Here is a 93793-nt window from a genome sequence, read left to right as displayed (position 1 = left end):
TAATTATTTATAAACAAAAATGTAAGTTGTAAATATTAAAAAAGTAAATTTATTAATATAAAAAGGTAAATATTGAAATTCAATTTAGTAAGATGCTTTTTAAAAGCCTGCGCAAAAATAGAGACACTGCTGCATCAGCTTGGTTCATCTCGGTGCATAAACCTTGTTATAAAAAATAAAGTCATAAAAAAAGGGCACACTGCCCTTTTTTAAATCCCATCACTTGTTATTGATACATGGGTTGATTGTCGTTTAAACGAATAATGCCTTTAATGGCACGATACACAATCCACACCCACGACAACCCAATCACAGACACGCAGAAGGTTGAAGCACCGAGTGCGACACCTGCGAAAGCGGTGGCATTTTCACCCGTAAAGAATAAGAAAATAAATGGCACAAAGGCAATCACGTTCCAAATCAAATACCACCAAAAGGTGCGAATCTGCCAAGTAAAATGGCTCTCAAAAATGGAACCACGCACAGAGCCACGCTTCACATAATTAATCACTAAAGCAATGATCGCTAAAATCCCTGCGGAAAAAATCGCAACGATATACAAAATATAAAGAATAAAAGTCAGACTACGATTCGGATCTTGATCGACTGAATAATTCATATTGTCCCTCATAAAGTGGGCTTGAACTTTAAATAGGCAAACTATTGAAAGGAGAAATAAGCCATAAAATTAAAAGAATATTGAATAGAATTGTACAAAAGTAAATCTTTCTAAACGGTTGTTTTTGTGTTTTATGTCGTAGCTTTTGCTGCGCTAACCATGCTGCAGGCCATCCCCCTAAAAATGAAAGGAGATGTAATGTATTTTCAGGTACACGGCGCTGCCCATTTTGTGCAGCTTCTTTATCTTGCGCATAGAACCAATAACTGGCCGCATTCATCAGACTAATCAACAGCAGCACTAATCCACTCAAACGTCCCATGAATACCAATAGCGCCAAAAACACGATGTATGCCACCGACGCAATTTGCATTGGACTCCAGCGTTGACCCTGTTCGGTCTTTTTCGGTGAGACTTTTGAGGTACGACTCTTTTGGGTTTGTGATGCTTTTAAATAACTGACTTGCTGTGCACGATAACGCCCTTGCGCATCCACAAGCACGTTGTATTCCAACGCACAGCCTAAAATAGGACGAGGACCTTGCCGTGCAAAGTCCTTGATATGTAAAAACACGCGATCTTTGCTGTCATCGTTGGGCTGAATAAAGCCATAGCCTTTTTCATCGAACCATTCAACGAGTCGTCCTTGGTCACGCATTTTTCTTTCCTATTTAAACAGTTACAAACTTTAAGCGGTCAATCACCATATTACGCATTTCGGCAGGATTTTTCTGCAAAATGTCCTCCCCCGTACGGCCTTGTTCAGCATTTTTTTTCGCCACTTGTAAACGCATCATCCAAAAACGCGCAGCAGCCATTGCCAGATACAACTCGAGGCAAGATTTTTCATCAGTCGTTAAAGGACGAATGCTTTCATAGGCGTTTAAGAATGCGATGGCCTTGTCTTCATTTAAGTGCACACTTGGATATTCGGTACAGAAGTCATTCAGGGTAATCGCAATATCAAACAAGAACTCATCTTTATTCAGTTCATAAAAGTCTAAAATGCCTTTGAGCTGATTGCCCTCAAACAAAGTGTTATCACGGAATAAATCCGAGTGGATAAAGCCCTTAGGACGATTCGGATAAACCGCCGATAATGCATCATACAAACCCAACAACTTACTCAGCAGTGCTTGATCCGCCTCACTTAATGTCGGTTTCATCTGTAAGGCTACAGCGAGCCAGTAGTCATGGTCACGGTATTCTGCACGCTCCAGTGGAAAATCTTGCAGTGCGACATGCATTTGCGCTTGTGCAATTGCAATCGCCTCGGCTTGTTCAAGGGTCGCAGGCATGGGATGTTTGCCCATCATCCGTGGAGCAATTTGCGCAGGTTTATCTTTTAAACTATGAATGGCTTTGCCTGAATGACTTAAGGGTACAGGAACTGCTAAACCAGCCTGACCTAAATGCTCAAGTACAGGAACTAACTCGCCTGCACCCTGTTCATCCATTTCTTCAAATACAGTCAATACATACTGCACAGCATTTTCACACACAATAAAATAGTTCGTATTTTGAATACCGCCTTGAATTGGGATCAGATCGATTACCTCAAGTCCATAAGGTGCGGCAAACGCCTGAACTTCCTGTAAAGTCAAAGTGGTATAAACCGACATATAAAACCTGCAAAAAAACTTACATAAGTTTGATAGAATACCCGCTCCGACTATTAAGGTGTAGCATCTAAGTCGCGAAGTTTCATAATCGGCTGTTATTTTTGGAAAAAATTATGCTAGCTAAACGTATTATTCCTTGCCTCGACGTAGACAACGGTCGTGTAGTGAAAGGTGTTCAATTCCTTGATATTCGTGATGCAGGTGACCCAGTAGAAGTAGCACGTCGATATAACGAACAAGGTGCTGATGAAATTACCTTCTTAGACATTACCGCAACTTCGAATGGTCGCGACACGACTTATCGTACTGTTGAACGTATGGCTGAAACGGTTTTTGTTCCCTTAACGGTCGGTGGTGGCGTTCGCAAAGTTGAAGACATTCGTCTCTTACTCAATGCTGGCGCGGACAAAGTTAGCATTAACTCAGCAGCGGTGTTTAACCCAGAATTTGTACAAGAAGCATCGCAACGCTTTGGCGCACAGTGTATTGTGGTTGCCATTGATGCAAAAAAAACGGGCGAGAATAAATGGGAAATTTTTACCCATGGCGGCCGTAAACCAACCGGTATTGATGCGATTGAATGGTCCGTAAAAATGGCCGACTTTGGTGCAGGTGAACTGCTGATTACCTCGATGGATGCCGATGGTACTAAAGCAGGTTATGACCTTGAGCTGATGCGTCAAATCAATGACCGCGTGACAATTCCAACCATTGCTTCGGGCGGTGTCGGAAACTTACAACACTTGGCCGATGGTATTTTAAAAGGTGGTGCAGACGCTGTACTGGCTGCTTCAATTTTCCACTTTGGACAACACACCATTCCTGAAGCGAAGAAATACCTTGCAGAGCAAGGCATTGAAATGCGTCTATAAACAGACCATAACCGTAAAACCTATGAAAAGAGTGCTTTCGAGTACTCTTTTTATCATTTTAAAGATGAGAAAAAATGTATCACTTAGAACTAATCTTATTTATTTGTGGTCTATTGATCTGTTTTGTTTTCATCCTGTTGATGGAGAAATATGCTGACCGCCCTTTCGGTATGCTGGCCGTACTGCTACTCCTTGGTTTATGCCTGTTTAGCTATATCAGCTTCTACAAATATCAGTTTAAACAGTATTATGAAAAAGCGCTGATTGCACCTGATCAAATTCGGGCTTGTGGTATTTTTACACAATGGTCGGAGGTCACCCATTATCGACGGCACAACATCAGTACTGAAAAAGTGTTTTACTTTCAGAGTGATCGACAAGCTTTTTTATTTAGCAATAGTCCACGTGCCAGACAAAGCTTCCCTGATCTCAAAACCTTAAACATCAACGAGCATGTCTGCTTTCAGTTTTCCCCGGACTATACCGATGAAATGGATCGCTATATTTTAACGGGCTTTAAAAAGCAGACGAATTAAATGGCTCAATTACGCTGTACTTCGGCACAGCTGAGCTAATGCTAAGTCGGACAGTACTATCGCTTCTATTACGCAGCAAATGTTAAAGTTTAGAATGCTCGCTGGCTCTCGACCGAACTTATGCTCTCAATTTTTGAGATAAAAAAAAGGGAGTCTTGCGACTCCCTATAAACCTAGAATAACTACAACATTGTCTTGTTAAACTGGAAAATGAAAAATGACGTACTAGTGCTCATGAGATGATTTCATCTCATCAACAGCTTTACTATAGAATGTTCAAATGACGAAATATTGACAATACATACCAATATTATTGACAAATCACGACATAAATACCTATTCAGTTATCCTGCAACCGTTTCCGCCGTCTGCACTGAATTCAATGTAATCGCTTCAGGTGCCTTAACCCATTTTGCAGGGAAGACTTGATTGACCCACTGGGTGAGCTTATCCGACACCACTTGGGGTAAAGCAATACCCAACGGATTTTGCTCTTGCAAATCCAGCGAGGAAATGACCCGCGTTCCCAAAATATAATCAAACCACGGCTTGGTCACACACCAGTTGGCATCCTGATTGGAGTTCATATGATGGTCATAATGCCAAGGAATCTTACGCATTGCCCAGTCTGGCTCTAAGTGCGCACGGCGGTGGATGTAGTAATAATTTCCCGCACTGTACAGCACAGACAAAGTCATGCCTTTGGAGACAGGATAAAATAACGTTCCAAACACACCTGCCACGACAGCGAGTGACACGATTTCATTTTTAGTGCGCCAGTTGCTCCAACCTTCAACATAACCATGATCATGAAACGTGGTTTTACGTACTTCTCGGTGATGCTCCCAATGCGATTTCATGCTGTCAGGCACGGGGCTATAGCGTGGCTTTCCAGCACGGTGTGTTCCATGCAAAATATATTTATGTGCAACCCACTCAAACGCATTGGCAACCACCAGTCCTGCGACAAAACCCTTCCACATGGCAAATTCCTCCTATATTCAGATTGAATATAATGTGGAAACTATGCTAAATATTGACCCTAGCATTCAAATTCATTGACAAATTACGACAAGAACAATAGAGCCAATAAATGCAACATTTCAAAGATTACACAGGTTCTGTCTACGGTGGACTGGGGCATTTACTCTATGCCTATTGCCAAGCCGTGGGCTACCCAATTTCTGAACAGCTTGAAAAAGCACAGAACTTAGAACGTTTTGATTATGCCCTGTGGTTAGAGTTACTGAATGATCTTGACAGCCATCTGCACATCCCTGCGCTCGGACTTGAGATTGCAAAGTATGTACAGCCCAAGCATTTAGGCATTTTGGGCTATATTGCGCTGTCCTGCGAAAATTTAGGCGAGGCGCTCACCCGTTATCATGACTTTCACCGTCTCATTTATGATGGCAGCTCGCTATATGTTGCAGTTGAAGGTGAAAATCTATGCTTTGGTTGGGTGGAGATGCCGATTGAACTGACCACACAACTCAGCAATGAAGTGGCGATGGCGCTGATCATTCAGTTTATGAAGCACTTTGTCGCCCATGACGACATCCAGCTTAGTGAGGTTCATTTTACTCACCCTATACCGAAAAATACGGCACTGTATGAGCAATACTTTAATTGTAAAGTTCGCTTCTCTCAAAGCCGGCCAATGATGATGATTCCCCTCAGTGAATTATCCATGCCCTTTCAGCAAGGTGATCAAACCCTGCAAAAATTGCTCTTACAGCAAGCCGAAGCCTTACTGGAAAAACTTCCTAACTCTACTCACATCGACCAGCGCTTACAGCATGCGATTTTAACTGGGCTACAAAAAAACCAGTATCAAATTGAACATACTGCTCGGCAACTAAATTTTTCAGTCCGACAGCTGCAACGTTACTTACAACAACAAGGCACGACCTACCAACAGCGGATGCAAGAAGTCCGACGCATCTTGGCGGAGCAATACTTAAGAGATCCTCACCTAAGCTTACAGGAAATTGCACTGTTGTTGAGTTACTCTGAACAAAGTGCTTTTCAACGTGCCTTTAAACACTGGACTCAAGTCACACCTCAGCAGTGGCGTATTCAGCATTTTCACTAAAATCTGATCTGTTTGATCCACGTCATCAGGATGTCATGCTTTTTTTGTTAAATTGATTGAAAAACAAGCATTTTCTCGTTAAATATAAAGTTCTACGCGAATAAAACATCAATAACTACAAAAGGCGCATTATGAATAAATATCTTGCTGAATTCATCGGAACGTTTTGGTTGGTCTTCGGAGGCTGTGGCAGTGCCATTTTTGCAGCAGCTTTTCCCGAGTTAGGCATCGGCTTTCTTGGCGTTGCTCTTGCCTTTGGTTTAACCGTTTTAACCGGTGCCTTTGCACTTGGACATATCTCTGGCGGTCACTTTAACCCTGCGGTCAGTGTGGGCTTATGGGTCGGTGGACGCTTTGATACCAAAGATCTGATCCCCTATGTGGTCTCCCAAGTGGTCGGTGCAGTTTTAGCCGCTTGGGTTTTATACCTGATTGTCCAAGGACAAGCTGGTTTTGCTGGTACAGGAGGCTTTGCGACCAATGGTTATGCCGAACTGTCACCAGGAAAATACTCCTTAATCTCCGCTTTAATGATTGAAATTGTACTGACCGCAATGTTCTTGATCGTGATTATGGGCGCCACAGACAAACGTGCGCCTGCTGGTTTCGCGCCAATTGCGATTGGTTTAGCTTTGACCTTGATTCACCTGATCAGTATTCCAGTGACCAACACCTCGGTTAACCCTGCACGAAGTACAGGTGTTGCAATATTTGCTGAAACAGCCGCGTTAAGCCAACTCTGGTTATTCTGGGTTGCTCCGATTGTCGGTGCCATTATCGGCGCTATTATTTATAAAATTTTAGAAAAAGAGGATTAATTTTTTCTCTATCCATTAATAACAAAGCCCACAATCTGTGGGCTTTTCTTATTGTTCCACATGGAACATAGATAGGCTTATGTTATAAAAATGGATTGTCAATTTCACCCGACTGCAGATGTTCAATTTTCTCAGGAAGCTGAGCTTCACTTTCAAGCTGTTGCACAATGGCATTCAGATACGCCAGCAATGCTTTGGCCGCAGCTAAACCAGCTTGGTCTTTGGTGAGTTGTAAATTGCCATAAATACTGACGCAGTCCGTGTCATTTTCAAGGGTCAAATCATGAATGGCATGGGACTCGTTACCTTGTACAAAAGGTTTAAACATTTTATTTTTACTCTTGTTTGTTTTTCAGGCATTGTGCACTGCAGTCGAATGTCTATACATCCAACTGCATAGAACTTTAACGTAACAGCTGCAAAATATATTGCAATAAGGCGTCGACCAATTGTTTCACAATCGCATCTTGATCCGCCGCATCAATACCCGTGCCCTTTGTTACGGTGCTACCACTACTCGACTGAGTAGAGCCCGATTTAAAGTTTTTTTGTAAGGCTTTGAGCTGCTCGGATGAAACCTCTTCTGCACACTGACTTTCCGCATCCCAATGTGAGTATTGAATTGCACTACTAGCTTTTACCGCCGTTGCTGTCAACGGTAGTTTATAGGTATTACGTTTTTGCTCTTCTGTCAGTTGCGGAAATAAATTCACACCCAACTGCTCTTCCAAATAGCAGACGCTGACAATTCTTACCTGCTGTGAATTATCATTCGGTGCGTAATAAGCGCCGATTGCACCCGTTTTTGGCATATAGACCGCTTTGTAAACCGCACTCGGAACAATCACTCCCTGACCAATGGTCTTGAGCTTTTTGCCCTGAAATACTGGCCCAGTCACCACAAAAACATCTAGCTTCTGCTTAGTCACAAGCGCCCGTGTGGCTTCTTCCAATTCACGCCACACTTGCTGATTATTTTTAGGGGCTTGCGGCACCATGTTGGCCAAAGAAAAACTGTCGAATTGTGCGGCTTTGTTGGGCATATCAGCATTCGGTGCCATATGTCCACGGTCATAGCCTGAACCACGGTAGTCCGACAATGTCGCTCGATGTTCGGTTGCAACATTATTTTCTTCGTGAAAACTATCTTCACGTGGAATTTTTTGGCTCAGGCGCTGTAGCGTTAGGGCCTCTGCAACCCAGAGAGGGGTTTTCGAAATGCCCGAATACATCACATTAAAACCGTTAAAGCACAGCGCATAACTGTGTTTACTTAAACTTTCTTTGAGTAAATAAGGCGGAATTTCCCGATAAAATTGTTCTAAACAGGCTGAATTTGAGCTTGGGCTTAAAGACACGTATTGCTGAATTTTTTCTTGACCAAAGGCAATTGCAAAACTTCCCGTTGCCACCAATCCTAAAATCACTTTCAGGCCATTTTGATTAAACATGTTAAAGACTGACTTACCTGAACTACTTTTCTTCTTCGCCATCACAACTACAATAAACATCGGTTTTTCACGAGCTTAACAATCAGCGTATACGAAGTATATCGCTCGAGTTCTATTCGCATAACAATTAAACAAAACACCATATTTAGATGATTTTGCATGTAACAAAATGTCTTTTTTGTAGAGTTTTTCTACGGCAACGTGATGCGATTGCGTATCTTTGATTGCTGTCGCTTCAAAAAATATGCCAAGGTAAAAATGAATCGAACGAAATAATACATGCAATTTACGGAGTTCTTATGCATTCTAAGATTTTAGCTTCTCTTGGTTTAATCGGCACAGTGATAAGTGCTTCAGCCTTCGCCGAGCCACCTATCCAACCGGGTGACACCTTAGAAAGTCTCTCTCAAGCCAAAGTCACTACTACTGTTAATGGTCAACCTGGTTCTATTCAAGAACTCGTAAGCTCAGGGCAAATTAAATTGCTTGATCCAAATGCAGCACCTATCAGTCCAGCGGGCCAAGGTGTACCCAATGACCAAGCAGTGATGCCAACAGCACCACAGAATGAAGCTCCTGTTCAACAGGCCGCACCTGATACCACAGCGCAACAAGACGTCGCTGCGACTCCAACAGAGCAACATCCGCTGGTACCAAATGCAGAACTCTCAGCACAACAAGCTGAAGCGGCGTTAAATGATGCTGTCGCACCCACGGCAAATGCAGACATGAATGCTGCCCCTGCTGCTGCACCTCAATTAGATTCATCAGCAGAAGCACCCGTCAATGCGGTTGAGCCTGATTCACTGCCATCACCTGATGCCCCTGCACAGGCACTTCCTGACGCTTCAGCAGAACAGCCTGTCCAAGCGATGCCTGAAGCACCTGTAAATGATCCAATGAACTAAGACTTCAGCTGATTTATCCTCCAAAAAAAACCAGCATATGCGCTGGTTTTTTTATTGATGTTTTAAATCTCGATCTGACTACCGAGTTCAACCACACGGTTTGGTGGAATCTGATAGAAGTCACTCACAGGACTGGTATTCCTTTGCATTGAGATAAAAAGCTTTTCACGCCACGGCGCCATACCATCGCCCACGGTACTGATAATCCGTTCACGCGATACGAAGAAGCTGATCTGCATTAAGTTATATTCCAAATCAATCGCTTGATACACCGCTTCAAGTGCTTGTGGAATGTTCATTTCATCTTTAAAGCCATAGTACAATTCAAGACGATAGAAATGCTGATTCATGGTTTCGACATGGAAGCGATTGGACTCTTCCACATAAGGAACATCTTGAATTTTAACGGTGAGAATAATGTTCTTTTGATGCAGTACTTTATTGTGCTTCATATTGTGCAACATCGCATGTGGCACAACGGTTGGTGTTCCAGTTAAAAAGACGGCCTCGCCTTCAACCCAATTGGCTTGATCACCAATACTTTGTACAAATAAATCGAGTGGCAGCGTATCTTGCTGAAGCTTGGCAAAAGTTAACTCGCGACCTTGTTTCCATGTCATTAATAACATGAATGCAATACCGCCAATCAGCAATGGAACCCAACCGCCCGATAATACTTTAAGTGAGGTCGCGCTCACCAAGACCAAATCTAAAACAAGGAATGGAATAATCAGCAACACCAGTTTTGGCATACTCCATTTCCATGTATAACGAATAAATACCGCAATCAATAAGGTGTCACACAACATGGTCATGGTGACCGCCAGACCATAGGCATGCGAAAGCTGTGAGCTGGTTTGGAAGATTAAAATTAAGACAATAATCGATGCCAACAATATCCAGTTCAATAAAGGTACATAAATCTGCCCCTGTTCCGAGTCTGAAGTATGTTTCACATTTAAACGTGGTAAATAGCCCAGTTGAATGGCCTGACGCGCTAAAGAGAAGACGCCTGAAATTACGGCCTGTGAAGCAATAACGGCGGCCATAGTGGCCAAGAAGATCATTGGGTACAAGCCCCACTCCGGCACCAACAGGTAAAATGGATTTTCGATCGCAGTCGGATCACGCAAGAGCAATGCACCTTGTCCTGCATAATTAAGCAGTAAACACGGCAAAACCACAATAAACCAAGCCAAACGAATCGGCACAGGACCAAAATGTCCCATATCTGCGTACAGGGCTTCGCCACCTGTGACGGTCAACACTACAGCACCCATAATGAAAAAGGCCATTAAAGGGTTGGTCACGATAAACTGAAATGCCCAATGTGGGCTCAGCATGCCCAAAACCAAAGGCGTTTGAATAATGCTCGAAATTCCAAGAATACCGAGAGAGAAGAACCACAATAAGGTCAGTGGGCCAAAGAACTTACCGACAAAGGCTGTCCCATACTTTTGCATGACAAATACAGCAGTGACGATACTAATTGCAATCGGCACAATATAAGGGTCAAGTGCATCGGTTGCGATGGATAAGCCTTCTACGGCAGATAAGACTGAAATGGCTGGGGTGATGATCCCATCCCCAAAAAATAGTGAAGCCCCAATAAAGCCAATCGAAATTAACAGTAATTTTTTCCGATGGCTAAAATTGGTATTGCGCAAATTGAGTGCAAGCAAAGCCATAATCCCGCCTTCACCATTGTTATCTGCACGCATGACAATTGCAGAATATTTAATGGTAATGACCATGGTCATGGTCCAGAAGATAATGGACAAAATACCCAATACGTTTGCAGGGGTGATGCCCAAGCCATGCGCAGCGTGGAAGGATTCTTTCAATGCATAGAGTGGACTGGTTCCAATATCCCCAAACACGACCCCTAATGCTGCCAAGGTCATCGCAGGCAAGGCGGCTTTTTTTGCAGTACTTTGCATAAGCTTGTCTTCAATTATCGACACTATTTTTGCGAATCATATCATTGAGCTAAAACTTTTGCTCGAATTCAATTGTTTCACCTTGTCGATGGCTATGTTTTTCGATATTATCCTCCGCCATGGTGAAGTGTCCGAGTGGCTGAAGGAGCACGCCTGGAAAGTGTGTAAACGTTTATAGCGTTTCGAGGGTTCGAATCCCTCTTTCACCGCCAAAATTTTAAAGACCTTAATCGGAAGATTAAGGTCTTTTTTTATGCTGAACACTCTTATTTAGACTTGGCACAAAGTCTGCTTCATAAAAACGACTCTTCACAAAACAGGATAATTTGCACCACAAAGTGAAATTTTTATTCAAAAATAAACACTTGAACCTGATTCAAACTTGAGCTAAAACAATTTCTAAGGGAGGTTAAAATAAATCATCAATGATCATCTAGATGCAATGTTTATGAAGCACAATTCATTTGCGGTATATAACTAGCGAAACACTAAATTGACCAATAAAACTGCTATTCGGGAGTCAGAATGAATAACAGCACCAATTATGTCAAACAAATTAAAAACGCTAAACGAGGCGGTTATACCCCAACCCTTGCAAAGGATGTCAACAAACATAAAATTCAAAAAGCAATTCGTCTGATTGAACAATGGAGAACGCTGGCCAATGAACTCAAACCTCAAATGCAACTCGACATGGCTTTTACGTTGGAAGAATGTGCCCAAGACCTCGATCAAATTTTAAGGAGCAAATAAGTTCCATGTTTTCACTTCACCCTATTTAAAAACAGTTTCATCACAGCCCCCGAATTTTATTCTTAGCTTTCACCCACCCTTTGGTGGGTGAAGTTTGCACAAACAATCATGTGCATTTCAATCGCTCACTTTTTAGCTTGCGTTTTCAATAAAATCCGCTATTATTCTCACCACGTTGCCGGCATAGCTCAGTTGGTAGAGCAACTGACTTGTAATCAGTAGGTCCACAGTTCGAATCCGTGTGCCGGCACCATTTTATACTTAGCCTCGCTTTTTAGTGAGGCTTTGTTGTTTCTGGCCCTTTGGTTTTTTATTTCATTTTAAATGTCTTTCATTGCCGTAATTTGAACATAGCGCACGATGCCCTGTTCAAATAATTTTTGGCAGAGCTTAGCCGTCATTTTAATTTTGAAATGATCCAAATTTTGAGCGGCCTGTTGGACTAAATGCACATGATAATAACGAGAAAACCCCGCCAAAACTGCATCTGATAAATCTTCAATAGCAACCTGCTGATAGCCTTGCGCTTCTATCGAATGCTTCAAATTCGTCTCTAACTGAAGATGTTCCAAATGAACATCGGCTGCTTTTAACAGCATTTTCAGTTGAAGCTTCTCAAAACGATTTAAATTCAAAAATGCATCACTCAACATCAGATAGTGAAAACCGATGCGCCCTTTTAAATTTAAAACAGAATGAGTTGATCTTAGAAATGAATTTAAATCACTGTGATAAGCGGCATCGAGGCAAAACACCACATCAAAAGGTGCTGAAAATAGCTTTGAATTTAAATTTAAAAATGACGTTTGAATGATGTGTATCTTTGAATTTAAAGTGTGTTGTATGCGCTGGACACATTCGGCTTGTAACTCAACCGCACAAAGTTGCTGAACATGGTAATGCTGCTGCCACAGCAATAGACTTGCACCCTGTCCACAGCCCAAGTCTAAAACACGGTCATTTGATTTTAGCTGTAATCGATCAGCAAGATGCGTTGCCAGTGTTTGGCAAGCCTCAGGATAGGATGACCTTGCATCATCCCAATAGCCAAGATTGCTCCAAGCCAGTACAGCGTGATCTCCCAATTGTTTTGCATCAATTGCATATTTATGTTTGGGCAGATGTCGCTGTAAGGTTTGAAGCCATTTCATGCTTTAGTAGCCGAGTTGTGGGGCAACCTCAACTTTAGGTTTTAATCCAACAAACGGCAATGGTGCACCGAAAATTTCTGCAATATGCATTGCTGAAGTGACGGCAGACTCTAAAATAGGCAGACCATCGCACGACCATGAACCACAGAAGAAGACTTTTCGGTTAGCACTCTTATGGCGTTGTTGTAACTCTTTATTCAAAGCCACAGTTTGCGAGTCCACCACCGCACGGGTCAAAGTTACAGTTGAAATCACTTTTTTCGGGTCAATCTCGGTCACAGGCTGCCACGTTTGGAACACGGCATTTTTACCGACCAGACTTGGTTCAACTGAATTGAGCCAAACCGTAAACTGTTGACGGGTAAACTTACGGTCCATCATATAGCTCAATACCGACCAGTCTTTACGCTTAGGTGGCATCACGGAAGGATCAGTATGAATCACCAGCTGACCTTGCTCAAAACGGAACTGTTTTAACAGAGCAATATCATCTGCAAACTGAACAGGATCTAAAAACTCTTCAATTTTTGTGGTTGGCGTTGCCACCACTACACGGTCAAACAGTTGCTGTTCGCCCTTATTATTTTCAACCAAAACCTTGTCACCTTGTTCAGTGACTTTACTAATAGCAGATCCGCTTTGGATATTGATGTTTTCAATCAATTTATCGACCAAGGCAGGTGTTCCCCCTTGTATACGCAATAAAGCATCACCATCCGTCAACTGACGTAAAAAGATCAACAGCGGTTTCGCTGGCCATTCGCCGATGGTTTTTGGATTACAGGTACAGATGGTGTAGAGCACAGGCATTACTGCGCCATGCCAAAACACTTCTTCAATGTCATGCTGGTTGATAAATTCAGCCAAGGTAATGTCTTGATCTTTAGATTTGAAGAATTTAGCAATCGCGGTTTTAAGCTGCAACATACCTTTAACCAAGCGCCATCCATACTGCTGCAGGCCTTTGCGGTTATTGATAATCGGGAAATTGCCAATGCGGCTACGCGTAGTGGTTAACCATGTTTCTGTACGGTCTTCAAACAACCAACTACACGCCATATAGGTGCGTACTGGATACGTTTTAATGCCTAAATAAGTCGCAAGACTTAAGGTGTTTTTCCATAAGTGTGGGTTCATGACACGTAACGGAGCATCAATCAGACCACCTTCAAACTCTGTACTGTGACTATCCATTCCTCGCCCAGTCAGTGCTTCGAAAATAGTAATATTATGCCCAGCATCCTTTAGAATTCTTGCGGTAGCAAGACCGGCCATGCCGCTACCAATAACTGCAATATCCAAAATTATGATCCGTCAGTCTGACTTATATTGACTGAAATTATGACCTAATGTCGAAAAAATAGGGCTATTAAAAAATACCAGAATCACATTTTTTCATGTGCCGCAGCAGTAGGACGATATCTGCTTAAATTACATTTCATTACACTAAAAAGCCACTTAAATAAGCACAGGTTTTTTATACATTTTATTTTAAATAAAAATATAAACCTTTTAAAAACAAAGTATATAAATTAACTATTTTTATAACATCTGTTTTACAAACTGGCGAAAAAGCGCTAAGATGCGCCCCGCATAAAAACGATAATTACATCACATAATAATTCATGACCAACTATGCAAAACAAGAAGACTACAGCGCCTAAAAAATCCCTACCCTTGACCGAGTAGGGATTTCTTCTTTTTAGCGACAAGATTTTAGTCCACCACAGCAACAGGGATTTCACCAAACTTGCCACGATTAAAATCGTCAAAGGCTTGCACAATTTCTTGCTTGCTGTTCATCACAAATGGACCATAACCTTGAATTGGCTCATTTAGTGGTTCACCAGTCAACACCAAGAACTTAGTGTCTTGCAGCGCTTGTAGTTGAATTGCAGCTTCGCCATCTTGAGCAAACATCACAATCGAACTATCCACCACTTTTTGCGTGCCATTAATCAACACTTCACCACTGAGCACCACCACAATCGCGTTATGCGTGACAGGCACATGGATAAAAGTTTCATACTCTGCTTTTAATTCACCATCCCAAACATTGACGGGGCTATACGTTTGAGCAGGGCCATGATGACCACCAAACTCACCCGCAATCACGCGGAGATGTCCAGCATTATCATCCATTTCAATACGTGGGATATCCGCCACAGTCAAAGCTTGATAACGTGGTGTAGTCATTTTATCTTTGGCTGGCAAATTCACCCAAAGCTGCACCATTTCAAACAGACCACCATGCTCAGCAAAGGCTGGAGAATGAAACTCTTCATGTACCACACCAGAACCTGCAGTCATCCACTGTACATCGCCAGTATTGATGGTACCGCCGCCGCCGCTAGAGTCTTTGTGCGTCACTTCACCACTATAGGCTATGGTGACTGTTTCAAAGCCACGATGCGGGTGTGAACCCACACCACGTTGCGATGTGGTTGGATCAAATTTGTAAGGTGCAGCATAGTCCAAAAGTAGAAACGGACTAATCGCTTGTCCTAAGCGGTCATATGAGAAGAGGTTTTTGACAGGAAAACCATCACCCACCCAATGCATGTCTTGATTACGATAAACACCGATTACTTTTTTCATCTTGGAACTCCTATATCGATAGGATGAATATGCAATCTATACTACCCCTTTCCTCAGCCGTCTTATAGCACTGCGCTAGTACACACAATCACACGAATAGGACAATCTCGTTAAAATCATCTCACCTGCATAAAAACCAATTTAAAAACAAAGCCATTATTTATTTTTATGGCATATTTTTGCTCAAATTTTCCTATTTTTAAGATTAAGCATCTCGTTTGGCTTATTTTATTGTCTCATTTTCCTACCTATGATGATGTTCAAGCTCAAGGCACTAACCTTCTTACTGATGGCCTTGAGACTCGACTGATAATCACAACGAGGACAGAAAAATGGCGAAACCTTATATTCGTTTAGACAAAGATAATGCAGCGGTTCTTTTGGTTGACCACCAAGCGGGTCTCCTTTCATTGGTCCGTGACATTGACCCAGACAAATTTAAAAACAATGTGCTGGCACTGGCTGCTGCCGCGAAATATTTTAATCTTCCCACCATTCTGACCACTAGTTTTGAAGAGGGTCCAAACGGCCCTTTGGTCCCTGAATTGGTCGAAATGTTCCCCGATGCACCCTATATTGCACGCCCAGGGCAAATCAACGCATGGGACAATGAAGACTTTGTTCAAGCCGTAAAAGCCACAGGTAAAAAACAATTGATTATTGCGGGTGTAGTAACTGAAGTCTGTGTGGCCTTCCCTGCACTGTCGGCACTGGAAGAAGAGTTTGATGTCTTTGTGATTACCGATGCATCGGGAACCTTTAACCCCATCACCCGTGATGCAGCATGGGATCGTATGTCTCAGGCAGGCGCACAGCTGATGTCATGGTTTGGTGCAGCTTGCGAATTACACCGCGACTGGCGTAATGATATTGAAGGCCTCGGTTCACTCTTTGCAGCGCATATTCCAGACTATAAAAACCTGATTCAAAGCTATAGCAAAAATACAGCACAAAAATAATCAGACCTCAGCACAAGCGATCTTCGGATCGCTTTTTTGTCGTGCGCAATCGTTAGCGATGATACAGTATCAGATCATCCACCACAGACTGCCTTCGGTCAAAAATCAATACAGGCTTGAACCCATCATGCATTCATTTGACGACTATTATTATTTTTATCTTGTGGTCAAACACGGCGGTTTCAGTGCTGCAAGCGATGCCTCGAACATCACCAAGTCTAAGCTTAGTCGCCGCATTTTAGACCTTGAAGCCAAGTACAACGTGACCCTGATTCAGCGTTCAACACGACATTTTAAAGTCACCCCTTTGGGACAAGAGCTGTTTGAAGAATGTCGTCAAATCATTCAGCAAGTCGAAAGTGCACACAATGTTTTACTGAAACAGAAAAGTGAACCGCAAGGTTTAATCAAGATCAGCTGCCCTTCTGTGATGATGCGCTATCAAGTGCGAAGTTTACTCAATCATTTTTTAAAACAATATCCCAAAGTCCAAGTGGAAATGGAGCTGACCAGCCGTCGTGTCGATGTCTTGCATGATGACATTGATCTTGCCATTCGGACCAATTTTAGCGCCAATGAAGACTCGAGCATTGTGGTCCGTGATGTGGTCAAAACCACGCATTGTTTGGTGGCCAGTCCTGATCTGTTACAGGGCCGTGAAATTCAATTTGCCACCGAGCTGAATGACTTTCCGACGCTCGTACTGGGGGTACAAAAGTCTGATTATCAATGGTTATTGCATCATACCCAGAGTGATGAACAGATCGTGATTCCTTTAGAACCACGGGTCAAAAGTAATGATGTCGCAGGCGTGTATTACTCGGCTCTGGATGGACTCGGCATTGCCAACCTGCCTTACTTAACGGTAGAGGCAGATATTGCTTCAGGTCGCCTGATTCACATTTTGCCTGACTGGTGTTCCAATATTGGAACCGTACAGTTGGTCTATGCTTCACGTAAAGGACAACGTTTGGTCATGGAAAAACTGATTGAGCATTTGATTCAGGGTTTAAGAGACTTTGCCAGTACCAACAAGGGTTACCATCTCTAGAACCGAAAAGAACCCACATAAAAAAAATCAGCCACTTGGGCTGATTTTGTACAGGCATCATGCTCATGACTCAACACAATGCAACTATCGAGATGGGTTTAGATTTTACCAACCAAGTCTATTGACGGCGCAAGGGTTGCTTCGCCTTCTTTCCATTTTGCAGGACATACTTCGCCTGGGTGCGCATGTACATATTGTGCTGCTTTCACTTTGCGTAATAGTTCAGACGCATCGCGACCAATACCGCCAGCATTAATTTCAATAATTTGAATTTTACCTTCAGGATCAATCACAAAAGTACCACGGTCTGCTAGACCTTCAGTTTCAATCAGCACGTCAAAGTTTTTAGACAAAGTCCAGGTTGGATCGCCAATCAATGGATACTGAATTTTACCAATCACATCTGACGTGTCGTGCCATGCTTTATGAGTAAAGTGGGTATCAGTCGATACACCATAAATTTCCACACCGAGTTTTTGAAATTCAGCATAGTGATCAGCTAAATCGCCCAATTCTGTTGGACACACAAAGGTGAAATCAGCAGGATAGAAAAATACGACAGACCATCGGCCTTTTAAGTTTTGCTCAGACAACTCAATGAACTCACCATTTTGGTAAGCTGTTGCATTAAACGCCTTAACTTCAGTATTGATTAAACTCATGTATTTGTCCTCAAAAGATTTGTGAGAGTGCTTAAGTGATGAAGCGAGAATACGCACAAATTCAAAATTGGTAAAACAGTAAGTTTTTATTATTTCTATCGGATTTTTAGATTTATTATTTCCCGACACTGTTGCCCGATTTTCACCATCTTGTGGTCTAAATGAAAACCTTTCGATTTTTCAAATGGGCTCAATACAGTCAAATCTAGAGTCAAGCCGAGGAAAATCTATGATTTGGGAGGGCATTTCCAAGCGTTGATGTTCAATACAAAGTGAATTTAAGCCGTTTCGGTCTGCCCGACCTGATGATAAGCACGATTAAAATAAACCAAACTTTGCTCATGCTGGCTTTGTTGAATCGCGACAATACGGCACATAAAAACCGTATGTGTTCCCACTTCTTGAATGTCATCAATTTCACAGTCAAAATTGACTAAAGCATCCTTTAAAACAGGCGCGCCCGTTTCTAGCTCTGTCCAAATACCATGTTTAAAACGCTCTTCAGACGTCATTTTAGATGCAAAGACATTCGAAATATGCTGATGTTGTGCGCCCAACACATTCACAGTGAGGATTTTATTATCGACAAAATGTGCATGTGAACGCGATGCTTTATTCATACAGACCAATAATGTCGGTGGTGTATCCGTCACACTGCATACGGCAGATGCTGTGAATCCATGACGATCAGCCATGCCTGCCGTAGTTACGACACTCACTGCACTGGTTAACAAAGACATTGCATCTCTAAAGTCTGTTGCTTCAATCATCATTTTATTCCTCAGTAGAACGGACACATGCTTTGACTCAGATAAAAGCTACCCATTTCTGATCAAATGGATAGCCCTTTCACATCACGCGCTTGCTGCGTATGAAGCCGAAAGTTCTTTACGAATAATTTCTGCACCTGCGCTTAAGGCATTCAGCTTACCACGTGCTACTTCACGTGCTAAAGGAGCCATACCACAGTTGGTAGATGGATAAAGCTTATCTGCATCGACAAACTGGAGTGCTTTACGTAGCGTATTCGCAACTTCTTCAGGCGTTTCAATGGTGTTGGTTGCCACATCAATCGCACCGACCATGACTTTTTTACCGCGAATCAGTTCAATCAGATCCATTGGCACACGTGAGTTTTGACATTCAAGTGAGATGATATCAACTTTAGATTGTTGCAGTTTAGGGAATGCTTCTTCGTATTGACGCCACTCTGAACCCAAGGTCTTTTTCCAATCTGTATTGGCTTTGATACCATAGCCATAACAAATATGAACCGCAGTTTCACATTTCAAACCTTCAAGTGCGCGCTCAAGCGTTGCAACACCCCAATCATTCACTTCATCAAAGAACACATTAAATGCAGGTTCATCGAACTGAATAATATCCACGCCAGCAGCTTCTAACTCACGTGCTTCTTGATTGAGAATTTTGGCAAATTCCCAAGCCAGTTTTTCACGGCTTTTGTAGTGACCATCATACAACGTGTCAATCATGGTCATCGGGCCAGGCAGCGCCCATTTAATCGGTTGCGTGGTTTGGCTGCGTAAAAACTTAGCATCTTCAACAAAAACAGGCTTTTGACGGCTTACTGCACCTACTACTGAGGGTACGCTCGCATCATAACGATTACGGATACGAACCGTTTCGCGTTTCTCAAAATCAACGCCATCCAGATGTTCAATAAAGGTGGTGACAAAATGTTGGCGGGTTTGTTCGCCATCACTGACGATATCAATCCCTGCATGTTGTTGCTCTTGTAATGACAAACGTAAAGCATCTTGTTTTGCTTCAAGTAATGCCTCACCCTCTAATTTCCAAGGTGACCAAAGTTTCTCAGGCTCAGCAAGCCAAGAAGGTTTCGGCAAACTGCCCGCAGTTGATGTTGGTAATAAAATGGCCATTTTAAATCTCTATTTCAATATTCTATTTCAGTTAAATTAAGCAGCGTTGCTTTCTACGGTATAATTCGCAGCCCATTGTTCAAGGATGTCTTGATAAGGCTTAATAAAGTTCTCTTCCGTCCATTTACCTTGCTTAACCGCGAGCTGACCACGTTCAACACGGTCATAGACAATTTGTGTCAAGGAGTAATCTGGATACTCTAGGCTGGCCTGATAGACTTGGGACGCTGATGAATTTGCATTGTAAATTTCAGGGCGATAAATCTTTTGGAAGGTTTCCATGGTGCTAATCGCACTGATCAGTTCAAAATCGGTGTAATCACGCAGTAAATCACCCGCAAAATAGAATGCTAAAGGTGCAGCGCTACCTTTCGGCATAAAGAAGCGAACCTGTAAGCCCATTTTATGGAAATACTCATCGGTACGTGAGTATTCATCTTGTTTATACTCAACACCTAGAACAGGATGCTCATTGGCTGTACGGTGATACTTCTTCGCCGTTGAAACACTCAAACAAATCACAGGCTGTTGATTAAACTCTGCTTTAAACGTCTCTGAGTTCACCAAATATTGATACAGCTTGCCATGTAGATCACCAAAACCTTCAGGTGCATACGACGTCGAATTCTCTTTATTATGTTCTTTCAGCACCACGCTAAAATCGTAGTCACGTACATAAGACGAGAAGCTATTGCCAATCATGCCTTCAATACGCTGATGGGTATGATGATCATTAATCGTGCTTTTCAACATTTCAATAATTGGGAAAGTTTGACCATTCCCCTCAATGTCTAAATTTGCAGAAATAATATCGATTTCAAGCGAATAACGATCACCATTCGGGTTATCTGTTTGTGCTAAGGCATTGAAACGATTATTAATCATACGAAGTGTATTACGTAGATTCTGCTCACGACTTTCACCGCGCGCCAAGTTAGCGAAGTTCGTCGTTAGACGTGTGTTATCTGCTGGTTGATAGTTTTCATCAAAACGAATGCGTTTAATTGAACATGCAAACTCTGTACTCATGGCGATCTGTTACCCTATATTTCTGCGATAAAACTGAATTTCTTTCATGCTCTTTCTAGACTGTCCAATTTTCTTTTTGGATCTTTCTAGCGAATCGTCTTTCCAGCTTTCTCAGCTTTTTTCTGATCGTCAGGCTAAGAAGCAACGATGAATATGATCTATCGTTAAGAGCGTGGTTTAATTTATACCTGAATGATCACATGAATAAAAATGATTTAATCTCACACAAAAGTGAACTAAATTCATGTTTAGAAATTCTGTCGCTTTAACAATGAATTGCGCATAGATAATTTTTTGTGGATGTACGAAAGGAAAGAATGAAAACATCAAGCCCTTGTGCATGAGCTGTGAAAAGTCATGATATTGCTAAATCAACGTCATCAACACGCTACCTCTCTATTTTAATTATCTATTTATATCAGCAACTTAAATTCATGAGCTGATTATTAAAATATTAGATAAAACGGGCAATTCAATGGTTTTGTCCGTGGGAAAATTATGAGCGAAAGCTTGGTTTTGAGTTCGTGCATTCATTAACTTTGACTTCGCTTTCTGACCTTGGCTCTTCCTCACAGAATCAGGAAATTTAATATCTTTCCTATCACCAATCAGAATTAAAAAAACAAACATTCGGTCGTTATATTAAGAACAGCTCACCTATATCAAGTAAAACTAAAGAATCATCTCATGCATTTTTTGCATAACTGAATTAAAAATTGCATTGTCGTTTTTTTTAAAAAAAAGTAACACTTGCCACAGTTAAATCCCCAATCGACGATTTAGCACTCAATATCTAAAGCAATGCCTATATAAATTGATCAACATGGAATGTCATCAATGCCTTGCTATATCAGGCCAAAAGTTGATGAAAAGAAGATTAAAGAAGGAACGATAAGTATGAAGCAGAAGAAATTACTGAAATATATTCTGATTGCCATGATCTCAGGAATACTGATTGGTTGGGCCTTTCATAGCACTTTAACAACTGCACAAACCACAGAACTTGCCGCCTATTTTAAAATTGTGACCGATGTATTCTTAAGATTAATTAAAATGATTATTGCACCCTTAGTGTTTGCAACAATCGTTTCCGGTCTTGTCTCGATGGGAAAATCTTCTTCTTTGGGATCAATTACCTTAAAGGCCATGAGTTGGTTCATTGGTGCATCATTTATTTCACTTTTACTGGGCATGGGCTTAGCCAATTTATTCCAACCTGGCGCTGGGATGAATCTCACCGTCCCTCAAACAGCGGTTGATATCGGTGTCAGTGCGACAAGTCTGAGCTTAGAAAGCTTCATTACGCATATCTTCCCGCGTAGTTTTGCTGAAGCCATGGCCAATAATGAGATATTACAGATTTTGGTTTTTTCAATTTTCTTTGGTTCTGCACTGGCCTATGTTCAACATCAAAGTGAAGTGACCGTCATTGGCAAAATAATTGATGAACTCTGCAAGGTCATGTTCCGAATTACAGATTATGTCATGGCATTTGCCCCTATTGCCGTTTTTGCTGCCATTGCTTCCGCGATTACTATCCAAGGCCCTAAACTGATTATCGATTATAGTATTTTCATTGGACAGTTCTATGTGGGATTACTGGTGCTTTGGACTCTCCTGATTGCATTCGGCTATATCTTCTTGAAAAAAGACATTTTTAGATTGATGCGAATTGTGCGTGAACCCACCATGTTGGCATTTGCCACCGCAAGTAGTGAATCGGCTTATCCAAAAACCATGGAAGCTTTGGATAAATTCGGTGTGCCTAAACGTATTACCAGTTTCGTTCTCCCTTTAGGTTATTCTTTCAACCTCGACGGATCGATGATGTATATGGCATTTGCCGTGTTGTTTATTGCACAAGCCTACAACATTGATTTAAGTTTTTCTCAGCAAGCGCTCATACTCTTTACCCTCATGATTACGAGTAAAGGAATTGCAGGTGTTTCACGGGCATCCATTGTGGTGATTGCCTCAACACTGGCTATGTTCAAGCTTCCTGAAGCCGGTATTCTATTAATTTTAGCGATTGATCAGTTTTTAGATATGGGCCGTACGGCAACCAATGTGATTGGAAATAGTATTGCAACTGCCGTGATTGCACGTACTGAGGGCAATAAAGATGAGCTTACGGAGCAAGAAGGTATCATGGTGAACAACCTTCCTCCCGCAAACCAATTGGCCGATAATAGTTAAAATTATTTATAGAGAAAATAAAAGGTGATTTTTAAATAGTAAGTAAAGTCCTTTATTTACTATTCATAAAATCACCATATTTATTATTAACAATATTTTTCACAATGATTAACTAAAATAATTCATAAAATCCAATTATTTATTTTTCTGAATTAAAATATTCCAAATATAATTAATTCGATTTGAAAATGACATTTCACGCTTAACCAGATAGACATCTTGAAATAAATAATACTGATTACCATCCAGTACTTTTAATTTATTTTCTTGAATTTCTCTTTCAACCAATAATTTGGGCAGCCATGCCACACCCAAACCTTGCAACACCAACTCTTTTAAATCACCAGCATTATCCGTCTCATATAAAGTTCTATAATCCAACTTATTTTCAATCGCTTCATCCACACAGTTTCTTAAATATGCTTGTTTACTATAAGACAACAAAGGAAAAGACTGATCGAGTGAATATTTGGCAGTCCCGTCATGATCTAAGGCCGTCACTGGGAGGATTTCCATTTCAACAATTTTATGAAATTCGAATAAAGAACGATCGAATTGTTCTAATGTCTTTTGATCACAATAACTGATTAAAAAATCACACGAGCCATCTTTTAATAAGCGCATCCCCTGTTTGAAATTTGAGGCAATAATCTCCAATTTTAAGTCCGTCATATCCATCGATAACTCATGAATAAAGCGGGGGAAAAACTGGGTAATGAGCGAGTGTGACACTGCAAACTTGACGGTTAACTCATCATGTTTCACATTCTTTTCTAAATATTTTATTGTTGTAGTGAGTTGATTTTGTATGTTTTTTGCCGAAGCCAGTAAAACTTGGCCTGCTTCTGTGAAATCAATATTTTTACTATATCTTTTCAAAATTTGGAAACCAAGTGAGTTTTCAATATTCTGAATTCTGCGCGTAAAGGCAGACTGCGTGACATGTCGTAGAGCTGCTGCTTGAGATATCGATTTTTCTTGCTCTAACGCAAGTAAATCTTCAATCCATCGAATTTCTAAAGTCATAACTCATTCTTCACTCATCCTTTGATCAATTATAATCTATTATGCAAAAAATGCATGTAGTAATATATTTTTACATTAGAAAAAAAACCGTGTGCACTTTAATATCAGTTTATTCGAGATTAGAGTCTATTTAAATGAACATTAAGATTAACACACGCGTTGAAAAGGATTTATTAGGACAGAAAGAAATTCCTGCTCATTGCTATTATGGCGTACAAACTTTAAGAGCTTTAGAGAACTTTAATTTAAGTCCAAATAAACTAAATCAATTCCCTGTTTTTATTAATGCCCTTGCAATGGTTAAAGCTGCATGCGCAGAAGCCAATTTTAAACTCAATAAACTTGAAGAAAATAAATACAATGCCATTCAGTATGCATGTGAACAAATTATTAATTATAAGTATCATGACCAATTTCCAATTGATATGATTCAAGGTGGTGCGGGAACATCCACCAATATGAATATCAATGAAGTACTGGCTAATATTGGATTAGAACATTTAGATCATTTAAAAGGAGAATATCAATATTTACATCCAAATAATGATATTAATATGTCTCAATCAACCAATGATGTCTATCCAACAGCAATTAAAGTGGGTTTAATTTTTGCAATAGAGCAATTGAATAGCCCGTTTCAAAATTTAATTCAAAGTTTTAAGAATAAATCAGATGAGTTTTCGCATATCTTAAAAATGGGTCGTACCCAATTGCAAGATGCCGTTCCAATGACCTTGGGTCAAGAATTTGGCGCATTTGCAAATACCTTACAAAATGATTTAAACAAGCTCAATGACATCATGCCGTCTGCTTTAAGTGTTGTAAATTTGGGCGGAACGGCAATTGGAACAGGCATCAATACCGAAGTTAAGTATCGTGAATATGCCATCGCAGCATTGTCTGAAATTACGCAAAAGCAGATCAGCAGTTCACCTGATTTAATCGAAGCAACCTCAGATATGGGTGATTTCGTTTTATTATCGAGCTTCTTAAAACGTACCGCGACTAAACTCTCAAAAATTGCCAATGACCTGCGCTTGCTGTCTAGTGGTCCTCGCACAGGTCTGAATGAAATCCATTTAGAACCGCGTCAACCGGGCAGCTCAATTATGCCAGGCAAAGTGAACCCTGTTATTCCAGAAGCAATGAATTTAGTGTGTTTTCAAGTCATTGCAAATGATTTGGCCATTACTTTGGCGGCCGAAGCAGGTCAGTTACAGCTCAATGCGATGGAGCCACTAATTGCTTTTAAATTGTTCGAGTCGATCGATTTGTTGGGTAAAGCTATGCAAATGTTCCAACATAAATGTATTGAAAACATCCGTGCCAATGCTGAACACTGTCAGGCAAATGTAGATAATTCAATCGGCATTATTACTGCACTCAACCCATATTTGGGCTATGAAACAACGACTCGTATTGCAAAACAAGCCAATGAAACTGGTCAAAGTGTATTGGCTTTAATTAAAGCTGAAAACCTATTGTCTGACCAACTTTTGGCTGATGTGCTATCGATCAAAAATATGGTTCATCCTCAGCAATCTTTATCATGATTTATTAGCATTTCGTATTTTTAAAAAGGGATCTCATCAGAGGTCCCTTTTTTATAGAAAGGAAAAGTATGCTATGTCACTCGTATTAGCTGAACATTTTTATTCTATAAAGCTCTTTTTAAAATACAAAATTTGCCTAGTCATAAAAAAGAACTTGATATAAATCAAGTTCTTTTTTACTTCATACAACATTTACTTATTGCACAAGTCAGAACGGAAGATCATCATCCATATCTGCTGGTGCTGCCGCAGGCGCTGACTGAGGTGCCGCCTTTGGTGCAAAACCGCTTGGGTTATTGTTCGCATAACCACTTTGTTGGTTGTTGCTATTACCCGCTGCAGGATTGCCGCCATAACCACCTTGGTTGTTGTTATTGTTATAACCACCACCTTGGTTATTGTTGAAACGTGGTTGTGCATAACCATCATTTCCGCCTTGCATTTGCTCACCTTGCTGACGATTATTGTCGAGCATCTGCATTTGCTCACCACGAATTTCCGTTGTGTAGCGTTCTTGACCATTTTGATCTGTCCACTGACGAGTACGCAGTGAACCCTCAATATAAACTTTCGAACCTTTACGTAAGTATTGTTGCGCAATTTCACCTAGACGGTTGTGTAACACAATACGGTGCCATTCGGTTTGCTCTTTACGCTCACCTGTGCTTTTGTCTGTCCAAGAGTCGCTCGTTGCAATTGAAAACTGTGTCAACGAACCACCGTTTGGAAAAGTTTTCGTCTCTGGATCTCGGCCTAATGTGCCCACTAAAATAACTTTATTTACACCGCGCATCTGATGTTTACTTCCTATCTATTTCTATTATTTACTTTATAAGAGTTATGCTTAAATGGCTACCTCTTTCCCCAACAACTGCGTTAAATCTTGTCGCGTAGCATCATCTATTTGCTGCTTATCGACTTTTACATACGCTACTTGCTGATCAGACATCACCACGACCTCTTCAATACCACGAATCGCTAAAAGCTGTGAAGTCCATTCGTCCGTTTGTTTATGTTCAGGTAAACGCAATACCATCGAAGACAAATAACGTGGTTGTGCCAAGCCAAAACTAATCAATAACCAAACAATCGCCAGTCCAGTCAGGATGCTCCAACCCAAGGCAGTATTGTTTAACAACAACAACTGACCACCTGTGACACCACCAAAGAATGCGCCTAAAAACTGGCTACTAGCATTGACGCCCATCGCAGTCGCTTTGGACTGAATCGGTGCAGCTTTCGATAACCATGACGGCAACAACGCTTCCATGACATTAAAGGCAATAAAGAATAAGCCCAAACCTGTCAGCAAAATATACTTCGACTCAAAGCCAAAAATTAGGATGCCTAAGCCTAAAATAATGCCGCCAATGGCAGTTAAAAAGATGCCTCGCATTTTGCGATATTTTTCAGCCAACACAATACTTGGAAAGGCAAAAAATAGGCTAATCACCAACAACGGTAAATACACCCAGCCATGCGAATTTAGTGGAATTTTTGCAAAATCGATAAGCTGTGATGGGACATAAATAAACATTGCTGTCAGCAATAAATGTAAGCTAAACACCGACACATGCAGACGGTTCAGATCACCCATTTTTAAGACTTGTTTGAGCTGAGCCAAATAACCTTGCTGATAATTACGATGATGGCGGGTGACTTTTGGCACCAAAAACAGCATCGAAATGGCCGCCAAGCCCATGATAGTCGTTACCCAGAATAATCCTGAAATCCCCACTAAACCGGTAAGCCACGGCCCCAAACTAAAAGCGACAGCAAAAGAAACCCCGATACTCATGCCCATGGTTGCCATGGCTTTCATACGGTTTTCTTCACGGGTAACATCCGCCAGTAGTGCCATCACCACTGCAGACACTGCTCCGCCACCTGCAATGGCACGGCCGATAATCACCCCATAAATGGTGTCGGACATCGCGGCAATTGCACCACCTAAAGCAAACAGAAGTAGTCCAAAAACCACCAAAGGCTTACGACTATAACGGTCAGCAATCAAGCTGAAAGGAATCTGTAAAATGGCCTGTGTTAAACCATAAATCCCCACAGCCAAACCGAGCAACGCAGGTGTTGCATATTCATAGGTCTGCCCTGCCACAGAAAATACAGGGATGATCATGAACAAACCCAACATGCGTAAGGCAAAAATACTGCTTAAGGCAAAAGTTGAACGACGTTCTAAAGCATTCATCATAAACGAGGACAGACTGTATTGAATTAATCTTGGATCAAGATTATAGGCTATTCAATCCGACTAGCGGCATGAATTTTATGTTTAATAAAAGCCTTCATGATCTGAAAAACAAAAAGCGCAGCCTGAGCTGCGCTTTTCTTCGGTTTAAAGCAATCTGCTTTAAGCGGCTTGATGTTTTTTGTATTGAATAGATGCAATAACAGCCCAAACAATAAAGGCTACACCAATTAAACCCGTGACAACTTCTGGTACATGTAGACCTGTACCACTTGCCAGCATAATGAATGCTAAAGCACCAATCGCGTAGTGTGCGCCATGCTCAAGGAAGACATAGGCATCCAAGGTGCCTTTTTCGACCAAGTAAATGGTCATCGAACGCACGAAGATCGCACCAATCGCGAGACCCAGCATAATAATTACGACATCTGAAGTAATGGCAAATGCACCAATTACACCGTCAAAACTGAACGATGCATCAAGTACTTCTAGGTATAAGAAACCACCGATACCTGCTTTGACCACGCCTGTAGTTGCGCCATTGGCATCATGCGTAACCGCATTGCCGTCTTCATCAACTTCAGGTTCACCGCCCAACAAATGGCTTAAGACTTGTACACCAATATAAACCACGATGCCCCAAATTCCCGCCATGGTCACCACCAGACGTTTAGCTTCATCGACATTGGCCGCCATCACCAAAAGTGCAATCAGTGCAAGGAAGACCGACATTGCAGGAACATTGGCTAAGTTGGTCAAACGACGTTCTAACCAGCGGAACCAGTGTGTATCTTTCTCTTCATCTAAGAAGAAGTTTAAGAACACGAGTAACAAGAATGCACCACCAAACGCAGCAATTTCAGGGTGATGATCCATCAGACGTTGCGAGTAGGTTTTTGGATCATTCAAAGCCAGTTGTACGACTTCAACAAAGCCCATATCTGCAGTTACAGCCACAATTGCGACAGGGAAGATTAAACGCATACCAAATACAGCGACTAAAATACCCACAGTCAGGAACAAGGTTTTCCAGAAATGATCCCAACCACGTAACACGGATGCATTGACTACGGCATTATCGAAAGATAGTGAGACTTCCATCACCGCTAAAATTGCAGTAATGGTCAAAGCAGTAAACATGGTCTTTAAACCCGCTTCTGGTCCATGGGTAAAACCCCAGTACGCAGACAACGCAAGACACACGATCGTAAAAATGATAGAGAAACCAAAATGTTTCATCATGACAGATCGACCTATAAAAAATTTGGAGATGAACGAAAACTAAAAAACAGGTTGAGTTTTATGGCCGCAATTATGACGCTTTTTGAGTCTGAAACCAAAACATCTTCGTTAATTTTTACTTATCTCACCGATGTACGGAGATGGATTGTTGTTCCGAGCAAACTGTTGTTATAGTCTTGCCCATATTTTGGCTTCCCTCAGGATCTAATCATGGCTTTTTCTCAAGACGTTTGGCAACGTAATGTCGACTTATATCAAAAAACACTGGCCTTGCCTTTTAACCAAGAATTGGCCTCAGGCACACTTAATAAAGAAGCGTTTTGTCATTATGTGATTCAAGATGCACACTACTTGGTGGCTTATGGTCGTGCTTTAGCGGTGTGTGGTGCCAAAGCTTATGAGGCCGATGACATTATTCAGTTTAGCCAAGGGGCTAAAGAAGCGATTGTGGTGGAACGCAGTTTGCATGATGGCTTTATGAAAAATTTTGATATTTCAAAACAACAGTTTGAAGAAACACCTCTGACTTTGGCATGTCACCATTACACTTCATTTCTAACGGCAACAGCATGGTCTGAAAGCTACCCTGTGGTGTTAGCAGCGCTCTTACCTTGTTTTTGGATTTATGCTGAAGTCGGTAAAGACATTGTGGGTAACTCTATCGCCAACAATCCATACCAAGCCTGGATCGATACTTACGCAGGTGAAGAGTTCAACCAAGCGGTGCGTAATGTAATTGCAACCATCGATAAAGTGGCTGCGCGTTGCGATGCAGACACCATTGAGAAAATGCATAAAGCCTACCGTAAAGGGGCTGAACTCGAATGGTTGTTCTGGGACAGCGCTTATAAACAGCAACAATGGCTCGGTTTAGATCACGCTTAAAAGCGTACATGATCCAAAAAGCCCTGAACCCTTCAGGGCTTTTTATTAACCGAATATCGTATTTTTTCAGATGGCGCGATTGCTATTTTAAGCATTTAAAACTAAACTTTAATAATGATAATAATTATCATTTGCATAATTAACTTTCGAGGGCCGTTCTCATGCATCCTGATACTCTAGGTACTGAAGCCATTCGTGCATTTTTTACCGTACAATGCTGCTGGCTAAATAACGAAGAAATATACCTTGAAAAAGGCTGTTTACACTGCGGTTCTGCCGCGACCTACCTCATTTATTATACCAATCCACATATTCAAAAATTGATGTTGGCTTTTATTAAAAAATATCATTGTGTTTTAAGTCGAGAACAAGACTTACTCGACCTGCCAGACTTTGAAGATGACTACAACGCCTTCTTACAAACTCTTGAGCATGAAGTCAATTTCTATGCCCGTCTCCATCATGACATTATCCGTCCCTTTGCTTTTGAGACGCTCGATTCAATCTTTGAACGTCGTTATGCGCTAGCATGCTAAATACTGCAACCATGACAATACTCTATCCCTGAAGGCGTACGGCAAACAAAAAATAGTACAGCCATGATTCAACTTTTGCACTACGCCGAATGGGAGATCCACTCTTTTTTACGCAACTTATAAATACCTTCCAGTTTTCAGCCACAGCCAATGTCGATACGTTGAGACTTGTTTCAACACTGAAATCTAGCTACAGTCTAGCAGCATCACTTTTCTTTTGGCCGACATGATTTGTCGCTATAAAATCATGTTTAACACTTGAATAAAGCATAAGTCGTTATCATATACCTCCTTCATCTGCACAATTTCGAGATAGTTTTATGAGCCAAAGTCATATCCGTATTCGAGGCGCACGTACCCATAACTTAAAAAATGTGAACCTTGATATTCCCCGCGACAAATTCGTGGTGATCACGGGACTTTCTGGTTCAGGTAAGTCATCGCTTGCATTTGATACGCTGTACGCCGAAGGCCAGCGTCGTTATGTCGAATCACTCTCGGCCTATGCGCGCCAGTTCCTATCACAAATGGAAAAACCTGAAGTTGATTCAATTGAAGGCTTAAGCCCAGCGATTGCAATTGAACAGAAATCGACCAGCCATAACCCACGTTCTACGGTGGGAACCATTACCGAAATTTATGACTATTTACGTCTACTCTACGCACGTGTCGGCACGCCATTTTGCCCAGAGCATGATTTGCCGATGGTCGCACAGACCGTATCGGAAATGGTAGATGCAGTAAAAGGATTGGATGAAGGGACAGCACTGATGCTGCTTGCACCAGTGGTACGTGAACGTAAAGGCGAATATTCCAACCTGTTTGAACAATTACAAAGTCAAGGTTTTGTACGGGCGCGCGTCGATGGTGAGATTGTTGATCTAGACCCAATTCCAGAACTCGATAAAAAGAAAAAACACACCATTGAAGTGGTGGTGGATCGTTTTAAAGTCCGTGATGACCTCGGCAATCGTATTGCAGAATCTTTTGAAACTGCTCTACGTTTGGGCGGTGATATTGCCATTCTCTCGTGGATGAACGGTGAACACCCAGATCGGGTTTTTTCGGCTAAACACTCATGTCCTGAATGTGACCGCGCCGTTGCAGAACTTGAGCCACGTTTATTTTCATTTAACAATCCCTTTGGTGCCTGTCCAACCTGTGATGGTTTAGGGACCCGTAGCCATTTTAGTGCTGAAAAACTCATTCCAAGCCCTGAGGTTTCCATTAGCCAAGGTGCAATTCGTGGTTGGGACAGACAACGTCCGTACTACTACAGCATGATTGAGAAAGTAGCAGCGCATTTTGGTTTTTCTTTGGATACCCCGTGGAATGAACTGGATGCCGATACCAAAAAGAAATTTCTCTACGGCACAGGCAAAGAAAAAGTTGATTTAAGTTATATCGATGAACGTGGTCGCAAACATAATCGTGTGCAACCTTTTGAAGGAATTTTGCCGCATTTAGAACGTCGTTACCGCGAAACTGAGAGTAACTATGTTCGTGATGATTTGGCACAGTATTTATCCAATGCGGCATGTGATGCCTGCGGTGGATCACGTCTAAATGAAATTTCACGCCATGTTCGAGTGAAAGACAAAACTATTGCTCAAATTACCAAAATGTCGATTGGTGATGCTGAAAGCTATTATCAAGACTTAAACCTCAGCGGTGCAAAAGGTGAAATTGCCGATAAGATTTTTAAAGAAATCCGTGAGCGCTTACATTTCTTAGTCTCAGTGGGTTTGAATTATTTAAGTCTATCTCGTTCAGCAGAAACCTTGTCTGGTGGTGAAGCGCAACGTATTCGTTTAGCTTCGCAAATCGGTGCAGGTTTGATGGGTGTAATGTATGTCCTCGATGAACCATCCATTGGTCTGCATCAGCGTGATAATGACCGCTTGCTTGAAACTTTAGTCCGCCTAAGGGACTTAGGCAACACAGTATTAGTAGTTGAGCATGATGAAGATGCGATTCGTGCAGCAGATCATATTATCGATATTGGTCCTGGTGCTGGTATTCATGGTGGTCATGTGATTGCTGAAGGAACTTATGATGAAATCCTTGCCAATAATGAATCACTTACAGGTCAGTATTTATCAGGTAAATTGAAAATTGAAGTGCCGAAAAAGCGCACTGAACCGCCAAAGCCTGAAGAACAAATTAAATTGATGGGTGCTGCGGGTCATAACCTACAAAATGTGGATTTAACCATTCCTTTGGGTGTGATGACCTGTGTGACGGGTGTGTCTGGTTCAGGTAAATCTACGCTGATTAACCGTACTTTATTGCCTTTGGCAGCAACACAGCTGAATGGTGCGACCACTTTAACCGCTGAAAAGTTTGATTCAATTGATGGTCTGCAATTCCTTGATAAAGTGGTTGATATTGACCAAAGCCCGATTGGTCGTACACCTCGTTCTAACCCTGCAACCTATACGGGTTTGTTTACCCCGATTCGTGAATTATTTGCACAAACACCTGAAGCCAAAGCACGTGGTTATGCTGCGGGACGTTTCTCTTTTAACGTGAAAGGTGGTCGTTGTGAAGCCTGTGAAGGTGACGGTATGATCAAAGTGGCAATGCACTTTTTACCTGATATGTATGTGCCTTGTGATAATTGTCATGGTGAACGTTATAACCGTGAAACTTTAGAAGTGGGTTATAAAGGTAAGAATATTTCCGATGTTCTCAATATGACTGTTGAAGATGCCATGCATTTCTTTGATGCTATTCCAGTGATTCATCGCCGTTTGGAAACACTGAATCAAGTCGGTTTGGGCTATATTCGTTTAGGTCAGTCAGCAACGACACTGTCAGGTGGTGAAGCGCAGCGTGTGAAATTGGCACGTGAATTGGCAAAACGTGATACAGGTAAAACGCTGTATATTTTGGATGAACCAACTACTGGTCTACATTTCCATGACATTGCTAAACTGTTAGATATCCTTCATGAGCTACGCAATAAGGGCAATACCATTGTGGTGATTGAGCATAATTTGGATGTGATCAAAACTGCTGACTGGGTGATTGATTTGGGCCCTGAAGGTGGTGCAGGTGGCGGGATGATTATTGCAGAAGGTACACCTGAGCATGTAGTGAAATCTAAAGTTTCACATACAGCGAAGTTTTTGAAGCCGTTGTTGAAGTAACCTAGCCATGGGAAACCAACCGTTTAAATTGGTTTCCCATAGGTCCTCGACCTTCAGCCCCCTCAGATTTTATTAAAATTATTGGTGGAGGCTCCAGGAGTTGCCTGAAAAAACTGTAGAGCCAATTTAGCATAAGGAACAAAAAAATGACAACTTTAATTTGTTGGGCAGGTGCAGATTCTCGTAATATTGCTTCTTTATATATTGCCTCTGATAGTCGCATTTCATGGGCTACACCTGAAATTGCATATGACTGTGGGCAAAAACTATTTTTTAGTCAAAAACATCTTCATGCTTTTGGCTTTAGTGGTGATGTTACTTGTGCATCACAACTTTTGCATTCTTTGATCTTACAAATAGATAATGATTACCTTAAAGAAAGTATCTCGAATAAAGACAATGTGGAAAAAATTCAACAACATTTACAAAAATGCTTTCTCGAATATCCTGTTCAATTGAAGAGTAAAATTAAAAAATCTTTGAACATTGTACATATTAGCCGAATAAATAATGGAACACGTGTCACTGATATTGATTTTTATGTAAATATTTTTAAATTTTCTTCTAATGATAGATGTATTGTAGATATTAAAGACTTATCACCAAAATCACAACTTTTGCATGCAAGTGGTACAGGAAGTATTGCCTTCTCTGATTTAGACTATCAATGGAGTAAATTCGATCCAGAAAACTTGAGAACTTCTAGAAGCTTTTTCAGTGCATTTTGTTCATCATTAAATGAAAAAAGAGATCCTTTTTCTGGGGGATCACCTCAATTACTTGGTTTATACCGGCAGGGTCCAGTTCAAAATTTTGGAATAATTTGGAATAATAAAAAATATTTAGGTGGAGTAGAAGTAGAAAGTTTGGATAATTTAGAATGGCGTAATGAAACATTTGAAAGATGTGATCCTAAAACAAAAGCAGTATTAAATAATGCACAAAAACAACCTAACTTATTGGCTATCAAAAAAACTAAATAACAGTATCTAATCTCATTTTTAACATTATGCTCGAAGTAGTTTTTGCAAACGGCTTCTTTTTTCTTGAATATTCATAATTATCTCGTAAAAACTTATACTTACTCTTTAGAAAAACTATTTTCCATAAAAGCCCAAATAGGCAATCCAATAAAAGCTATTCAAAACCCCTAATCCCCTCTGCCAACTTCGCCAACTCTCTATCATCCGCTCGCTGAAAATCATGTGAAGAAATATAACCTTCGTATTGGTCAAAATATTTATCAACATTCGAGTTCACAGCTTGCCAGTTTTCATGCACTTGTTTAGTACCATGCATTGGAAATAACTTAGCGTGAACATGATCCACACCAAAACCTTCAAATACCATTGCGGTACGCCCAACGTCTTCAAAAAAGCCATCTAACTTTTTCGCAACTTGCTTGGTATATAGCATCAATTCAGTTAAAACATCATCATCTAAATCAAATGCATAACTTGAATAATGCTTTTTGGGGATAACCACTGTTGTACCCAAAGTATTGGGAAATATCGTGAGAAATGCCATAAATTCATCATTACTATCAATAATATGGCAAGGTATTTCATTTCGTGTCATCTGACAAAAAATACAGTCTGTTCTCATTTCCCCCTCATTTATTCTTTTGTACTGTTATTTAATTTACTTCTTTATTTTGATCTAATTCTTTCAAATATAATATGACTCATTCACTTCATCGACTGAATAAGCCACAACCTTATTTTTACCCTGCTCTTTGGCTTGAAACAAAGCACGATCGGCTTTTTCTAACAATGCCATCCAACTGGTCGCACTAATTGCCACCCCAATACTAATACTAACTTTCAAATCAGGGCAGCGTACATTATCAACTGACTTCGCTTCATAAATCTCAGAACGAATCTTTTCCGCAATTTTTAAAGCGCGCTCCATTCCAACATTTTCAATCAGCACAATAAATTCGTCACCACCGTAACGTACCAACAAGTCAGAAGTCCGAATATTTTCTTTTAATTTTTCAGCCACAAACTGAATCACCTGATCCCCCATCAGATGTCCATATACATCGTTGACCTGTTTAAAATGATCAATGTCGATCACCATTAAACAAGTCTCCGAAAACTGAGTCGGCTGATTTTCCAAAAGTTTAATGTATTCATTCAACGCATAACGGTTTGCAACCCCGGTTAATGAATCCAAATGCGCAATATTCTTGAGTCGAAACTCCAACGCATCTCGCTGCTGAAGCGTCTGTTTTAACTGCTGAATTGCTGTAAATAAAGAATACATATTGGCGGGTTGATCTTTGGTATCCATCGGGTTGGGGCGAATACTGGAATGGGATAAATCAAACAGAATTTCACGCGCTTGAATGAGTGGACTAAACACTCTCTTACGCGCATAGATCATGGTAAACAGTGCCGCAAAAATTGAAATGAGTGAAATACCCACCGTTGTGAGCAAAATATTTTGTGCTTTATGCTTTTCAATGATGGCTTTTTCAACGCTATATTTGAGTAAATAATTTTGCAATTCCACCACGGTCGAAAATTTATCAACGATTGCTTCAGTTAACTGTGTCCCCGTTAAATAGTACGGTCGATGGTAAATACTTTCATTCATCAAGCGCTCAACAATCAATAGCCCTTTGGCTAAAAACTCGTTATAAACCGCTTGATGCAGCACTTTAAATTCTTCGGTTTTATCACGCTCGGGCTGTAAGGTATCAATGAGTTCCCACAAATACATCACTTGCTTCCGAGTCTGTAAAGAACGCGCTAAATTGGTTTCAGGAATCGGTTGTTTAAAAGCCACATGCGCCATCACATTGGATGCAGCACGACCAGCCTGATCGCGTAAGTCCGCTAATAATAAAATTTGGACATAGAAGTTTGAAACAGCGGTGTCTTTGCCTTCAGATACAGCGATTACGTCTTTTAAAACATCATGACTACGATCCCAAGCATTGAACATTTTTAGGATGGCTTGATCCATGGTCTCGGCATTACGTTGCTCACGTGGTAGAGCTGCATAGGCATCTACCTGTTGTCTGCCTTGCGTTAAAGCTTCATCTAAACGGTCAAATAAACTTAAATCTAAATTTGGGAGGTTCGAATGCTTTAAAACCGCTAAGGTCTTTTGCATCTGCTCATCTACCGTGAGCCGATACAGTTTTAACTCAAGCACATGCTGGGCAAAGTCTTGCTGATTACTCGACATGAGCTTGTTGGCTGGCGCACGCTCTCGTGAAATCTTATTGGCCAAGTCTGCAACAGCTTGTAGGGCTTGTATTTCAGTTAAAGCTTGGTTGGTTTTGATGTAATCGCGATAACTTTTGACCATCAACGGAATGGATAAGCTGCACAATGACAAAATAATAATGCTCATTGCAATATACAGCTTTTGACTCAAATACTCAGAGCGTATTTCTCGCATACTTCAACCACGCCCCCATTCCAAAATAAAAGAAAACCAAATTAACTGTTCATTATACGAACAGTATATCGTGTATTTAAGTGATTAATTCTTTGTTTTGCATCGTTTTAAGATTTCATCAGCCCCAAATGATCACGGCTAAACTTTCACGCACCTATGAAAGCTAAGTAAATCAATCCTTAATAATATTCATGTTTAGTGTGAATTTCATTCAATATTTTCTAATTTTCCCATTTTTTAAAGTGTCTATATTTACACATGCAACATTTAGGTGCATAATGCACAGTATTGGGGCGAATTAGAGTGTATCCTCAGCAGATATTCTAGTTTTCCCACAAGTTTTGGCGGAAAAAACCAACTTCTAAAAGAAGTTGGTTTTTTTTTGCCCGAGTAAAAGTTTTTAATGAAAAATATAGATTGATAATTGCACTATTTTGGTGCGATAAATTCCAATCTATTTTTATTCAGAAAAAAAGAAGATCTCGAAAATTTAAATAAAAAAAAGCCCAACCTTGGGGAAAGTTGGGCAGATAAACAAAAACTGTTTGAGGAGAATTAGCTTCTCAGAAAACAACAATATTGTTAAATGATTCGCTAAAATTATTATGAAATAAATCTGCTCTATTGTAAAGCCAACCAAAGCACTATGGATTAATATAATTGCATAATTATTGTGAGAGTTATCACAAATCCAGAGAAGATATGTACATTATGCAATCAAAAACCGTGTTTTCTGCGCTAATTTTAGGCATTTTTTAGACTTATGACACAAAAACGCCTATGTTTGAGGCACTTCGTTTAACTTTTTTACCGTTTGTTCTTATTATATTAATCTAATTTATCAATCATAAATCAAGTTCAGTACAATTCAATATCACTCATTCTCTGTTTTCTAAATAGATATACCCTATTGTTCTGCTGTAAGTTTTTTTTGGTTGACATGAATATGCTCAATTGAGCACTTTTTAACCTTTAGCATAGTTAGAGTAATTACTCAATAATGTAATACCATTAGAGTTCATTGACTTAATAAATTGTTACAATAGAATAGCCTTAGTTTAATCCAATGTTAACAATCTGGTAAATATCATGAAAAAACTCGGTTTAGCCACTGCTTTATTATTAGCCATGACCGGTGCTCAAGCATACCAATTCGAAGTACAAGGTCAATCTGAATACCTCGATGCGTCTGCTGCAAATGACAAAGATTTTACTGGCGGTTTGCAAGGTACTTTCTACTTTAAAGATGTTGATTCATCTAAAGGTCCTTTAGCTGAAGCTGCTTTCTTAAACCAAGCGTCTAATGTATCTGTAGCGTATAACTATGCTGAACTAGATGCTGACGTAGTTGCTCACAACTATGGCGCTAAAGCTGAAGCTTATGTACCAACTAAATTCGTTCCTGCTTATGCAAGCGCGTCTTACAGCCACACTGTTCTTGATGGTAAAAACGGCGAGTCAAATGACCAAGGCGACCGTTATGCTCTTGAAGTGGGTGCTTTAGCTGCTCCAAACTTCTTGGTTGCTGTAGGTTATACTAGCGTTGCAGACCAATTTGCTCTTGATGCATTCAACGTAATGAGCAATGGCGCGGTTAAAGCTGTTGGTGAAACTGTAACAATCGGTGATGACCAAGACGCGATTACTGCACGTACTAAATACGTAGGTAACATCGACGGTACTAACATGGCGCTTGGCTTAGAAGCTGGCCTTGTTTATGGTGACGACACTGCGTACCAATTAAAAACTGACCTTTACTTAACACCTGCGTTAAGTGTTGGTGCTTCTTATGTTGAATCAAGCTTTGCTGGTACTCCAGATTCAGCTTGGGGTGCGAACGTAAACTACTTCATCACTCCAGCGATTGCTGTAGGTGCTAGCTATGTAAATGCTAATGCTGAAAGTGCAAATCTTGATACACAATCTGTTGGCGTAAACGCTAAATTCCGTTTCTAATTCAATTTAGAAACTGAATAGAAAAAAGGACGCTTTAAGCGTCCTTTTTTTTAGTTTGTGGCTCTGACTAAATTTAAGAAATGTAAATGACGCTCATATTGGTCAATAATATCTTGCAATAGATCATCTAAAGTCCAATCCATCACATCATAATTCTGCCCACCTTCTCTTAAGAAAACTTCAGCTTGATAAAACTGCTGTTCTTCAAGTCGATCTGCCATAAAACTGGGTGGCTGGGTTTCACGGGCAACCACCTGATAGATGAAGTTAATTTCATTATGGTGATCCACGCGTAACTGCAAGCCATGCTCAATCGGTTGAATGGTCACGTCTAGCTGACGGCGCTGAAATTCCTTTTGTACCGCTGAAAATGCATGTTGTACTTGCTGGCCAATGAACTCTTCGACCTCAGACTGGGTATGTGGATAATGCATAATCAGACCTAGACGCTGTTGCCAACTGCGTGGATTTTGAATCGCACGTGGCGTGATTCGCGCATCTTGTAGTGCACGCATTTTGGTGACATCCAAACGCAGTGCTTTCAGTAAGCCCCAACAGACCAACAACATAATCAAAGTAAAGGGTAAGGCACTCATAATGGTGGCCGATTGTAAGGCCGAAAGTCCGCCTGCCATCAGTAAGATAATCGACAGTAACGCAATCAAAATGGTCCAAAACAATCGTTGCCATAAAGGTGAATTTTCTGTTTCTGCGGTTAAGTAATCAATCACCAATGAGCCTGAGTCGGCAGAAGTCACAAAGAATAGCACCACCAGAACGGTCGCAATCAGGCTCGATATTTGAGAGAAAGGTAAATGGGTCAAAAATTCAAACAGTGCGACGGATGAATCTTGTTGTACCGCTGAGATTAAAGAAGTGTGCCCATCTTGAATAATACTGAACAGCGCTGCATTCCCCATGAAGCCCATCCAAATCAGGGTAAAACCTGTAGGAATGAACAACACCCCGACAATGAACTCGCGAATTGTTCGACCTTTAGACACTCGGGCAATAAACATTCCAACAAAAGGCGACCACGAAATCCACCAAGCCCAATACATAATGGTCCAACCGCCAATCCAACCATTGGGTTGATAGGCATAGAGGTTGAAAGTCATCGTGAACAGATTGGATACGTATTGCCCTGCATTTTGAATGCTGGTTTGTAAGATATAAATAGAAGAACTGGCAAAAAACACAAATAGCAGTAAAACCACTGCCAGCACCAAGTTCAATTCAGATAGCCGTTTAATGCCTTTGTCCAAACCAAACCCGACTGAGAGCGAAGCTAAAAAAGTGACAAAAATAATCAGCCCGACCTGAATACCAATACTTTGCTGGATACCAAATAAATAATTCAGTCCCGAATTAATTTGGGTCACCCCAAAACCAAGTGTGGTCGCAACCCCGAAAATGGTGCCTAAGGTTGCAAAGGTATCAACCGCATCTCCCGTTGCACCATAGATTTTTTTGCCCACCAAAGGATATAAAGCGGAGCGAACCTTTAACGGCAAATTATGTCGGAAAGAGAAATAAGCCAGTGACAAGCCCACAAGCGCATAAATGGCCCATGCATGTAATCCCCAGTGGAAAAAGGTGATCCGCATCGCTTGTTGTGCGGCATCTAAGGTTTGCCCTTCCCCTGTTGGCGGGTTGACATAATGCATCACGGGTTCAGCGACACCGAAGAACATCAAACCAATCCCCATCCCTGCGGTAAACAGCATGGCGAACCAAGAACCACTGCTATATTCAGGCAGACTATGATCAGGGCCGAGTTTGATTTTCCCCATATCGGAGAGTGCAATAAAGATCAGTAAGATCAGAAATAACGCGACAGATAAAACGTAAAACCAGCTAAATGAGTCAATAATCCATTGATTTAAATGTTTGGTTAAAGCCTCAAAACCACTTGGGTCAAAAAGAATCAAGGCCAGAAAAAGCACCAGAATCACGACAGTGCTGAGAAATACATTCCGTTTGATGTTTGCAAACAGCGATGGCTTTATGGAAGGCATAATTCCCCCAGAAAATTATTTTTAGTACAAAGATATAACCAAAATGGTTAATTAGACGAGTCTAATAAAGAGTGAAGAATGAATAGCTTAAAATTTAACGATTCTGTTCCATCATAATTTATGTTTAAAAATAAGGCAGTGCGAATCCTGTAACAGTTTAATTTTCTTTATGATCATTGGGTCGATGCTGAATATACTGCAAGGCAATCAAGCGTGAGACGACTAAAGCCAAATACATCACCCCACAAAACATCTGTAACATCGCAATCATACGAGCCAGCGGTGTCAGTGGCATTAGATCGGACAAACCTGTCGCCGACTGCAAACTAAAGCTTAAAAATAATAAATCGAGCCATGACTGTGCGCCCGCCACATTAGGATTTAAAAAGCTATTGGGTTCTAAAATCTGGCAAATGCTATATAAAAAGGCAAAACCCCATGCAATAAGCGTAAACACTGCCCCGGCAGCAAATAGCTCATCTTTGGTCAAATAACGGTCTGCAAACATATAGCGCAGCAAGCCATAGGCCGCAATAAAATAGGCCATCGCCTCAAAGGCATGACTAATCACCAACAGCATTGGATCTCGCGCACCCAGCAAAATCAGTAAGGAAAAGAACAATGCCCCACCAACAAAACTCAAGCCGAGGATGGTAAACACGGGGGTTTGGCGAATGACCTTGGCAATGAGTAACAGGACCAAAACACCTAAGCCCCAAACCAATACACGTAAGGACAGGCTATGGCCGCTCAACAGCGCCAAAATCAGCATAATAAATTGCAACAGCAGTAACCATGCTGAAGGCAGTAGACGGAAGCCTTTCCAAAATTCGACAAATACTTGCATATGCAGCCTGTTATTTTTAAAGCCAAGTTTGATTGGTTCTTATTCTCGCTTTTTTAACTTAGCATGAATAGCCACTGAAACCGATGCTTTTTATTCGTGTCAGTCGATTCATTTTGTCCAACAATTTGAGTACTGCTTGAGTACTGAATATCACAATCTAAGTCTTTCAGCATTCAAAGCCAACACAGTTAAGAGCGTCAACACCATAAAAAAAGCCCCGATAAAGGGGCTTTTTTTAGTTCAGGTTCAGATTAGTGATCTGAAGCACCTGAGATACCAATACCTGTTTGCGAACGTACATACTGCGCATCAAATGCTTTACGTTCTGCTTGTGCACGTGCTGAGTTATCAGTCACAGAGAACAACCAGCAGCAGAAGAACGCCAATGGCATTGCAAAGATTGCTGGACCATTGAATGGGTTCACTGGCGTTTCAGAAATACCCAATGTATCGACCCAAACGGCTTTAGATAAGATAATTAGTGTTACTGCAGTCACTAGACCAATCACACCACCAATCACCGCACCACGTGTGGTTAAACCTTTCCAGAACATTGACAGTACAAGCACTGGGAAGTTGGCACATGCTGCTACAGAGAATGCTAAACCGACCATGAAGGCAACGTTTTGTTTTTCGAACAGAATACCTAAAATCATTGCAAAAATAGCAAGACCTAAAGTCGCGATTTTAGACATACGAAGTTCAGATTCAGGAGTCGTTTGACCTTTCTTGAATACGTTTGCGTACAAGTCATGCGAGATTGCTGAAGCACCTGACAAGGTCAGACCTGCAACAACAGCAAGAATCGTTGCGAACGCCACTGCTGAAATGAAGCCCATGAACAAGTCACCGCCCAATGCATCAGACAAGTGAACCGCTGCCATGTTGTTACCACCAACAAGCTCTAGCTTGCCCGTCACTGCCATTTTCGCGACATCAAGGAACTGTGGATTGTTGGATACATAAAGGATCGCACCAAAACCAATGATGAAGGTTAAAAGGTAGAAGTAACCAATGAAACCTGTTGCTACAACCACTGATTTACGTGCTTCTTTAGCATCTTTAACGGTAAAGAAACGCATTAAGATGTGTGGTAGACCCGCTGTACCGAACATTAAAGCCAAACCTAAAGAAATGGCATCAATTGGGTTCGCTGCAAGTTTACCTGGGCCCATGATATTGCCCGCTTCTGCTAAAGAAATGTCATGTACTTTAGAGAAAACTTGAATTGACTGTGTGAACATTTCAGAGAAGCTGAAGCCCACGCCTTTCATCACCATGAAAGCCATGAATGTCGCGCCAGACAAAAGCATCACAGCTTTAATAATCTGTACCCAAGTTGTTGCCAACATTCCACCGAAGATCACGTAAGCCATCATCAGAAGACCAACAATTACTACAGCAATGTTGTAGTTCAAACCAAATAACAGTTTGATCAGCTGACCTGCACCCACCATCTGAGCGATCAGATAGAATGCAACAACAACCAATGAACTTACTGCTGCAAGCGTACGTACTGGTTTTTCTGCTAAACGGAATGACACTACGTCAGATAAGTTGAACTTACCTAAGTTACGTAGACGTTCAGCCACCAAAAACAATACGATTGGCCAGCCGACCATGAAACCCAATGAATACAGCAAGCCGTCGAAGCCTGAACTGAAAACCATTGCGGAAATACCCAAGAATGACGCTGCGGACATATAGTCACCCGCAATCGCTAAACCATTTTGGAAACCTGAGATCCCGCCACCCGCTGTGTAGAAGTCAGCAGTGTTGGTGGTTTGTTTTGCTGCCCATTTGGTGATGAGCAAAGTAAATCCGACAAAAATACCGAACATGATAATGGCATGCCAGTTTGTCGCTTGCTGTTGAGCCTCACCCAAATCTGGGCCTGCAAGTGCTAGACTCGAAGCCAACAGTGCTGTAGCAGCGACTGCAAGCGCTTTCAATGAATTCCATTTCATTAGTGCTGTCCTTTCTCTTGCGCAATGGCTTCGACTTCACGCATTGCTTCTTCATTTAATGCGTCGAGTTTGTTATTCGAGATATACGAATAAACACCACACAAAACAAAAGACAATACAATAATGCTTAGACCCAATGGCATGCCAATTGTGGTCACCCCACCACTGACTGAAGTCATTAAAAATTCTTTGTTGTAGCCGACCAACAACATGAAACCAACGTATACAACCAACATAATAGTTGTCAGTGTCCAGCTCAGTTTACTTTTACGACTAACCATTTCCTTGAATTTGGGATTTTGTAGAATCTGTTCTACTTGTCTCTCATCCATAACCATACTCCTGTCTGTATCCAACCGTAGATACAATTTTTTAATTCGAATTATTACATTTGCTAAAGTAGCAAGCTTCTGTATTGGTTGTAATTTAGACTTTGGTCTGTAAATTTTAAACAAGCTCAGCAGCCTCTATCCGAGATGCGCTATGATGGCCGAGATGATGGAAAAACTTTAGGTAAAATGAACAGCTGGCTCATTATCGGGGTATTGGCCCTCTATATCGTCTTACTCTTTATCTGCGCCTTTTTTGGTGAGAAACACGCCAGCCGCCTGAGCACGCGTGGGCGCATGCTATTGTTTAGTTTAACTTTAGGGGTCTACTGTTCATCTTGGACCTTTTATGGCGCAACAGGTGCAGCAGTTCGTGAAGGCATTATCTTTCTGCCGATCTACCTTGGCCCACTACTTTTCGTCGCACTGGGCTATGACATTTGGCGTCGTTTAGGCCGCGTCCGTCAGCACCATGCTATTTCATCGATTGCCGATTTTGTCGCTGCACGCTATGGTAAAAGTGGGCCTTTGGCCTCAATGGTGACTATCCTCGCCGTCATTGCGATTATTCCTTACTTAGCCCTGCAGTTACGCGCTATTGCACTCAGTGCCGCAGTGATTTTAGAACCCACCGCAGGCAGCATCGCCTCAACCACCAATGGTGTACTGTTCCTCACTGGTATCTTGGCTATTTTAGCCATGATTTTCGGGACCAGACAGATTGCCAATACAGAACAGCATGGCGGTCTGATGTTGGCGGTTGCCTTCGAGTCTTTTGTCAAACTGTTTGCTTTGCTGTGTGTCGCGCTCTTTTTCGTGTTTGCTGCGCCTGAAAACATTCATCAAATCTCTAAGGATGTTGCAGAGACTTTCCATCAAGTACAACTCATTGGTGTACCCGATACGTTTTGGATTCAAACCTTGTTGGCTGGACTTGCGATCATTTGCTTACCGCGTCAGTTCCACGTCGCCGTGGTCGAATTGCGTGATGAAAAGCATATTCGCGGGGCACGTCGCTGGTTCGCAGTCTATTTAGTTTTGACCATCATTGCCATTATCCCCATTGCCAGTTGGGCACTGCATGCAACGCCAGGTTACTTAGCGATCCCCGATGTAGCGGTTTTGTCTTTACCTTTAAGCTATGGCCAAGACTGGTTAACCTTATTGGCCTTTTTAGGTGGCTTCTCTGCCTCTACGGGTATGCTGTTGGTGTCTTCAGTGGCACTATCGATCATGCTCAGTAATGACTTGATCATGCCTGCCTTATGGCGTACCAATTTACTGTCCCGCCACGATAAACGCTTACCTTTGGTGCTTAAATTTACCCGTCGGGTCTGTATTTTAGCCGTCATGCTACTGGGCTTTTTGTTCTTCCATTTTTTCAATGATATTGACCAACTTTCAGTCTTTGGCTTGTTGGCCTTTAGTGCGGTGGCTCAGTTCTCACCTGCCCTCATAGGTGGTCTGTACTGGCGTGGCGGCAGTAAACAAGGTGTCTATGCAGGTTTATTGGCCGGTTTTGGTATGTGGGCCTACACCCTGCTGTTACCCACTGTACTGCGCAGTTTGCCTGCTGAATATTCACACTTTACCGAAAGCTTTCTCAATTTCGGGCCAATGGGCATTAACTGGTTACGCCCTGAAGCCCTGCTCGGTTTTGAATCCTTTGCCGCACTTACTCATGGGGTGGTGTGGGCACTGGGTCTGAATATTATTTTATACATTTGGATTTCCCGAATTTTCCGCCCCAGCGTGGCCGAACAAATTCAAGCAGAAAGCTTTTTCTATTATGAAACCAAGCCACTGCCAACACAGAGCACGTCTACAGACATCAACTACATTCATCACGATGTTGCACGTTTAAAAGTAGGTGATTTAATCACCTTAGCCAAACGGATTACGGGGGATGGCGCAACCATGCGCGCTTTCCAACAGTTCTGTGCACAGAATAATGTGGTGCTGAATGAAAACAGCAATGCCAACGGCATGTGGTGGCGTTTTACTGAACAATATTTGGCAGGCACTATTGGCGCTGCCTCGGCACGTACCCTGCTCACCACCGCAATGGTCAACAATGGCCTCGCTTTGGGGCAAGTGGCAAACATTCTAGACCAAGCCTCACAGTGGCAACGTTTTAATCAAAACCTGATCATGACCATGATTGACCACATGACCCAAGGGGTGAGTGTGGTCGATGAAAATATGTGTTTGGTGGCATGGAATAACCAATATTTAAAACTGTTTGATTATCCGAAAGACATTGTCTATGTCGGCTGTCCAATTTCTGATTTGATTCGATATAACGCAGAACGCGGCGAGTGTGGCCCGGGTTCGGTTGAAGAACATGTACGGAAACGGATGCACTGGATGCAAGTCGGTAGTGCGCACGAGTTTGAACGAATTCGTAAGGATGGTCGTGTCATTCAGATGCGCGGCAATCCAATTGAAGGCGGTGGCTTCGTCACCACCTTCGCCGACATTACCGCCTTCCGTGAAAACGAAGCCATGCTTGAGGCGCGGGTCCAAGACCGAACTCAACAGCTGGCAGATGCATTGTCTGAACAACAACTGGCGCGTGAACAAGCCGACAAAGCCAATATGTCGAAAAGTCGCTTTATTGCCGCGGCCAGTCATGACTTACTGCAACCGATGCATGCTGCACGTCTGTTCAGTACTGCTTTAGAACAAAGCGTACAAAGTGAAGAAGACCGTAAAACCCTACAACAGCTTGATCGTGCCTTACACGGTGCAGAAAGTATGTTGTCTGCATTATTAGATATTGCCCGTCTGGAAGGTGGCACCATTCAACCCAACCGTCAGGCTTATCCGCTGCATGATTTACTCAGCGACCTCGAATTGCAGTTTAAATCCATTGCCGCACAGCGCGGTATTCGTTTTAGCGTACATGATGCTCAGTTCTGGATTGATACTGACCCTCAGTGGATTCGTCGTATTATTCAAAACTTTGTCAGTAATGCCCTACGCTACACTGCCAAAGGCAAAGTGGTGGTGGGGGTACTCCGCTCCACAGACAAGCCACACCATATTCGGATTGGGGTGTGGGATACAGGACCTGGGATTGCAGAAGAACAACGGATTAAACTATTCCAAGAGTTTGAGCGCTGTGGCCATACCTCACCGTGGGGTGAGCAAGGGCTTGGCTTGGGTTTGGCCATCGTACAACGGATGACCAGCCTGCTCGACTACCCAGTGCATGTCTATTCAGAGTATGGCAAAGGGTCATGCTTTATGATTGAAGTACCCATCATTGACCCACCAAAAGTCGTAGCAGCGCCTGTACAAGCGGTACCACTCAAAACCAAAGCTTATAAGATTTTGTGCTTGGACAATGATGAAACCATTTTAGAAGGGATGTCGACTTTACTCACCAAATGGGGCTACCAAGTGTTTAAGGCAACCGAGCCTGAGCAAGCTTTTGAGATGATTCAGCAAGAAAACATTCAGGTCTGGTTGGTCGATCAGCACTTAAATCATGACAAAATTGGTTTGGACTTTATTTTGGCCAATCGCCAAGAAAATGTACCTGTTGCTTTGATTACCGCAGACTCAGATCCTGAACTACCACAACGGGTCAAAGATATGAATATAGTACTGTTGAAAAAACCGTTAAAACCAGCCTCTTTAAGGGCATGGTTATCGGGTTTAAAAATTTCAAATCCTGAATAAATTCCCTACATTTGCTCACAAAACCCAAATCAGATGGCTTGGGTTTTGTCCTTTTTAGGCCCTGTATATACAGCAAACTGACTAAAGTTTTAAGGATTTCGACCAAAGTGCTCATTTTCAGCACGTTGAAGCTCCACAATATTGGCTAAAAATTACACATCCACTTTTACTATGGCAAAATACACCAGTTACATTAGTGAACACTTGTATACTTAGTTACAATTTCTCAAATGTTTGTTTTATTTAGACTAAATATACATAAAAACACAAACTACGACTTTAGTCGTATTCATCTCCACATGGGATTGGCAGATAACTAGGACTAAGAAAAGATCAGTTTTTCTACCTATATACCCCTTCCTTCGCTGAAGAAACTGATCATCCTTCTCTTGGAGTTTTATGATGAACATTTCTAAAGCAATGCCACATGGCTCAGATCAGTCACAACAATTTTTGCGCCAGTATAGTGCCAATGCCTTTTTACCCAGTATTGACTGGGTCGAACTCTTTAAACAAAGTAGACTCAACGAGACTCATGTTCAGGCCTTAGATACGCTGTATCACACCGCTATTCCCCTCGCATTACAAGTGTTTGAACAACTCGACTTTGATGTGTTTCGCCCCGCGGCTTACCAACCGCAAGGTTTAGGTCTATTTGAAAAACTTCAGCAACAAGAAGACCCGTTCTTGCTGGCATTGGAAGCCGAATCCAGCGGACTCAGTGAAGATGTGCGCCATCAAATTTGGAGCATGCTCCTTCGCGGCGGTGCAGTTTTGGTGTTTAAAGCATGGCTCGGTAAAGTCAAAACCGATCAGGATCAACTCGACACCACCCAGTTTGACCAATTGTCGGATCTGCTCTTTATTAAAACACCACCGCAAGTCTTGGCGGATCGCTTAAGTATTGATGCGCAAGGAACACAAGACCATATTTTCCTCATGTATGACAACGAAATCTACTTAGACCGTTTCAATAGCTTGGAAACAGCGGCTTTATTTGTCGATCTTGGCGTGTATGATGCGGCCTTTTTAAGTCTGCGCGATGACCGCGTTGCGGCTTATTTGAAACAACAGGGCTATGTCTCTGAAGAGCAAATTGATGATCTGCAATGTGCTTTAAATCCTTTATTTTGTACCGATGTCACCAGCAAACAAAACTGCTTGGCTTAAACTCAAAACCGAAAAAAAGCGCTGATGATTCAGCGCTTTTTTTAATTCAATAGACTACGTTACATGCGTTTTTCTTCAATATTTAAAGCATTGATCGCGAGGACCGCTTGAGTTCGGTTTTGTACCCCGAGCTTACGGAAAATCGCAGTCACGTGCGCTTTAATCGTCGCTTCTGAAACATCGAGTTCATAGGCAATCTGCTTATTCAGCAAACCTTCTGCCACCATCATCAAAACACGGAACTGCTGCGGTGTTAAGGATTGAATTCGCTCAGCCAGTGCAGTTTCATCGGCAGCACGTGGGTCAAAGTTCATGTTAGCGGGTAAATTTGGCGGCAACCAAATTTCGCCATCTAAGACTTCGCGAATTGCTTCGCCAATATGACTTGGATGTGCCGACTTTGGAATATACCCCATCGCACCATGCGCAATTGAACGCTGAATGATCGACGTCTCTTCATGCGCTGAAACGACAATAATCGGTAATGATGGATACTGGGCACGGACATGTACCAATGCAGAAAAACCCGAAGCACCTGGTAAGTTTAAGTCCAATAGCACCAAATCAGGTTCAGGACCTTTTTCAAGGCGTTCATAAAACTCGTTTACTGCGGCTGTTTCATGAATTTGAGCTTGCGGTAAGCTATAACGAACAGCTTGGATTAACGCATGGCGAAACAGCGGATGGTCATCAACGATTAATATATTCATAAGCAACGAGAGATTTCGAGTGCACTAGTCTTGACTATTCTAACCATACAAGTGCCGATAAGGATATGCAAAGTCTAACTTTTTTTCACTTTATCACGCTTTAGGCAGGAAAATAGCCTCAATTCCAAGTCGATCTTGAAATATAAATAACTAATCACATTTTGATATAAAATTTATCAGCACATCGAAAAAGGTTATTTATTTTAAATATATATATAAAATACAACCATTTAATAAAAATTTTAGCAGCCTTTTTCAAGCTCAACAGATATATCTTAAAATCAGATAACTTAACGCTATTTCTTTATTTTACAGCCTTCGTTCAGATATTAGATAAATAAGCCCATTCCGAGATACAACACTTTAGGGCTGTCCTTATGTCTACTTTACTGCAAAAACCACTCAATATTGTCGCTGTGTCAGGCGGTTTAAATACTCCGTCTAAAACTGAGGCATTGGTACAAGAAATATTAAATGAACTGGGCGATGCAACCCCAATCAATGTACATTTCATTAAGTTTAGCGAAATTGGACACCTACTCGGTGGTGCAATTTACCGCAATCAACTGCCTCAACGTGTGCAAGATGACTTAGCCGCGGTCGAAGCTGCCGATGCTTTGATTGTTGGAACACCAGTTTACCGTGCTTCATTTACTGGTTTATTCAAACACTTTTTCGACTTTGTTGAGCAAACGGCGCTGGTCGATGTACCGGTACTACTTGCAGCCTCAGGCGGCAGTGAGCGTCATGCCCTGGTACTGGAGCATCAACTTCGCCCACTATTTAGTTTCTTCCAAGCGCAAACTTTACCTATTGGAGTCTATGCCACAGACAAAGACTTTACACCCGCGTATACCATCCACAGTGAATTATTACGAGATCGCATCACCCTTGCTGTGGCCCGTGCTTTACCTATTCTAGAATGGGCACCTGCCAAAGGTCAGCGTGCAGAAGTGGTGAAAGAAAAAACCCAACTTGCCAATCAGAACTTGGGTATCAACACGCAAATCGAACAAGACGATGTACTGCCTTCAGCGGCAGTCCCGAATTTAGATGCAGCCGAGTCTCGCTTGCATCAGAAAAAAGCCAAACCACAGGTCGCTTAACGCAAAAAGCATTGAGAGGGTTTTCACATGTCACAACAGAATAAAAATATTACGTTTGCTTATTGGGTTCCCAATGTCAGCGGTGGCTTAGTGGTGAGTAATATTGAGCAGCGCACAGACTGGAGTTATGACTATAACGTCCGTTTAGCGCAGGCTGCGGAAAAAAATGGCTTTGACTATGCTCTAACTCAGATTCGTTTTACTGCGGGTTATAACGCAGAAAACCAACATGAGTCGGTCAGCTTTAGTCACGGTATCTTAGCCAAAACTAGCAAACTCAAAGTCATTGCCGCTATTTTACCTGGCCCGTGGAAACCCGTGCTTGCCGCAAAACAGCTTGCAACCATCGACCACTTAACCCAAGGACGTATTGCGATTAATGTGGTTAGTGGTTGGTTTCGCGGCGAATTTGATGCCATTGGTGAAACATGGCCTGAACATGACCAACGCTATGCCCGCTCGGAAGAGTTTATTCGTGCATTAAAAGGCGTTTGGACCCAAGACAACTATAGTTTCAATGGAAAGTACTACCAGTTCAAAGACTACACCTTGTCACCCAAACCTGTGCAAAAGCCGCATATTGAAATTTTCCAAGGCGGCAGTTCACGTGCTGCACGGGATATGGCCGCACGGGTTTCAGACTGGTATTTTACCAATGGCAATACCCCTGATGAGCTCAAAAAACAGATTGATGATATTCGTGCAAAAGCCCAACAGAATGGCCATCAGGTCAAAATTGGGGTGAATGCTTTCATTATTGCCCGAGATACAGAGGAAGAAGCGAAAACGGTTCTGCAAGAAATTATTGATAAAGCCAATATTCAAGCGGTACATGCCTTTGGCGATGCCACCCGTGAAGCGGGTGCAGCAACACTGGAAGGTGAAGGCAATTGGGCCAAATCGAGCTTTGAAGATTTGGTTCAATACAATGATGGTTTTAAAACCAATTTGATTGGCACACCACGCCAAATTGCCGCACGTATTGTGGAATTAAAAGCCGTTGGTGTGGATTTAATCCTTTCAGGTTTTTTACATTTTATCGAAGAGGTTGAATACTTCGGTGCCAAAGTGTTGCCATTGGTTCGTGAGTTGGAAGCTCAGCAGCAATCCGTTGAGACTGCCAAATCTGCTTAGCTCGGTAAGCAGCAGACACGAACTAAAAAATAATAATGATAGGTGACTCTATTCTTCCCTCAAGGCTCGGCTTGAGGGTTTTTTTATTGGTGTATAATCCACACAAAGTAAAAAATAACCCCTTTATATGAGCAACAGCCAACCCTCTAAATTCATTAATCTCTCTTTGGCCTTTTTATGGGGCTATCAAGGTTTAGTTCCTAAAATCCTTTTTATCAATCCCGATGAAATTGCCATTTGGCAAACTTTTGGGCTTTCCTACACACAAGCTCAATTAGCAGGTCAGGGCTCAGGGATACTTGAGTGTATTTTTGCTTTATTATTTCTGTTGAGCTCCAGTAAATATCTGCATTACCTCAGTATCTTTTGCTTAGTGTTTTTATTCGCACTGGTCGCTTTTCTAATACCAGACAGTCTCATTCGTGCTTTTAATCCTGTGGTCATGAACCTTGCAATGATCAGTCTATCCATTTGTTATTGTATGCTTCACAGTCAAAAAGCGACTTCCTTTAGTTCACAAAGTAAAGGATCCATATGAATTCAAAATCAGGTTGCATCGTCATTACAGGCAGTTTTAAAGGTATCGGCTTGGGTTTAGCTCAAGCCTTCTTGGAACAACAACAAGCTGTCGTGATTTCTGGGCGAAACAGCACAGATTTACAGCGCAGCCTGCAACAGCTACAGCATCGCTTCCCTGCTGCGCTGATTCATGCCGTCACTTGTGATGTCACGCAGATTCATGAACTACAAACGCTTTGGGATGAAGCCATTCAACACTTTGGTGCTATTCAGATTTGGATTAATAATGCAGGTAGTTGTACAGCGACACTAGACTTTAAAGATCTCGCAGCAGCAGACATACAGACTGTGGTTCAGACCAATATTCTAGGCAGTATGTTCGGCTCACAAGTGGCCTTAAACGGCATGCTGGCACAAGGCTATGGTCAAATTTTCAATATGGAAGGTTGGGGTACTCGAGGCGAATGGAGTGCAGGCATGACCGTCTATGCCACCACCAAACGTGCCGTAGGTTACTTTAGTCAAGCCCTATTTAAAGAAACCAAACAGACCAACATTCAAGTCGGCACACTCAGTCCCGAAATGGTAGCAACCGACCTACTGGTATCCTCATGGCAAAATGGCAATGTTCAGCACTGGAACAAAATGAAACGGCTTTTTTTGTTTATTATAGATCCTCCCGAAGTGGTCTGTCGCTATTTGGCTCAACGTATTTTAGAGAATAAACGTCGCCATACTCGAATCATATGGATGACGCCCTTACGTCTATTGCTCCGATTTTTTCGGCCCTATTATTGGCGTCGAAATCCCATTAAAGATACAGCTTTAGCACATCTCAACTCAAAATAATGCCACATCAAGTTGTAGATCATTTACATTAAACATACCCCCCGAATTAGGAAGACTTCTGATGTACACAGGTATCGTACAAGGCTTTGAGAAAATTTTAGATGTCAGTCAAGGCGACGGTTTTAGCACCCTTGTGGTTTCAAATACACACAACTTTTTTCACGATGTCTTCATCGGTGCAAGTGTAGCCATCAATGGCACCTGCTTAACTGCAACGCACATCGATCTTGCTGCCAACCAAGTCCATTTTGATGTCTCAGATTTGACTCGACGCCTGACCACTTTAGGCACTTTACAGACAGGCGATGAGGTGAATATCGAACGTTCAGCCAAAGTCGGGATGGAAAATGGGGGGCACAACTTGTATGGACATATCGAAGGAACGGCTACAGTAAAGCAGCTGAGCCGTCACGGCGAGACTCTGCATGTGGATATCCACATTCCCGAGGGCAATATCAAATACTTTTTCTTAAAAGGTTTTATTGGTCTGAATGGTTGTAGCCTCACCGTCAACCGTGTTGATCGTAACAGCCATGAAATTTCAGTTGATTTGATTCCTGAAACTTTGCGTCTGACCACATGGGCATCGGTACAAGTCGGCGATGCGGTCAATTATGAAATTGATCAGATGACACGGACGATGGTGGATACTTTAGAAAGCATCCATCAGCGTTAGAACTATTTAATTTCTAAACGTCTCGTACTTACAAATTTGTATACAGCAACCCGACGTATTCCACCAATATGTCAAAATAAAAATACCGTCTGCTTAAGACGGTATTTTTTAGGTTGATTTTATCCGTTTGGATATACTTCTTTAATCAACACTTCGACCACTTGCGGTTCAGCCAGCGTTGATGTATCGCCCAAACTATCTAACTCGTTCGCTGCAATTTTTCTTAAAATACGGCGCATAATTTTACCTGAACGTGTTTTGGGTAAAGATGGTGCCCAATGTAAGGCATCTGGTGTCGCCACAGGGCCGAGTACCTTTCTTACCCACTGAATGAGCTCTGCACGGAGTTCTTCCGTTTGTGCAGTGCCCGCTTGTAAAGTGACAAAGGAACAAATTCCCTGCCCTTTGATCTCATGTGGCATTCCTACTACGGCAGCCTCAGCAACTGCCTCATGTGCCACCAAAGCACTTTCCACTTCAGCCGTACCTAAACGGTGCCCTGACACATTCAGCACATCATCTACCCGTCCTGTGATCCAGTAGTAACCATCTTTATCACGGCGTGCACCATCGCCCGTGAAATACGTTCCCGGATAAGTTGCAAAATACGCTTCGATAAACCGCTCAGGATCCCCCCAAATGGTTCGCATTTGTCCCGGCCATGAATCCTTAATCACCAGATTGCCTTCAGCTTCTCCTTCTAACTCTTTGCCTTCAGCATCAACCAAAGCGGGTTGAATCCCAAATAAAGGACGCGTTGCGGATCCGGGTTTAAGTGGTGTCGCACCCGGAAGTGGAGAAATCAAAATCCCGCCTGTTTCGGTTTGCCACCAAGTATCCACCACTGGGCAACGGCTTTCTCCCACCACCGTGTAGTACCAATTCCATGCTTCAGGGTTGATCGGCTCTCCGACGGAACCAATTAAACGCAAACTGCTACGATCACTCTCACGGACAAAGGCATCCCCTTCACGCATCATGGCGCGGATCGCTGTCGGGGCCGTGTATAAAATCGTCACATTGTGTTTGTCGACAATATGCCCTGTACGTGCCCAACTTGGATACTGTGGAATCCCCTCAAACATCACTGTTGTGGTTCCATTCGATAAGGGGCCATACAGCACATAAGAATGTCCCGTAATCCAGCCTACATCGGCGGTACACCAAAACACATCATCTTGTTTTAAGTCAAACACTTCACGGAAGGTACTATTCACATAAGTTAAATAGCCCCCTGTTGTATGCAGCACCCCTTTGGGCTTACCGGTTGAACCTGAGGTATATAAAATAAATAGGGGATCTTCGGCATTCATCGGTTCAGGTGGACAAATCTCGTTGACGGTCATGATTTCCATGTGATACCACAAATCACGCCCTTCTTTCAGCGTGATTGGATTGCCTGTACGGTGCACCACAATCACGTTTTGTACCGAGTCTGTCCCGGGTAGATTCAATGCTGCGTCTACATTTTCTTTCAGCGGAATCGGTTTCCCCCCACGCATTCCTGAGTCTGCGGTAATCACAATTTTGGCTTGACTGTCATCAATTCGGCTCGCCAATGAGTCAGGTGAAAAGCCACCAAACACCACACAATGCACGGCACCGATTCGGGCACAAGCCAACATCGAAATGGCCGCTTCTGAAATCATTGGCATATACAGCACCACACGATCGCCTTTCACCACACCATGCTTTTTCAGAACATTGGCAAAACGACACACTTCGTCATACAGTTCTGCAAAGGAAATGATTTTATGGCGTGAGGGATGGTCACCTTCCCAAATAATAGCAGGTTTATACGGATGCTCTTTTAAGTGGCGATCAAGGCAGTTAGCACTTAGGTTTAACTGCCCATCGGCGAACCATTCAATTTTAAAATTATCTTTATCATAACTGGTGTTTTTAACTTGGCTAAAAGGCTTGATCCAATCTAACTTCAAAGCTTGTTCAGCCCAATATTCATCAGGTTGTTCGATCGATTTTTGATAGCGTTCAAAATATTCTTGTTCATTGGTGCGCGCAGTTTTTTCAAATTCAGCAGGTACAGGATAGACTTCTTTCATATCATACTTCCTTATATTCTGACTCTCATCGCGAGAGTCCATGCCACAGTTATTGGTTTATTATTGGACTGCATAACCACAGTATGACGATTGTTTTTTAAACAGATCAACACGGCTTTGGTCGTATATTATTTCTACAATTTAAAACACATTTTATAGTGATCTTTCAATGAGATCCTGTGTTTAATCCGTAACATGAACAAAGCTGAACTCAGTAAAGTCGCTCCAGTTAGGCTTTTTAAAGCATATTGTTACACTTCAGGCTGCGCTATTTCATACATAGGAGCATGACTCAGCACCTTTATTCCAAAACTCAAGCATTTAAAAAACAGAGAGATAGATTTTTATCCGTCTATCAATCACCCAGAATGCGATAATTTCATACGCTTTTCTCTATTAAATACACACAATTTTCAGGCAAAATATGCCAAATTTTCAGCGATTGGAGCACCAGTGTCAGAACAAACCAATACCTTGAGCGAGGTTGCTCAAGGTACGTCAGAGATGCTACATGACGCGACAGCGAAAACCACGCAAAGTGTAATTGCACATACGGCAAAATATAATGACGCCTATTCCACCATCGACAAATTTGTCGATAGTTTTTGGGAGCGTATGCCTTATTTTTGTATTGCGCTGATTACCTTCGTCATTTTTTATTTGCTCTCCAAACTGTTTAAACTTTTTGTTCGTAAAGCACTGTCTGATCGTTCTTATACCAAGCAAAACCTTGTCCTTGTCCTGAACCGTGTCGGCAGTTCGGCCATCGTCTTTATTGGCTTCCTGATTGCCATGGTGATTGCGATTCCGGGTTTCACACCTGGTCAGCTGATGAGTGCTTTGGGGATTGGCTCGGTTGCCATTGGTTTTGCATTTAAAGATATCTTCCAAAACCTACTTTCAGGAATCCTGATTTTACTGGGTGAACCATTTAAGATTGGCGATGACATCATTGTCTCGGGTATGGAAGGCAACGTTGAAGATATTCAAATTCGTGCCACTTACTTACGTGCGCCAGATGGTCGCCGTATCGTAATCCCCAATGCGACTGTGTATACCAGTGCGGTCACTGTCAACACCGCCTATCCACGTCGTCGCTGCGAGTTCTTGGTCGGTATTGGTTATGAAGACGACATCAAAAAAGCCAAAGATATTATTTTAGGTATTTTAGACCGAGATACGACTATTTTAAGTCAGCCGGGTTTTAGTGTGAACGTCGCTGCACTTGCAGATTTTTCGGTGAACCTCAAAGTCCAATGGTGGGTCAACACCACAGAAACTACGGTATCTGGCTCGATCAGTTCAGTACAAGAATATGTGGTTCAAGCCTTTGCTGAGCAAGGAATTTCTATTCCTTACCCAGTCCAAGAAGTTCGTGTCGCAAAAAATGACAGTTACCCGACAGAGACTTCAGCTGCTAAATAAACGCCCTAAAACATAAGGGATCACGGTTTCAGTCCGAATAATACGGTTGCCTAAGCTCACCGCTTGGCAGCCGTTTTTTACAAGTAATTCAACTTCGTAAGGGATAAATCCTCCTTCCGGCCCGATCACAACCGTACAGGGATGCTGAATCGCAAAAGGCATTTTTGCATCGCTATAGGGATGTGCCACATAGGCAGGACAGTCGGCTGAAATCAGGCTTGGCAATTGATCTTCAACAAAAGGCTTAAAGCGTTTATAGATTTCAATTTTCGGGGCAACCGTATCACCTGCCTGCTCTAGCCCCAAAGTCACATACTGGTCCAACTGTTGTAAGAACGGGGTTTGCCAATAACTTTTATCGACCCGATAGCTGTGCAGCAAAATGATTTTTTCAACCCCTAAAGTCACCGCATCCATAATCAAACGACGCAGGACTTTAGGGCGTGGCATCGCGACAATTAAAGTCACTGGTAGTTTGGCTGGTACAGGTTCTTCATATAAGGGTTTTATACGTACAGCTGTTTCAGAGACTTCCATCACTTGCGTAAGATGACGCTTTCCGTTTTGTATCCCGACTTTTAAAGTATCACCGGCTTTCAGCTCTAAATGACGATGCAAATGTTCAAGCTGACGCTTGGCACTAATGGACCAGAGTTCAGATTCAGTTTGGCGCGGATCTAAGAGAACGATATTCATAATAAATAGAAAAAATCCAAACAGTGGAGGCCTAATAGCACATGTCATCGTGAAAGGCAACAAGGATGTCGCCCGCTGTTCTGAGGTACAGGATGTACCTCAGAACAGCAAAAGATTTTTGTTGCTTTTCATCTTTGAAAAGTAGGAGCCACCTACGCAAAACCATCCATAAAATCTACAGTATTTGTAGTAATGACAAACTCACTCAAGTTTTATAAATAAGCATCAATCACTTGAATATGCTTGGCTAGAGAACCACTATTAAGTTGCATAATCTTTTGTGCCGCTTGATTCAGTGTATTCGCCTGTTCGGCATCATCTAACAGTATCATCAACACCGCAGCAGCTTGTTCAGCATCCTCAACAACTTTCACTGCATCGGCTTGTACAAATTCATCGACAATGGTTTGGAAATTAAAATAGTTTTTGCCCAAAACCGTCGGCACATGTAACGCAATTGGCTCTAAAATATTATGTCCGCCACCAGGTTCATTTAGTGATCCCCCGACAAAACAGGCATTCGATAAGGCATACCATAACCACATCTCCCCCATCGAATCGGCTAAATAGACTTGGTTTTCCGCCTCTATGCTTTGTCCCGTACTTCTGCGAGTGGTATTTAAATTTAAACTTTGCGTGATGTTAAAGACCTCATCAAAACGCTCTGGATGACGCGGTACAACAATACACAATAGTTCAGGCTGTGCATCCAAATACGGCTTAAGCGCACTTAACAGTTTTTGTTCTTCGGGTGCATGGGTACTGGCAATAGTGATGATCTTACGCCCAGCCAGTGACCATTCTTGCTTGAGCTGAGCTGCTTGTTTGACAGCCGATTCTGGCGCATGAATATCAAACTTAATACTCCCCACCACCTGTGTCACCGATGGCGCTGCACCGAGCTGAATAAAGCGCTCTGCAGTTTCCCGATCTTGTGCCAAGAGCTGATCTAGCCCATGTAACATCGGCTGCGTCAGGCTAGATACTTTGGCATAGCCTTTGGCTGATTTTTCAGAGAGGCGCGCATTAATCAAGATACATGGCACCTGGCTCTGCCCTGCTTGGGCAATTAAATTTGGCCATAGTTCCGTTTCAACCAAAGCCAAGAGTTTGGGCTGATACAATGCAAAAAACTGACGAACTAAAGGCTTTTGATCTGCAGGTAAATATACAGCTTGGAACAGCTCTAAATAAGGTGCTTTTAAAAATAGCGATTTGGCCCGCGCCTGCCCAGTTTTAGTGGTATTGGTCACCAAGACTGGATGACCTGCTTTTAAATAATGCTCGATGAGAGGCTGCGCTGCATTGGTTTCACCCACCGATACTACATGGAACCAAATCGCTTGGTGATTTTTAACTGGTTGAAACGGCCCGAAACGTTCGAGACATTCTTGTTGAAATTGTTCTGTACTCTCTGCACGTTTTTTTATTTTAGACTTATACAGCGGTTTGATCAGCGCAAGTGCTGCGTTATACCAAAAAGGAGTAGCCAAATACGTGCTCCAAAAATCAATGCAAAAATAAAACAGCGCAACTCATATTATCCCATGAATTGCGCTGTTATCTTGTCGCGAATTTAACGGAAAAGCAATTTAAACCGCAGCAGTTTCCATTTCAGCTAAAGTCGGATAGTCCACATAGCCTGCCGCGACATCTGTTCCAATCATATTTTCCAGTTTCAATTCATTCAATGGCGCATCTTGTAGTAGACGCTCATACAGATCTGGATTGGCAATATAATCCTTACCCCAAGACACTGCATCCGCCTGACCCGATGCCAACAGATCAATCGCATCTTCACGACTTAAACGCATATTAGCAATCAATGGTACACCACCTGAACGTTGTTTCAGGTAAGTACTGATACTGTCGTCTGCTAAATATTCACGGGTAAAGAAAAATGCAATCTGACGCTGGCCCAGTTGTTCTAACGCATAACCAAAGGTTTCACGTGGATCATCATCGCCCATGTCATGCTCATCACCACGTGGAGCTAGATGCACCCCAACACGACCTGCACCCCAGACTTCAATCAACACATCCACTACTTCAAGTAACAAACGCGCACGATTTTCTACGCTGCCACCATATTGGTCTTCACGTAGGTTGGTTGAACTTTGCAGGAATTGGTCAATCAGATAACCATTGGCTGCATGCAGCTCCACCCCATCAAAACCTGCCGCTTTGGCATGAATTGCTGCTTGTTTGTATTGCTCAATAATGGCTTGAATTTCAGCAATCTCTAATGCACGAGGCACCACATATTCACGTTTCGGACGCAATAAGCTAACATAGCCTTTTTGTTGCACACGACTTGCCGAAACTGGGGTTTCACCATCCAATAAATCAGGGTGCGATACACGACCCACATGCCATAACTGCGCCACAATTAAGCCTGCGTGGTCATGTACAGCTTGAGTCACCTGTTTCCAGCCTTCAACTTGAGCTTTATTAAATAGCCCCGGTGTATTCAAGTAACCATTGGCTTCTTCAGAAATCACGGTCGCTTCAGAAATGATCAACCCTGCACTTGCACGCTGTGCATAATACTCCGCCATCATGGCTGTTGGCACACGGTCTGCCGTTGCACGACTTCGTGTTAAAGGAGCCATAATGACACGGTTTTTTAAGTGTAGATCACCTAAAGTTAAAGGAGTATTCAGTTCAGCCATAGTCGCCTCGATCGCCACTTTTTCAATTAAAGTGAACGTTGCAAATGTTCGATATATTGCTGAATCAACGCTTCATTGCGCGAAAAATAAGACCATTGTCCATATTTTTCCACTTGAATTAAACCAGCCTGCTGTAACACAGACAAATGGTTCGACATCGTCGATTGCGATACATTTCCCAACCGTTCGATATGACCTGCACATACGCCGCGTCTAAAGTCACCACATTCGTCACTCGATAAAAATTGTTCCGGTTTTTTTAACCATTCCAAAATTTGGCGACGCGTTGGATTAGCCAAGGCTTTAAAAATTAAATCTATATCCATACTCAAGACACGTTTAATGGGCAGCAAAGCGTTGTCAGCTTGTTTCACCTAATATATCGCATTTTTTCGATTTTAATATCGATTATTTTAGATATATTGCAAAATAACTGATAACACTTTGCTTTTATTCATCATTTAAATTACAAACCTTGTTTTAAGCTTGCTTCAATAAACTTATCAAGGTCACCATCTAGTACTGCACCTGTGTTGGAGTTTTCAACACCTGTACGTAAGTCTTTAATCCGTGAGTCATCCAATACATAAGAACGAATCTGACTGCCCCAACCAATATCCGACTTTGAGTCTTCAAGTGCTTGAGCCGCTTCGTTACGCTTGCTCATTTCCAACTCATACAACTTCGCACGTAACTGTTTCCAAGCATGGTCACGGTTGGCATGTTGTGAACGTTGGTTCTGACATGCCACCACAATGCCTGTTGGCGCGTGGGTTAAACGTACAGCAGAGTCTGTTTTGTTAATGTGCTGACCACCTGCACCCGAAGCACGATAGGTATCGGTACGCACGTCAGATGGGTTGATATCAATTTCAATGTTGTCATCGACTTCAGGCGAGACAAACACAGCAGAGAATGAGGTATGACGGCGGTTACCCGAGTCAAATGGCGATTTACGCACTAAACGATGCACACCCGATTCGGTACGTAACCAACCATAGGCATATTCACCTTCAACACGAATCGTTGCAGACTTAATCCCAGCCACATCGCCGTCTGACTCTTCCATCAATTCAGCTTTAAAACCATGACGTTCAATCCAACGCATATACATACGCAGTAGCATTGAAGCCCAGTCTTGTGCTTCTGTCCCACCTGAACCAGCTTGAATTTCCACATAACATGGATTTGGGTCCATTGGGTTGCTGAACATACGGCGGAATTCAAGCTTCGCTAACTCTTCTTCTGCAGAAGTCAATTCAGCTTGGACATCAGCCAACAGACTTTCATCATCTGCCTCGACTGCCAAATCAAGCATCGCTTGCGCATCTTCAAGCTGCGTTGCCAAACCATCTAACACATTTAAGACGTTTTCAAGTTCGCCTTTTTCTTTGGCCATGGCTTGTGCACGGCTTTGATCATTCCAAATCGCTGGGTCTTCTAATTCACGGAGAACCTCTTCTAAACGCTCTTTTTTCAGATCGTAGTCAAAGATACCCCCGTAATGTGAGACCACGGTCGTTTAAGTCTTTTAATTGGTTTAGATACGGATTAATTTCCACGTGAATTACTCTCAATCAATATAAAGCGAAAAATAGCCGCTGATTATATCACAGTCGACGGCTGGGATTATTCATCTCAAATTCTACAAAATCACACCCTTCTTCTAAACATTAAAACCGTTTAATCTCCAAAAAAGCATTCGCTTGATCCGGAATCAAGCTGCATATAAATGCGAACCATCCCACAAAATACACACCTGAGAAGTGTTCTCAACAGACAAACGGACTAAACATTTTGAGTTAAAATTGGTTAAAATAGCGTCAAAAATTATAAAATCCACAGAATCTACACAATTTTAATAAAACAAAACATTATAAATTTATAATTTATTATCAATCATTTAAATTTTAGAAATTACACGATGTAACCTTAGATACAGAGCATTAACTTTCCTTTGGTTGACGCTTTTTTATTTTGCCCTAGACTGAAGTTGTAACAAAAAATTAATGAAATACGGGTCCACTTACGAGGGGTACATACCATGAAAAAATTAGCAATTGCTTCAGCATTACTTTCAGCTCTAGCGATCACAGGTACTGCACATGCATACCAAGCAGAGGTGGGTGCTTCAGCTGGCCTAATTGATCCAGACAACGGTAGTTCAAGCGGCTCTTTTGGCGTAGATGGCACATACTATTTCAACCCAGTTCAGACACGTAACGCGCCACTTGCAGAAGCAGCATTCTTAGACCGTGCAAGTAACGTTAATGCAAAATATCAGTATGACGAAGTTGGTAATGATGAGCGTCATCGTTATGGCGTAGGTGCTGAAGTTTACATTCCTAACTCAGATTTCTATGTGAGTGGTAATGTTGGTCGTGATGATATTAAATTTGACCGCGGTGGCGATTTTGATGAGACCGTTTATGGCGCTGAAGTCGGTTATTTACCAGCACCAGGTTTATTAATTGCTGCGGGTCTAAAAGGCTATGACAACGATTATGACGACGGCGTAGATCCTACTCTTCGTGCTAAATATGTCACTTCTCTAAGCAATGGTAAAGATATTAACTTAGAAGCAGGCGCAGGTTTTGGTGATTTAGACGAATATAATCTTGCAGCAGATTACTTCATCGATAAAACCTTAAGCCTAGGTGTAGACTACTACAGTAAAGACCGTGACTATGGTGATACTAACGAATTTGGTATCAATGCACGTAAATTCTTTACCCCACAAGTCAGCCTTGAAGGCCGTGTTGGTTTTGGTGAAGTTGGTAACAATGACTACAATAAATTCGGTTTAGCAGCTAAATATCGCTTCTAAAACCAATTAGAAAACCTTGAATACTCAAAGCCCATTTTCGAATGGGCTTTTTGCACTCTGATAAAGCATTGTTATAAATAAATATTGACTCCCTGCTACTTTTTTGTACACTTCGTTACAACTGTCATAGAACAGTCATATTTTTATAACAAAGAGAGAACCTCTAAAATGCTTAAAAAAATTGCGCTAACTACAGCACTAATCGCAAGCTTCGGGACTGCTCATGCTTACCAAGCTGAAATTGGTGGCACCATTGCTGTCGTTGATCCTGATCATGGGGATACTTCAACAGGTTTTGCCCTAGATGGCACGTACTACTTCAACCCTGTTCAGGTCAAAAACAGTCCACTTAATGAAGCTGCGTTCTTAAACCGCTCAAGTAACCTCAATGGCGAAGTTTCATATATTGATTATGACTTATACGAAGTCACTACATTTAATGTTGGACTTGAGTATTTTATTCCAAACTCTGATTTTTACCTGAACGGTAATATTGGGCAAACTAAACATGAAGCGGATGGTGTTGAAGATCTAGATACCACGATTTATTCTGCTGAAGTAGGCTACCTACCTGTCCCTGGTTTATTGATTGCGGCGGGCCTACTTGGTTACGATAATGATTATGGTGATGATGTCGATCCAACTTTACGTGCCAAATATGTCACTCAAGTGGGTGCTTATGACATGAACTTTGAAGGTGGTGCATCTTTTGGTGATATTGATGCCTACAGCTTTGGAGCTGACTTATATTTAGATAAAACTCTAAGTGTTGGTCTTGGTTTCTCTGATACAGATGAGAAAGATGCTGATGTATTTACCATCCGCGCGAAAAAATTCTTCACGCAACAACTCAGCGTAGAAGGTGCAATTGACTTTGCTGATGATGGTAATGTATTTGGCTTGCGTGGTGCTTACCGCTTCTAATTGCAACTAAAATGTATTAAATAGAACCGCTCTATAGAGCGGTTTTTTAGTGTTGTTCTAAGTGCAAAATGCGAAGTTGTACGCTGACATTGCCACGAAATTCATTTTTATCTAGCTCATAGACCAAACGAACTTGATGGTTCATCTCATTAAACTGGTATTTGTCTGCTGCATTAAAAGCAATGGCATCTACAACCTGTCCATTGTCTAAAGCAACACGTAATTTTAAATGCACTTCTTTCAGCCAGCGGAAATCTAAAATCTGAAAATTTCCTTCAAAAATAGGCGCTGGAAACTTTTGCCCCCATGGACTAATTTGCTGTAGAAGATCGACCGTTTCAACCTGAATATTCTGTACTGCTAACTCACCATCGGTCCATAAAGTCGCCGTAAATAAACCTTCATCCTGAGCTGCCATCAGTGCTTCAAAGGCCTGCTTAAACTCTTCAAAATGGACTTTTTGAATGGTTAAACCCGCTGCCGCAGCATGCCCACCAAAGTGGCTGACCAAATGTGGATATTGCTCAGCAACACACTCAATGGCATCGCGGATATGCACTCCTTCAATCGAACGTGCAGAACCTTTGATATGTACCCCATCTTCATCTGCAGCAAAAACAATACTCGGACGATGAAACTGTTCTTTTAAACGCCCCGCAACAATGCCAATCACCCCTTGATGCCAATGCGGCTCGAACATAATTAAAGCCGCAGGTAAGACCGTATCATCCAGTTGAATTTGATCCAAGGCTATTAATGCCTCTTGTTTCATCGTCGCTTCAACCTGACGACGTTCCACATTCAACTGATTCAGTTGTTCTGCCAATGGATAAGCGGAAGCAAAGTCCTGTGCCAACAGACATTCAATACCGATATCCATGGTTTCCATACGACCTGCCGCATTAATACGTGGTCCCAGTACAAACCCCAAATCTTGCGCTTTTAAAGTTGCAGCTTCTCGACCTGCAATCTCCAGTAAAGCGCTGATGCCCGGACGACATAAATGTTGTTGAATACGCTTCAGGCCAACATCAACCAAGATACGATTGTTATAGTCAAGACTAGCAACATCGGCATAGGTGCCTAAGGCCACCAAATCCAAATACTGACTCATGACTGCCGAAGACTTATGCAGTTTTTTACGATAGGTTGATAAGTTAGCTAGGACATAAAAGGCCACGCCGACCCCAGCTAAGGCTTTGCTTGGAAAATTACACCCCAACTGGTTCGGATTCACTACCGCTTGGGCACTGGGAGTCGGTTTGGTGGTCAAATGGTGGTCGGTAATAATCACCTGCATACCATGATCTTGCGCTTGTTTCACGCCGTCATGACTGGAAATACCATTATCCACAGTAATCAATAAATCAGGTGTAAATGTGGTAAATGCTAAATCCGCAATCGCAGACGTTAAACCATAGCCATATTTAAAGCGATCTGGAACCAGATACTCCACCTGCGCCCCCATTTCTCGCAAAGCTAAGATCATTAAAGCGGTGCTGGTTGCACCATCCGCATCATAATCACCCACAATCACAATTTTATGTTGCTGATCAATTGTAGCATCCATCAACTGAATCGCTTCATTTAAGCCTTTCAGGCTAGGGGCCAGTAAGTGCTTGAGCTTTAACTCCAGCTCCTGCATTGACGCCACCCCACGACGGGCTAAAATTTCTGCAATAAAGGTAGGAACGTCCTGAAATAATTCAGGACGGGTCATGAAGGGTCTTTGCTTAATTTGAATGGATGACATTTATGGCATCAAACGCTTCAGCATCCAAACATCTTGCTGTTTTTCATAACTTAAACGGTCATGTAAACGGCTCGGACGCCCTTGCCAAAACTCATAATAGTCAGGCTCAAGACGGTAGCCACCCCAAAAGAGGGGTTTATTCAGTTCTGATTTACTTTCAACTTGGCTTTGCAATTGCTCAAAACGTTGTTGCAAGACTTCACGGCTTTCAATCACACCACTTTGTGGTGTACTGATATGTGCTGCAATTTGGCTATCTCGTGGACGCTTATGATAGTAGTCGGTTGATTCAGCTTCAGAAATTTTGACTACTTTACCACCAATGCGAATCTGACGTTCCTGCTCTTGCCAATAGAACAATAACTCAGCATATGGGTTTTCTGCCAGATCATTGCCTTTTTGGCTGTCATAATTCGTATAAAAATCATACCCTTCTTCGGTTGCACCGCGCAGCAATACCGTTCGTACATGCGGACGACCCTGCGCACTCGCTGTCGCCAATGACATAGCATAAGGTTCGTGTAGTTGTGCTTCTAAAGCATGATTAAACCAAAGCAAGAACTGGGCATGTGGATGGGTTTCTACTCGATCTTCATGTAGCTCGCCTTTTTGATAACTTAAACGAAGTTCGCTGAGATCTTTAATTAAATCACTCATTTTTCACTCCTTATTAAGCTGCATTCGCACGTACAGCATCAGCCAATGTATGGGCTAAAGTGCTGACTTCATCGAGATCATCTCCTTCCACCATGACACGAATCACAGGCTCAGTACCTGATTTACGAATCAACAAACGACCACGACCTTTGAGTTGCTGCTCTGCTTTATCAAATTCAGCCACCAAAGCAGGCACCGCATAAGGGTCAAACATCGCCTCTAAACGTACATTCACCAACACATTCGGTAGAAGCTTAAAGTCAGCAACCAATTCATGCAGCGCTTTCTTCTGCTCGACCATCACAGTAAGCACTTGTAGAGCCGCAATAATGGCATCACCCGTGGTACTTTTATCCAAGGTTAGGATATGTCCTGATGGCTCACCGCCAATGACCCAGCCTTTTTCTTCTAGACCTTGTAGGACATAACGATCACCCACTTTGGCACGTAATAACGCTACACCCGCTTTTTCCAAAGCCAGTTCCAAAGCCATGTTTGACATTAAGGTACCCACTATTCCAGCAGGCTTTTTAGCACTTTGTGTCGCCAAGATGTATAGAATATGGTCACCATCAATCAGCTTGCCAGCTTTATCGACTAACATGACACGGTCTGCATCCCCATCAAAAGCGATGCCCAAATCTGCACCATTTTCAACCACAGCTTGTTGCAAACTTTCAGGATGGGTTGAACCACAACCTTCGTTAATGTTTAAACCGTTGGGTTCATTATGAATGGCAATGACTTTGGCACCTAGCTCACGAAAGACTGATGGACCCACGTTATATGCTGCACCATTGGCACAATCCACCACAATCGTTAAATCATTCAAGTCATAGTGATAGGGAAATGTGGACTTACAAAATTCAATATAACGACCATTGGCATCTTTTACACGGACACTTTTACCTAAATTGGCAATATCATCAATGATGATATCTTTTTCAAGTTCTTGATTAATTTCTTCTTGAATGGCATCTGGTAGTTTCTTACCTTCACTGGAAAAGAACTTGATCCCATTATCAAAATAAGGATTATGTGATGCTGAAATCACAATGCCCAAACTTGCGTGTAAGGCACGGGTCAAATGTGCAATCGCTGGGGTTGGCAATGGGCCTAGTAAATGTACATACACCCCTGCTGCGTTTAAACCCGCTTGTAATGCTGACTCTAAAATATAACCCGATAAACGTGTGTCTTTACCGAGTACCACCAATGGTTTTGATTTTTTACTGTGGCGTTTTAAAACTTTCCCTGCTGCAAAGCCTAATTTAAGTGCAAATTCAGGGGTAATAGGGAGGACGCCAAACTTACCGCGAATACCATCGGTACCAAAATAACTCATATTTTACTCACTTCTTAATGGTGATCTAAATCATCACTTTTTTACTGCCACCACTTTACACCAAAACGAAAAAGCCGTCATAAAAATGACGGCTTTTACTTTGAACAATTGGTATAGCTGAATTAGCCAACGCGATAGTTCGGTGCTTCTTTGGTAATCGTCACGTCGTGAACATGTGACTCCGACATACCTGCCGAAGTGATTTTCACAAACTTCGCATTTTGACGAAGATCTTCAATCACAGATGAACCCGTATAGCCCATAGAAGAACGTAAACCGCCCATCATTTGGTGCACAATGTTTCCCATTGGACCTTTGTATGGCACACGACCTTCGATCCCTTCAGGAACAAGTTTTTCAGCGCCTGCTTTAGAGTCTTGGAAATAACGATCCGCAGAACCTGTTGCTCCTGCCATCGCGCCCAATGAACCCATACCACGATACGCTTTATAGTAACGACCTTGGAAGAATTCCACTTCACCTGGCGCTTCTTCAGTTCCTGCAAGGAGTGAACCGACCATAATCGTACTCGCACCCGCGCCAATCGCTTTCGCCATGTCGCCAGAGAAACGAATACCACCATCTGCAATTAATGGAATTTGATCTTTCAGTGCATTGGCAACGCTATCAATCGCAGAAATCTGCGGCATACCAATACCCGCCACAATACGAGTGGTACAAATTGAACCTGGGCCGATACCGACTTTGACCGCATCTGCGCCTGCATCGAGAAGTGCCAATGCTGCATCACCAGTTGCAATGTTACCACCAATCACTTGGACTTGTGGGTAATTCGCTTTCACCCAACGTACACGCTCGATCACACCTGCAGAGTGACCATGCGCCGTATCCACGACAATCGCATCAACACCCGCTTCAACCAAAGCTTCTACACGGCTTGGTGTTTCTACACCTGTACCAACAGCAGCGCCCACACGTAAGCGACCAAGATCATCTTTACAGCTGCTTGGATAGCTTTCCGCTTTACGGAAGTCAGTGACTGTAATTAAACCTTTGAGTTCGTTGTGTTCACCAACGACCAAAACTTTTTCAATGCGGTGCTTTTGCAGTAAAGCTTGAATATTTTCTTTCGATTCACCTTCACGAACAGTCACAAGGCGGTCTTGACCAGTCATGATGTTGCTTACAGGTTGCTCAAGGTTCGTTTCAAAGCGTGTATCACGACCTGTGACAATACCGACCACTTTGCCATCTTTCACAACAGGTACACCGCTGATGTTGTTGGCTTGAGTAATCGAGATCAATTCGCGCACTGTAGTTTCAGGTGTCACAGTAATTGGATCTTTCACCATCCCTGCTTCAAATTTTTTCACACGACGGACTTCTGCAGCTTGTGCAGCAATATCCATGTTCTTGTGCAAAATACCAATACCACCGTTTTGCGCCATCGCAATCGCCATACGTGATTCAGTCACCGTATCCATTGCTGCTGAAACAAGGGGGATATTTAAATTAATGCCGCGCGTGAATCGTGTCTTTAATGAGACATCTTTTGGGAGAACAGTAGAATAGGCAGGGAGTAATAGGACATCATCAAAAGTTAACGCGTCTTGAACGATGGTCAACATGGCAGTCTCACTGGTAATTTCCGTGCGCTATTATAAACAAATATGAACTTAAATTTCATTTCAATTGAAAATTTATTTTTTTATCTTAGAAAATAAAGTGATAAAACCTATATTTTATTTGAGACCTTCATTTTCACCTTTATTTTTTATTTGTTGTTTTGAGATGGGTTCAATTGACGTTCTAAAACTCAAAAAAGCAGAGCCTTGACTCTGCTTTTACCGATTAACACACTTGATCAAAACCTTCATCGTTGACTGGAAGGCTCGCTTCCAATTGCACAAATGGAATCATATTGTGCGCACGTCGCGCTTTGTTGCATTGATCATCAGCGATTTGAACTTCTTTACATGAAGAGCTACGCTGTTCATACATCCCACAACTCACCTGCTCACCAATGGTACCTTGCAGTGCAATACAGCGTGGGCTAGCTTGATTGGTTCCAGCCATACATGAATACACAGCCGTCACTGGCTCTGTGTAATGTTCAGGCATGGAAATTCCTTCAGCCCAGTAAAATGAGACTCTAAAAAAGGCACAACATGCCCCGCAGCTTAAACAGGCATCTTCCGTTGGAACTTGAGACAACATCCTTTATATTCTCATTTTCAAAAACTTTTTTTGGAAGAAAATATTAAAAAAAATGTGGTTGCCAAACAAGCAAAATTTACGACTATTTTGTCACTTAAGTTGGACAGGTAAAAACACTCTCATCCATCAAGTCGGTACCGCACTCCAAAGTCTCAATCCAGTCTAAAAATTGATGGATCTGCTCTTGCCCAATAAACGGCGTCCCATGCTGCGGTACAATCATTTCGACATCCATGGTGCGGACCATATTGACCCATAAACGAATCACTTTGTTATTGCACATATAGCGCTGATGAAACCCTTTCATTTTGGGAATATGCGCAGCAAAGTTTTCCAAAGGTTTTGAGGCATCGTCCACCATCGATGCCCCCATATCGCCTGAAAATAGAATCTTGGCAATCGGATCATAAAACTGAAAATTACCCACCGAATGTAGAAAATGCGCCGGCACAGCAATAATCGAAGACTGCCCCAACGTAATCACCTGACCGTGGTCAGGCAGCTCCACTAAACGATCCAGCCAGTTACCTTTCATCCGCTCACTCATAAAGGCAGAGTTCAAGTGAGGTAAAAAGCGTGCCCAAAGTTTAGAAGCCACCACTTTCGCTTCGGTATAGACCAACCAACGCGGCATTGAGGTAATAATGTCAGGGTCTTGGTGTGAGGCCATCACAAAATCAAGATTGGTCAAACGGGTATATTTATTCAACTCCATGGTCAGCGGTACATAAGTTAAATCACCACCCGGATCTAAGACCGCTGCACGCTCATGGTCAATAATTAAAAACTGATTTGCCTGCACACCCTCGCCTTTGACCAAGCTGGTAAAGCTAATACACTTATGTGTGCCATCATCATATAAAACCTGTGACGTTGTGCGGTCAAATGCCATGCCCATCCCCTCAAAATGCTGTTTTTCTTAAAAGACTTTTTAATACCTACAACATATATGGATTTATACAAACTTACAATGCATTTACGACCAATATCATTTGATATATCAATAAATTAAAGATCATTTTTCAATAAAAAATCCCGATTTTTTAAGTCGGGATTCCTGTTTTCTACGGTGAATTAGAAGAAATAATGCTGTACAAGTGTTGCAACACCAATGACCAAGAAAATGGCCGCACCAATTTTATGAATTAAGGCAATTGGTAACTTGGTCGCCAACTTATCGCCAATAAAGACCGCTGGCACATTGGCCAACATCATCCCTAAAGTCGTACCCAACATCACCCAAACAATACTGTCAAAACGCGCAGCTAAAGCCACGGTAGCAATTTGGGTTTTATCTCCAATTTCGGCCAAAAAGAACAACACAAACGTTGCGCCAAATACCCCAAGTTTCTGCCATTTCTTAATGCTGCCTGACTCATCATCCAACTGATCAGGAATCAACATCCAACCTGCCATAGCAATGAAACCAATCGAGAGAATCCAGATCAGCGCATCAGGACTTAAAACTGTGGTGATCCATTGGCCTAAAACAGCAGAGACGCCATGGTTAATAATGGTCGCCAGCAAAATAGCCAATAGAATTGGGACAGGTTTACGGAAACGTGCAGCAAGTAACAATGCGAGCAGTTGGGTCTTATCGCCCATTTCAGCTAAAGCCACGATGGCTGTGGAGAGGAGGAATTCATACATGATGTCTTTCTCTGGCTAGCATAACAAATACCAATGACTCACCGCTCCTGCTAGCCAAAATCTGCAGAGTGGTAAATCAAAGGTCTTGCCAACAAAAGAAAGCTCTTTAGAAGCTCATTTGGTTCTTTGCTATGATGACCATGCTCGTTTTAGAGCAAATATGTTGATCATCACCTGTTCTTAGGAACAGCGGCTACTCCCCAATGAAGTAACACCATGTTAGGCGAAAATATGTTTTTTGGCAATCTATAAATACAAAAGACCCTGCTGAAGCAGGGTCTTTATTGAGGTATTTTTGCAGTGCTTCCAGCCGCTATTTTCCTCTTTTGAGAAAAGAGAATAGCTGGGCTAAAAGCTAGATCATCAGATCAGCAAAGTACGGATGTCTTTCAACAACTTGGTCAGCTTATTGGTAAAGCGCGCTGCATCCGCCCCATTGATCACACGGTGATCATAAGACAGTGACAGCGGCAACATCAGTTTCGGATCAAAACCTTGACCATTCCATACTGGTTGCATCGTCGCTGGAGAAATCCCCAAAATTGCAACTTGCGGCCAGTTCACCAGAGGTGTAAATGCTGTACCACCAATTGCACCTAAGCTTGAAATCGTGAAGTTTGCACCTTGTAGGTCTTTCGGCGAAAGCTTCTTATCACGTGCTTTCTGACCCAATACACCGAGCTCCACCGCAATGTCTTTAATCGATTTCTGGTCTGGATTACGGAGTACAGGAACGGTTAAACCATCTGGTGTTGCTACAGCAATGCCCATATGGATTTCGCTACGCAAGAGTACAGACTTGCCATCATCAGCCAAATGACCTGCAAAATCACGCTCTTCTTTCAGCAAATGCGCAACAGCTTTAATAATGAAAGCCATAATGGTCAAGCTAATGCCATCTTTCTTAAAGTTACCTTTAAGATCATTACGCCAAGCTTCAAGTTCAGTAATATCCGCCAAATCAAACTGAGTCACTTGTGGAATATAGTTGTTTAAAGACAACTGCGGAATAGAGACTTGTTGCAGACGTGTCAGCACTTTCTCTTCGACACCGCCAAACGCTGTGAAATCCGGAAGCTTTGGCAAGCCAGAAACTTGAGCAGCAGCCTGAGCGGCTGGAGCAGCCTGAGGCGCAGTTAAACGCGCTTTGACAAATGCTTTCAGGTCTTCCTTCATGACACGCGCATGCGGGCCAGACGCGCTTACTTCAGACAATACGACGCCTAATTCACGCGCCAGCTTACGTACCGCAGGACCCGCGTAGACTTTAGCATTGGCTGCATTTTGCTCTTTGGTCAGCTTATCTGCACCTTGAACTGCTGGTGCAGCCTGTACAGTAGATGCCACCACTGGTGTAGTTGCAGCTTGAGCCGCTGTAGGTTTCGCTGGTGTCTGAGTAACAGCTTGTGCCACTGGTGCAGGGGCTTGGCCCTCAGCTTCAATGGTCACCAAAGCCACACCTTCCGATACATTTTGTCCCAATGCAACATGAATGGCTTTAATCACACCCGCTGTTGTACTTGGTACTTCAACCGTTGCTTTGTCTGATTCAACCACGATGATACTTTGGTCTTTTTCAACCGTATCACCTACTGACACCAAAATTTCAGCAACAGCCGCTTTGTCTACACCCAAGTCAGGCACTGCAATTTCAACCGCACCTGCAGGCGCAGCAGCAGCTTGTGGCGCCGCTTCAGCAGGCTGAGTTTCAGTGGCTTGAGGTGCTGCAACTGGCGTAGGCTCAGCAGTCACTGGTGCAACTGAAGCTGCTGTTTTTACAGTCAGAATCACTACGCCTTCTTTAACACTGTCACCAACTTGAACGCTAATTGATTCCACTGTGCCTGAAATCGTACTCGGGACTTCCACAGTCGCTTTGTCTGACTCAACCACAAGGATGCTTTGATCAACGTCAATTTGATCGCCAACCGACACCAAAATTTCACCAACGGTTGCTTTTTCCACACCAATATCTGGTACTTGCACATCAATCACTTGTGATGCTGTAGTCGCAGCGGGTGCAACCGTTTCAGCAACAGCAGCGGGTGCAGGCTTTTCTTCAGCTTGTACAACGTCAGCCTGTGCTTGTACTGCTAGCGCTTCAGTTTGTCCCTCGGCTTCCAGCTCAATCAGCGCTGCACCTTCAGCAACCGAGTCACCTAAGTTTACTAAAATGCTTTTAACAACGCCTGCTGAAGTGCTAGGCACTTCAACAGAGGCTTTGTCTGATTCTAATAGAACGACACTGTCATCAACCGCAATGATATCGCCAACTTTGACCAAAATTTCAGCAACAACGGCTTTATCTACACCAATATCAGGAGTTGTAATTTGCATACTTATTTCTCCTCTTTGTAGTCAGCTACAGCGTGTACAGATGGCGTTGCTTGAGGAGCCCAAGCTACTGGACGGTCCGTATCTAATTCAAATGTAGAGATGGCATCTTTCACTAAGCGTGCATCCACTTCACCTTCATCAGCCAATTTCTTCAGTGTGGCAACAACAATGTGCGCTGCATCTACACCAAAATAGCTACGTAATTTAGCGCGTGAATCTGAACGACCATAACCATCTGTACCCAATGCTACGAATGGACGGTTGTCTGGAAGATATGCACGAATTTGTTCGCTATAAGCACGCATATGATCTGTTGCAGAAACCACGATCCCTTCTGTACCGCGCAGTTGCTCAGTCACCCAAGCCTCTTTCACATTCTCGCTCATTGGATGCAAGCGGTTATATTCTTCACATGCCATACCATCACGTGCAAGTTCATTGAAACTTGTTACGCTAAATACATTTGAATGGATTTGGTATTCATCACGTAAGATTTGAGCCGCTTTAATGACTTCACGCAGAATCACACCTGAACCCATCAACTGAACAGTGGCTTTTTCATCTTTTTGAAGTAAGTACATACCACGTTTAATGCCTTCTTCAGCACCTTGTGGCATTTCAGGATGCTCGTAGTTTTCGTTCATTACCGTTAAGTAATAGAAAATACGCTCTTGGTTCACATACATGCGTTGTAAACCATCATGCACAATAACTGCTAATTCATAACCAAAACATGGGTCATACGACACACAGTTCGGAATCGTGTTCGCAAGAATATGTGAGTGACCATCTTGGTGTTGTAAACCTTCACCGTTTAGCGTGGTACGACCTGCTGTTGCACCCAATAAGAAACCTTGTGCCTGTGCATCACCTGCAGCCCATGCAATGTCGCCAATACGTTGAAAACCAAACATAGAGTAGTACATGTACATTGGAATCATGGGTAAGTTATTGGTTGAATAACTGGTTGCCAATGCTGCCCAAGCGCTCATTGCACCTGCTTCGTTAATGCCTTCTTGAAGCATATGACCATCTTTTGCTTCACGGTAATGCATTAACTGTTCTTGGTCTTCAGGCGTGTAATGCTGACCATTGGCTGCATAAATACCTAACTGACGGAACATACCTTCTAGACCAAAAGTACGTGCTTCATCTGGAACAATAGGAACAACACGGTCTTTAATGGCTTTTTCTTTTAACAATGCAGCGATTAAACGAACCATCACCATGGTGGTTGATTGTTCTTTGCCTTGTGAGCCTTTTAATACTGCATCAAACACAGAAATATCTGGAATAGCCAACTGTTCACTTTCTTTACGACGTGCAGGCAAATAACCACCCAAGGCCTCACGACGTGCCTTCATATATTTCAATTCAGGCGAGTTTTCGCTTGGACGATAGAAAGGCACTTCTTCTAATTGCTCATCGTTAAATGGCAAATTGAAGCGATCACGTACATATTTTAAAGATTCTATTTGCATCTTTTTGATTTGATGCGTTTTGTTTACTGCTTCAATTTCATCAGACAAGCCATAACCTTTAACAGTTTTCGCTAAGATTACAGTTGGTTGACCTTTGGCTGTACATGCTTCTGCATAGGCTGCAAAAACTTTGTACGGATCATGACCACCACGGTTCAGGTTATCAATATCCTCATCGCTTAAGTCTTTAATCAACTCAGCTGCTTCTGGGTATTTACCAAAGAATTTTTCGCGTGCATATGCACCGCCCTTCACTTGTAAGCGTTGGTATTCACCATCCAGTGTTTCTTCCATAACCGACTTTAAAGCGCCAGTTTTGTCTTTTGCAAGTAGCGGGTCCCAATGACGGCCCCAAACCACTTTAATGACACGCCAGCCCGCACCACGGAATAAAGATTCTAATTCTTGAATAATTTTACCGTTACCACGTACTGGGCCATCTAGACGCTGTAAGTTACAGTTTACAACCCAAATGAGATTGTCTAATTTTTCACGACCCGCAAGTGAAATTGCACCTGTGCTTTCTGGCTCATCCATCTCGCCATCGCCAAGGTATGCCCAAACTTTGCGATTTTCTTCTTTAATCAAACCACGATTCATCAAATATTTTTGAATATGTGCTTGGTAAATCGACATGATTGGGCCAAGACCCATCGATACCGTTGGGAACTGCCAATAATCAGGCATTAAGTATGGATGCGGATAAGAAGGTAAGCCAACACCGTCCACTTCGCGACGGAAATTGTTTAGATGCTCTTCAGTCAAACGACCTTCAAGGAACGAACGCGCATAAATACCTGGCGCACAGTGACCTTGATAATAAATCATGTCCCCGCCAAAGTTGTCGTTATTGGCACGGAAAAAGTGGTTAAAACCGACATCATATAATGTTGCTGAAGATGCGAAACTTGCTAAGTGACCACCTAAGTCATCACCCGTTTTATTGGCACGGAGTACCATCGCTAGCGCATTCCAACGAATCAACGCACGGATACGACGCTCCATGTCTTGATCGCCCGGCATTGCAGGTTCTTCAGCCACTGAAATTGTATTTAAATAAGGCGTATTTAATCGCTGAATAGGGACATGTTTAGCGATTGCTTGTTGATACAGTTTTTCCAGTAGAAAAGCTGCACGCTCAGTCCCCATGTGTTGTAAAACGGAGTCAAACGCATCTTGCCACTCTTGCGTTTCTTGCGCGTCAGTATCACCATAAAACGCCATAATTCACCTATTTCGATATCCTAATCTTATACGCTAATATGTATCATACTTTCGTCCTATAAGAGTATCGCTACAGCTGAATATGGCTGAGCCATACTATTTAGCAACTAAATAGTCATTGACCATTCGTTACCCAAGATAACAAAAAACCGCCAATTTAGGCGGTTTTTTATACATTTAATGCTACTTTTTGATGCTAACTTAGATTTCGTCAGAGCTGTATTCCTTTTTCAAGCATCAGACCAACGGTAAGTTCGGATCATCGATCAAATCGGATTTAAGGCAACATTGCTAGATAAGTCGATGGGTTTTTGCGTTGACCATCTTTAACTACTTCATAATGTAAATGTGGGCCAGTACAACGACCTGTACAACCGACATTGGCAATATGTTCACCCGCGTCTACACGGTCGCCAACACGAGCGATTAAACGTGATGCATGAGCATAGCGCGTGATGTAACCATTACCATGGTTAATTTCAACATATTGACCATAACCCGTACCCCAACCAGACTTGGTCACAATCCCTGGACCTGTCGCATAAATTGGTGTACCGCTTGGCGCAGCAAGATCTAGACCTGAGTGGCGCTCAGCACGACCATTCATAGTACGGCCGCCGTAACTTGAGCTAACACGTGCGCTTGGAAGCGGGTGTGTCACTAACCACGAATATGGATTATTTGAAAAACTTTTTGCAGAGGATTCCGAACCGTATTTTTTCGCCAGTGAAGCGTTGTTGAGTTCAACCGTTTTTTCACGGAGCTGAACGGTCATTTTCGTTTCGGCAGGGATATCAATATCATTTGATTCGGTATAAGCACCTTCTGATAAAGTGCGTGTCAATTGCTCAATTCGATCCGAAGATGCATTATTTGTATTGAGTTCTACCAAATCAGCGAAGGCTACTGAAGCAGCCGATGCCGCAAAAGAAAAAGCCAACAAAATACGTCGCATATGCATAAAAAACCTCTTAAAACTGTTCTTACGAATGTTTCTTGCGTGATCTCGTCCTTGATATCTACCGAAAGAAGCGCATAAGATTAAGACATTAACATGAAGGAAATATGTATGTCCGAACCAGTGAATCTCTTTCAACAAACCAGAAAACACATAAAAACAGGAAACTTAACGTTTCTCTCAAAGCAAGTGACTGCATGGCAGAAACTTACAAAACTGATTCAACCTATCCTACCGCAACCAGAGCAGTGGCAGGTTGTTTGTTATCAATATGGTATTTTGACGATTACCGGCGAAAATCAAGCGATGATTAGTCAACTTGGCTACCTTCAAAAACAATATATTGCACAACTGTCGGAACTTGATGAGTTTAAAGACCTACAAAAACTCCAAGTTCGTTTGAGAATCCCCTCTCAAACACCCGCAAAGATACAATCTATTTCAAGATCGTTAAGCACAGAAACTCAAGACTTAATTCGAGGTGCTGCTGACTTTGTGAGCGACCCTAAGCTTAGCCAAGCAATGCGCCGTTTGGCAAGCAAAAAAAAGTAACCTTGTCTCGACCCGCGCCAGAATTGCGCTTTTAAAATGATAAATTCATCACACTTATGTTTGTTACAATATAACATAACATAATAAAGACAATGACTTAAGTCACACTCACATAAGGAATTGGACACTGATCTTCGTCATTAAATGTTACAATTTCATAGCTGCTTGGATCACTTTGGACATTGCGCAATAATTGATTATTCAAAGCATGCCCAGACTTATATCCATCAAATTTGGCAATAATTTGGTGACCGAGCAAGTAAAGATCCCCCACCGCATCTAATATTTTGTGACGAACAAATTCATCTGAGAAGCGTAAACCTTCTTCATTCACCACACCGGTTTCATCGACGCCAATGGCATTGTCTAAACTTGCCCCCAAAGCGAGATTATTGGCTTTGAGATAGTCCAAATCTTTCATAAAACCAAAAGTACGGGCTTCGCTGACTTCATAAACAAAGGTTTCGGTTGAAAAATCGATAGTGGCAGACTGATATTCTTTCTTAAAAGCAGGATGATCGAAGTCAATGGTGAAATTGAGTTGAAAACCTTCATGCGGGCGGAAAATGGCGCGTTTGTCGTCGATGAGAGCTTCAACAGGTTTGAGTATTTTTATAAATTTTTTAGGGGCATCCAATTCTTTGAGGCCACCTTGCATCAGTAAGTAAATAAACGGACCTGCACTGCCATCCATAATTGGGACTTCAGAGGCAGACACTTCAATGATCAAGTTATCAATACCTAGACCTGCAATTGCACTCATAACATGTTCAATCGTACCGACTTTGGCATCTTCTTGCACCAAGTTTGAACACATGAAGGCTTCTTGAATCAACATCGCATTTGCACGAATGTCGACTGGTGGATTGAGATCGATACGACGAAACACAATTCCTCCGTCCGCATGATGTGGCACAAAGTTAATTAAGACTTTTTGACCACTATGCAAACCAATGCCGCTTGCTTTTACGACACGTTGTAGAGTTCTTTGTTTCAACATGTTTCATATCATCTCACCACTAAACCGCTATACGTTAGCATATTTAGCCATTGATAAAAAACAAAAAGGTAGTCATAGACTACCTTTTCTTCATCACATGTGGCTTAACCACATAGACAAATACTACTTACGTTGTTGATTTTTCAAGTAATCTTGAATACTCATTGGTGTTGGACGTGCAGCACTCACTGTCGATGCAGAATTCGCTGCAACAGCCACGTCTTGGTTCTGACGCTGGATTGCAGGCACATCATCATCTTCAACAACCGCTTGCGTTGCATGCCCATGTTGTGCTACCTGCACATGTGCATTTGGACGCTTCACTGGCTCAGCAGAATCTGCTGAATTTCGAGTTAAACCTGTTGCAATGACAGTGACACTGATTTCATCACGCGCATCTGGATCAAATACGGTGCCGTAGAAGACTTGGCCTTCGTCTAGATCGACAATTTGGTTCACAACGTCGGTAATTTCTTCGATTTCGCCAAACGTAACGTCATCACCACCCGTTACATTAATCAGAATCCCTTTGGCATTCATAATGGTGACATTATCTAGCAATGGGCTACGGATCGCTTGTTCAGCTGCTTGACGTGCACGGTTTTCACCACGACCTAAACCCGCACCCATCATGGCATAACCACGTGTGCTCATCGCAGTTTTCAAATCGGCAAAGTCAAGGTTAATATGACCTGGACGTACCACCAAATCAAAGATACTACGGACCGCATTTAATAAGACATCATCCGCTTTTTTGTAGGCATCTTTCATAGAGATGTCACGGAAAACTTTTAACAAGCGTTGGTTTGGAATGATGATTAATGAATCAACATGCGCTTCTAATGCTTCAATGCCCTGCTCCGCAGACTGAAGACGACGCTTACCTTCAAAGTTAAACGGTGTCGTTACCACGCCTACGGTTAAAATACCCATTTCTTTGGCAATTTCAGCAACCACTGGCGCAGCACCTGTGCCTGTACCACCGCCCATACCGGCAGTGACAAACACCATGTCAGTGCCTTCAAGGTGTTGACGAATCAAGTCACGACTTTCTTCAGCCGCTGCTTGACCTACATTTGGATTGGCGCCTGCACCCAAGCCACGGGTACTTTGCTCACCCAGTTGGATTTTGAATTGTGCATTCATACGGTCTAGCGCTTGCTTGTCCGTATTGGCACATACAAATTTTACACCTTGAATATCTGACTCAAGCATGTGTTGTACGGCATTACCACCTGCACCACCAACACCAAACACAGTAAAACGGGCTTGACCGTTGCTATCGGTTTGATCATCTTCTAAAAATTCAAATGAGGCCATGACCTATAGATTTCCTAATTCGTTATTGGCAGTCACTTAAGCCCGTATACTGCCTTGATCTTAATAAACAAAATTGCTTTTAAGCATGCTGTGCAAGCCATAGCTTGTCAAGTTTAAGCGATGCGTTGTACAACTTCTTAACAATATTCCAAAAAAATTCAACTTAAAAAACAGATTTCAGCTTTTCATTGAGTCCAGACCAAGCACGTCCAACGCGTTTAATCAGAGACAGTTTTTCTGTATCTTCTGGTTCCACTATGGTTTCTTGTGTTTCGCTCTGACTAAACATCAACAAACCTGCGGCAGTGGCATACTGAGAGCGACGCAGTGCGGCAATATTTTGCTCATCTGCTGTCACTTGCACAGGTGGATTACCCAAATGCGCAGACACACCCAACATACGACGAGTCAACGTCACCATACCTTCGATTTGACTGGCATCACCAGTTAACACCACACCATGATACAAACCATGAATCGCACCATTACGCTCTAGCTCTTGGCGAACTTGGCCTAAGATTTCTTCATAACGTGCAATCACGATTTCAGTCAGCTCAATACGACTAATCGTTTGCGGACCATCAATCCCTTGGATCTGAATCATATGGTCCGGTTTAACCGACTTAATGTCGACACACCCATAGAGTAATTTAATTCGCTCCGCTTCTTCAGTGGTGGTTTGTAACACAGCAGCAATATCACGGGTGACGTGCTCGCCACCACGCTGCAAAGTATGCGTCAAGGCCAAACGACCATCTAAATACACCGCAATGTTGGTGGTACCTGCACCAATATCGACCAAACAGACACCATACTCTTTTTCATCTTTGAGTAGGCTCGCTTCTGCCGTTGCCAGACAAGACACCACTAGTTTCTCCACCCCGATGTTCGCGCCTTTTAAGGCCCGATCAAGGTTTTGCATGGTGCTAATCGGTAACATCATCAACTGATAATGACCAATCATGCTGTGAGCAGACATCCGTATTGGGTTTTGTACCCACTCAGTGGAGTCATCCAGCTCAAAGCCCAATGGAACAGCACTGACCAAATAATGATCCGAGGTCATGTGGCTGGCTTTGGCCAACTCTAATGCACGAACCACTTCACTTGTTGTAATTGTATGGTCAGTATTTTCAACTGGCGTTCGTCCAGATGCATAAAAGCTTTTTAACTCGGCACTTGGGATCGACACCCACGCGGAATGGACACGGCATTCAGCCATATCTTCTGCTTCTTGCACGGCATTTTTTATCGCTGTAATGACTTTATCAAGACTTACAATTTTTCCTTTATTCATGCCTCGGTTACGAGCAGTTGCCATTCCTATCACTTGGATATTGTCTGGCGCATGTACCTTACCAATCAAAACTGAAACTTTGTGCGTCCCAATGTCAATCGCAACAACTGAGGGAACCGCTTCATTCATTATTTACTACTACCATCACATGTTTGTTTAATTTATGGCTTTATGCCTCTGTTTTAAAGCCAAGTATTATGGCTTTGCTGCTGCTCCACCTGCAATGCTTGTGTCATCAATCGTTACAACAAAATGACCATTTGCTATCTTTGGTGCGGCAGCATTCTTCCATTGGATGGCCAAGCCATTCCGATAACGCAAATCAATGGCAGATACTTTGGCCCAAACTGGCTTCAAATCACTTTGAGCCAAATAACTCAAACGTTGCAGCTTACTCATGGTTTGATCCTGATCTACGATAACACGTAAACCTGAATCGAACTGCATAAACCAAGTCATACGCTCCGTTAAATATAGTTCTTTTAAACGGAGATTGACTGGCTGGAATAATTGATTAATTTCATTATAACGGCGCATCATCATTTTAGACTGACTGATTGGGCCGTGTAATAAAGGCAAATTCTGATTATTTTTCGGTGTCACTTCGCTAAATACGTCACCGCTGTCACTTAAGAGACGCCCTGTCCCCCAACGTGCAATTGCATGCCGTGGCATAACGCGAACGCGAATCGCATTCGGCCATGCGCGCGAAACCACCACACGATCGACCCAAGCCAGCTCTAAAGTTCGATCACGAATTTCTTCTAAATCTGAGGTGAAATAATTATGAGTAATGGCTGGTGAAACATGTCCCATCACCTGATTTTTTTCCGCCTCAGAACGTACGCCTACCACATCAAGTTCGGCCACACGTGCATCCGTCATGACTTGATATAAGCCATAAATACCAACCAACAGCACCGCCACGGCAACGACCAACATCACCCAACCACCGAAGTTAGCAAGCTTTTCCTTACGCGTCGGTGGTTTATCGTGTATTGAAGTAATCGCTGCGCGTTTACGGCGCATAGAAGCAGGTAATTGCGCCATTTAGTGAGCCGCACCTGTCAGTGTTTGCTCTAAAATTTGGACACAAAGCGCATCAAAGCTATAACCCACTGCATTTGCTGCTTTCGGCACCAAAGAGTGACTGGTCATCCCAGGTACTGTATTCACTTCTAGTAACCAGAAATTGCCTTGCTCATCTTGCATCGCATCAATACGACCCCAACCACTTGCACCCACCGCTTGGAATGCACGGAGGCAAAGCGCTTGCAACTTTTGCTCTTCTTCAGTGCTTAAGCCACACGGAATTCCGTATTCCACATCATTACGTTGATATTTCGCTTCATAATCATAAAAAGCCACATCAGCAGGAGGTTGTAGACGAATCACAGGTAGCGGTTGACCATTTAAAAATGAAATCGTGAACTCACGTCCCGTAATCCATTTTTCAGCCATCACCACAGCATCGTGTTGGGTCGCTTTGGCAATTGCCGCTGCCAAATCTTCTGCTTTTTCAACTTTACTCATGCCGACACTTGAACCTTCGTGTACTGGCTTGATAATCAGTGGGAGACCCAAATTCGCCACCACTTCAGCTAAATCTGACTCTTGGCTAATGATGCGATAAGGCGCTGTCGGTAAGTCTGAACCCTGCCAAACTTGCTTGGTTTTAACTTTATCCATGCCAATAGCAGAACCCTGTACGCCTGTTCCGGTATACGGGATGTTGAGCCACTCTAAGACACCTTGGATTTGACCGTCTTCCCCACCACGACCATGTAACACAATAAACGCACGGTCATAACCGACCAATTCGGTCACACTACGCTCTTGCGGGTCAAAAGCTTCTGCATTTACACCCGAACGAACCAATGCTTCAAGTACAGCTGCACCACTATCTAGAGAAACCTCACGCTCAGCAGACTTACCACCAAGCAACACCGCTACTTTGCCGAATTTTGAAGCATTTGACACGTTGATATCCTTAAACTTTATGACTGTTTTATTCATTGAGTAATCACAAAACGTGATTATTTTAAATATAAATGATTGCTTGCAAGCTCAACCGAGATAGCCCCCACATTACCTGCGCCTTGCGTCAATAACAAGTCATCCGCTTGTAACACTTTTTTCAACGCATGCTGCAAATTACCTTCGACTGGATCGATCAAAATCGGCTCTACATCGCCACGTAAACGAATACTACGCGCCAATGAACGACTATCTGCCCCCACAATCGGTTTTTCGCCCGCAGGATAGACTTCAAGCAGCAACAGCTGATCGACATGTGACAATACATCCACAAAGTCATCGAAACAGTCACGGGTACGGCTAAAACGGTGCGGCTGGAACATCATCACTAAACGGCGGTTTGGATGGCTCGCACGTGCAGCTTTAATGGTCGCCTCGACTTCTTTTGGATGGTGACCATAGTCATCCACCAATTTCACATTGCCGCCATCGATGTCAAATTCACCCTGGACTTGGAAACGACGACCTACCCCGCTGAAACTCTCCAACGCACGTGCAATCGCAGCATCAGACACACCTTCATCGGTTGCAATACCAATCGCCGCAAGTGCATTTAAAATATTATGCAAACCCGGCAAGTTGATGGTTAAACGCAAAGGCTCTCGATCTTTACGCAATACGGTAAAGTGCGACTGCATGCCTTCTTGTTCGATATCCACTGCACGAATGTCATTGTCTTCGTTAAAACCATACGTGATCAATGGACGACCAATGCGCGGCATGATTTCACGAATGTTGGCATCATCGCCACACACCACAGCCAAGCCGTAAAACGGCAGTTTTTGTAAGAACTGTACAAAGGTATCTTTTAGGACATCGAAGCTACCACCATAGGTGTCCATATGGTCTGCATCAATATTGGTCACGATGGTGGCCATCGGTTGCAAATGCAGGAATGATGCATCTGATTCATCCGCTTCAGCCACGATAAAACGACTCGCGCCCAGTGCAGCATTCACACCGGTACGGTTCAGCAAACCACCAATCACATAGGTTGGATCTAGATTTTCTTCTGCCAACATACACGTGACTAGACTTGTGGTTGTGGTTTTACCATGCGTTCCCGCAACAGCAATCCCATGACGGTAGCGCATCAGCTCACCCAGCATTTCTGCACGGCGCACCACAGGTGTACGCGTTTCAATGGCTGCTTTAATTTCTGGGTTTTCTGCATCAATTGCAGTCGACACCACAATCACGTTTGCACCCTGAATATTTTCAGCTGTATGCCCGATATAGACTTTGATGCCGTTTTCTTCAAGCTGAGCCGTGGTTTTTGACGCTTTGATATCTGAACCTGAGACTTTGTAGCCTTGGTTCTTTAACACTTCGGCAATACCACACATACCCGCACCACCAATCCCAATAAAATGGATGTGCTTAATACGGCGCATTTCTGGCACTTTAATTAACTTTTTTGCTTGATCAGCAGGCGTAGATGGCGACATAAAATACTCGGTTTACAATGCTTGAATTAAACGAACCACATGTTGGGTTGCATCGGGTTGTGCTTGCTGACGTGCTTTCACTGCCATTTCAGACAATAACTGACGGTTCATCAAGGGTAATAATAATTCTTTTAAACTCTCGGGCGTCATGCTTGCTTGTGGGCAAATTTTGGCTGCACCGATATTGGCTAAAAACTTTGCATTGGCCGTTTGGTGATCATCCACTGCGCTTGGCAGCGGAACAAACACGGCAGCCACACCCGCAGTCGCAATCTCGGTCACGGTTAACGCCCCAGCACGGCAAATAATTAAATCGGCATCGCTATAGGCTTGGGCCATATCTTCAATAAAAGGGTGAACTTCAACCTGAAGCTGCTCAGGGGCATCGGCATAACGCGCTTGGGTCGCATCTGCATGGTTTTGACCACACTGATGATAAACGCTTAACGGCACATTCAATTGCTTCAATGCTTCAGGAACACGTTCATTTAACGCTTGTGCACCCAACGAGCCACCCACAATTAAAACTCGAAGCGTGGCCCCTGCTTTTTCACGTTCTTGATAACGCCAAGACGGATTTAAAATTTCCGTAATCTCTTTGCGGACGGGATTCCCTGTGGTCACAATTTTATCTTGTGCAGCAAAAGTATTTGGAAACGCCTGACACACTGTTTTGGCAATACGTGATAACTGCGTATTGGTAAAACCCGCAATCGCATTCTGCTCATGAATAATCACAGGAATACCCAGTGCGCGCGCAGCCAATCCACCTGGCCCAGCGACATAGCCCCCAAAGCCCGCGACTGCATCGACTTTGAGCTGCTTCATGTAGCGCATTGCGCTTAAAGTGGCTTTTAAAATTTTAAAGGGTGCCAATACTTTGCGGACTAAGCCATTGCCGCGCACACCTTGAATATCAATTTGATAAATCGGGATATCATGATTTTTAAGCAGGCGATTTTCCATACCTGTAGGCGTAGCAAGCCACGAGACTTGACAGCCTTGTTGCTGTAACTCCTTAGCCACAGCAAGTGCTGGAAAAACATGCCCGCCGGTTCCGGCAGCCATCATCATTACATGTTTCGGCTTTGTTTGTGTTGCTTCGGTCACAGTCTAATTCTTCAATTCTAAAAATATGGAAACAAAATTCAATTTTAAGCAATCAATTGTAATCACAAACGCATAGCCGCGAAAGATTATTTACTTTTTTTCAACAGGCATTTGATTGTTTTTTTCTACTGATTTTCAAGTTTAAACTAGATTTGTTATCAGATGTGCATTTTTACTCAAACTACAGCACACTATCAGGCCCGACAGCGCAATTGGCTAGATTTAAAAATCAAACAATGAAGGTGATTTTAATCAATTATTTAACATAATTCTAAAGCCCAATTCGCTTCATTTTAGCGAGTAGAAATACAATCTGAGCGCATGCATTTTAGCAGGATGAAAATTTGTAGTGTCTAGCAATGTAATCCGCTTTATTTTCAACCAAATTGATACACTTTGCAGCAAAGTACACTTCTATTTCAAAACCGACCACCTCCATGAAGTAAAAAAGGAACCATTTCAGGTTCCTTTTCTGTCATTTTAGCTGGCTTTGCCTGCCTCTAAGACATCAAATAAAGTATCGGCAATCGAGGTACCAAATTGCGCATCAATCTCACGAATACAGGTTGGACTGGTGACATTAATCTCGGTCACATAATTGCCAATCACATCAAGTCCGACAAAAACCAAACCTTTTTCACGTAAGAAGGGTCCCACTTTTGCAGCAATCGCCTTGTCGTTTTCAGTCAAAGGACGTGCTTGACCCAAACCACCTGCGGCCAAATTCCCACGGACTTCGCCGTTTTGTGGAATACGCGCCAAACAGTACGGAATAGGTTCACCATTGACCAACAAAATACGTTTATCCCCCTCCACAATTTCAGGAATATAACGCTGTGCCATAATCGGACGTGTGCCCATTTCCGTCAACATTTCCAAAGTTGAGCCAATGTTCACACCATCTTGATATAAACGGAAAATTCCCATACCACCCATCCCATCAAGGGGCTTCACAATCACATCACCATGTTCTTTGATAAACTCACGAATGAGGCTTTGTTGTGAAGTCACTAATGTAGGGACTTGGAGTTCGGGGAACTGCGTGGCAAACAGTTTTTCATTACAGTCACGTAAGGACTGTGGTTTATTGATAATCCACGCGCCTTCACGTTCCGCTTGTTCCAAAATATAAGTGGTATAGACAAAGTTCATGTCGAACGGTGGATCTTTACGCATCAAGATCACATCGTAATCGGCCAAGGACTCTTTTTGCTGTTCACCCAAATCATAATAATGATCGTAGTCTTCAAACACTTTTAAGGGAGAAATCAGACCAAAGGCTTTACCTTGATCGATATATAAATCGTGTTGTAATGCATAACCCAGCTCATGTCCGCGACGGCTTGCGGCCCATAACATGGCCATGGTGGAATCTTTTTTCAGATTCACCGTTTCAATCGGGTCCATCACTACTAGTACACGCATAATTCTCACGCTCATATTTTTTAAACTTGGCAAAAAGTATAGCGAAGTTTTCAGGTTTGGGTGCAACAAGTTGTGTAATAATTAAATATTAAAAAATCTATTTTATTCAAATAACTACAACACATTGCAGTAACAAATCAGATGCTAAATGCTCAATTCAACAAAGGAAAGTATGCATCCATTACCAAGCGACAGCTCCTTTCCACACCTTCTCCATTAAGCCAAAAGGCGTTGAATATCCTTAGCAATTTTTTCGGGCTTAACAATTGGCGCATAGCGTTTCACCACCTGCCCTTTTTGATTAATGAGAAATTTGGTGAAATTCCATTTGATACTTTGACTACCTAAAATGCCTTTAGCTTCAGTGGTTAAATACTGATACAGCGGATGCGCTGTAGGCCCATTCACGTCAACTTTGGCAAACATTGGGAAAGAGACTCCATAGTTACGCTGACAAAAGCTGCCGATCTCTTCATTACTCGCAGGGTCTTGCTGCGCAAATTGGTTACAAGGAAAACCTAAAATCAGCAGGCCTTGCTGTTGATAGTCCTGATATAACTGTTCCAAGCCTTCAAATTGCGGGGTTAAACCACATTGGCTGGCGGTATTCACCACCAATAAAACCTTGCCCTGATAATCGGCCAGATTTTTTTGCTCGCCTTCCAACAGTTCGGCCTGAAAATCATAAATTGTGGTCATTACATCTCTTCCATTCATCAAAATGTCATTAATTAAAGTCGCTTCAAGTTCTGAATCGATCTCAACCTCAAATAAATATCGCACACAATTAACTTGTGCACAAGATTATTATGCACAATACACTTTTATCCCTATTTCATTTATACTGCTTTACAGACATTAACACCCCAAGGACATGCAACATGGCGGACATCCCACTTTTAGAAAACCGCGTGTGTTTTGCCATGTATTCCGCAACCAATGCCATGGTTCGTCAATACCGTCCACGCTTACAGGCTTACGATCTGACCTATCCGCAATTTATTGTTTTGTTGGCTTTATACGAGCAGGACAATGTGACGCTGACCGAGATTGGACAAAAAACCTTTTTTGACTCAGGCACCTTAACCCCAATTATTAAAAAACTAGAAGAAAAACAGTTTTTAAAGCGTGTTGCCGTCAAAGAAGATGAACGTATGAAAAAAGTCGTTCTGCTGGAAAAAGCACTCTTAGCCAAAGATAAAATTATGGCCATTCCATTTGAGCTGGCGTGTTCTTTAGGTCTAGATCCCGATGATTTGGTAGCCATCCATCAACTGTGTCAGCGTTTTTTAAATGGTTTGGAACAGACCCAACACGACAGTCGAGATACTTAAGTGCAACAAGCGATTGTCGGTTTTCATCTCGATGCAGAACATCATTGGGTGGCGGAGCTTGCCTGTAGCCACACACAACATGTCCGCCATACTCCACCGTGGCAAAACCGCCCTTGGGTACAAACTGAGCAAGGACGCCAAGAAAAAATAGGTGTTCTTTTAAGCTGTAAAAAATGTATGGAAAATTCACAAAAATAATTCTTTTGCATTTTCTTCAAATTTTAATGCTTATTTATCAATTTTTTAGAAAAATTAAATAGCCTGTATAGCTGTACTTTTAAACTCAGTAAAACTATGTAGAAAAAATGAATATTACCGTAAGTCTTGTTCATTTTTAGTAAATGATTATACTTCTCATTTTTATTGGCAATTCACTCTCTCCGAGCCTTAAATCATGATGAAATTTTCACCACAGCCGCTTTGTGGTTCTAACCTATTCAAATATAGCCTTCTCAGCTTTATGATTTTAAATGCGCATGCAGCTTATGCGGATGAAGCAACGCTACAAAATAATGAGAACCCCTCCTCTCAAGCGATGACAAACAAATCGGGCACAGCAGCAGTTTTGCCCACCTTAAAAATTGAGGCAATGAGTGAACTTGATCCAATCAAAAGCTATGTCGATTATGATCAGGCCAATGTCACACGGAATGGTTTAAAGAAAAAAGACATTCCTCAAACCATCGACACCATCGATGTACAGAAATATAAAATCTATGGCTCTAACGACCTCAGTGTAATGCTACAAGGCACACCAGGGGTTTCAACCAGCTACGATATGCGCGGTGATGGCATTACCCTCCGTGGTTTCTCTGCCGACTCGGGTGATATTTACCGTGATGGTATTCGTGAAAGTGGCCAAGTACGTCGCAGCACATCCAACATTGAACGGATCGAAATTTTAAAAGGCCCTGCCTCGGTACTTTACGGTCGTAGTGCTGGCGGTGGTGTGATCAATATGGTGAGTAAATACGCCAACTTTGACTCGAAAAGTTCCGTCGGTACTTACGTAGGCTCATATGATAACTACGGTGCAACAGCAGATATTAACCAAGTGTTGAATGACAATTGGGCTGTCCGTTTAACAGGTGAATACGGTGAAGCGGATAGTTTCCGTTCAGGCATTGACAGTAAAATTGAAATGATCTCGCCAAGTTTCACTTATAAAAATGATGATGAAACCCTCACGTGGACCACACAATATACTTATGACAAATTAAATAGGACCCCTGACCGCGGGCCTTCTTATAGTAACTTACCCGCGGGTGTTTCAATCAAGACTGGCTTTGCTCAAGAAGGCGATTTTATTGAAGATGAATTACAAGTTATTCGTACTGATGTGAAATATCAATATGCGCCAAATTGGAATTTCCACTGGGCGCTCAGCTATCGCCAAGCTTATCAGAACTTTGACAACTTCTTTGGTGGCACCTATTGCAACAATAATCTCACTTTAGAAACAACGCCAAAAGCATGTACTTGGAATGGTTACGTACGTCAAAGCTATGCATGGCAAGAAACCATGAATAAAACCATTACCAATACTTTTGATATTTCTGGCTCATTCAAAACTGGGGCTATAGAGCATCAGCTCCTCGTCGGCGCAGATGTCAGCCGTGAAGACCGCTCACCAAAACTAGGAAATTACTCAAGTGGTACAGGTGTTCCTCGCTACTATGGTTTTATTAACCCTTACAATCCAGCAGACCAATATAATACGTTGCCAAGCTCGGAACGCCTCCCTGTAACCTCGGAAAATCATCACGTAGGTGAGTCAATGGGGTTCTTCGCTCAAGATTTAATTAGCCTCACACCTGAACTTAAAATGATGTTAGGTATGCGCTATGATCAGTACAATTTCAAATCGACCAATAATATCCAGAACCTTTCAAAACAATATGATGATACGACCTTCAGCCCTAATATTGGCTTTGTATGGCAACCATCAGAACAACACAGTTTTTATACTTCATACAATAAAAGCTTCGCCCCTTATGGAGGTCGTGGCAATATTTCTGTTGATGTTAATACTGATCCTAAATACTATGATGCTGAACCTCAATACAATGAACAATATGAAATTGGGGTTAAGAGTGATTGGTTAGACCAACGCTTAAACACACAACTTTCAGTTTATGACATTCGTAAAAAGAATATTCGTTATCAACCTGATGCCAAAGAACAACCTTTCCTTTGGTCCGTAGGTGGTGAACATCAAGCCAAAGGTTTAGAGTTCAGCTTCATCGGTCGTGTACTGGACAACTTATTTGTCCGTGGTGGTTATGGTTATACCGATACTGAAGTGAAAAAAGATAAGGAAAAACCAGAGAATGTAGGGAATGCATTAGCAAATACCTCTAAAAATACAGGCAACCTATTTGTGCGCTACTTACCTACAGAAAAACTCTATGGTGAAGTTGGCGTGACTTATGTTGGCTCTTACTATCCAAACATCAATAACTTGACCAAGATGGATGGTTTCAATCGTGTCGATGCAGCCATTGGTTATAGTGCTGACCCATGGAACGTGACTTTAGCTGTCAGTAACTTAACCAATAAAGAATACTGGCGTTCGGACTCTATGCCAGGTACACCACGTAGCTTCCTCATGCGTTTGAACTACCAGTTCTAAAACCCTTCAGTTAAAATGCCATCTCAAGCGGAACAGGTCACTGTTCCGTTTTTTTATGCTTAGCAAGGGACGACTAAGCCAATCAATGCATGCTTTGGGTCTTTTGTTATAAAGCGCAAGAAACGGATTTTCAGGCCTCGCTGGATTTGTTAGTGTTTTCTTAAGTTAAATGATTTCCGCGAGTAATCATGACAGAACATAGCAATTACGCACGTGTGGCAAAGGCGATTGAATATATTGAACAAAACTTCAAACAGCAACCCAGTTTGGCTGAAATTGCTGAACACGTGCATTTAAGTCCTACACATTTTCAGCGTATCTTTAGCGAATGGGCAGGTATTAGCCCGAAGAAATTTCTGCAATATATTAGTGTGGAATATGCAAAGTCGGTTTTGAAGAATCACACAGAAAATAATATTTTTGCAGCAACTTTTGACACTGGCCTTTCTAGTACCAGCCGATTGCATGATTTATTTGTCCAAATCGAAGGTATGACGCCCGCAGAATATAAACAGGGCGGTGAAGCACTCCACATTCACTATAGTTTTGCCGAAACCATTTTTGGCTCCGTCATTATTGCCTCGACCCCTAAAGGGATTTGTCATATGGCCTTTACCGAAGTAGATCGGGATGCATTGGTCTATCTGAAAAAACAGTTCCCACGTGCGACATTTATTGAAGATCAGGATGAATTACAACGCAAAGCGCTCGCAATTTTTCAGCACGATCAAAACAGCCTATCAGAGATTAAACTGCATCTGAAAGGCACCGACTTTCAGCTCAAGGTTTGGCAAAGTTTGCTTAAAATCCCCATGGGACGGCTCAGCAGTTATGCACATATTGCTCAAGAGATTGGGCAAGAGCGTGCCTCACGAGCGGTCGGAACAGCCATTGGCAGTAATCCCGTTGCCTTTTTAATTCCATGTCATCGGGTCATTCAGTCTTCAGGGCAACGTGGTGGCTATATGTGGGGAACAACACGTAAAACTGCGATGATTGGCTGGGAAGGTGCGCATAGCCAAACGCCAACCGAGTGAGAGAGCGAATAAAAAAGGAAGCCAAAGCTTCCTTTTTTTGTTTCAACGTTTAGACGCCATATTTCACGCGGTAGGCTTCCATTTTTGCTAAAGCTTCTGTTTCACCTTTAGCCTCTAAATAATTCATCAAATCTTTCATGGTCACCAGTGCATGCACAGGAATTTCCAATTCTTTTTGGACTTCTTGAATCGCAGACAGTTCACCTTGACCTTTTTCTTGACGGTCTAATGCCACCAACACACCTGCAATCTGCGCACCTGCATTTTT

General features: G+C 42.4%; 81 protein-coding genes, 2 tRNA genes and 1 riboswitch (1 of these 84 running past the window's edge). Of the genes, 32 read left to right on the top strand and 51 right to left on the bottom strand.

Annotated features, from left to right (window positions below):
- Positions 1-226 precede the first annotated feature (226 nt).
- The 3 genes from WH214_RS02550 to WH214_RS02540 are packed head-to-tail and all read right to left on the bottom strand — an operon-like array spanning position 227 to position 2241.
- Entirely contained in the window at positions 227-619 is a 393-nt protein-coding gene (locus tag WH214_RS02550; protein ID WP_004691561.1) for a DUF4870 family protein, read from the bottom strand.
- Positions 620-647: 28 nt separating this feature from the next.
- Positions 648-1277, bottom strand: a complete 630-nt coding sequence (locus WH214_RS02545; protein ID WP_159128588.1) for a DUF1294 domain-containing protein — start codon at positions 1275-1277, stop codon at positions 648-650.
- 13 nt (positions 1278-1290) lie between these two features.
- Positions 1291-2241 carry a homoserine kinase gene (locus tag WH214_RS02540; RefSeq protein WP_159128589.1) on the bottom strand — a complete coding sequence of 317 codons (951 nt, stop codon included), beginning with the start codon at positions 2239-2241 and terminating at the stop codon, positions 1291-1293.
- Between the two features lie 113 nt (positions 2242-2354).
- Between WH214_RS02540 and hisF the strand changes: the two genes are divergently transcribed.
- Both hisF and WH214_RS02530 read left to right on the top strand, forming a co-directional pair.
- On the top strand, positions 2355-3113 hold the full coding sequence (gene hisF / locus WH214_RS02535) for an imidazole glycerol phosphate synthase subunit HisF (protein WP_004691571.1): 759 nt from the start codon (positions 2355-2357) through the stop codon (positions 3111-3113).
- A gap of 74 nt (positions 3114-3187) precedes the next feature.
- Positions 3188-3649, top strand: coding sequence for a hypothetical protein (locus WH214_RS02530; protein ID WP_159128590.1), 462 nt, complete (start codon positions 3188-3190; stop codon positions 3647-3649).
- A 344-nt stretch (positions 3650-3993) separates the two neighbouring features.
- On the opposite strand, the gene WH214_RS02525 is transcribed toward WH214_RS02530, so the two are convergent.
- Positions 3994-4632 carry a hypothetical protein gene (locus tag WH214_RS02525; protein WP_159128591.1) on the bottom strand — a complete coding sequence of 213 codons (639 nt, stop codon included), beginning with the start codon at positions 4630-4632 and terminating at the stop codon, positions 3994-3996.
- 110 nt (positions 4633-4742) lie between these two features.
- On the opposite strand from WH214_RS02525, the gene WH214_RS02520 reads away from it, so the two are divergent.
- On the top strand, positions 4743-5744 hold the full coding sequence (locus WH214_RS02520) for an AraC family transcriptional regulator ligand-binding domain-containing protein (RefSeq protein ID WP_339422050.1): 1002 nt from the start codon (positions 4743-4745) through the stop codon (positions 5742-5744).
- 131 nt (positions 5745-5875) lie between these two features.
- Positions 5876-6562 carry an aquaporin Z gene (gene aqpZ / locus WH214_RS02515; RefSeq protein ID WP_087011827.1) on the top strand — a complete coding sequence of 229 codons (687 nt, stop codon included), beginning with the start codon at positions 5876-5878 and terminating at the stop codon, positions 6560-6562.
- Between the two features lie 82 nt (positions 6563-6644).
- On the opposite strand, the gene WH214_RS02510 is transcribed toward aqpZ, so the two are convergent.
- On the bottom strand, positions 6645-6890 hold the full coding sequence (locus WH214_RS02510; protein ID WP_339422049.1) for a hypothetical protein: 246 nt from the start codon (positions 6888-6890) through the stop codon (positions 6645-6647).
- A gap of 76 nt (positions 6891-6966) precedes the next feature.
- The gene (locus WH214_RS02505; protein WP_339422966.1) at positions 6967-8055 is read right to left on the bottom strand and encodes a DNA/RNA non-specific endonuclease; all 1089 of its coding nucleotides are present in this window, start codon (positions 8053-8055) and stop codon (positions 6967-6969) included.
- 257 nt (positions 8056-8312) lie between these two features.
- On the opposite strand from WH214_RS02505, the gene WH214_RS02500 reads away from it, so the two are divergent.
- Positions 8313-8921 carry a hypothetical protein gene (locus WH214_RS02500; protein WP_339422048.1) on the top strand — a complete coding sequence of 203 codons (609 nt, stop codon included), beginning with the start codon at positions 8313-8315 and terminating at the stop codon, positions 8919-8921.
- Between the two features lie 62 nt (positions 8922-8983).
- Here the strand turns inward: WH214_RS02500 and WH214_RS02495 are convergent, their stop codons facing one another.
- Entirely contained in the window at positions 8984-10861 is a 1878-nt protein-coding gene (locus tag WH214_RS02495) for a potassium transporter Kup (protein ID WP_339422047.1), read from the bottom strand.
- A gap of 121 nt (positions 10862-10982) precedes the next feature.
- Here WH214_RS02495 and WH214_RS02490 point away from each other — a divergent pair.
- The 3 genes from WH214_RS02490 to WH214_RS02480 all read left to right on the top strand — a co-directional run bounded on the left by WH214_RS02490 (position 10983) and on the right by WH214_RS02480 (position 11867).
- Positions 10983-11073, top strand: a tRNA-Ser gene (locus WH214_RS02490).
- Positions 11074-11386: 313 nt separating this feature from the next.
- Positions 11387-11614, top strand: coding sequence for a hypothetical protein (locus WH214_RS02485; RefSeq protein WP_004691623.1), 228 nt, complete (start codon positions 11387-11389; stop codon positions 11612-11614).
- A gap of 177 nt (positions 11615-11791) precedes the next feature.
- Positions 11792-11867, top strand: a tRNA-Thr gene (locus tag WH214_RS02480).
- Positions 11868-11934: 67 nt separating this feature from the next.
- Here WH214_RS02480 and WH214_RS02475 read toward each other — a convergent pair.
- The 3 genes from WH214_RS02475 to WH214_RS02465 form a co-directional block, all read right to left on the bottom strand.
- A complete protein-coding gene (locus WH214_RS02475) occupies positions 11935-12765 on the bottom strand; it encodes an SAM-dependent methyltransferase (RefSeq protein WP_339422046.1) in 831 nt (276 codons plus the stop codon).
- 3 nt (positions 12766-12768) lie between these two features.
- A complete protein-coding gene (locus WH214_RS02470) occupies positions 12769-14067 on the bottom strand; it encodes an FAD-dependent oxidoreductase (RefSeq protein ID WP_004978178.1) in 1299 nt (432 codons plus the stop codon).
- A 414-nt stretch (positions 14068-14481) separates the two neighbouring features.
- Positions 14482-15363: a pirin family protein gene (locus WH214_RS02465; RefSeq protein ID WP_339422045.1), complete on the bottom strand. Its 882-nt coding sequence runs from the start codon at positions 15361-15363 to the stop codon at positions 14482-14484.
- A gap of 332 nt (positions 15364-15695) precedes the next feature.
- On the opposite strand from WH214_RS02465, the gene ycaC reads away from it, so the two are divergent.
- Together ycaC and WH214_RS02455 are read left to right on the top strand one after the other, a co-directional pair.
- On the top strand, positions 15696-16322 hold the full coding sequence (ycaC, locus tag WH214_RS02460; protein WP_004691629.1) for an isochorismate family cysteine hydrolase YcaC: 627 nt from the start codon (positions 15696-15698) through the stop codon (positions 16320-16322).
- Between the two features lie 127 nt (positions 16323-16449).
- Positions 16450-17373: a LysR substrate-binding domain-containing protein gene (locus WH214_RS02455; protein WP_339422044.1), complete on the top strand. Its 924-nt coding sequence runs from the start codon at positions 16450-16452 to the stop codon at positions 17371-17373.
- Positions 17374-17471: 98 nt separating this feature from the next.
- On the opposite strand, the gene ahpC is transcribed toward WH214_RS02455, so the two are convergent.
- The 4 genes from ahpC to WH214_RS02435 form a co-directional block, all read right to left on the bottom strand.
- Positions 17472-18035: an alkyl hydroperoxide reductase subunit C gene (gene ahpC, locus WH214_RS02450; protein WP_078390306.1), complete on the bottom strand. Its 564-nt coding sequence runs from the start codon at positions 18033-18035 to the stop codon at positions 17472-17474.
- A gap of 278 nt (positions 18036-18313) precedes the next feature.
- Positions 18314-18805 (bottom strand): flavin reductase, encoded by a 492-nt coding sequence (locus WH214_RS02445; protein ID WP_339422965.1) that lies wholly within the window; start codon positions 18803-18805, stop codon positions 18314-18316.
- An 84-nt stretch (positions 18806-18889) separates the two neighbouring features.
- Positions 18890-19936 (bottom strand): methionine synthase, encoded by a 1047-nt coding sequence (locus WH214_RS02440; protein ID WP_339422043.1) that lies wholly within the window; start codon positions 19934-19936, stop codon positions 18890-18892.
- A gap of 36 nt (positions 19937-19972) precedes the next feature.
- Positions 19973-20965: a DUF1852 domain-containing protein gene (locus WH214_RS02435; RefSeq protein ID WP_339422042.1), complete on the bottom strand. Its 993-nt coding sequence runs from the start codon at positions 20963-20965 to the stop codon at positions 19973-19975.
- Between the two features lie 897 nt (positions 20966-21862).
- On the opposite strand from WH214_RS02435, the gene WH214_RS02430 reads away from it, so the two are divergent.
- Positions 21863-23161: a dicarboxylate/amino acid:cation symporter gene (locus WH214_RS02430; RefSeq protein WP_339422041.1), complete on the top strand. Its 1299-nt coding sequence runs from the start codon at positions 21863-21865 to the stop codon at positions 23159-23161.
- 135 nt (positions 23162-23296) lie between these two features.
- Here WH214_RS02430 and WH214_RS02425 read toward each other — a convergent pair whose 3' ends face one another.
- Entirely contained in the window at positions 23297-24187 is an 891-nt protein-coding gene (locus tag WH214_RS02425; protein ID WP_130235116.1) for a LysR substrate-binding domain-containing protein, read from the bottom strand.
- 134 nt (positions 24188-24321) lie between these two features.
- On the opposite strand from WH214_RS02425, the gene WH214_RS02420 reads away from it, so the two are divergent.
- Positions 24322-25740 (top strand): aspartate ammonia-lyase, encoded by a 1419-nt coding sequence (locus tag WH214_RS02420; protein WP_339422040.1) that lies wholly within the window; start codon positions 24322-24324, stop codon positions 25738-25740.
- A gap of 208 nt (positions 25741-25948) precedes the next feature.
- Here WH214_RS02420 and ssb read toward each other — a convergent pair whose 3' ends face one another.
- From ssb to WH214_RS02405, 3 genes are all read right to left on the bottom strand, one after another.
- Positions 25949-26533 (bottom strand): single-stranded DNA-binding protein, encoded by a 585-nt coding sequence (ssb, locus tag WH214_RS02415; protein ID WP_004691666.1) that lies wholly within the window; start codon positions 26531-26533, stop codon positions 25949-25951.
- 51 nt (positions 26534-26584) lie between these two features.
- Positions 26585-27949 (bottom strand): MFS transporter, encoded by a 1365-nt coding sequence (locus tag WH214_RS02410; protein ID WP_004978200.1) that lies wholly within the window; start codon positions 27947-27949, stop codon positions 26585-26587.
- 159 nt (positions 27950-28108) lie between these two features.
- Positions 28109-29188 (bottom strand): DUF475 domain-containing protein, encoded by a 1080-nt coding sequence (locus tag WH214_RS02405; protein ID WP_058870674.1) that lies wholly within the window; start codon positions 29186-29188, stop codon positions 28109-28111.
- 210 nt (positions 29189-29398) lie between these two features.
- Between WH214_RS02405 and tenA the strand changes: the two genes are divergently transcribed.
- The 4 genes from tenA (at position 29399) to WH214_RS02385 (ending at position 34744) form a co-directional block, all read left to right on the top strand.
- Positions 29399-30073 (top strand): thiaminase II, encoded by a 675-nt coding sequence (gene tenA / locus WH214_RS02400; protein WP_004691671.1) that lies wholly within the window; start codon positions 29399-29401, stop codon positions 30071-30073.
- Between the two features lie 161 nt (positions 30074-30234).
- On the top strand, positions 30235-30609 hold the full coding sequence (locus WH214_RS02395; protein ID WP_339422039.1) for a hypothetical protein: 375 nt from the start codon (positions 30235-30237) through the stop codon (positions 30607-30609).
- Positions 30610-30929: 320 nt separating this feature from the next.
- Positions 30930-33761, top strand: a complete 2832-nt coding sequence (uvrA, locus tag WH214_RS02390; protein ID WP_339422038.1) for an excinuclease ABC subunit UvrA — start codon at positions 30930-30932, stop codon at positions 33759-33761.
- A 146-nt stretch (positions 33762-33907) separates the two neighbouring features.
- Positions 33908-34744 carry a hypothetical protein gene (locus tag WH214_RS02385; RefSeq protein ID WP_339422037.1) on the top strand — a complete coding sequence of 279 codons (837 nt, stop codon included), beginning with the start codon at positions 33908-33910 and terminating at the stop codon, positions 34742-34744.
- A gap of 154 nt (positions 34745-34898) precedes the next feature.
- Here WH214_RS02385 and WH214_RS02380 read toward each other — a convergent pair whose 3' ends face one another.
- A complete protein-coding gene (locus tag WH214_RS02380; RefSeq protein ID WP_339422036.1) occupies positions 34899-35366 on the bottom strand; it encodes an HIT family protein in 468 nt (155 codons plus the stop codon).
- Between the two features lie 63 nt (positions 35367-35429).
- The gene (locus WH214_RS02375; protein WP_339422035.1) at positions 35430-37175 is read right to left on the bottom strand and encodes a GGDEF domain-containing protein; all 1746 of its coding nucleotides are present in this window, start codon (positions 37173-37175) and stop codon (positions 35430-35432) included.
- 1089 nt (positions 37176-38264) lie between these two features.
- Here WH214_RS02375 and omp33-36 point away from each other — a divergent pair.
- Positions 38265-39131 carry a porin Omp33-36 gene (gene omp33-36 / locus WH214_RS02370; protein ID WP_087011854.1) on the top strand — a complete coding sequence of 289 codons (867 nt, stop codon included), beginning with the start codon at positions 38265-38267 and terminating at the stop codon, positions 39129-39131.
- A gap of 50 nt (positions 39132-39181) precedes the next feature.
- Here the strand turns inward: omp33-36 and WH214_RS02365 are convergent, their stop codons facing one another.
- The 4 genes from WH214_RS02365 to WH214_RS02350 all read right to left on the bottom strand — a co-directional run bounded on the left by WH214_RS02365 (position 39182) and on the right by WH214_RS02350 (position 44295).
- Positions 39182-41149 carry a BCCT family transporter gene (locus WH214_RS02365; protein ID WP_151836429.1) on the bottom strand — a complete coding sequence of 656 codons (1968 nt, stop codon included), beginning with the start codon at positions 41147-41149 and terminating at the stop codon, positions 39182-39184.
- Positions 41150-41306: 157 nt separating this feature from the next.
- Complete coding sequence (locus WH214_RS02360) at positions 41307-41996, bottom strand: ion channel (RefSeq protein WP_004691682.1); 690 nt, start codon at positions 41994-41996, stop codon at positions 41307-41309.
- Between the two features lie 251 nt (positions 41997-42247).
- Positions 42248-43963, bottom strand: coding sequence for a cation acetate symporter (locus tag WH214_RS02355; protein WP_005401536.1), 1716 nt, complete (start codon positions 43961-43963; stop codon positions 42248-42250).
- A complete protein-coding gene (locus WH214_RS02350) occupies positions 43963-44295 on the bottom strand; it encodes a DUF485 domain-containing protein (RefSeq protein ID WP_004691685.1) in 333 nt (110 codons plus the stop codon). The genes WH214_RS02355 and WH214_RS02350 overlap by 1 nt, the downstream gene beginning before the upstream one ends.
- Before the next feature lie 186 nt (positions 44296-44481).
- Between WH214_RS02350 and WH214_RS02345 the strand changes: the two genes are divergently transcribed.
- Both WH214_RS02345 and WH214_RS02340 read left to right on the top strand, forming a co-directional pair.
- On the top strand, positions 44482-47979 hold the full coding sequence (locus WH214_RS02345; protein WP_339422964.1) for a hybrid sensor histidine kinase/response regulator: 3498 nt from the start codon (positions 44482-44484) through the stop codon (positions 47977-47979).
- 402 nt (positions 47980-48381) lie between these two features.
- Entirely contained in the window at positions 48382-49149 is a 768-nt protein-coding gene (locus WH214_RS02340; RefSeq protein ID WP_004978226.1) for a hypothetical protein, read from the top strand.
- 59 nt (positions 49150-49208) lie between these two features.
- Here the strand turns inward: WH214_RS02340 and WH214_RS02335 are convergent, their stop codons facing one another.
- Positions 49209-49859, bottom strand: coding sequence for a response regulator (locus WH214_RS02335; protein WP_004691689.1), 651 nt, complete (start codon positions 49857-49859; stop codon positions 49209-49211).
- Between the two features lie 377 nt (positions 49860-50236).
- Between WH214_RS02335 and msuE the strand changes: the two genes are divergently transcribed.
- The 5 genes from msuE (at position 50237) to WH214_RS02310 (ending at position 54143) form a co-directional block, all read left to right on the top strand.
- Complete coding sequence (gene msuE, locus WH214_RS02330; protein WP_004691693.1) at positions 50237-50965, top strand: FMN reductase; 729 nt, start codon at positions 50237-50239, stop codon at positions 50963-50965.
- A 27-nt stretch (positions 50966-50992) separates the two neighbouring features.
- Positions 50993-52099, top strand: a complete 1107-nt coding sequence (gene sfnG, locus WH214_RS02325; RefSeq protein WP_339422034.1) for a dimethylsulfone monooxygenase SfnG — start codon at positions 50993-50995, stop codon at positions 52097-52099.
- Positions 52100-52226: 127 nt separating this feature from the next.
- A complete protein-coding gene (locus WH214_RS02320; protein ID WP_339422033.1) occupies positions 52227-52637 on the top strand; it encodes a DoxX-like family protein in 411 nt (136 codons plus the stop codon).
- A complete protein-coding gene (locus tag WH214_RS02315; RefSeq protein WP_339422032.1) occupies positions 52634-53467 on the top strand; it encodes an SDR family NAD(P)-dependent oxidoreductase in 834 nt (277 codons plus the stop codon). Before WH214_RS02320 ends, WH214_RS02315 begins: the two co-directional genes overlap by 4 nt.
- A gap of 61 nt (positions 53468-53528) precedes the next feature.
- The gene (locus WH214_RS02310; protein ID WP_339422031.1) at positions 53529-54143 is read left to right on the top strand and encodes a riboflavin synthase subunit alpha; all 615 of its coding nucleotides are present in this window, start codon (positions 53529-53531) and stop codon (positions 54141-54143) included.
- Positions 54144-54262: 119 nt separating this feature from the next.
- Here WH214_RS02310 and acs read toward each other — a convergent pair whose 3' ends face one another.
- A complete protein-coding gene (acs, locus tag WH214_RS02305) occupies positions 54263-56206 on the bottom strand; it encodes an acetate--CoA ligase (protein WP_242759805.1) in 1944 nt (647 codons plus the stop codon).
- A 453-nt stretch (positions 56207-56659) separates the two neighbouring features.
- Here acs and WH214_RS02300 point away from each other — a divergent pair, with 453 nt between their 5' ends.
- On the top strand, positions 56660-57631 hold the full coding sequence (locus WH214_RS02300; RefSeq protein WP_279681564.1) for a mechanosensitive ion channel family protein: 972 nt from the start codon (positions 56660-56662) through the stop codon (positions 57629-57631).
- On the opposite strand, the gene WH214_RS02295 is transcribed toward WH214_RS02300, so the two are convergent.
- From WH214_RS02295 to prfB, 5 genes are all read right to left on the bottom strand, one after another.
- Positions 57617-58327, bottom strand: a complete 711-nt coding sequence (locus tag WH214_RS02295; RefSeq protein ID WP_339422030.1) for a 16S rRNA (uracil(1498)-N(3))-methyltransferase — start codon at positions 58325-58327, stop codon at positions 57617-57619. The genes WH214_RS02300 and WH214_RS02295 overlap by 15 nt on opposite strands.
- Before the next feature lie 212 nt (positions 58328-58539).
- On the bottom strand, positions 58540-59820 hold the full coding sequence (locus WH214_RS02290; RefSeq protein WP_339422029.1) for a 3-deoxy-D-manno-octulosonic acid transferase: 1281 nt from the start codon (positions 59818-59820) through the stop codon (positions 58540-58542).
- Between the two features lie 99 nt (positions 59821-59919).
- Positions 59920-60999 (bottom strand): alkene reductase, encoded by a 1080-nt coding sequence (locus WH214_RS02285; protein ID WP_339422028.1) that lies wholly within the window; start codon positions 60997-60999, stop codon positions 59920-59922.
- Positions 61000-61025: 26 nt separating this feature from the next.
- Positions 61026-61325, bottom strand: a complete 300-nt coding sequence (locus WH214_RS02280) for an ArsR/SmtB family transcription factor (protein ID WP_004691709.1) — start codon at positions 61323-61325, stop codon at positions 61026-61028.
- 140 nt (positions 61326-61465) lie between these two features.
- A protein-coding gene (prfB, locus tag WH214_RS02275) for a peptide chain release factor 2 (protein WP_100222790.1) occupies positions 61466-62561 on the bottom strand; the annotation gives its coding sequence in 2 pieces (ribosomal slippage) (positions 61466-62488 and positions 62490-62561; 1095 coding nt in all).
- Positions 62562-63043: 482 nt separating this feature from the next.
- Between prfB and WH214_RS02270 the strand changes: the two genes are divergently transcribed.
- Positions 63044-63826: a putative porin gene (locus WH214_RS02270; RefSeq protein ID WP_339422027.1), complete on the top strand. Its 783-nt coding sequence runs from the start codon at positions 63044-63046 to the stop codon at positions 63824-63826.
- A 168-nt stretch (positions 63827-63994) separates the two neighbouring features.
- Positions 63995-64750, top strand: a complete 756-nt coding sequence (locus tag WH214_RS02265) for a putative porin (protein ID WP_339422026.1) — start codon at positions 63995-63997, stop codon at positions 64748-64750.
- 46 nt (positions 64751-64796) lie between these two features.
- Here the strand turns inward: WH214_RS02265 and recJ are convergent, their stop codons facing one another.
- The 10 genes from recJ to WH214_RS02215 form a co-directional block, all read right to left on the bottom strand.
- Positions 64797-66503, bottom strand: a complete 1707-nt coding sequence (gene recJ, locus WH214_RS02260) for a single-stranded-DNA-specific exonuclease RecJ (RefSeq protein WP_339422025.1) — start codon at positions 66501-66503, stop codon at positions 64797-64799.
- Positions 66504-67160 (bottom strand): pyridoxamine 5'-phosphate oxidase, encoded by a 657-nt coding sequence (gene pdxH / locus WH214_RS02255; protein ID WP_339422024.1) that lies wholly within the window; start codon positions 67158-67160, stop codon positions 66504-66506.
- A 13-nt stretch (positions 67161-67173) separates the two neighbouring features.
- On the bottom strand, positions 67174-68505 hold the full coding sequence (glmM, locus tag WH214_RS02250; RefSeq protein ID WP_339422023.1) for a phosphoglucosamine mutase: 1332 nt from the start codon (positions 68503-68505) through the stop codon (positions 67174-67176).
- A gap of 122 nt (positions 68506-68627) precedes the next feature.
- Entirely contained in the window at positions 68628-70094 is a 1467-nt protein-coding gene (gene guaB / locus WH214_RS02245) for an IMP dehydrogenase (protein WP_004691717.1), read from the bottom strand.
- Between the two features lie 223 nt (positions 70095-70317).
- Positions 70318-70683 (bottom strand): YkgJ family cysteine cluster protein, encoded by a 366-nt coding sequence (locus tag WH214_RS02240; protein WP_339422022.1) that lies wholly within the window; start codon positions 70681-70683, stop codon positions 70318-70320.
- A 94-nt stretch (positions 70684-70777) separates the two neighbouring features.
- Positions 70778-71575 carry an MBL fold metallo-hydrolase gene (locus WH214_RS02235; protein ID WP_004691719.1) on the bottom strand — a complete coding sequence of 266 codons (798 nt, stop codon included), beginning with the start codon at positions 71573-71575 and terminating at the stop codon, positions 70778-70780.
- A 182-nt stretch (positions 71576-71757) separates the two neighbouring features.
- Positions 71758-72333, bottom strand: coding sequence for a TMEM165/GDT1 family protein (locus WH214_RS02230; protein ID WP_339422021.1), 576 nt, complete (start codon positions 72331-72333; stop codon positions 71758-71760).
- A gap of 74 nt (positions 72334-72407) precedes the next feature.
- Positions 72408-72557, bottom strand: a riboswitch (yybP-ykoY riboswitch).
- Between the two features lie 139 nt (positions 72558-72696).
- Positions 72697-74670: a 2-oxo acid dehydrogenase subunit E2 gene (locus WH214_RS02225; protein WP_339422020.1), complete on the bottom strand. Its 1974-nt coding sequence runs from the start codon at positions 74668-74670 to the stop codon at positions 72697-72699.
- A 2-nt stretch (positions 74671-74672) separates the two neighbouring features.
- Positions 74673-77375 (bottom strand): pyruvate dehydrogenase (acetyl-transferring), homodimeric type, encoded by a 2703-nt coding sequence (gene aceE, locus WH214_RS02220; protein ID WP_339422019.1) that lies wholly within the window; start codon positions 77373-77375, stop codon positions 74673-74675.
- Positions 77376-77652: 277 nt separating this feature from the next.
- On the bottom strand, positions 77653-78336 hold the full coding sequence (locus WH214_RS02215; protein ID WP_339422018.1) for a M23 family metallopeptidase: 684 nt from the start codon (positions 78334-78336) through the stop codon (positions 77653-77655).
- A 108-nt stretch (positions 78337-78444) separates the two neighbouring features.
- Here WH214_RS02215 and WH214_RS02210 point away from each other — a divergent pair, with 108 nt between their 5' ends.
- Positions 78445-78885, top strand: a complete 441-nt coding sequence (locus WH214_RS02210) for a hypothetical protein (protein WP_058870506.1) — start codon at positions 78445-78447, stop codon at positions 78883-78885.
- 97 nt (positions 78886-78982) lie between these two features.
- On the opposite strand, the gene lpxC is transcribed toward WH214_RS02210, so the two are convergent.
- The 9 genes from lpxC to WH214_RS02165 all read right to left on the bottom strand — a co-directional run bounded on the left by lpxC (position 78983) and on the right by WH214_RS02165 (position 89221).
- Positions 78983-79885: a UDP-3-O-acyl-N-acetylglucosamine deacetylase gene (gene lpxC, locus WH214_RS02205; protein ID WP_062031958.1), complete on the bottom strand. Its 903-nt coding sequence runs from the start codon at positions 79883-79885 to the stop codon at positions 78983-78985.
- A gap of 123 nt (positions 79886-80008) precedes the next feature.
- Positions 80009-81205: a cell division protein FtsZ gene (ftsZ, locus tag WH214_RS02200; protein WP_339422017.1), complete on the bottom strand. Its 1197-nt coding sequence runs from the start codon at positions 81203-81205 to the stop codon at positions 80009-80011.
- Between the two features lie 163 nt (positions 81206-81368).
- The gene (ftsA, locus tag WH214_RS02195; protein WP_004691727.1) at positions 81369-82631 is read right to left on the bottom strand and encodes a cell division protein FtsA; all 1263 of its coding nucleotides are present in this window, start codon (positions 82629-82631) and stop codon (positions 81369-81371) included.
- A gap of 66 nt (positions 82632-82697) precedes the next feature.
- Positions 82698-83552 carry a cell division protein FtsQ/DivIB gene (locus WH214_RS02190; protein ID WP_058870508.1) on the bottom strand — a complete coding sequence of 285 codons (855 nt, stop codon included), beginning with the start codon at positions 83550-83552 and terminating at the stop codon, positions 82698-82700.
- Positions 83553-84482 (bottom strand): D-alanine--D-alanine ligase, encoded by a 930-nt coding sequence (locus WH214_RS02185; RefSeq protein ID WP_078425094.1) that lies wholly within the window; start codon positions 84480-84482, stop codon positions 83553-83555.
- Between the two features lie 56 nt (positions 84483-84538).
- A complete protein-coding gene (murC, locus tag WH214_RS02180) occupies positions 84539-85987 on the bottom strand; it encodes a UDP-N-acetylmuramate--L-alanine ligase (RefSeq protein WP_148825323.1) in 1449 nt (482 codons plus the stop codon).
- A gap of 12 nt (positions 85988-85999) precedes the next feature.
- On the bottom strand, positions 86000-87097 hold the full coding sequence (gene murG, locus WH214_RS02175; protein WP_339422016.1) for an undecaprenyldiphospho-muramoylpentapeptide beta-N-acetylglucosaminyltransferase: 1098 nt from the start codon (positions 87095-87097) through the stop codon (positions 86000-86002).
- A 480-nt stretch (positions 87098-87577) separates the two neighbouring features.
- The gene (gshB, locus tag WH214_RS02170; RefSeq protein ID WP_087526677.1) at positions 87578-88522 is read right to left on the bottom strand and encodes a glutathione synthase; all 945 of its coding nucleotides are present in this window, start codon (positions 88520-88522) and stop codon (positions 87578-87580) included.
- Positions 88523-88738: 216 nt separating this feature from the next.
- A complete protein-coding gene (locus WH214_RS02165; RefSeq protein ID WP_004978287.1) occupies positions 88739-89221 on the bottom strand; it encodes a glutathione peroxidase in 483 nt (160 codons plus the stop codon).
- Between the two features lie 182 nt (positions 89222-89403).
- Between WH214_RS02165 and WH214_RS02160 the strand changes: the two genes are divergently transcribed.
- From WH214_RS02160 to WH214_RS02145, 4 genes are all read left to right on the top strand, one after another.
- Positions 89404-89856: a MarR family winged helix-turn-helix transcriptional regulator gene (locus tag WH214_RS02160; RefSeq protein WP_339422015.1), complete on the top strand. Its 453-nt coding sequence runs from the start codon at positions 89404-89406 to the stop codon at positions 89854-89856.
- Positions 89857-90054, top strand: coding sequence for a DUF3565 domain-containing protein (locus WH214_RS02155; protein ID WP_339422014.1), 198 nt, complete (start codon positions 89857-89859; stop codon positions 90052-90054).
- 199 nt (positions 90055-90253) lie between these two features.
- On the top strand, positions 90254-92488 hold the full coding sequence (locus tag WH214_RS02150; protein WP_445206343.1) for a TonB-dependent receptor: 2235 nt from the start codon (positions 90254-90256) through the stop codon (positions 92486-92488).
- A gap of 188 nt (positions 92489-92676) precedes the next feature.
- Positions 92677-93525 carry a methylated-DNA--[protein]-cysteine S-methyltransferase gene (locus tag WH214_RS02145; RefSeq protein WP_339422012.1) on the top strand — a complete coding sequence of 283 codons (849 nt, stop codon included), beginning with the start codon at positions 92677-92679 and terminating at the stop codon, positions 93523-93525.
- A 49-nt stretch (positions 93526-93574) separates the two neighbouring features.
- On the opposite strand, the gene pyrE is transcribed toward WH214_RS02145, so the two are convergent.
- Positions 93575-93793: the 3' portion of an orotate phosphoribosyltransferase gene (gene pyrE / locus WH214_RS02140; RefSeq protein WP_004691742.1), read on the bottom strand. Its footprint extends 432 nt past the window's final position; the window shows 219 of its 651 coding nt (coding positions 433-651); the start codon falls outside the window, past its right edge — the gene reads right to left on this strand; it ends in the stop codon at positions 93575-93577.

Source organism: Acinetobacter sp. MYb191 (assembly GCF_037572605.1).
In the GTDB taxonomy this organism is placed as follows: Bacteria; Pseudomonadota; Gammaproteobacteria; order Pseudomonadales; family Moraxellaceae; genus Acinetobacter; species Acinetobacter johnsonii.
This window is presented reverse-complemented; position numbering and strand designations above follow the sequence as displayed.

Excerpts from the sequence above, each read along its gene's own strand:
- ahpC (WP_078390306.1), bottom strand. The coding sequence starts at position 18,035 with ATGAGTTTAATCAATACTGAAGTTAAGGCGTTTAATGCAACAGCTTAC.
- pdxH (WP_339422024.1), bottom strand. The coding sequence starts at position 67,160 with ATGAGTGATTTAATTAAAGATCTCAGCGAACTTCGTTTAAGTTATCAA.
- WH214_RS02430 (WP_339422041.1), top strand. The coding sequence starts at position 21,863 with ATGAAGCAGAAGAAATTACTGAAATATATTCTGATTGCCATGATCTCA.
- WH214_RS02530 (WP_159128590.1), top strand. The coding sequence starts at position 3,188 with ATGTATCACTTAGAACTAATCTTATTTATTTGTGGTCTATTGATCTGT.
- ftsZ (WP_339422017.1), bottom strand. The coding sequence starts at position 81,205 with ATGGCCTCATTTGAATTTTTAGAAGATGATCAAACCGATAGCAACGGT.
- WH214_RS02165 (WP_004978287.1), bottom strand. The coding sequence starts at position 89,221 with ATGACCACAATTTATGATTTTCAGGCCGAACTGTTGGAAGGCGAGCAA.
- WH214_RS02435 (WP_339422042.1), bottom strand. The coding sequence starts at position 20,965 with ATGAGTACAGAGTTTGCATGTTCAATTAAACGCATTCGTTTTGATGAA.
- WH214_RS02550 (WP_004691561.1), bottom strand. The coding sequence starts at position 619 with ATGAATTATTCAGTCGATCAAGATCCGAATCGTAGTCTGACTTTTATT.
- WH214_RS02425 (WP_130235116.1), bottom strand. The coding sequence starts at position 24,187 with ATGACTTTAGAAATTCGATGGATTGAAGATTTACTTGCGTTAGAGCAA.
- WH214_RS02315 (WP_339422032.1), top strand. The coding sequence starts at position 52,634 with ATGAATTCAAAATCAGGTTGCATCGTCATTACAGGCAGTTTTAAAGGT.
- WH214_RS02540 (WP_159128589.1), bottom strand. The coding sequence starts at position 2,241 with ATGTCGGTTTATACCACTTTGACTTTACAGGAAGTTCAGGCGTTTGCC.
- WH214_RS02355 (WP_005401536.1), bottom strand. The coding sequence starts at position 43,963 with ATGAAATGGAATTCATTGAAAGCGCTTGCAGTCGCTGCTACAGCACTG.
- WH214_RS02475 (WP_339422046.1), bottom strand. The coding sequence starts at position 12,765 with ATGAAATGGCTTCAAACCTTACAGCGACATCTGCCCAAACATAAATAT.
- WH214_RS02225 (WP_339422020.1), bottom strand. The coding sequence starts at position 74,670 with ATGCAAATTACAACTCCTGATATTGGTGTAGATAAAGCCGTTGTTGCT.
- WH214_RS02335 (WP_004691689.1), bottom strand. The coding sequence starts at position 49,859 with ATGAATATATTAATCGTTGATGACCATCCGCTGTTTCGCCATGCGTTA.
- ycaC (WP_004691629.1), top strand. The coding sequence starts at position 15,696 with ATGGCGAAACCTTATATTCGTTTAGACAAAGATAATGCAGCGGTTCTT.
- WH214_RS02235 (WP_004691719.1), bottom strand. The coding sequence starts at position 71,575 with ATGGCATTTGACCGCACAACGTCACAGGTTTTATATGATGATGGCACA.
- WH214_RS02310 (WP_339422031.1), top strand. The coding sequence starts at position 53,529 with ATGTACACAGGTATCGTACAAGGCTTTGAGAAAATTTTAGATGTCAGT.
- uvrA (WP_339422038.1), top strand. The coding sequence starts at position 30,930 with ATGAGCCAAAGTCATATCCGTATTCGAGGCGCACGTACCCATAACTTA.
- WH214_RS02340 (WP_004978226.1), top strand. The coding sequence starts at position 48,382 with ATGAACATTTCTAAAGCAATGCCACATGGCTCAGATCAGTCACAACAA.
- WH214_RS02365 (WP_151836429.1), bottom strand. The coding sequence starts at position 41,149 with ATGCCTTCCATAAAGCCATCGCTGTTTGCAAACATCAAACGGAATGTA.
- guaB (WP_004691717.1), bottom strand. The coding sequence starts at position 70,094 with ATGTTGACCATCGTTCAAGACGCGTTAACTTTTGATGATGTCCTATTA.
- WH214_RS02240 (WP_339422022.1), bottom strand. The coding sequence starts at position 70,683 with ATGTTGTCTCAAGTTCCAACGGAAGATGCCTGTTTAAGCTGCGGGGCA.
- lpxC (WP_062031958.1), bottom strand. The coding sequence starts at position 79,885 with ATGTTGAAACAAAGAACTCTACAACGTGTCGTAAAAGCAAGCGGCATT.
- WH214_RS02215 (WP_339422018.1), bottom strand. The coding sequence starts at position 78,336 with ATGCATATGCGACGTATTTTGTTGGCTTTTTCTTTTGCGGCATCGGCT.
- aceE (WP_339422019.1), bottom strand. The coding sequence starts at position 77,375 with ATGGCGTTTTATGGTGATACTGACGCGCAAGAAACGCAAGAGTGGCAA.
- WH214_RS02420 (WP_339422040.1), top strand. The coding sequence starts at position 24,322 with ATGAACATTAAGATTAACACACGCGTTGAAAAGGATTTATTAGGACAG.
- WH214_RS02440 (WP_339422043.1), bottom strand. The coding sequence starts at position 19,936 with ATGGCCATTTTATTACCAACATCAACTGCGGGCAGTTTGCCGAAACCT.
- omp33-36 (WP_087011854.1), top strand. The coding sequence starts at position 38,265 with ATGAAAAAACTCGGTTTAGCCACTGCTTTATTATTAGCCATGACCGGT.
- WH214_RS02145 (WP_339422012.1), top strand. The coding sequence starts at position 92,677 with ATGACAGAACATAGCAATTACGCACGTGTGGCAAAGGCGATTGAATAT.
- WH214_RS02525 (WP_159128591.1), bottom strand. The coding sequence starts at position 4,632 with ATGTGGAAGGGTTTTGTCGCAGGACTGGTGGTTGCCAATGCGTTTGAG.
- WH214_RS02265 (WP_339422026.1), top strand. The coding sequence starts at position 63,995 with ATGCTTAAAAAAATTGCGCTAACTACAGCACTAATCGCAAGCTTCGGG.
- sfnG (WP_339422034.1), top strand. The coding sequence starts at position 50,993 with ATGTCACAACAGAATAAAAATATTACGTTTGCTTATTGGGTTCCCAAT.
- WH214_RS02445 (WP_339422965.1), bottom strand. The coding sequence starts at position 18,805 with ATGATTGAAGCAACAGACTTTAGAGATGCAATGTCTTTGTTAACCAGT.
- aqpZ (WP_087011827.1), top strand. The coding sequence starts at position 5,876 with ATGAATAAATATCTTGCTGAATTCATCGGAACGTTTTGGTTGGTCTTC.
- WH214_RS02395 (WP_339422039.1), top strand. The coding sequence starts at position 30,235 with ATGCATCCTGATACTCTAGGTACTGAAGCCATTCGTGCATTTTTTACC.
- WH214_RS02190 (WP_058870508.1), bottom strand. The coding sequence starts at position 83,552 with ATGGCGCAATTACCTGCTTCTATGCGCCGTAAACGCGCAGCGATTACT.
- WH214_RS02160 (WP_339422015.1), top strand. The coding sequence starts at position 89,404 with ATGGCGGACATCCCACTTTTAGAAAACCGCGTGTGTTTTGCCATGTAT.
- WH214_RS02520 (WP_339422050.1), top strand. The coding sequence starts at position 4,743 with ATGCAACATTTCAAAGATTACACAGGTTCTGTCTACGGTGGACTGGGG.
- WH214_RS02455 (WP_339422044.1), top strand. The coding sequence starts at position 16,450 with ATGCATTCATTTGACGACTATTATTATTTTTATCTTGTGGTCAAACAC.
- WH214_RS02230 (WP_339422021.1), bottom strand. The coding sequence starts at position 72,333 with ATGTATGAATTCCTCCTCTCCACAGCCATCGTGGCTTTAGCTGAAATG.
- WH214_RS02545 (WP_159128588.1), bottom strand. The coding sequence starts at position 1,277 with ATGCGTGACCAAGGACGACTCGTTGAATGGTTCGATGAAAAAGGCTAT.
- ftsA (WP_004691727.1), bottom strand. The coding sequence starts at position 82,631 with ATGAATGAAGCGGTTCCCTCAGTTGTTGCGATTGACATTGGGACGCAC.
- WH214_RS02280 (WP_004691709.1), bottom strand. The coding sequence starts at position 61,325 with ATGGATATAGATTTAATTTTTAAAGCCTTGGCTAATCCAACGCGTCGC.
- WH214_RS02505 (WP_339422966.1), bottom strand. The coding sequence starts at position 8,055 with ATGGCGAAGAAGAAAAGTAGTTCAGGTAAGTCAGTCTTTAACATGTTT.
- hisF (WP_004691571.1), top strand. The coding sequence starts at position 2,355 with ATGCTAGCTAAACGTATTATTCCTTGCCTCGACGTAGACAACGGTCGT.
- WH214_RS02410 (WP_004978200.1), bottom strand. The coding sequence starts at position 27,949 with ATGATGAATGCTTTAGAACGTCGTTCAACTTTTGCCTTAAGCAGTATT.
- WH214_RS02500 (WP_339422048.1), top strand. The coding sequence starts at position 8,313 with ATGCATTCTAAGATTTTAGCTTCTCTTGGTTTAATCGGCACAGTGATA.
- tenA (WP_004691671.1), top strand. The coding sequence starts at position 29,399 with ATGGCTTTTTCTCAAGACGTTTGGCAACGTAATGTCGACTTATATCAA.
- WH214_RS02485 (WP_004691623.1), top strand. The coding sequence starts at position 11,387 with ATGAATAACAGCACCAATTATGTCAAACAAATTAAAAACGCTAAACGA.
- recJ (WP_339422025.1), bottom strand. The coding sequence starts at position 66,503 with ATGTCATCCATTCAAATTAAGCAAAGACCCTTCATGACCCGTCCTGAA.
- WH214_RS02285 (WP_339422028.1), bottom strand. The coding sequence starts at position 60,999 with ATGGCTGAACTGAATACTCCTTTAACTTTAGGTGATCTACACTTAAAA.
- WH214_RS02405 (WP_058870674.1), bottom strand. The coding sequence starts at position 29,188 with ATGATGAAACATTTTGGTTTCTCTATCATTTTTACGATCGTGTGTCTT.
- WH214_RS02465 (WP_339422045.1), bottom strand. The coding sequence starts at position 15,363 with ATGAAAAAAGTAATCGGTGTTTATCGTAATCAAGACATGCATTGGGTG.
- WH214_RS02270 (WP_339422027.1), top strand. The coding sequence starts at position 63,044 with ATGAAAAAATTAGCAATTGCTTCAGCATTACTTTCAGCTCTAGCGATC.
- ssb (WP_004691666.1), bottom strand. The coding sequence starts at position 26,533 with ATGCGCGGTGTAAATAAAGTTATTTTAGTGGGCACATTAGGCCGAGAT.
- WH214_RS02360 (WP_004691682.1), bottom strand. The coding sequence starts at position 41,996 with ATGCAAGTATTTGTCGAATTTTGGAAAGGCTTCCGTCTACTGCCTTCA.
- WH214_RS02495 (WP_339422047.1), bottom strand. The coding sequence starts at position 10,861 with ATGCAAAGTACTGCAAAAAAAGCCGCCTTGCCTGCGATGACCTTGGCA.
- WH214_RS02345 (WP_339422964.1), top strand. The coding sequence starts at position 44,482 with ATGAACAGCTGGCTCATTATCGGGGTATTGGCCCTCTATATCGTCTTA.
- murC (WP_148825323.1), bottom strand. The coding sequence starts at position 85,987 with ATGTCGCCATCTACGCCTGCTGATCAAGCAAAAAAGTTAATTAAAGTG.
- WH214_RS02510 (WP_339422049.1), bottom strand. The coding sequence starts at position 6,890 with ATGTTTAAACCTTTTGTACAAGGTAACGAGTCCCATGCCATTCATGAT.
- msuE (WP_004691693.1), top strand. The coding sequence starts at position 50,237 with ATGTCTACTTTACTGCAAAAACCACTCAATATTGTCGCTGTGTCAGGC.
- WH214_RS02150 (WP_445206343.1), top strand. The coding sequence starts at position 90,254 with ATGAAATTTTCACCACAGCCGCTTTGTGGTTCTAACCTATTCAAATAT.
- glmM (WP_339422023.1), bottom strand. The coding sequence starts at position 68,505 with ATGAGTTATTTTGGTACCGATGGTATTCGCGGTAAGTTTGGCGTCCTC.
- WH214_RS02380 (WP_339422036.1), bottom strand. The coding sequence starts at position 35,366 with ATGAGAACAGACTGTATTTTTTGTCAGATGACACGAAATGAAATACCT.
- WH214_RS02210 (WP_058870506.1), top strand. The coding sequence starts at position 78,445 with ATGTCCGAACCAGTGAATCTCTTTCAACAAACCAGAAAACACATAAAA.
- WH214_RS02320 (WP_339422033.1), top strand. The coding sequence starts at position 52,227 with ATGAGCAACAGCCAACCCTCTAAATTCATTAATCTCTCTTTGGCCTTT.
- gshB (WP_087526677.1), bottom strand. The coding sequence starts at position 88,522 with ATGCGTGTACTAGTAGTGATGGACCCGATTGAAACGGTGAATCTGAAA.
- WH214_RS02385 (WP_339422037.1), top strand. The coding sequence starts at position 33,908 with ATGACAACTTTAATTTGTTGGGCAGGTGCAGATTCTCGTAATATTGCT.
- WH214_RS02375 (WP_339422035.1), bottom strand. The coding sequence starts at position 37,175 with ATGCGAGAAATACGCTCTGAGTATTTGAGTCAAAAGCTGTATATTGCA.
- acs (WP_242759805.1), bottom strand. The coding sequence starts at position 56,206 with ATGAAAGAAGTCTATCCTGTACCTGCTGAATTTGAAAAAACTGCGCGC.
- WH214_RS02350 (WP_004691685.1), bottom strand. The coding sequence starts at position 44,295 with ATGGATGAGAGACAAGTAGAACAGATTCTACAAAATCCCAAATTCAAG.
- WH214_RS02295 (WP_339422030.1), bottom strand. The coding sequence starts at position 58,327 with ATGAATATCGTTCTCTTAGATCCGCGCCAAACTGAATCTGAACTCTGG.